The 115343-nt window shown below is 60.9% G+C and carries 94 protein-coding genes and 3 pseudogenes (1 of these 97 only partly in view); 52 read left to right on the top strand and 45 right to left on the bottom strand.

Features of this window, described 5'->3' with window-relative positions:
• The first annotated feature begins 1049 nt into the window (after positions 1-1049).
• A complete protein-coding gene (locus BLV92_RS19785; protein WP_090548039.1) occupies positions 1050-1706 on the top strand; it encodes a hypothetical protein in 657 nt (218 codons plus the stop codon).
• 290 nt (positions 1707-1996) lie between these two features.
• Here BLV92_RS19785 and BLV92_RS19780 read toward each other — a convergent pair whose 3' ends face one another.
• From BLV92_RS19780 to BLV92_RS19750, 7 genes are all read right to left on the bottom strand, one after another.
• On the bottom strand, positions 1997-2251 hold the full coding sequence (locus tag BLV92_RS19780) for a transposase (RefSeq protein ID WP_090548038.1): 255 nt from the start codon (positions 2249-2251) through the stop codon (positions 1997-1999).
• A 269-nt stretch (positions 2252-2520) separates the two neighbouring features.
• Positions 2521-4155 (bottom strand): cation acetate symporter, encoded by a 1635-nt coding sequence (locus tag BLV92_RS19775; protein ID WP_090548036.1) that lies wholly within the window; start codon positions 4153-4155, stop codon positions 2521-2523.
• Positions 4152-4514, bottom strand: coding sequence for a DUF485 domain-containing protein (locus BLV92_RS19770; protein ID WP_090548035.1), 363 nt, complete (start codon positions 4512-4514; stop codon positions 4152-4154). The genes BLV92_RS19775 and BLV92_RS19770 overlap by 4 nt, the downstream gene beginning before the upstream one ends.
• 77 nt (positions 4515-4591) lie before the next feature.
• Positions 4592-5815 (bottom strand): FAD binding domain-containing protein, encoded by a 1224-nt coding sequence (locus BLV92_RS19765; protein ID WP_090548033.1) that lies wholly within the window; start codon positions 5813-5815, stop codon positions 4592-4594.
• A 1-nt stretch (position 5816) separates the two neighbouring features.
• Positions 5817-6302, bottom strand: coding sequence for a VOC family protein (locus BLV92_RS19760; RefSeq protein ID WP_090548032.1), 486 nt, complete (start codon positions 6300-6302; stop codon positions 5817-5819).
• Between the two features lie 159 nt (positions 6303-6461).
• Positions 6462-7184 (bottom strand): TetR/AcrR family transcriptional regulator, encoded by a 723-nt coding sequence (locus BLV92_RS19755; protein ID WP_090548030.1) that lies wholly within the window; start codon positions 7182-7184, stop codon positions 6462-6464.
• A gap of 112 nt (positions 7185-7296) precedes the next feature.
• The gene (locus BLV92_RS19750) at positions 7297-8202 is read right to left on the bottom strand and encodes a LysR family transcriptional regulator (RefSeq protein WP_090548029.1); all 906 of its coding nucleotides are present in this window, start codon (positions 8200-8202) and stop codon (positions 7297-7299) included.
• A 165-nt stretch (positions 8203-8367) separates the two neighbouring features.
• Here BLV92_RS19750 and BLV92_RS19745 point away from each other — a divergent pair, with 165 nt between their 5' ends.
• Together BLV92_RS19745 and BLV92_RS19740 are read left to right on the top strand one after the other, a co-directional pair.
• On the top strand, positions 8368-9306 hold the full coding sequence (locus BLV92_RS19745; RefSeq protein ID WP_090548027.1) for a LysR family transcriptional regulator: 939 nt from the start codon (positions 8368-8370) through the stop codon (positions 9304-9306).
• Between the two features lie 180 nt (positions 9307-9486).
• The gene (locus BLV92_RS19740; RefSeq protein ID WP_090548025.1) at positions 9487-10419 is read left to right on the top strand and encodes a LysR family transcriptional regulator; all 933 of its coding nucleotides are present in this window, start codon (positions 9487-9489) and stop codon (positions 10417-10419) included.
• A 118-nt stretch (positions 10420-10537) separates the two neighbouring features.
• Here the strand turns inward: BLV92_RS19740 and BLV92_RS19735 are convergent, their stop codons facing one another.
• Positions 10538-11989: a catalase gene (locus BLV92_RS19735; RefSeq protein ID WP_090548024.1), complete on the bottom strand. Its 1452-nt coding sequence runs from the start codon at positions 11987-11989 to the stop codon at positions 10538-10540.
• A gap of 434 nt (positions 11990-12423) precedes the next feature.
• On the opposite strand from BLV92_RS19735, the gene BLV92_RS19730 reads away from it, so the two are divergent.
• The 9 genes from BLV92_RS19730 (at position 12424) to BLV92_RS19690 (ending at position 21026) form a co-directional block, all read left to right on the top strand.
• A complete protein-coding gene (locus BLV92_RS19730) occupies positions 12424-13062 on the top strand; it encodes a hydrolase (RefSeq protein WP_090548022.1) in 639 nt (212 codons plus the stop codon).
• A gap of 59 nt (positions 13063-13121) precedes the next feature.
• Positions 13122-14999: an amidohydrolase gene (locus BLV92_RS19725; RefSeq protein ID WP_090548021.1), complete on the top strand. Its 1878-nt coding sequence runs from the start codon at positions 13122-13124 to the stop codon at positions 14997-14999.
• A 54-nt stretch (positions 15000-15053) separates the two neighbouring features.
• Positions 15054-15479: a DoxX family protein gene (locus BLV92_RS19720; RefSeq protein ID WP_090551232.1), complete on the top strand. Its 426-nt coding sequence runs from the start codon at positions 15054-15056 to the stop codon at positions 15477-15479.
• Positions 15480-15498: 19 nt separating this feature from the next.
• Positions 15499-15741 (top strand): DUF1427 family protein, encoded by a 243-nt coding sequence (locus tag BLV92_RS19715; protein ID WP_090548019.1) that lies wholly within the window; start codon positions 15499-15501, stop codon positions 15739-15741.
• Positions 15738-16436: a YoaK family protein gene (locus tag BLV92_RS19710; RefSeq protein WP_090548017.1), complete on the top strand. Its 699-nt coding sequence runs from the start codon at positions 15738-15740 to the stop codon at positions 16434-16436. The genes BLV92_RS19715 and BLV92_RS19710 overlap by 4 nt, the downstream gene beginning before the upstream one ends.
• Positions 16437-16539: 103 nt before the next feature.
• Entirely contained in the window at positions 16540-17451 is a 912-nt protein-coding gene (locus BLV92_RS19705) for a glyoxalase (protein ID WP_244283860.1), read from the top strand.
• Positions 17448-18956, top strand: coding sequence for an alginate export family protein (locus BLV92_RS19700; protein ID WP_244283859.1), 1509 nt, complete (start codon positions 17448-17450; stop codon positions 18954-18956). Before BLV92_RS19705 ends, BLV92_RS19700 begins: the two co-directional genes overlap by 4 nt.
• Before the next feature lie 216 nt (positions 18957-19172).
• On the top strand, positions 19173-19991 hold the full coding sequence (locus tag BLV92_RS19695; protein WP_090548014.1) for an alpha/beta fold hydrolase: 819 nt from the start codon (positions 19173-19175) through the stop codon (positions 19989-19991).
• Between the two features lie 198 nt (positions 19992-20189).
• On the top strand, positions 20190-21026 hold the full coding sequence (locus tag BLV92_RS19690) for an alpha/beta fold hydrolase (protein ID WP_090548012.1): 837 nt from the start codon (positions 20190-20192) through the stop codon (positions 21024-21026).
• Between the two features lie 149 nt (positions 21027-21175).
• Here BLV92_RS19690 and BLV92_RS19685 read toward each other — a convergent pair whose 3' ends face one another.
• A complete protein-coding gene (locus tag BLV92_RS19685; protein WP_090548011.1) occupies positions 21176-22096 on the bottom strand; it encodes a LysR substrate-binding domain-containing protein in 921 nt (306 codons plus the stop codon).
• Positions 22097-22487: 391 nt separating this feature from the next.
• On the opposite strand from BLV92_RS19685, the gene BLV92_RS19680 reads away from it, so the two are divergent.
• The 5 genes and pseudogenes from BLV92_RS19680 to BLV92_RS33110 all read left to right on the top strand — a co-directional run.
• The gene (locus BLV92_RS19680) at positions 22488-22937 is read left to right on the top strand and encodes a hypothetical protein (protein WP_090548009.1); all 450 of its coding nucleotides are present in this window, start codon (positions 22488-22490) and stop codon (positions 22935-22937) included.
• Positions 22934-23461 (top strand): DUF3331 domain-containing protein, encoded by a 528-nt coding sequence (locus BLV92_RS19675; protein ID WP_090548007.1) that lies wholly within the window; start codon positions 22934-22936, stop codon positions 23459-23461. Before BLV92_RS19680 ends, BLV92_RS19675 begins: the two co-directional genes overlap by 4 nt.
• Positions 23462-23573: 112 nt before the next feature.
• A pseudogene (locus BLV92_RS19670) lies at positions 23574-24129 on the top strand (YncE family protein); the annotation flags it as partial.
• A gap of 76 nt (positions 24130-24205) precedes the next feature.
• Complete coding sequence (locus BLV92_RS19665; RefSeq protein ID WP_090551228.1) at positions 24206-25288, top strand: IS630 family transposase; 1083 nt, start codon at positions 24206-24208, stop codon at positions 25286-25288.
• 12 nt (positions 25289-25300) lie between these two features.
• Positions 25301-25585, top strand: a pseudogene (locus tag BLV92_RS33110) (YncE family protein); the annotation flags it as partial.
• Here the strand turns inward: BLV92_RS33110 and BLV92_RS33035 are convergent.
• The 7 genes from BLV92_RS33035 to BLV92_RS19630 form a co-directional block, all read right to left on the bottom strand.
• Positions 25493-26002: a hypothetical protein gene (locus tag BLV92_RS33035; RefSeq protein WP_342029116.1), complete on the bottom strand. Its 510-nt coding sequence runs from the start codon at positions 26000-26002 to the stop codon at positions 25493-25495. The pseudogene BLV92_RS33110 and the gene BLV92_RS33035 overlap by 93 nt on opposite strands.
• Before the next feature lie 192 nt (positions 26003-26194).
• Positions 26195-27775, bottom strand: coding sequence for an aldehyde dehydrogenase (NADP(+)) (locus BLV92_RS19655; RefSeq protein WP_090548006.1), 1581 nt, complete (start codon positions 27773-27775; stop codon positions 26195-26197).
• Positions 27772-28764 (bottom strand): LysR family transcriptional regulator, encoded by a 993-nt coding sequence (locus tag BLV92_RS19650; RefSeq protein ID WP_090548004.1) that lies wholly within the window; start codon positions 28762-28764, stop codon positions 27772-27774. The genes BLV92_RS19655 and BLV92_RS19650 overlap by 4 nt, the downstream gene beginning before the upstream one ends.
• A gap of 13 nt (positions 28765-28777) precedes the next feature.
• Complete coding sequence (locus tag BLV92_RS19645; protein WP_090548002.1) at positions 28778-31042, bottom strand: xanthine dehydrogenase family protein molybdopterin-binding subunit; 2265 nt, start codon at positions 31040-31042, stop codon at positions 28778-28780.
• An 11-nt stretch (positions 31043-31053) separates the two neighbouring features.
• Positions 31054-31551: a (2Fe-2S)-binding protein gene (locus tag BLV92_RS19640; protein ID WP_090548000.1), complete on the bottom strand. Its 498-nt coding sequence runs from the start codon at positions 31549-31551 to the stop codon at positions 31054-31056.
• A complete protein-coding gene (locus BLV92_RS19635) occupies positions 31548-32837 on the bottom strand; it encodes a c-type cytochrome (RefSeq protein WP_090547999.1) in 1290 nt (429 codons plus the stop codon). Before BLV92_RS19635 ends, BLV92_RS19640 begins: the two co-directional genes overlap by 4 nt.
• A 331-nt stretch (positions 32838-33168) precedes the next feature.
• Positions 33169-34062 (bottom strand): alpha/beta fold hydrolase, encoded by an 894-nt coding sequence (locus tag BLV92_RS19630; RefSeq protein WP_090547997.1) that lies wholly within the window; start codon positions 34060-34062, stop codon positions 33169-33171.
• A 706-nt stretch (positions 34063-34768) separates the two neighbouring features.
• On the opposite strand from BLV92_RS19630, the gene BLV92_RS19625 reads away from it, so the two are divergent.
• The 5 genes from BLV92_RS19625 to BLV92_RS19605 all read left to right on the top strand — a co-directional run bounded on the left by BLV92_RS19625 (position 34769) and on the right by BLV92_RS19605 (position 43128).
• The gene (locus tag BLV92_RS19625; protein ID WP_090547995.1) at positions 34769-35155 is read left to right on the top strand and encodes a response regulator transcription factor; all 387 of its coding nucleotides are present in this window, start codon (positions 34769-34771) and stop codon (positions 35153-35155) included.
• Positions 35156-35620: 465 nt separating this feature from the next.
• Positions 35621-38821, top strand: coding sequence for an efflux RND transporter permease subunit (locus BLV92_RS19620; RefSeq protein WP_090547994.1), 3201 nt, complete (start codon positions 35621-35623; stop codon positions 38819-38821).
• Positions 38811-40001, top strand: coding sequence for an efflux RND transporter periplasmic adaptor subunit (locus tag BLV92_RS19615; RefSeq protein ID WP_090547992.1), 1191 nt, complete (start codon positions 38811-38813; stop codon positions 39999-40001). Before BLV92_RS19620 ends, BLV92_RS19615 begins: the two co-directional genes overlap by 11 nt.
• Complete coding sequence (locus BLV92_RS19610; protein WP_090547991.1) at positions 39994-41439, top strand: efflux transporter outer membrane subunit; 1446 nt, start codon at positions 39994-39996, stop codon at positions 41437-41439. Before BLV92_RS19615 ends, BLV92_RS19610 begins: the two co-directional genes overlap by 8 nt.
• Positions 41440-41679: 240 nt before the next feature.
• Positions 41680-43128: an ATP-binding protein gene (locus tag BLV92_RS19605; protein WP_167627123.1), complete on the top strand. Its 1449-nt coding sequence runs from the start codon at positions 41680-41682 to the stop codon at positions 43126-43128.
• A gap of 91 nt (positions 43129-43219) precedes the next feature.
• Here BLV92_RS19605 and BLV92_RS19600 read toward each other — a convergent pair whose 3' ends face one another.
• From BLV92_RS19600 to BLV92_RS19590, 3 genes are all read right to left on the bottom strand, one after another.
• On the bottom strand, positions 43220-44344 hold the full coding sequence (locus tag BLV92_RS19600) for an alkene reductase (protein ID WP_090547988.1): 1125 nt from the start codon (positions 44342-44344) through the stop codon (positions 43220-43222).
• Between the two features lie 300 nt (positions 44345-44644).
• Complete coding sequence (locus BLV92_RS19595) at positions 44645-44992, bottom strand: BON domain-containing protein (RefSeq protein WP_090547987.1); 348 nt, start codon at positions 44990-44992, stop codon at positions 44645-44647.
• Between the two features lie 371 nt (positions 44993-45363).
• Positions 45364-46578, bottom strand: a complete 1215-nt coding sequence (locus BLV92_RS19590; protein ID WP_090547985.1) for an MFS transporter — start codon at positions 46576-46578, stop codon at positions 45364-45366.
• Positions 46579-47141: 563 nt separating this feature from the next.
• Here BLV92_RS19590 and BLV92_RS19585 point away from each other — a divergent pair.
• The 3 genes from BLV92_RS19585 to BLV92_RS19575 all read left to right on the top strand — a co-directional run bounded on the left by BLV92_RS19585 (position 47142) and on the right by BLV92_RS19575 (position 55740).
• A complete protein-coding gene (locus BLV92_RS19585; RefSeq protein ID WP_167627122.1) occupies positions 47142-49193 on the top strand; it encodes an ATP-binding protein in 2052 nt (683 codons plus the stop codon).
• A 124-nt stretch (positions 49194-49317) separates the two neighbouring features.
• Positions 49318-49992 (top strand): response regulator transcription factor, encoded by a 675-nt coding sequence (locus BLV92_RS19580; protein ID WP_244283936.1) that lies wholly within the window; start codon positions 49318-49320, stop codon positions 49990-49992.
• 228 nt (positions 49993-50220) lie between these two features.
• Complete coding sequence (locus BLV92_RS19575; protein ID WP_090547980.1) at positions 50221-55740, top strand: trifunctional serine/threonine-protein kinase/ATP-binding protein/sensor histidine kinase; 5520 nt, start codon at positions 50221-50223, stop codon at positions 55738-55740.
• A 28-nt stretch (positions 55741-55768) separates the two neighbouring features.
• Here BLV92_RS19575 and BLV92_RS19570 read toward each other — a convergent pair whose 3' ends face one another.
• Positions 55769-56659 (bottom strand): LysR family transcriptional regulator, encoded by an 891-nt coding sequence (locus BLV92_RS19570; RefSeq protein ID WP_090547979.1) that lies wholly within the window; start codon positions 56657-56659, stop codon positions 55769-55771.
• A 152-nt stretch (positions 56660-56811) separates the two neighbouring features.
• Between BLV92_RS19570 and gloB the strand changes: the two genes are divergently transcribed.
• The 3 genes from gloB (at position 56812) to BLV92_RS19555 (ending at position 58879) form a co-directional block, all read left to right on the top strand.
• Positions 56812-57549 (top strand): hydroxyacylglutathione hydrolase, encoded by a 738-nt coding sequence (gene gloB, locus BLV92_RS19565; RefSeq protein WP_090547977.1) that lies wholly within the window; start codon positions 56812-56814, stop codon positions 57547-57549.
• 58 nt (positions 57550-57607) lie between these two features.
• Complete coding sequence (gene gloA / locus BLV92_RS19560) at positions 57608-58138, top strand: lactoylglutathione lyase (protein ID WP_244283858.1); 531 nt, start codon at positions 57608-57610, stop codon at positions 58136-58138.
• Between the two features lie 72 nt (positions 58139-58210).
• Positions 58211-58879, top strand: a complete 669-nt coding sequence (locus BLV92_RS19555; RefSeq protein ID WP_090547974.1) for a response regulator transcription factor — start codon at positions 58211-58213, stop codon at positions 58877-58879.
• A 25-nt stretch (positions 58880-58904) separates the two neighbouring features.
• Here the strand turns inward: BLV92_RS19555 and BLV92_RS19550 are convergent, their stop codons facing one another.
• A complete protein-coding gene (locus tag BLV92_RS19550; RefSeq protein ID WP_090547972.1) occupies positions 58905-59462 on the bottom strand; it encodes a DJ-1/PfpI/YhbO family deglycase/protease in 558 nt (185 codons plus the stop codon).
• A 389-nt stretch (positions 59463-59851) separates the two neighbouring features.
• On the opposite strand from BLV92_RS19550, the gene BLV92_RS19545 reads away from it, so the two are divergent.
• The gene (locus BLV92_RS19545) at positions 59852-60169 is read left to right on the top strand and encodes a hypothetical protein (protein ID WP_090729952.1); all 318 of its coding nucleotides are present in this window, start codon (positions 59852-59854) and stop codon (positions 60167-60169) included.
• Positions 60170-60987: 818 nt separating this feature from the next.
• On the opposite strand, the gene BLV92_RS32635 is transcribed toward BLV92_RS19545, so the two are convergent.
• Positions 60988-61563 (bottom strand): hypothetical protein, encoded by a 576-nt coding sequence (locus tag BLV92_RS32635; RefSeq protein ID WP_244283857.1) that lies wholly within the window; start codon positions 61561-61563, stop codon positions 60988-60990.
• A gap of 491 nt (positions 61564-62054) precedes the next feature.
• Entirely contained in the window at positions 62055-62705 is a 651-nt protein-coding gene (locus tag BLV92_RS19535; RefSeq protein WP_090547968.1) for a hypothetical protein, read from the bottom strand.
• A gap of 96 nt (positions 62706-62801) precedes the next feature.
• Between BLV92_RS19535 and BLV92_RS19530 the strand changes: the two genes are divergently transcribed.
• Positions 62802-63607 (top strand): IS5 family transposase gene (locus BLV92_RS19530; protein ID WP_090547967.1). Its coding sequence is split into 2 segments (ribosomal slippage): positions 62802-63132 and positions 63132-63607, totalling 807 coding nucleotides; the frame shifts between segments, so codons are not numbered across the junction.
• Between the two features lie 198 nt (positions 63608-63805).
• Here BLV92_RS19530 and BLV92_RS19525 read toward each other — a convergent pair.
• The 3 genes from BLV92_RS19525 to BLV92_RS19515 form a co-directional block, all read right to left on the bottom strand.
• Positions 63806-65113 (bottom strand): TniQ family protein, encoded by a 1308-nt coding sequence (locus BLV92_RS19525; protein WP_090547966.1) that lies wholly within the window; start codon positions 65111-65113, stop codon positions 63806-63808.
• A complete protein-coding gene (locus tag BLV92_RS19520) occupies positions 65110-66144 on the bottom strand; it encodes an AAA family ATPase (protein WP_090547965.1) in 1035 nt (344 codons plus the stop codon). Before BLV92_RS19520 ends, BLV92_RS19525 begins: the two co-directional genes overlap by 4 nt.
• 1053 nt (positions 66145-67197) lie before the next feature.
• Entirely contained in the window at positions 67198-67815 is a 618-nt protein-coding gene (locus BLV92_RS19515) for a hypothetical protein (RefSeq protein ID WP_244283856.1), read from the bottom strand.
• Positions 67816-69190: 1375 nt separating this feature from the next.
• Here BLV92_RS19515 and BLV92_RS19510 point away from each other — a divergent pair.
• Entirely contained in the window at positions 69191-69910 is a 720-nt protein-coding gene (locus tag BLV92_RS19510) for a hypothetical protein (RefSeq protein ID WP_143040704.1), read from the top strand.
• Positions 69911-70155: 245 nt separating this feature from the next.
• Here the strand turns inward: BLV92_RS19510 and BLV92_RS19505 are convergent, their stop codons facing one another.
• Positions 70156-70374, bottom strand: coding sequence for an excisionase family DNA-binding protein (locus tag BLV92_RS19505; RefSeq protein WP_090547962.1), 219 nt, complete (start codon positions 70372-70374; stop codon positions 70156-70158).
• Between the two features lie 231 nt (positions 70375-70605).
• Complete coding sequence (locus BLV92_RS19500) at positions 70606-71436, bottom strand: HAD domain-containing protein (RefSeq protein WP_244283855.1); 831 nt, start codon at positions 71434-71436, stop codon at positions 70606-70608.
• A gap of 955 nt (positions 71437-72391) precedes the next feature.
• Here BLV92_RS19500 and BLV92_RS19495 point away from each other — a divergent pair.
• Genes BLV92_RS19495 through BLV92_RS31670 form a run of 5 tightly spaced genes read left to right on the top strand, consistent with a single transcriptional unit; the run spans position 72392 to position 79496 of the window.
• On the top strand, positions 72392-73771 hold the full coding sequence (locus BLV92_RS19495; protein ID WP_167627121.1) for a metallophosphoesterase: 1380 nt from the start codon (positions 72392-72394) through the stop codon (positions 73769-73771).
• Between the two features lie 5 nt (positions 73772-73776).
• On the top strand, positions 73777-74796 hold the full coding sequence (locus BLV92_RS19490) for a GTPase-associated system all-helical protein GASH (RefSeq protein WP_143040703.1): 1020 nt from the start codon (positions 73777-73779) through the stop codon (positions 74794-74796).
• Positions 74793-75848 (top strand): TRAFAC clade GTPase domain-containing protein, encoded by a 1056-nt coding sequence (locus tag BLV92_RS19485; protein ID WP_090547956.1) that lies wholly within the window; start codon positions 74793-74795, stop codon positions 75846-75848. Before BLV92_RS19490 ends, BLV92_RS19485 begins: the two co-directional genes overlap by 4 nt.
• Positions 75845-76861 carry a TRAFAC clade GTPase domain-containing protein gene (locus tag BLV92_RS19480; protein WP_090729956.1) on the top strand — a complete coding sequence of 339 codons (1017 nt, stop codon included), beginning with the start codon at positions 75845-75847 and terminating at the stop codon, positions 76859-76861. Before BLV92_RS19485 ends, BLV92_RS19480 begins: the two co-directional genes overlap by 4 nt.
• A 10-nt stretch (positions 76862-76871) precedes the next feature.
• Positions 76872-79496 carry a GAP1-N1 domain-containing protein gene (locus BLV92_RS31670; RefSeq protein ID WP_143040702.1) on the top strand — a complete coding sequence of 875 codons (2625 nt, stop codon included), beginning with the start codon at positions 76872-76874 and terminating at the stop codon, positions 79494-79496.
• A gap of 17 nt (positions 79497-79513) precedes the next feature.
• On the opposite strand, the gene BLV92_RS19470 is transcribed toward BLV92_RS31670, so the two are convergent.
• The 3 genes from BLV92_RS19470 to BLV92_RS19460 all read right to left on the bottom strand — a co-directional run bounded on the left by BLV92_RS19470 (position 79514) and on the right by BLV92_RS19460 (position 82463).
• Entirely contained in the window at positions 79514-80680 is a 1167-nt protein-coding gene (locus tag BLV92_RS19470) for an AlbA family DNA-binding domain-containing protein (RefSeq protein WP_090547950.1), read from the bottom strand.
• A 57-nt stretch (positions 80681-80737) separates the two neighbouring features.
• Positions 80738-82120, bottom strand: coding sequence for an AAA family ATPase (locus tag BLV92_RS19465; protein WP_090547948.1), 1383 nt, complete (start codon positions 82118-82120; stop codon positions 80738-80740).
• Positions 82121-82244: 124 nt separating this feature from the next.
• Positions 82245-82463: a DUF2188 domain-containing protein gene (locus tag BLV92_RS19460; protein ID WP_090547946.1), complete on the bottom strand. Its 219-nt coding sequence runs from the start codon at positions 82461-82463 to the stop codon at positions 82245-82247.
• A 265-nt stretch (positions 82464-82728) separates the two neighbouring features.
• Here BLV92_RS19460 and BLV92_RS19455 point away from each other — a divergent pair, with 265 nt between their 5' ends.
• Positions 82729-86388 carry a DEAD/DEAH box helicase gene (locus tag BLV92_RS19455; protein WP_090547944.1) on the top strand — a complete coding sequence of 1220 codons (3660 nt, stop codon included), beginning with the start codon at positions 82729-82731 and terminating at the stop codon, positions 86386-86388.
• 323 nt (positions 86389-86711) lie between these two features.
• On the opposite strand, the gene BLV92_RS19450 is transcribed toward BLV92_RS19455, so the two are convergent.
• Positions 86712-87647, bottom strand: coding sequence for a hypothetical protein (locus BLV92_RS19450; protein ID WP_244283854.1), 936 nt, complete (start codon positions 87645-87647; stop codon positions 86712-86714).
• Positions 87626-88534: a hypothetical protein gene (locus BLV92_RS32630; RefSeq protein ID WP_244283853.1), complete on the bottom strand. Its 909-nt coding sequence runs from the start codon at positions 88532-88534 to the stop codon at positions 87626-87628. Before BLV92_RS32630 ends, BLV92_RS19450 begins: the two co-directional genes overlap by 22 nt.
• Before the next feature lie 63 nt (positions 88535-88597).
• Here BLV92_RS32630 and BLV92_RS19440 point away from each other — a divergent pair.
• The 4 genes and pseudogenes from BLV92_RS19440 to mdtD all read left to right on the top strand — a co-directional run.
• Positions 88598-88902: pseudogene (locus BLV92_RS19440) on the top strand (isocitrate lyase); the annotation flags it as partial.
• Between the two features lie 449 nt (positions 88903-89351).
• The gene (locus BLV92_RS19430) at positions 89352-90008 is read left to right on the top strand and encodes a hypothetical protein (protein ID WP_090547943.1); all 657 of its coding nucleotides are present in this window, start codon (positions 89352-89354) and stop codon (positions 90006-90008) included.
• Positions 90009-90259: 251 nt separating this feature from the next.
• Positions 90260-93274, top strand: coding sequence for a DEAD/DEAH box helicase (locus BLV92_RS19425; RefSeq protein WP_090547941.1), 3015 nt, complete (start codon positions 90260-90262; stop codon positions 93272-93274).
• A gap of 419 nt (positions 93275-93693) precedes the next feature.
• Complete coding sequence (gene mdtD, locus BLV92_RS19420) at positions 93694-95082, top strand: multidrug transporter subunit MdtD (protein WP_090547940.1); 1389 nt, start codon at positions 93694-93696, stop codon at positions 95080-95082.
• A 29-nt stretch (positions 95083-95111) separates the two neighbouring features.
• Here mdtD and BLV92_RS19415 read toward each other — a convergent pair whose 3' ends face one another.
• From BLV92_RS19415 to BLV92_RS19405, 4 genes are all read right to left on the bottom strand, one after another.
• Positions 95112-96116 carry a D-cysteine desulfhydrase family protein gene (locus BLV92_RS19415; RefSeq protein WP_090547938.1) on the bottom strand — a complete coding sequence of 335 codons (1005 nt, stop codon included), beginning with the start codon at positions 96114-96116 and terminating at the stop codon, positions 95112-95114.
• 56 nt (positions 96117-96172) lie between these two features.
• Entirely contained in the window at positions 96173-96895 is a 723-nt protein-coding gene (locus BLV92_RS19410; RefSeq protein WP_090547937.1) for a haloacid dehalogenase type II, read from the bottom strand.
• The gene (locus BLV92_RS31665; protein WP_143040701.1) at positions 96837-97274 is read right to left on the bottom strand and encodes a hypothetical protein; all 438 of its coding nucleotides are present in this window, start codon (positions 97272-97274) and stop codon (positions 96837-96839) included. Before BLV92_RS31665 ends, BLV92_RS19410 begins: the two co-directional genes overlap by 59 nt.
• Before the next feature lie 301 nt (positions 97275-97575).
• Positions 97576-99186: a B12-binding domain-containing radical SAM protein gene (locus tag BLV92_RS19405; RefSeq protein WP_090547935.1), complete on the bottom strand. Its 1611-nt coding sequence runs from the start codon at positions 99184-99186 to the stop codon at positions 97576-97578.
• Between the two features lie 336 nt (positions 99187-99522).
• Here BLV92_RS19405 and BLV92_RS19400 point away from each other — a divergent pair, with 336 nt between their 5' ends.
• The 3 genes from BLV92_RS19400 to BLV92_RS19390 all read left to right on the top strand — a co-directional run bounded on the left by BLV92_RS19400 (position 99523) and on the right by BLV92_RS19390 (position 101745).
• The gene (locus BLV92_RS19400; protein WP_090547934.1) at positions 99523-100050 is read left to right on the top strand and encodes a hypothetical protein; all 528 of its coding nucleotides are present in this window, start codon (positions 99523-99525) and stop codon (positions 100048-100050) included.
• A gap of 79 nt (positions 100051-100129) precedes the next feature.
• Positions 100130-100966, top strand: a complete 837-nt coding sequence (locus BLV92_RS19395; RefSeq protein ID WP_143040700.1) for a COG1470 family protein — start codon at positions 100130-100132, stop codon at positions 100964-100966.
• A complete protein-coding gene (locus BLV92_RS19390; protein WP_090547931.1) occupies positions 100963-101745 on the top strand; it encodes a hypothetical protein in 783 nt (260 codons plus the stop codon). Before BLV92_RS19395 ends, BLV92_RS19390 begins: the two co-directional genes overlap by 4 nt.
• A gap of 18 nt (positions 101746-101763) precedes the next feature.
• Here BLV92_RS19390 and BLV92_RS19385 read toward each other — a convergent pair whose 3' ends face one another.
• Positions 101764-102033, bottom strand: a complete 270-nt coding sequence (locus tag BLV92_RS19385) for an acyl carrier protein (RefSeq protein ID WP_090729961.1) — start codon at positions 102031-102033, stop codon at positions 101764-101766.
• Positions 102034-102118: 85 nt separating this feature from the next.
• On the opposite strand from BLV92_RS19385, the gene ispH reads away from it, so the two are divergent.
• The 6 genes from ispH to BLV92_RS19355 all read left to right on the top strand — a co-directional run bounded on the left by ispH (position 102119) and on the right by BLV92_RS19355 (position 106294).
• Positions 102119-103090: a 4-hydroxy-3-methylbut-2-enyl diphosphate reductase gene (ispH, locus tag BLV92_RS19380; protein ID WP_090547928.1), complete on the top strand. Its 972-nt coding sequence runs from the start codon at positions 102119-102121 to the stop codon at positions 103088-103090.
• A gap of 64 nt (positions 103091-103154) precedes the next feature.
• The gene (locus BLV92_RS19375; RefSeq protein WP_090547927.1) at positions 103155-104129 is read left to right on the top strand and encodes a hypothetical protein; all 975 of its coding nucleotides are present in this window, start codon (positions 103155-103157) and stop codon (positions 104127-104129) included.
• Positions 104126-104578 carry an HMG-box domain-containing protein gene (locus BLV92_RS19370; protein WP_090547925.1) on the top strand — a complete coding sequence of 151 codons (453 nt, stop codon included), beginning with the start codon at positions 104126-104128 and terminating at the stop codon, positions 104576-104578. Before BLV92_RS19375 ends, BLV92_RS19370 begins: the two co-directional genes overlap by 4 nt.
• A complete protein-coding gene (locus BLV92_RS19365; RefSeq protein ID WP_090547924.1) occupies positions 104575-104811 on the top strand; it encodes a hypothetical protein in 237 nt (78 codons plus the stop codon). Before BLV92_RS19370 ends, BLV92_RS19365 begins: the two co-directional genes overlap by 4 nt.
• A gap of 18 nt (positions 104812-104829) precedes the next feature.
• Positions 104830-105870 carry a hypothetical protein gene (locus tag BLV92_RS19360; RefSeq protein WP_090547922.1) on the top strand — a complete coding sequence of 347 codons (1041 nt, stop codon included), beginning with the start codon at positions 104830-104832 and terminating at the stop codon, positions 105868-105870.
• Between the two features lie 13 nt (positions 105871-105883).
• Positions 105884-106294, top strand: coding sequence for an SCP2 sterol-binding domain-containing protein (locus BLV92_RS19355; protein ID WP_090547920.1), 411 nt, complete (start codon positions 105884-105886; stop codon positions 106292-106294).
• Positions 106295-106315: 21 nt separating this feature from the next.
• On the opposite strand, the gene BLV92_RS19350 is transcribed toward BLV92_RS19355, so the two are convergent.
• Both BLV92_RS19350 and BLV92_RS19345 read right to left on the bottom strand, forming a co-directional pair.
• A complete protein-coding gene (locus tag BLV92_RS19350; RefSeq protein WP_090547918.1) occupies positions 106316-107386 on the bottom strand; it encodes a polyprenyl synthetase family protein in 1071 nt (356 codons plus the stop codon).
• A gap of 8 nt (positions 107387-107394) precedes the next feature.
• Positions 107395-108258 (bottom strand): 1-acyl-sn-glycerol-3-phosphate acyltransferase, encoded by an 864-nt coding sequence (locus tag BLV92_RS19345; protein ID WP_090547917.1) that lies wholly within the window; start codon positions 108256-108258, stop codon positions 107395-107397.
• A 238-nt stretch (positions 108259-108496) separates the two neighbouring features.
• Here BLV92_RS19345 and BLV92_RS19335 point away from each other — a divergent pair, with 238 nt between their 5' ends.
• On the top strand, positions 108497-109012 hold the full coding sequence (locus tag BLV92_RS19335) for a hypothetical protein (RefSeq protein ID WP_090547914.1): 516 nt from the start codon (positions 108497-108499) through the stop codon (positions 109010-109012).
• Positions 109013-109025: 13 nt separating this feature from the next.
• Here BLV92_RS19335 and BLV92_RS19330 read toward each other — a convergent pair whose 3' ends face one another.
• The 5 genes from BLV92_RS19330 to BLV92_RS19310 form a co-directional block, all read right to left on the bottom strand.
• A complete protein-coding gene (locus BLV92_RS19330; protein WP_090547912.1) occupies positions 109026-109757 on the bottom strand; it encodes a TetR/AcrR family transcriptional regulator in 732 nt (243 codons plus the stop codon).
• A 101-nt stretch (positions 109758-109858) separates the two neighbouring features.
• Positions 109859-110761 carry an ABC transporter permease gene (locus BLV92_RS19325; protein ID WP_090547911.1) on the bottom strand — a complete coding sequence of 301 codons (903 nt, stop codon included), beginning with the start codon at positions 110759-110761 and terminating at the stop codon, positions 109859-109861.
• Positions 110758-111876, bottom strand: coding sequence for an ABC transporter permease (locus tag BLV92_RS19320; protein WP_090547909.1), 1119 nt, complete (start codon positions 111874-111876; stop codon positions 110758-110760). The genes BLV92_RS19325 and BLV92_RS19320 overlap by 4 nt, the downstream gene beginning before the upstream one ends.
• Complete coding sequence (locus tag BLV92_RS19315) at positions 111873-113465, bottom strand: ABC transporter ATP-binding protein (protein ID WP_090547908.1); 1593 nt, start codon at positions 113463-113465, stop codon at positions 111873-111875. Before BLV92_RS19315 ends, BLV92_RS19320 begins: the two co-directional genes overlap by 4 nt.
• A complete protein-coding gene (locus BLV92_RS19310; protein ID WP_090547907.1) occupies positions 113462-114499 on the bottom strand; it encodes a BMP family protein in 1038 nt (345 codons plus the stop codon). The genes BLV92_RS19315 and BLV92_RS19310 overlap by 4 nt, the downstream gene beginning before the upstream one ends.
• Before the next feature lie 209 nt (positions 114500-114708).
• Between BLV92_RS19310 and BLV92_RS19305 the strand changes: the two genes are divergently transcribed.
• On the top strand, positions 114709-115343 hold the 5' portion of the coding sequence (locus BLV92_RS19305) for a cysteine hydrolase family protein (protein WP_244283852.1). It continues 178 nt past the right edge of the window; the window shows 635 of its 813 coding nt (coding positions 1-635); the start codon lies at positions 114709-114711; its stop codon lies beyond the right edge, outside the window.

Raw genomic sequence — 115343 nt, 5'->3', positions numbered from 1 at the left:
TAAAAACATATTCTTGTTTAAGAATATGTTTTGTCCTCTTTGCGCACATTTCAATTTGATGGCCGCTGCGCGGCTGGCAGCCAGGAAGGAGTTGCTGGGCGTGACAACATTGTCGTCCGTCATCACGGTGCGCGGCTATCTCCAGGAACCGGGTTGTGTTTCGTCTTGTCTTGTGGCGTTTCTCCGTGATCTTCCGCGAGGGCCTGCGTTTCCTTTGGGCTGCGTGCCTCGGTGGTCGCTGCGCGGCCGGCGGACGGGAGGGTGATTGCGTGACGGCAGCCGTGTAGGATTCATCGTTGGTGGGCTGTCTGCATGACGGGGCTGATTTGCGTTGTTGCCAGCTGATCGGCGGTCGTACGATGAGTCTCGAGAGCGAACGGCTGTTCTGCCGGTGTCTCAGGGCGTGAAGGGCATCTACATCTGCCGGCAGGGGGATGTCGATGCTCGTGATCCCTGGCTGCCCGTTCGGTGTCTGACGGCATAGATCTGTGCGCGCATCCTGTGTTCGATGCCTGCGCCACTATGATTTGTTTTTGCGACTTGAATCGCTGCTGGCCGACCTGGTTGCGCTGGCGGCACGCATCAACATATCGTCGATCATGGTGGCTGGGGTGTACGTCGTCGCCTGATTCAGGAATGGCGCCTGCAAAAAAAAGTATAGAGGGAGAAATATCGTTCGCCCGGTTTTATTCAAAGGAATTTCCCCTCGGCGTGCCGTTGAATTGCGACGAATGCCAGGTGTCTGTTGAGAGTAAGACCGATTTGCGTTATAATGCACGAATAGTTTTCCACCTTCTGCATCTGCTCATCGACAAACGGATGGGTGCAGAGATTCCGGGGACAAGCGTCTCCTGGTGCTGAAGCAGCGATCGCAATGATGCTGTTTCCTTTTGATCTTCGTGCCGGTGTGGCTCGGTTAGTCACATCAGTACGAGTCTGAAGCAATCTGGCTTCAGGAGGTCCTCTGTCCTGGTGGCAGAGAAGCACTAGGCCTACGGCATCCACGCCGTGGTCAGGCTCTCAATCGGAATCAGAAGGAAATAGTAGTCATGGAAGCTTTCATTCCTCTCAATATTGACCCGTTCATTGCGGTCGGTCATCTCACTAGGCTCGGTCAATTCCAGACGTCGAAACAGGCAAAAGGTCTGTCCGTGGATTTCCCCATGCTGAGCTGCCCAATCGCGGCGGAGGATACACATTTCGTTCCGTCTGTCGGCGGCGTCAGTTACGGCATGGGTTTCGGGAACGTCTCCGCATTCGGTTCGCCGCTGATGACCATGCGGCTGCAACTCAACGGCACGCAGATCTACTGGCTCGCCGACCTGACGGACCCAGAAGTCTGGGCAGCGTACGACAGGTGGAAGCGTGCCGGACGAGTGCCAATTTCACTCAATTTCGACGCCAGCAACAAGCGGGAGCGCGTATTCTGCGTGCCGGAAGTATCGAGGAAGCCGTCGAGTCTGGAAGAACTGCGGGTTTATGCTGGAAAGCCGCTGACTGATTACGTCTGGGAAACCATGATGACGCTGTCTACCAGTGGACTGCTGCAACGCCAGGCGACAACTGACTTGCCAGACGTACGGCTGGAGTGCGTGCTCGTCAACCTTCTGGTGACGAAGCGACTGGAGCCGTTTGTGAAAGGGAGGTTGCATGACAGAAAACCGAAAGTTGCGATGCCGTCGTCCAGACTGCGGGATGCCATCTGAGATGGAGGCTGCGTGAGATGACGATGCGCGGCTAGAGATTGCCGCGCGTCAGTCTCCTTGCCTGTCAGACTGTTGCGCTGGTCTTCTGCGGTGTGCCTAGATGTTTCGAAGATTCCCGGAACGGGGCGGCATCGGCTCTCGTATCCGGGTACGCGTCGTTGCATATACTCCGCGTGTTAGATCGCGTCGTTGCGCACGACACCTTTGTCGCGGATTTTCACATGCAGCGTCGATCACCGCGCTGACGAAGTTTGGCGAAACCCGATGGAATACCTGTCCAACAGGGAGTCCTAAGTCTCGCGCATGTTCATGCCACGCGCGTACATCGCGATGATCCGGTCGTCGAAGCCCGTAAAATGCTGCTCACTTTTGGCAATGAGCACCGGAGCGAAGATGCCCTCGTGGTCGCGCGGAATCGCCAGATCGAGCGGGTCGTCGTCGGTGGTGAACCCGCTTGCGGCTGATACCGCTGCGGTGGTTGGTGCTCCCTGCGGGCTTCGCCTTGCCCTTGCTGTGCTCAGATGATGAGTCAGTTCACCGCCCAACGCGCTCGAAAGTCGCCTTCTGTGGGAGCGAGTTGCTCGTTAATGGTCGCACGGTCCAGCGTGCCAGGCCCCGCTGTTTGATCCGTTCGGAGCCTATGACAGATCCTTGCCCTGTTCCACCGTTACCTCTTCCTCACGTTTACGTGGCATAGAAGCGACTCCTTGGCCGATAGTTTATGCTTCGCACACAGAAAATCGGATAGGCTCGATGCGTGCCAACTAATGCCGCTTTTATTACTTTTTCGCTTGTTCTAGCTGCTGTCCCAAACTCAACTACGGTTTGCCATGCCCATCTCGCAGTCGAGGAGTTGTGAATCGAACATTGCTCGTTCTCGGCTTGATCGGTCCGAATTGTCGAGCAAGGAAACAACGAAGATTCCCACGAAGGCGACGATCATGGAAAACAGCGCCGGATATTCGTAGGGATAGAGCGCGTGTGGGTGACCCAGCACTTGTACCCAGACTGTTGGACTAAGCACCGTCAATGTAACGGCCGAAATCAGGCCGAGCATGCCGCCAACTACGGCGCCACGTGTCGTTAAGCCACGCCAATAGATCGAAAGTAGCAGAACCGGAAAGTTCGAGCTTGCGGCAATGGAGAAGGTGAGACTGACGATGAACGCAATGTTCTGCTTTTCGAACGCAATTCCGAGCAGGATGGCCATAACGCCCAATACCAATGCCGTCAATCGGGACACGCGCATTTCATCACGATCCGATGCTTTGCCGCGGCAGACGTAGTTCGCATACAAGTCGTGCGAAACCGCAGAGGAACCGGCCAGCGTAAGCCCCGCCACGACAGCGAGGATCGTAGAGAATGCAACGGCGCAAATGAAGCCTATGAATACGTTACCGCCTACGGCGTGCGCGAGATGAATCGCCACCATGTTAGGACCGCCGATTACGGCGCCAGAAGCGGTGTGATATTGCGGATCAGGTCCGACCAAGGCTATAGTGCCGAACCCAATCACGATGATCAACGCATAGCCGATAGCAACAATACCGGTTGCGTACAGAATGCTCTTGCGCGCTGCCTTTACGTCTGCCACAGTAAAGAACCGTATCAGAATGTGCGGCAGCCCAGCCGTGCCAAAAATAAGCGCGAGGCCGAGCGAAATTGCCGAGACAGGGTCCGAAACGAGAACGCCTGGGCTCATGATGGCGACGTGCTTCGGGTGTGAAAATATCGCCTTTGTAAACAGGGCGTTAAGGCTGAAGCCGAATCGGCTCAGGACCATCAGTGTCATGAAGGCGGTGCCAGCCAGCAGGAATACAGCCTTGATGATTTGAATCCACGTCGTCGCCAGCATGCCGCCAAAGAACACGTAAATTACCATTAGCACACCGACGATAAAGACGGCAAACGTGTAGTTCAGGCCGAACAGAAGTTCGACCAGTTTGCCAGCGCCCACCATCTGCGAGACTAGGTAGAGCAGCACGATGACGACGGAGCTGGAGGCGGAAAACGCGCGAATCGGCCGCTGCTGCAGGCGGTACGACACCACGTCTGCAAGAGTGTATTTGCCAAGATTGCGCAGGGGCTCGGCGATCAGAAAAAGAATTATCGGCCAGCTTGCCAGGAAGCCCACCGAGTAGATCAGGCCATCGTAACCGCTCGTGAAGACGAGAGCGGAAATGCCGAGCAGCGACGCAGCCGACATATAGTCCCCCGAGATCGCCCAGCCATTTTGAAACGCCGTAATCTTTCCACCAGCCGCATAGTGATCCGAAACGCTATGATTCTTGCGAGCGGCCCAACGGGTGATGAAGAGCGTCGAGGCGACGAAGACGAGAAACATGCCAATGGCAATGGGATTGTGTATGTGTGCAGCTGGGGCGGAACCCTGCGCCAGTACGGGCGTCGAGGTGCTCAGGCAAGTTAGCGCGGGGAAAAAGCATTTCATTTTCTGTCTCCGCGCCGAATGTCTGCAACCAGCGAATCATGAACTGAATTGGCCACATAAACGTAAATGGCGACCAATGCGAAGGTGACCACGAACATGCCGAAGCCTATGGGAATACCCCAAGTGACTGGCTGGCCTTCCACGATCGGTTTTCCCAGCAAGTTTGGGGAAAAGGCAAGCATGAGAACGAACCCGAAGTAAGTGACGAGCATGAGGACCGTGAGTGTCCATGCGAACGTTCGGCGTTTGTGCACCAGTTCGCGGAAAAGCGCTTCGTTAATCGGCGTGCGCATTGTTCCGGGCGCCACTGCCTTGGCGGCGATGGCAGGGGCGGCGGCTGTGGCAAGGGGTTGCTCCATGACGTCTCCTTTGTTCTACGTCCCGTCTATGGGGTTTGGAAAGGCTGGCGCCTTGACCAGCGCTCTCTTTTACACGGTCAGAATTGTGCGGGAACGGCGGTTTCTCGCATGACGGCTTCCGGTGTGCGGTAACGTTCTGCCATCTCCCGTTCTGTTTTGTTTTTGAACTGCGCCTGCATATAAGCACCAAGATGACGAGCGTGCTGGACAATGGCGACGCCGAACTGCGTTCGTGACTCGCTGTACCTCGATAGGGCCGCGATAGTGTCGGCTTGATTGCTGAGCTCGGTCACGAGGGACATTGCATCGCCGGCAGCCTTCGTCACTCCCATCCCGGAGTGCGGACGTGCCACGAATGCGGCGTCGCCGAGCAGCGCTATCCGGCCGAATGCCATCTTCGGCACTTCGAGGTCGAAGATCGGCTGAAAGAGCGGCTGGCTTGCGTGTGTAACGACCTCAGCGAACTGCGGTGCGAGCAACGCGTGCGCGGCGACCTCCATTGCATCCAGGACCTCGCGGCGAATAAGGGTCGGCGGGATTCCGCTGACCCAGTGTTTACCCGTGGCGTCCGTGAGCAATTTGGGCAGGTCAAGGTCTTCGCTGGTCGCGCGATACCAGACAAAGTTATAGCGGCGTTCGCCAGCTTTGGTGCTGTTTCCCAACCCTGCGACGGGATAGCCGATGATCTGTTCAGTAGGCGGTAGGCAGAAGGCGAATTTTTCGAACAGGGCTTCTCGGGTTTTGGCAGAGAGCCTCATTTCGTCGACGAGGCCGCGCCACGCAACGTAGCCCGCATACTGAAGTTGGACCTCGGGTAGAATTTTCTTCCGGATCGACGACCGAAAGCCATCCGCTGCGACGACCATGTCGAACTTTTGCGTCGAGCCGTCGGGCATCGTCACGATGGCAAAGTCGGGTCCGTCGATGACATCGGTGACCGCTGTTCCCGAATGATAGTTCTGCGTGGGTAAGGCGGAGCGAAGGACGTGATACATCTTGCTCCACGCCGTCAGGATCTGCGGGAGAGGGCGCTCGGAAACAACTGACCCGTCCTGTGCGAGAGTGATGCGCGATTCGACCTTCACTCCTATCGTTTTGTCGACGCGAACGCCAGCCTCCTGCAGAACGTAAAAAAGCTCGGGATGGGTGACAATGCCGGCGCCGCGCCCCGCCAATTCTTCGGGCACTCGCTCGAAAATATCGACCTCCCAGCCATTGCGCAGCAAGAGGTTTGCCGCGAAGAGGCCGCCTAGCGAGCCACCAATGATGGCGGCTTTTCGTTTTGTCGGAATGCGCCGCATATCAATCTCCATTCACGGCGGCGTTTTGGGCTTCGGCCGTGCTTGCCGCGTTCAGATGCGTTACCTCGCCGGCCGGAAAATTCAGCTCGATCGTCACGCCTGATGGATCTTCGACAAATACCTGATGTAAGCCGAGGCTTGGGACAGTCCGGTCCCGCCATGTCAGGCCTTCTGCGCGCAGCGTCTGCCACATCGCTGCTACACCCGTGGCGAGAAAGGCAATGTGGTCGACGGTACCGCTGCCGCTCGCGGGCAGTTCCTTGTCACCGAGATAGGCGGCGAGCCCTGCTGGGTCTTCGGGATCGATGCCGATGATATGCACTGTGCCGTAGTCAGCCTCATCGTCACCCTTGTAGAGCCAGGCGCCGGAAAAGTCGAAAGGCGGCCGATAGCCTCGCTTGAAACCGAGTACCCGCTCATAGAAGTTGCACGACTTCTCCAGATCGAACGTGCGGATCGAGTAGTGTGCCAGTTTGAAAACAGGCATAAAATTCTCCCTTTAATTTATCGTTCGATCAATGATCGTTCGATAAATTGTAGTAGATGTTTGATGGAGAGCAAGGGTGGGAATCGCCGGTATAAACCCTGGGAGTCGCCCTGAAGATGTGTCGGCGATGGCAATGGCGACGACAGCTGGAGTGGTTGATTACGCGGTTTGCTTTTTGCCGAATCGTGGCGTGCGCGACGCAGTCTTCTTCATCGCTTTCGGGACGCCATTAAGGAACGCGTCGATCTGGCACGAAATATTGGCATGGAGATCGTCGGTCACGGGCAGCCCGTAGATCCACTTGCGCACGCCGAGGTAGAAAATGCTCGCGTGCAGGCTCCAGATCAGTTCCTGATCAGTTTCGCGCTCCTTCGCATTGGCCGGCGGCGGCAAATCGTAGGCATGGCGCACTTCGCCCATGACCGGAATGAATATCTGTTCGCGAAGGCGCGCGAGATATCTCGTGTTGATGCCTTCACGCGTCAGCCCGGCAAAAATGAATATTCGGATCCATTCACGGCGGAGAATAACGTCGGCATAAGCGGTGTAAAAGTTGACCATGCGTTCCTGGATCGGGATCGAGCGATCCTTTATCTGCCTGATCCAGTTCGGGTCCCATTTGAAGACCTCGTCGTAGACGCGGTCAATCAGCACTTCCTTGCTGGGAAAGTAGCGGTAGAGGAGGGGTTGGGTCACGCCGATCTGCCGTGCCAGTTCGCGCGTGCTACCTGAGAATCCGTGAGTCGCAAAGTGCTCGACGGCTTTCAGGAGGATCTGTTTTTCACGGATTTCAGGAGCCAGACGGCGGGACGTTCCGCTAGGACCGGACGCCTCGCTGTCGCTCCGTGCTGGAAGCGTCTTTCGCTGTTTTGTGGCAACCATATCGGATGCGTCGCAATGTGAGTCGACGCATCATACAAAGTTTGTGCAGCGCTGGCTACGGCCATTGCTGTCCCGATTTATTGTCTAGCGGGTGAAAGCCGGTGCAGTGAGATCATCTCGAGGTGCCGATGAGCGATGTAATGAACTCGATGAACGCTCCGATGCGAGTTGAGCCTCGCTGGTTCGGAAGATAAAGTGCGCTGATTACCGAGAGGGCATCGTCGGGATGTACGTCGTAGTCGTCAAACAGCTTGTGCAATCTGCCATGCTCGATATCCTTGTCGACCAGCCAGTCGGGCAGCAGTGCGATGCCGCTGCCATCGAGCGCGACCTCGCGCAGCACCTCGGTATTGTTGGATTTTATGCGTCCTGAGACGGCCACCTTCGTTATGTCCTCATTGCCGGAGAACGTCCAGACTTGCTGGTCACTTCGAAAGGAAAAGCACAAGCAGTGGTGGTTCATGAGATCGTGCGGTGTGGCTGGTGCTCCATGGATGGACAGATAGGCGTTGCTTGCAACGACATGCCGGCGGAAACTGCCCAGTTTTCTTGCGACGACATCAGCTGTGGGCGCCGCTTCACCGAGGCGGATAGCAACGTCGATGCGCTCGGTGACAAGATCGACCATGTCGTCGCTTAGTCTCATGTCGAGGTTCAGCCGCGGGTACCGGGCGAGGAAAGTCGAAACGCGCGGCGCGATCCGGTGCGCGCCATAAGCCACTGGCACCGATACCCGTAGCGGTCCGGACGGTTCTTCACCCCGGTCGGCTACCAACGAGTCGGCGTCTGCTAGATCTTCGAGAATTTTTTTTGCCCGGCCATAATAGGCCGCGCCCGCGTCGGACAGCGTTACGCGTCGGGTGGTTCGGTTTAGCAGAACGGTGCCCAGCGACTGTTCGAGTGCGTCCACCGAGCGAACCACCGACGACGTTGCGAGGGAAAGACGGCGTGCTGCGCTCGAAAAGCCGCCGGCCTCGGCTACTTCCACGAATGCGCGAAGCGCAGAGAATTTATCCATAGCGTTGCCCTGGTCGCCCTATAGCATACTTTTCGCCTACATTCTACAGAGAGTGGACGATCTATCGACGCGAGTGGAGGCCCTCTCCCGCAACCCTGGACAAGCGCGCGATCGTTAAATATCGTCTGATTATTTAAATTACCGACACCGGGAAGTGGAGTGCCGATGGACCTGTTCGTTTCGATGGAGGCCTTTGTCCGCGCGGCTGAAGCGCAAAGTTTTGCCAGCGCCGCGCGCCAGCTCGGCGTTGCCAAATCGGTCATCACTGTTCGAGTAAAGCAGTTGGAAGAGCGTTTTGGCGTGTCGCTCTTTCATAGGTCTACAAGAGCCGTCCGCCTGTCTGAAGCTGGCGAGAGCTACTATCGCGAATGTGTGGAAATCGTGAACCGAATTCGCGATCTGGCTCAGCGCCCAGGCCTTGCGGACGCATCGCCCAGCGGTATGCTGAACGTTCACGTGCTGCCGGGATTCGCGCTCGGACATTTTTCCGATGCCGTGATCCGGTTTCGCGAACGATACCCGCGCGTCGAATTCACCGTGGTCGTCAACGACCGGGTAATCGATCCCGTGCAGGAAGGATTCGACCTTGCACTGCAGATTTTTCCTCCGGCGTCAGACGCCCTGATCGAGCGTCGACTGTTCCCCGTTCGCGGAATGCTGTGCGCATCGCCCGATTACGTCGAATGCGAACCGCCGCTCCATACTCCGTCCGACTTGCTCAACCACGATTTCGCACGTTACTCCTATTACCCATGGGGAGACAAATGGCCGTTCATGAAGCGGGACGAGTGTTTCGAGGTCACGCTCAATCCGGTCCTGAAGACGAATAGCGTGCATATGCTGCTAGAGTTTGCCCGCGCGGGGGCCGGTGTCGTATATCTGCCGACGATGGTTGCGGCGCCCGATCTTCTGGAGCGCAGGCTGCTGCGCGTGCTTCCCGATTATGCAGCGCCGCCGCTGTGGCTCTCCGCCGTATATCCGTCAACGCATCGATTGACGACGAAGGTGAAGCTGTTCGTCGAGTTTATCGTTGAACGATACCCGCGCGAGCCGCACTGGGATGAGGCCCTTCTTGCGGCCGTCGCTGGCGACGAACAGACATGAATGACTGCGCGTGCTTCGACAGCGTCCCCCGAAGACGCGGCATCCGGCAAAACGGACCGGCACACGATATTTGCATTACATGAACGCATGGTTTGCGACAGGCGAACCCCGGAGCGTTGTTCACGAAGCCGGGACCGGTTAACCTTCGTGCAACATTTCGAGTCCGACGGGCGTCTTCCAATGAAACTCTCTTTTGATGCGCTGGAGATACTCGATGCAATCGACCGAAAGGGAAGCTTTGCTGCGGCTGCAGGTGTGCTCAACCGGGTGCCATCCGCGCTGAGTTACCAGATACAGAAGCTCGAAAGCGATCTCGGCGTGGTCCTATTCGATCGTACTGGCCGCCATGCGAAGTTGACGTTGGCTGGCCGAACGGTGGTGGACGAAGGTCGTCGTCTGCTGGGTGCGGCGCGCGACTTGCAGCTCAGAGCCCAGCGGATCGAGTGTGGGTGGCCGGCTCACGCGAGGTTGTATATCGACGAACTCTTGCCGCTCGACGCGATGTGGCCACATGTCGACGCGTTTTGTTCTTATGCCGTGCATACGCACCTGAGCCTTTATCGTGGATGGCGGGGCGAAACGTGGCAAGCCCTGAGATCAGGGGATGCGGATCTTGTGGTCGGCGCTGCTGGCGAACCTCCGGAACCGGAAGGTCTTGTGACGCATTCGATCGGTTGCGTGCGCTATGTGTTTGCCGTCTCCCGTTGCCACCCACTCGCGCGGGCACCCGAACCGCTTTCGGCAGACGTGATCCGGCGGTATCGCGGCATCGACACTGAAGACAGTCTGCCCGACATAGGGGAGTACGGCGATGCAGGCGCATGGCAGTCGATTGGCGTGCCGACGCTGGTGGCGAAGCTGGAGGCCATGTGCGCCGGAATTGTGATGGGTGTATTGCCCGAGCATGTTGCGAGGGAAGCGGTGTCGGGCGGTCGCCTGGTTGTGAAGCAGGTGGACGGCATGCGCGACGTCGCCCGGATTTATCTGGCATGGCGGAAAGGTGAAAAAGAAAATCGCGCATTGAAATGGTGGATCGAGCGCCTGCGCAACCAGGATATCTCCGGTTGGCTCGCGCGAGACCTGCAGGCGCGCCGGCCATCAAAGACCGCATAGTTGCCTTTACGTTCGGTACTGTTGGCGCCGTCCTTTGCCGCACGCTGAGCTTCGTGCGGTGTATTGCCGAAGCCGCGGCGCCACCGTGCGCGAGCGCGCACGCGGTCGAGCGTATCCGCTATTTTTGCGGCGGAATCCCGCGGGCAAGAGCGCTTCGTACGCCGTTACCGTAGTCGGGATGGACCTCGTCGAACAACGCCAACTGACGGTTTACCACGTCCTCCGGTACTCCGACCATGGCTTCGGCGACGTTTCGGTAGAGCCGCTCGCGCTGCCCGGCGTCGAAGAGGGCATATAGCGCGCGCGGATGGCTGAAGTAGTCTGCATCGATACGGTGGTCGTAGCGGGCCACGTCGCCGTCGATGTGGAGAGATGGCTCACTTGTCGAAGAATCTTGCGCAAATAGTCCTTCACGGTTGGGCTCATAGTTCAACGTTCTGCCGAGATTGCCGTCGACACGCATGGCACCATCGCGATGAAAGCTGTTAGCACCGGACACTTGCGGTGCGTTGACCGGAATCTGATGATGGTTGATGCCAAGCCGGTAGCGCTGCGCATCGGTGTAAGCGAAGATGCGCGCCTGCAGCATCCTGTCGGGAGAAAACCCGACTCCCGGCACGATGTTGGCTGGCGAGAACGCGGCCTGTTCGACGTCGGCGAAGTAGTTCTCGGGGTTGCGGTTGAGCTCCAATACGCCTACGTCGATCAACGGATACGTCTTCTGAGACCATGTTTTGGTGACGTCGAACGGGTTGGCGCTGGATTCGCGGGCCTGCGCTTCGGTTATTACCTGAATGCAGAAGCGCCAACGCGGAAAATTGCCGTTTTCAATCTGTTCATACAGGTCGCGCTGTGCACTCTCGCGGTCGTTTCCGACCAACTCGTTGGCCTCCGCATTCGTGTAATTTTCGATGCCCTGTTTCGAGCGAAAATGAAATTTCACATAGAAGCGCTCGTTTTTCTCGTTTATCAGTGAATATGTGTGGGAGCCGAAGCCGTGCATCTGCCGATAGTTTTTCGGAATACCGCGGTCGCTCATCAGGATCGTCACTTGATGCAGCGATTCGGGCGTGCGTGACCAGAAATCCCACATTGCTGTGGCATCTCGGAGATTGGTCTGTGGATGGCGTTTCTGAGTACGGATGAAGTCAGGGAACTTCAGCGGATCACGAACGAAGAATACCGGTGTGTTATTGCCCACGATGTCCCAGTTTCCGTCTTCGGTATAGAACTTGACTGAGAAACCTCTCAGGTCTCGTTCGGCGTCGGCGGCTCCGCGCTCTCCGGCCACGGTCGAAAAACGAGCGAAGGCAGTGGTCACCTTGCCGGGGGCAAGGGCTTTGGCACGAGTGAAGCGGGTGATGTCGTGAGTCACCGTCAACGTACCGAATGCTCCTGAACCTTTTGCATGAACCCGGCGCTCCGGAATCACTTCACGGTTGAAGTGCGCGAGCTTTTCCGTCAACCAGAAGTCCTGCAGCGTCACCGGTCCTCGGGGGCCGGCCGTCTGCGAATTCTGGTTGTCGCCGACCGGCGCGCCGGATGCCGTCGTCAGGGTTCGTTTGATCATGTCCTTGCCTTTCTGAAGGGGGAGACGGCATCGTCTGCTGTCGCTGTCGCGCACTAACAGCGAGGCCGTTGGAGGGTGTCGCTTGAAGGCTAGACCGCTAGCGACTGAATGTCCTTGCCCATTTATTAAAACTTCTTAACCGGTATCGGAGCGTGGTGCCGATGCAGCGCATCGTGTGTGCCGCGCGCACGCTGCTGGTCGAGCACAGATGGGCTTTGGCCACATTCATAGCGAGCGGTCGACGCACATGACGATGACCCGTTCATAAGGCTTCATACAGAAAAAGGACTTTTCGGAGCGGCGATTTATATGATGCACCTGACGTTGAGATTGCTGTCCCGCTCCATGGGGCGGTGCTTGCAGAGCCGAACGTCGCGTTGCCCATCGTCGCTTCGGATGACGACGATCCTTTCACTGGAACTCAGGAGCCCCTCATGGCACACGAACTACTTACTCCCGATACCTGCGCGCTGGCGCTGGTCGATCATCAGCCGCAAATGTTCTTCGGCGTGAATTCGCACGAACGCACCGTCGTTCTGCACAACGCGCAGATTCTCGCGAAAGCCGCGAAGCTCTTCAACGTACCGACGATTCTCTCGACCATCGCGGCCGACTCGTTCAGCGGCCATCTTCTGCCCGAGATCCAGTCGATCCTGCCGCACGTCGAGCCGATCGACCGCACCTCGATGAACGCCTGGGAAGATACGGCGTTTCGCAAGGCAGTCGAAGCGACGGGCCGCAAGAAGATCGTGCTGGCCGGGCTGTGGACCGAAGTCTGTGTCGCGTTCCCGACCGTGCAGATGATCGCCGCCGGCTATGAGATCTATGTCGCGACCGATGCCTGCGGCGACATCACGCCCGAAGCTCACGAACGCGCCGTGCAGCGCGTCGTGCAACTGGGCGCGGTGCCGATCAATTCGCTGCAATTCATGATGGAACTGCAACGCGACTGGGCGCGCAGCGAGACCTACGACGGCTGCATGGAGATCTTCAAGGCGCACAGCGCCTACGGCATCGGCGTGCGCTACGCGAAGCAGATTCTCGGCGAACACGCCAGCGAAGCCGGCCGCTGAGCGGCCCCGTGCAACCCGTCCGGCGCACGCGGCGCCGGACATCGACGCGTGAGGTTTCCATGACGGCAGATAGCGCGACCGACGTTCTCGCGGACTCGGTCTTTTTCAACGGCAAGGTGGCGACGCAGGACGAGCGACGTTCGTTCGCGACGGCGCTCGCGGTGAAGGACGGACGTATCCTCGCGGCGGGCAACGACGAGACGGTGATGCGGCGCGCCGGCGGGCAGACCCTGAAGATCGACCTCAAGGGCCGCACGGTCATCCCCGGTCTAAACGACTCGCATCTTCACGTGATTCGGGGCGGACTGAACTTCAACCTCGAACTGCGATGGGACGGCGTGCCGTCGCTGTCGGATGCGTTGTCGATGCTGCGCCGTCAGGTGGCGCGCACGCCCGCGCCGCAGTGGGTGCGGGTGGTCGGCGGGTGGAACGAATTCCAGTTCGCCGAGCGGCGCGGCCCCACGCTCGACGAGATCAACGCGATCGCGCCCGACACGCCGGTCTTCATCCTGCATCTGTACGACCGCGCGTTGCTGAACGCGGCCGCGCTGCGCGCCGTCGGCTATACGAAGGACACGGCCGATCCGCCCGGCGGCGAGATTCAGCGCGATCGCCACGGCGAGCCGACCGGCATGCTGATTGCCCGCCCCAACGCGGGGATTCTCTACGCGACGCTCGCCAAGGGACCGAAGCTGCCGCTGCAGGACCAGGCGAATTCGACCCGCCAGTTCATGCGCGAGTTGAACCGGCTCGGCGTGACGAGCGCGATCGACGCCGGGGGCGGCTACCAGTCCTATCCGGACGATTACGCGGTCATCATGGATCTTGCGAAACGCGGCGAGCTAACGGTACGCATCGCCTACAACCTGTTCACGCAGAACGCGAAGCGCGAGATCGAGGACTTCGCGAAGTGGGTCAAGGCGACACGGCCCGGCGAGGGCGACGACTTCCTGCGGATGAATGGCGCGGGCGAGATGCTGGTGTTTTCCGCGGCCGACTTCGAGGACTTTCTGGAGCCGCGCCCGGACTTGCCGGCGTCGATGGAAAGCGAACTCGAAGCCGTCGTGAAGCTGCTCGTCGAAAACCGCTGGCCGTTCCGGCTGCATGCGACCTACGATGAATCGATCAGCCGCTTTCTCGACGTGTTCGAGCGAGTCGATCGCCAGGTGCCGTTCGCCGGCCTGCGATGGTTCTTCGACCATTGCGAAACGATCTCGACGCGCAACATCGAGCGCATCGCGGCGCTCGGCGGCGGCATCGCCGTGCAGCATCGCATGGCGTTCCAGGGCGAGTACTTCATCGAGCGCTACGGCAGCGACGCCGTCAGGCAGACGCCGCCGATCCGGCAGATGCTCGACGCCGGACTGCCGGTCGGTGCGGGCACCGACGCGACGCGCGTCGCCAGCTTCAATCCGTTCGTTTCGTTGTATTGGCTGGTGTCGGGGCGCACCGTCGGCGGGACAGCGCTGTACGGCGCCGAGAACCGGCTCGACAGGATGGAGGCGTTGCGGCGCTACACCGTCGGCAGCGCCTGGTTCTCCGGCGAGGAGGACCGCAAAGGGCAACTGGTGGCGGGGCAGTTCGCCGATTTCGCGGTACTGACCGACGACTATTTCACCTGTGACGAGGCCGCGATCAAGCATCTGTCGTCGGTGCTGACGGTGGTCGGCGGCAAGATCGTGCATGCCGACGAAGAGTTCGGCGCGCATGCGCCGCCGGCCTTGCCGGTCAGTCCTTCATGGTCGCCGGTCGGCGAGTTCGGCGGCTACAGCCGCTATCGGCCGGCCGCGGCGAGCGAGCGCGCGTGCGTCGACGGCTGCGCGAATCTGTGCGGCGTTCACCAGCATCGCCACATGTGGGCATGGACGAGCCGCGTTCCCGCCGGCGACGGCAATGCCTTCTGGGGCGCGCTCGGCTGCAGCTGCTTCGCCTTCTGAACCGACAGGAACCGCACCGCTATGGCGCAACGCACCGAGCAATACCCGAGCGGAATGACGGCGGCGCGCGCAGCGGCCCGCCCCGACTATCGCGCGGCGGACTTCGGCCTGCTATGGCTCAGGGTCGCCGCGAGCCTGCTGATACTCGCCGTGCATGGCGTGCCGAAGGTCCTGCATTTTCACGCCCAGCTGGCGGTCATCGAGGATCCGTTCCATCTCGGCCGTTGGAGCTCTCTGCTGTTCGCGATCTTCGCCGAAGCGCTGTGTCCGTGGTTCGTCATTGCGGGCGTGGCGGCGCGCGCGGCGGCGGTGCCGCTGCTCGTGGTGACGCTGATCGCGCTCGCGATGGTACATCGGGCATGGTCGCTCGAAGAGGGGCAGTTCGCGTGGATGCTGCTGATCCTGTATGGGACCGTCGTCATCGCCGGTCCGGGGCAGATCCGGCTACGCGGCGCGCGAGCGCGCCGATCGCAACCCTGACCGTTTCTGGAGAGCAAAGATGTCTTATCTGATTTCGCTGGGCGTGGGCTTCGGGATCGGCTTGATCTATTGGCTCGTGCGCGTGCAGTCGCCCGCGCCGCCGCTGATCGCGCTTGCCGGGCTGCTCGGCATCGTGCTTGGCGAACATGCGATTCCCGTCGCGCGCGACTACCTGCATCCAGCGCAAAACGTGGCCGGGCGCGCAGCGTCGGACGCCGAGGCGGCAGCCCCCGCGAGCGACGCGCACGGGAGCAGCAAATGAAGCTCGAAGGCGGCGTGCTCGCGATGATCGCCGGCTATGTCGATGCGCTCGGCTTCATCGCGTTGTCGGGCGTGTTCACCGCGCACGTGACTGGCAACTTCATCCTGATCGGCGCGGCGCTCGGCGGCGCGGGCAACGGCATCCTGCTGAAGCTCTCGACGCTGCCCGCGTTCGTCGCCGGCGTGCTGCTCGCCGCCGCGCTCGCGCACCTCACGCGTGCGGGCGGGACGGCGCGAACCTCGTCGATGCTCTATCTCGTCCAAGCCTTGGGGCTCGTCGCGTTCGCGGCGGCGGGCATCGCGGCGACGCCGCTCGCGGAGCTGTCCTCGCTGTCGGCGCTGTTGTGCGCGATGCTCGGCGCGCTCGCGATGGGCATGCAGAACGCCCACGATCGCGTCGTCGGTCGGCGCGGCGTCCCGAACACGGTCATGACCGGCAACGTCACCCAGGCGGTTCTCGATCTCGCGAGCATCGTGCGCGGCGGCGCGGCGCCGCGCGAGCGGATGCGGGCGCGCCAGCGGCTCGCCGAGACCGTGCTCGCCCTGCTGTGCTTTGCGCTCGGCGCGGTGGCCGGTGCGCTGCTGTTCGGCTGGGCGTCGTTCTGGGCGCTCGCGCTGCCGGGCGCGGCGCTCGCCGTGCTGGCGGGGCTCGCGCGCGGCGAGGGCGCGCGCAGTGCGGGCGGAGCGGGCGGGTAGGCAGGCCCGCGAGTTTCCGCACGCGCCGGCCGCGCGGTACGGATCACAGTTCTCAATCAACAACACGGAGTCTTCCATGTCACGCAATCTGTCACGCTCGTCGATGGCCGTCGCGCTGTTCTGCGCGCTCACGTTCGCCGGTGCGTCGGCCCCGCTGCCGGCCTTCGCCACCGCGCAGTCGGCGGCGCCCTCGTCGGCCTCTTCGTCGGTAGCCGTCGGTCCGCAATACGACACGACGCACGTCTACGTCCCGGAGCAGGACCTCGACGCGTTCGTCAAAAGCTTTCTCGCGACCTTCGGCGGCCATGCCTCCCCGCCGGTCGAGCTGACGGTGACGCCGACGCCGAGCAGGACGCTCTCGCAATACGTGCAGACGCCGGTCGGCATGTTGTCCGTGTTCGCGTTCCAGACGCCGATTCCGTACCCGTTCGGCGACGAGCGCACGGGCTATCTCGTCACGGACATGGGGCGCGCCGTGCACGCGGCGCGCGTGGCGGGCGCCGACGTGGTGGTCGAATCGTTCGACGATCCGATTGGCAAGGACGCGGTGATTCGCTGGCCCGGCGGCGTCGACATGCAGCTGTATTGGCACACGAAGACCCCGTCCTACGCGCCGCTCGCGACGGTGCCCGACAACCGCGTCTACGTCTCGCAAGGCGCGGCCAACGAATTCGTGCGGCGCTTTCTGCGCTTTGCGGGCGGCAAGGTCGTGAGCGACGCGCGCCACGCCGACGCGGCCGAGATTGGCCGGCCGGGTGAAACCATGCGACGCATCCGTATCACGTCGCCGTTCGGCGCGATGCTGGTGTTCGCAACGGATGGCAAGCTGCCTTGGCCGTTCGGTCGCGAAACCACTGGCTATGCGGTGCAGGATCTGGCCGCGACGCTCGCGAAGGCGCAGGCGGCCGGCGCGACGGTGCTGGTCGGCTCGCACGCCACGCCGGAAGGCGACACGGCCGTCGTGCAGTTTCCGGGCGGCTATATCGCGGAGATCCACGAGACGGCGTCGCGATGAAACGGCTGCCGCGCTACCGGACGTTGACGGCAAGCTCGCTCGTCGGCGTGTCGATGCTCGCGGCCGCCGGCCTCGCGCGGGCCGACGCGGGGCCGGGCGAGGCCGCGCCCAGCGCCGCCGCAGCTGAGGCGGCTGTCGATGCGCCAGTCGCCCCACCTGCCACCCCTCGCGCCGCCGATCCCGAAGCCGCCTGCCCGGCGACGCGTCCCACCGTGATGCTGAATCGCTGGCAAGAGGACTGGTCGGTGCTGCGCCTGCCGTGCGTGCCGCGTGCCCCACTCGACGCGCTCAAATACGTGCCGCTCGGCGACACCGGTTCCTACCTGTCGCTCGGCGCGAATCTGCGCGAGCGCTTCGTCGTCAACGACGCGCCGCTATTCGGCATCGGAAGCGGGCATGCTGACAGCTATCTGCTGCAGCGCGCCGAGGTACATGCGGACGCGCGCATCGGCCCGTATCTGCAGTTCTTCGTCCAGCTCGACGACGCGCGGCCGTTCGGCAAGGACGACGTGACGCCCGTCGACAAGAACCCGCTCGATCTCGAACAGGCGTTCATGGCCATCGTCGTGCCGGTGGCTGGCGACCTCGTGAAATTCCGCATCGGCCGGCAGCAGATGGCGTTCGACCTGCAGCGCTTCGTCTCGGTGCGCGACGGGCCGAACGTGCGCCAGACCTACGACGGCATCTGGGCCGACTACGAAACGCATCAATGGCGCTTCATCGGCTACGCGACGCAGCCCGTGCAGAACCGCGACGTCTCCGCCTTCGACGACGTCTCGAACCGCGATCTGACCTTCAGCGGTGTGCGCTTCGAGCGCCAGGGCGCGGGTCCCGGCGACCTGTCGGGCTACTACTCGCGCTACAACCGGCGCGACGCGCGCTTTCTCGATGCGGCCGGCGACGAGCATCGCGACGTGTTCGACCTGCGCTACTCGGGCAAATCTCAGCACCTCGATTGGGACATCGAGACGATGCTGCAGACCGGCCATGTCGGCGACAAGACGATCGGCGCATGGGCAATCGGTTCGCTCAACGGCTATACGTTCGAGCTGCCGTGGTCGCCCCGAATCGGCCTGCAGGTAGACGCGGCGTCCGGCGATCGCCACCCGGGCGACGGACGCCTGGGAACGTTCAATCCGCTGTTCCCGAACGGCTACTACTTCACGATGGGTGACTACACCGGCTACGCAAACCTGGTCCACCTCAAGCCCTCGCTCACGCTCAAGCCGTCGAGCCGGCTGTCATTGATGGCAGCACTGGGCTTTCAATGGCGCGCGACGACGGCAGACGCGGTGTACGCGCAGGGCAGCGCGGTGGTGCCGGGCACTGCGGGACGCGGAACGCGCTGGACCGGAATGTACGCGCAGTTGCGCGGAGAGTGGGCCGTCGCAGCCAATCTTGTCGCTTCGGTCGAGGCTGTGCACTTTCAGGTTGGACGAACGATACGCGAGACTGGCGGGAAAAACGCGGACTATTTCGGCGTCGAACTGAAGTACGGCTGGTAGCGCGATTCGCATGAGTCGCCGGCAACAATTCATGTTCGCTCAGGACTTTTCATCCTCCCCAGTCGTACGCTTATCCGGGCTCGACTATGCGGGCGATTTCGCGGGGTGATGCAACGCTTTCCAACGCGCCCGCCGGGCCGCGTTGAAGTTAGGATTTTCTGCGACGTCTCATCTGTTTCGTCGTATTCCGAAGCATTCCCGATACAGGAGAAGCAAATGGCTACATTCACCACTCCCGATGGCGTGGAGCTGTATTACAAGGACTGGGGAACCGGCCGGCCAGTTGTATTTAGTCATGGCTGGCCGCTGAACGCCGACATGTGGGAATACCAGATGAACTTTCTGGCAGAACGTGGATTCCGTTGCATCGCGCACGACAGGCGTGGCTTCGGCCGCTCCAGCCAGCCGTGGAACGGTTACGACTACGACACGTTCGCGGCGGACCTGCACGGTCTGATCGAGTCGCTCGACCTGAAGGACGCGATTCTCGTCGGCTTTTCGATGGGGGGCGGCGAAGTCGCGCGTTACCTCGGACGTTATGGCTCAGCGCGCATCGCCAAGGTGGCGTTGGTCGGCGCGGTCACTCCATTGATGATCCGCCGGCCGGATCATCCGGATGGCGTTGATCCGGCGGTTTTCGACGGTATTCGCGCGGGAATACTTGACGACCGGCCCGCATTCTTCGACGGCTTCGGTCCTGTATTCGCGGGCGCGAACCGGCCCGGCGCCACCGTGTCGCGGGCGATCCTCAACTGGACCCAAATGCTGGCGCTTCAGGCCGGCCTCAAGGGTACGCTCGACTGCGTTGCAGCGTTCTCCGAAACGGATTTCCGCACCGACCTAACGAAGTTCGACGTGCCAACGCTTGTGGTCCACGGCGACGACGATCAGGTTGTGCCGCTCGACGTCACCGGTCGCGCAGCGGCCGCCGCGATCAAGGGCGCACAGTTCAAGGTCTACAAGGGAGCGCCCCACGCGCTGTACGTTACGCACGCCGATCAGTTGAACCAAGATCTGCTTGCATTCGGGATTTAACGATCAGGACTTCTTTCCAGGGGAAAACAAATGAACTCTCAAGAAAACGAACGCAATCCTTCAGCATCGCGGCGAAATATTCTGATGGCGAGTGCGGGCGCTGTTGCCGCTGCGACGGTTTCCAGTTTCGCTCATGCCGCTGATACCTCGCCGGGCAAAACGGCATCCACTCACTCTGCACATGCAGAAGAGCAATCCATGAACTATGTCACAACCAAAGACGGCGTCCATATTTTTTACAAAGACTGGGGGCCGAAGGACGCGCAGCCGATCTTCTTTCATCATGGTTGGCCGCTGAGCGCCGATGACTGGGACGCGCAGATGCTCTACTTCCTCGACAAAGGCTTCCGCGTCATTGCCAGTGACCGTCGCGGCCACGGTCGCTCAAGCCAGGTGAGCGATGGCCATGACATGGACCATTACGCCGCCGATGTCGCCGCTGTGGTCGAGCACCTCGATCTGAAGAACGTGGTTCATATCGGCCATTCCACGGGCGGTGGTCAGGTAGCGCGCTACGTCGCAAAATACGGCCAGCCGCAGGGGCGTGTCGCCAAAGCCGTGCTCGTCAGCGCTGTGCCCCCGCTGATGCTAAAGACCGGGACGAATCCCGGCGGCACACCGATCGAGGTGTTCGACAATTTCCGCAGCGCGCTCGCCGCCAACCGGGCGCAGTTCTACATCGACGTCGCCAGTGGTCCTTTCTATGGCTTTAACCGCCCCGGCGCGAAGATTTCGCAAGGCGTGATCGACAATTGGTGGCGCCAGGGCATGATGGGCAGCGCGAAGGCACATTACGACGGCATCAAGGCATTTTCCGAGACCGACCAGACCGACGATCTGAAAGCAATAACCGTACCTACCTTTGTCATTCAGGGAGACGACGATCAGGTGGTCCCTTACACTGACGCCAGTCTGCTTCAGGCGAAGCTGCTGAAGAACGGCACACTTAAAATCTATAAGGGCTACCCGCATGGCATGCTCACTACTCATGCCGATGTGATCAATCCGGACCTGCTCGCTTTCATCCGGGGCTAACGAGTACGGCGCGCGACGTCGCGCGCGAATGTCATCGTCTCCGAAAGATGCAGTACGTCCACATCGGTGTCACGTAAAACGGCGACAGTCAACCGGGCGCAGACAGGGTTCCGTTACATCAAAACGTATCCCTCTCGTGCCCTGCTTCCTTATGCCAGGACTTGATCCCGGGCGATCAGGTGCGACATGAGATCGGGGCGGTCCAGCCGTTCGATCCACCAGCGCATTGCGGGACCTCCTTCATCCTCTCTCCATGCGAGATAGTAATGCGTGGCAGGCGGCAGACCTGACACGGTCTTTTCGATCAATCGACCCTGTTCGATCGGGGCGGCCGCGACGCATTCGGGCAGCACACCGACGGCCAGTCCTTCGATCTGGGCGGATAGTTGGCTGTCGAGGGTCGGCAACGTTATCGAGTGGCGGGCGATTGCATTTGCGCCGGAGCGCGAATCCGGCTCTTTCGACGTGTCGCCGACGATTGCGCATCGGTAGCGCGATATCGTTTCGAGCGTCAGCGGTTCCTGATGTTGCGCGAGTGGATGCCCGGGCGACACCGCGAACACGTGTTTCATCGAGCCGATTGGCCGCGCGACGAGATTGTGCATCGGAGGCAGGTCGCCGGCCGCGCCGACGACGATATCCGCGCGTCGGTTGACCAGTGCGTCCCAGGTGCCGGCCAGCGCTTCGCGGGACAGATGCAACCGCGTGTCCATGTTCATTTCGTAGAACTCCCGTATGAACGCCCACATCGCGTCGAGCGGCAGTATCTCGTCAATGCAGATACGCAGTTCCGGCTCCCATCCGCGATGAACGCGCTTCGCTTTGCGCTCCAGTTCCTCCGCGCGCTGCAACAGCCGCCGACCCTCTTCGACCAGCACGCGCCCCGCGTGGGTAAAGCGGGCGCGTCGACCGCTGCGATCGAAAAGCGCCACGCCAAGATCCGTTTCGAGCTTCTGCACCTGATAGCTTAGTGCGGAAGGCACGCGATGTAACCACTCCGCGGCGCCCGCGAACGTGCCGGCGCGATCGATGGCATCTAGCGTTTCCAGTACCTCGAAGGACAGTTTCATTCGATTATTGGTATGTACGAGTTCTCGACTCATGCAGTCGGATCGAACCGGATGGCTGCAACCGGCGCCCGCGCACGCCGGAGGAGCCCATGAACGCCGCATTCCGTGCATGCTTGGACGATGCAGGAGTAGCGTACCCGCCGCTGTCCGGCGGCTCGCCTTAAGTGTGTTGAATCGTTGTGAATGTGACATGCAGCCTTGGTCATGGCGGGGGAAGCGCGAAAAGCAGGCGCGCTGTAATGAGTTCCAGGAGCAACGGGCTTATCGGTATTTACCGCGGTTCATGCTGCTTTGGGATGTTTCATGTTCATTTGCTTGATTGGGCGATCTGAAGCGTTCAGATTGATGGCCATGGGGTAGCGGCGATTGCCCGAAAGGCGAAGGAGGTGAGATGGAACAGCGGGATGAACGAGGGGTCATGTTTGGATTCGACGCGGACACTGATTCGACAGATCCCACCGGCTCCCACGGAGCCGGGACCGCGGGGTGTAGCGCATTGGTGTGCGCCCTCGTGATCGCGCTGTGCCTATGGTGTTTCGCCGCGCTTCCTTTCGAGATCGACGGAATGGCCCCGACAATGCGTCTGTTCGCGTTGCTGTTGTCGAAGTGCCTGTGGATCACTGCCGGCATCGGAGCACTCGTCCGCGTGCGCGGGGCAGTCCAGATCCTGCGGGCGATGTGCATGCTTGACGTCGCGGCCGTGGCCCCGGCGTTCGCATTCGAGTACCGGACGTCGTTCGTGCTGTTCGGACTGTCATTGTTCGACTGCGTGTTGAAAGCGTCGCTGTTCGTGTCGTTGATAGTGAGGCGTGAGCGCACAGAGACGGAGCCACGGCAATGAACCCGGGGACGAAACGGGCAATGTGCACGGCGGACGCGTTAGTCGTGCGCTGCGGCGACGAATGCTTTGAGCTGGGGCATTCGATGGGCGACGCAGGAGGGCAGGCTATGGAGCGAATCGACGTTTCCGCGGCGCGGCTACCCGCCGGCGATGTATGGCGGCACGTCACGCGCGCGCTGCGCGAGTGTAGCGATGCGACGGCTCAACAGTATTTCGTCGAGCATCTCCGACGCCAGCCGGACGATTCAAGTGCGAACTTCGTCATGCGGGTGCTTGAGCGCAAAACGGATACATCGGTGCTGGTGACGTGGCGCGACGCCACACGATGCCGCTACGACGACCAGGTGTGGCAGCGTGTGATATCGCGGCGGTCAGGCGTATGTGTGCTGAGCGGACAGGCGATCACGCGCGGGGACGCCATTTATCGGCCGAAAAAGGGTCGCCATTGGCCATCCAACGCGCACTGCATGATCCTCGCTGTGGTTCTGGATGCAGCCGATGGCTTATCGCCGGCGAAGCGATGAAGGGATTGTGGGACCAAACGGCCCGACAGTGTCCATTTCTCCACGGTCTTTTCAAGGAGGGTGCGTTCCATGAAATCAGTCAATGTTCATATTGCCGGCGGCGCGGCGGCGACAGTTCTCCAATACAGTGTCCGTCACCGATCCGGCGGATAACCATTTGCTCGGCGTGATTCGCCTCGGCGATCCTTCGCCCGGCAATTTCAGTCCTCTTTATCACGATCAAGTACTGGTTCTCGGCATGGGCTTTTCTCCTGACCGTCGGACGCTCGCAGCGGTTTCCATCGGCTCGAATTCTGTGTTGTTCATCGATACGCAAACGAATAGGGTCGAGCACGTGACCTACGTCGGCCGTGCGCCGCACGAGGCGTTCTTCACTCCGGATGGGTGAGGAAGTCCAGGTGACGGTTCGGGGCGAGAACTATGTGTCGGTACTGAACGCGCGCACATGGCAGGGAAGACCCTTATCGTGGTGCCGGCTGGGCCTGGCATGCAAATCTTTTCTTCATACGGCAAGTATGGCTACGTCTGTTCGTCGTTCAATCCGGAAACCGAGGTCATTTGTCATTTCGGTCGCGACTCGCCAGATCGTCGGGAAGGTGAAGCGGAAGAGCCCGTTCTGCGCGAACATCGCTGCCACGCCGGACGGCGAGCAGGTCTGGTTCACGCTCTAGTATCCTGTCCCATAAATAACTTTACATTGAATTGTGCCGTTCTATGATCAAGTCATGATGAGTGGAGGCGATCATGGGGCGCAAGGGAATCGAGGTTGTCGTGTCTGAGCTGGAGCGGGAGCAACTGCTGTCAATGAGCCGTTCGCGTTCGCTGCCTCATTCGCTGGTGCGCCGGGCAAAGATTGTCCTGATGGCAGCAGACGGCCATACGAATCACGAAATCGCGGCGCAATGTGAAGTCACATCCCCTGCGATCACGCATTGGAAAAAGCGCTTTGTCGCGCAGGGGCTTGCCGGTCTGCATGACGAAGCGCGCCCGGGCCGACCGCGCGCGCATGACGATGAAACGGTAGCCGAATTGCTGGCGAAGGTGCTGCATGAGAAGCCGGACGGGGCAACGCACTGGAGCGTGCGTTCTGCTGCTGCGCAAACGGGTATTTCGAAGAGTTCGGTGGCGCGGTATCTGTCGCTGTTCGGCGTGCAGCCTCATCGATCGAAGAGTTTCAAGCTGTCTACTGATCCATACTTCGTCGAGAAGGTACGCGATATTGTTGGGCTGTATCTGAGCTCATCGACCAAGGCGCTGGTGCTGTGCGTTGACGAGAAGAGCCAGTGTCAGGCACTCGAACGAACGCAGCCGGTGCTGCCGATGGGTCTGGGCTACCTTGAGGGAGTGACGCACGACTATATTCGGCACGGCACGACAACCTTGTTTGCTGCGCTCAATGCTGCGACGGGCGAGGTCATCACGCAATGCGGGTCGCGTCACCGCCATCAGGAGTTTCTGGCTTTTCTAAAACACGTTGATCAGGCGGTTCCGCAGGGGCTCGACGTGCATCTCGTTGTCGATAACTACGCGACGCACAAGCACCCGAAGGTCAAGGCATGGCTGGCGAAGCACACGCGTTATCACATGCACTTCACGCCGACATATTCGAGCTGGCTCAGGCAGATGGAGCGCTGGTTTGGCCTGATCACGCAGCAGGCTATCCGGCGCGGCTCCTTCAGAAATGTGCGACAGCTGATTGCCAACATCGAGTGCTATGTTGCGCAGTACAACCAGCACAACCGGCCGTTCGTCTGGACGGCAACCGCCGACGCCATTCTTCAGAAAGTGGCCCGGCTATGTAAAGTTACTTCTGGGACGAAACACTAGGACACCGGTGAAGTGCGGGTTTTCGACGGGCGTCCACCTTTTGCACTGTTGAAGACTATCGATACCGGGCTGATTACGCATCACGTCAACATCGTGCGCAACGCAACCGGCCAGTTCGCGTATGTGACAATTGGCGGACTCAATGAGGTCAAGGTGTTCCGTACCACGGACTTCTCGCAGGTCGCGACGATTCCCGTCGGCGATCTACTTCACGGTATCTGGCTGTCCGGCGAGGGTAGCCGCGTATATGTCGGTCTGGAAAACGCGGACCGGCTGGCGGCGATCGATACTGCGACTAATCGCGTGATCGCGCATGCGCCAATAGGGCAGGCGCCGCAGGCCGTTGCTTATGTGCCGGATGCGGTACACGAAGGCGATGGATTGGCTAACCTCGAGCCGCCCGGTGTTGCCGGACACGCGGCACAGGTGGCATTGCGTCCAGCCGGCGCAGTTCGGGATGCGCTTGGCGCGGCGGCGCCGAGCGTGGCGTTGTTCGATCAGGGATTGCTGGAGGTACTGCAGGCCTCCGTCACCGGACTGCAGGCGGGACAGACCTACGTCCTGGACCTCGCGGAGCGCGCGGACGGCGGCGGCGGGGTGGAACCGCTTGCGACGTCCAAGGCCAATCCGGCCCGCTCTGCCATCGTCAATGCAATCGGCCAGATCCGGCGCGTGGTGGCCGTTGACAGCGCGTCGTCGGCCGAAGTGCGGCAATACCTCGTTATCGTACCGAAGATCGACGGGAAGCTGGGTCCGCCGGTTCAGTTTCAGACATCCCGAACAAACGGCGACCGCCGTACGAGGCAGTCGAAGTCGTTCGTGCGGCGGTATGGCAATAAAGCAAAAGGCCCGGCACGCGTTCGCATGCCGGGCCGCCCATTTTTCGTACGGGAAATGCGGATCTCGCTAGCGTTGCTCGAGCTCGCCGTCCCTCACCCGCCACAACGACAGCGGGTTATCGTCCCGCAACGCGGGCGGGAGCAGTTCAGCGGGCAGATTTTCATAGCAAACCGGCCGCAGGAAGCGTTCGATCGCCGTTGCGCCGACCGACGTGAAGCGGCTGTCCGATGTGGCCGGGAACGGGCCGCCATGCACCGTCGCATAGCCGATTTCGACCATGTTGGAGAACTTGTTCGCAAGGATGCGGTTGGTCTTGCGCTCGACCACGGGCAGCAGCAGTCGGGCCAGTTCGATGTCGCCGGAATCGATGTGCAGCGCGACGGTGAGTTGACCTTGCAAGCCTGCTGCGACGGCAAGCATCTGTTGCGTGTCGCGACAGCGGACCAGTACCGCAGCGGGCCCGAACATCTCACCGGCGAGGGCCGGCTCAGCGAGCAGTTCCGTCGCGTCCATCTCGAAGATTTCGGATTGGCCGTCAAAACGCGCCTCGGGCGCTTGCCCTTGTGCGATCGACACGCTCGACTGCCCGTGGCGGCTGCGTTCGGTTTCACGCCGGAAATTCTCGTAGATTCCCGGGCTCAACATCGTTTGCGCAGGCACGCCGCGCAGCGCGTGGGCTAGCGCATCGCGTAGCGCACCGAACCCGGGGCCTTCGATGGCGACGATCATGCCCGGCTTCAGGCACATCTGCCCTGCACCGGCGGTCATGCGTTCGACGAAGCGCGACGCGAATTCGGGCGCACGGACTTCCAGCGCGTGAGGGAGGACGAAGTTCGGGTTCACGCTCGTCATTTCCGCAAACACGGGAATCGGCACCGGGCGGGCGGCGCCGCGGCGCACGAGCGCCATGCCGCCGGCTTCTGACCCGGTGAAGCCCACTGCGTGGATCGCCGGATGATCGACCAGAGCTTCGCCGACGGCGTTGCCGGCGCCGATCAGCAGTGAAAAGACACCTTCATGAAGACCGCTTTGCGCCACCGCTGCCTGGATCGCCTTGCCGACGAGTTCCGACGTTCCCGGATGCGATCCGTGCGCCTTTACCACGACGGGGCAGCCGGCGGCCAGCGCCGAGGCCGTGTCGCCGCCAGCCACCGAATAGAGAATTGGGAAATTGCTCGCGCCGAAGACGGCCACGGGGCCGACGGGGACCTTTTGCATGCGCAGTTCGGCCTTCGGCAGCGGCTCGCGCGTCGGGTCACCGGAGTCGATCGTTGCGTTGCGCCAGCGTCCGTGGCGCACGACGTCGGCGAACAGCTTCAATTGCGCGGCGGTGCGCGCCGTCTCTCCCTTGATTCGCTCGACTGTCAGTCCCGTTTCGCTGGCGGCGCGCTCGTACAACACGTCGCCGAGCGCGAGGAGGTTGTCGGCCGCACGCACGAGAAACGCGCCGCGCTCGGCCGGCGAAGTTTCGCGATAAGACTCGAACGCGCGCAGCGCTAGCTGACAGGCATCGTCGACGTCATCGGCCGTCGCCACTCCGAACGGCGGCTCGATCTCGACGCCGCGACGAGGGTCGAATGCCTTGACAGTGCCGGCGGCACCGAAGCGGGTAGCTTTCCCAATGGGCATCTCGCCAGTGACTTTCATGAAAATTCTCCTGATAGAACGGCCAATTCCGGATAGTCCGGTCCGGTAGGTTGAGGTGCCGGCTGCAGACCGTCCGGCCGGCGGCCCTGTAAGACTGGGTTTCGCGCAAAAAGCGATGTGACCCAGTCGATGAACAGCCGCAACTTGTGCGGGAGTTGACGATTGGGCGCATAGAGCACCGAGACCGGGCGCGGAGGCGAGTTGTACTCGTGCAGGACTTCGCGCAACTGCTGTGAGCGCAAGTGCGGTTCGAGCAGATACATCGAGGTCTGTACGAGACCGAGGCCGGCAAGAGCGCATGCAACGTAGGCATCGGCGTCGTTCACTGCAACGGGGCCGCGCATTGGCATCGTCCGCAGATTGCCGCCAACGACGTAGTTCCAGCTTCGCGGGCGGCCCGTGTCGCTGGACAGGTAGTTCACCACCTGGTGGGCGGTGAGGTCGTCCACGCACTCTGGCGTTCCGTGCCGCGCGAGATAGGACGGCGCGGCACAGGTGCAGGTCGTCACGCTGCCGATTCTCGTCGCAATCAATCCCGAGTCGTCCAGCGTGCCGACGCGCACGACGCAATCGACGCCTTCGCCGATGACGTCGATCTGGCTATCGGTTACGCTCAGTTCGAATAATATTTCCGGATATGCGTCGACGAAGCTGGGCAATGCGGGAATCACGATATGCTTTGCCATCGCGGACGGCATGTTGACCCTGAGACGGCCTTTCGCCGTCTTTCGCGCGCGCGACAGCGACGCTTCCATATCGTCGATTTCACCGAGCACAGTGACGCAGTGCTGGTAGTACGTGTTGCCGTCTTCAGTGAGTGAAAGGCGGCGTGTGGTGCGGTTTAGTAGCTTGCAGCCGAGATGCTGCTCGAGCGCTCGTAGCAGCGTGGAGACTCTCGGCGTCGTCAAGCCGGTCGAATCGGACGCGCGAGTGAGGCTACCCGTCTCCACGATACGCACAAAGATCCTCATCGACAAAAGCGTGTCCATAGTGTTTTTTCCCTCATACGTCGATAAGGCGACGCAGTGCGTCACCGGCCAGCGGCATTTCGCGCACACGCACGCTGGTTGCGTCGAAGAGCGCGTTCGCGAGCGCACCGGCGGTCGGGCCCATCGATGCTTCCGCGGCGCCGAGGAAAGGGGCGCCTGGTCGGTCAATCAGATGTACGTCGACAGAGTCCGGCACCGACTGGAAACGCATGATCGGGTAGCTGCTCCAGTCGAAACTGCGGATTCGCTGCGTGTCATACTGAAGCGATTCATAGAGCGTCCAGCTCGTGGACTGGACGACGCCGCCTTGGATCTGATTGCGTATGCCGTCCGGACTGACTATCTGACCGGCGTCCACAGCGACGTGTGCATTTTCGAGCCGGACGTGGCCCGTTTCCCGCACAACCGAAATTTCGACGGCGATCGCGACATAAGCCATCAGGTTCTTGTACTTGCCAAAGGCAAAGCCGACGCCGCGACCAGGCGTGCGGTCGCGGCGCGGCCAGCCGAACTGCTTTGCGGCCAGTTCGATCACGTCGCGCGCGCGGGGATCCTGCATGTGCATGAGACGAAATTGCACCGGGTCGATCCCGGCGGCATGGGCGAGCTCATCGACAAAGCTTTCTATCGAAAAGATATTCGTGTGCGCGCCGAGCGAGCGCATGGCCGACGTCGGAAGCGGCATCGTCGGAGAAAAATAGTTCGTCACGCGCATGTTCGGCAGCGTATAGAGCGGAATGGCATTTCGGTCGCCGCCACCTTCAGGCTGCAGCATCGGTACCGACGGCGCTGGCGCGAATGGCTTTTCTAGCATCGTCGCCGGGGTGAGCCTGCCCGCGTTGACGATACGCTCGTTGTGCGAGCTGCTCCACAGCGCGTATTCCCAGTCGACAATGTGCCCGGTTGCGTCGAGCGATGCATGAACCTCGGTCACCATGGCCGGCGTAAAGTGATCCCACGTATGCTCCTGCTCGCGCATCCACTGAACTCGGACAGGATGGCCGGGCATCGCGCAGGCAATCAGCGCGGCGTGCGCGGCTACGTCGTCTGCGCCATTGTGGCCATAGCAACCCGATCCCTCGGTGTGAATGCACCGCACCTTGTTTTTCGGCATCGACAGCATTTCAGCGAGCGCGTCGCGCAGCGGATAGACGCCCTGAGAATGCGTCCACACCGTCAGAGTCCCGTCGTCGAAGCGGGCGACCGAACACGACGGGCCGATCGAACCGTGAAGCAGATAACGCTTGATGTACGTGGCGCTCAGCGTTCTCGTCGCAGGCGCGACTGCGTCGTGCTGTGCCGCGATTTCGATACGTTGCGTGGCCAGTGTTTTCAGCTCTCGATGCACGGTAGCGGGGTCTGGCAACGCCCGGCCCGCGCGCCAGCGGCTATGGTTGGACAGCGCGCGCTGTGCGACGACCGCCTGCCATTCGCCGGTCGCCACCACTGCGAGCAGGCTACCGTTGCGTACGATCCGTACGACGCCGGGTAGCTTTGTAACGGCGGCTTCGTCCACTTCGACAAGCGTCGCGCCGTACGACGGAGGCATCACGATCCGGGCGTGCAGCATGCCGGGCAACTGCATGTCCTGGACGTAGCTGATGCCGCCCGTTACCTTCGAAGGGATGTCGACGCGAGGCAGCGACGTGCCGATCACCTGAAACGTCGCGGGGTCCTTCAGTGGTGACGTGGCGCTTGCGTTGCGATGCAGGTCGACGAGGCCAACTGCGTCGCCGTAGCTTATCGAGCGGCCGTCGGGGGCGAGGATCAACGCGTCGCTTGCGACTAGCGACTTGGCCGGCACGCCGAAGCGTCCCGCGGCGGCGCTCACCAGCAGTCCCCGCACCTGCGCGGCGGCGTTCAACAGTGCCGTGCCGCTGTCGGCAATCGTGTGGCTGCCAGCAGTGAGCCCCTCGTCGGGGGACGCGCCGGTGTCAGCGGTCAAAAACGTGATCAGGGAGGGGGCCATATTCAGCTCTTCCGCGGCGACCTGAAGCAGCGCCGTGCGGACGCCGGTGCCGAGTTCCACCTTGCCGGTGAACACCGTCACTTTGCCGTCCGGACTGATCCTGATCCACGCGTCGAGGAGGGGATTGGTCTTCAGGCTGCCGGCGAGCGCCTCGGTTGCTTGCGATACGTGGATGGCCGCGCCTTCGTCGGCAATCACCTCGTCGGCGCGCGCGTGGCGTGGTGCGGCGAGGGTGAACCCGACAAAGAGCGCGCCCGATACGATGAAGTGGCGGCGGCTTTCGTCAATGATTTCATCCGGGCGTTTCATCACACGTCCTTTTATTGCGCTGACGAAGGAATGGCGGCCGAGCCCGTGCTCGGCGCCGGCAATCCGGCAACTTCGCGGATCGCCGCGAGGATGCGCAGGTGCGTGCCGCAACGGCAGAGGTTCGGTTGCATGTGTTCACGCAGTTCGCGCTCAGTGGGGTGCGGATTGCGATCCAGCAGGGCCTGTGCGCGCATGATCATGCCCGCGATGCAGTAGCCGCACTGTGCGGCCTGATGCCTGATGAACGCGCTTTGCAGCCGGCCGGGGTGAGCCGCGCTACCGAGGCCTTCGATGGTTTGCACATGTCTTGTCCCGACTGTGCTGACCGGCATGACGCACGAGAACGCGGGTTGACCGTCGAGGACTACCGTGCAGGCCCCGCATTGTCCCAGGCCGCAGCCGAACTTAGCGCCGTGCAGATGGAGGTCGTTGCGCAGTACATAAAGGAGCGGTGTCGACGGATCGACGTCAAGCGCATGCTGCACGCCGTTTACGAGAAGGGAAATCATCGGGCGTTGTTCTCCTGTCTGATCTTCGCGACGGATGCTTCGACGTCGGTCCATGCTGGACGCGTGGACCAATTGCCGCGCAGGAACATCACAAGATCGGCGATCTGCCGGTCGTTGTAGAGACCACCGAATGCCGGCATGTAGGTCGTCGTGTCTTCGCCATGCCATTCGATGCCGCCGAGAATCGTTTGAATCGCGTCGCGCGGCGTGGCTGCGTTGACGGCCGTGCTAAATCCAAGGTCCGGCCTTTCACCGATGATGAGCATCGGCGAGCCGGTGCCATGACATTGCGCGCAGGACGCGGCGAAGATCGCCGCACCGCGCTGAGCGGCGGCGTTCGGCGAGGTTGCGGCGACCGCGGATACGGAAGGTCGCGCGACGTTGCCTTCCACTGGTTTCTGAATCGATATCAGGTAAGCCGCCATCGCCTCGGCGTCGTCCTCAGGCACCGTTGCGAGTTCGCGGGTGACTGGTAGCATCGGGCCGGCGGCCGCGCCGTGCTCGCTCGCGCGGCCGGTGCGCAGGTAAGCGACCAACTGCGCTTTGGTCCAGGGACGAACCGCGCGGTTGAGCGCGTTCAGCGGAGGCGCCTCCCAGCCGTCCACGACGCCGCCGTCGAATGCGTGGCCCGACTTTTCCCCGCCGATTGCGTTGAGCGGCGAATGACAGGCTGCGCAGTGGCCCAGTCCGCTGACGAGTAGCTTGCCGCGGTTCCATTGCGCGTCCTTGCCGGGAATCTCGTCGCGCGGACCCGGTCGCAGGAACAGCAGGTTCCAGAATGCAACCAGCGGCCGGTAGTTGAGCGGGAACACCAGCCGGTTCGCCGGCGTCTGCGCGCGAACGGGATCGCGGCTCATCAGATACGCGTACGCCGCCGCGATCTCGCGATCAGACATCTGAGTGAAGTGGACGTACGGGAACGCTGGATACAGGTGGTCGCCGTCGCGGGCGATGCCGTACCGTAGCGCGCGGGCGAATGCCTGTTCTGACCAGTTGCCGATTCCGGTCTGTGCATCTGGTGTGATGTTGGTGGCGTAGATCGTGCCGAATGGCGTCGCGAGCGGCAGGCCGCCCGCGAACGGCTTGCCGTTTTTCGACGTATGACACACGGCGCAGTCGCCGAGCGCGACGACATGCGCACCCTCCAGCTTCAGTTGCCGGTCAAAGGCCGCCGGCGACGGTGGGGCCACTGGCGCGATTGTAGGTTGCCATATCACGCCGACCGAAACGGCGACGCCTACTATCGCCGCGCCGGCCACATTGAACCATAGCCGCTTGCGGTTCATGGACGCTCCGGGCAGTAGCCTGTCGCGATGCGGTTTGGTACCGTGAGACGGCATAGGTAGTGGGTGTCGAGCAAGCTTGGCATGTCGTTTGTCCTGTGGAGCAATGACGGGACGCGCGGGCGCGGCTGGTGGCGGTTGACTTTTTCCGTCGAGCACCGTGCTCCGCAATCTAGGACGCGTGCCATTCAGAAGTCCTGAAGTCCTGTTGAAACGTCCTGAATGTAAGACACGTGCGCGCGAGGACGATGCTGCCGCAGTGCGCCAAGTACACGGTTACGGATTGATGCGTATAGGCGATCCATGACAGGGCGGTTCTGATACGGCCACGTTTTCATTCCTTCCAGGGCGACAGGAAATCCAGCAGCAGTTCGTTGACCCGATCCGGTTGTTCCTCATGCGGGAGGTGCCCACATCGGGAAATCGGTTCAGCCCTGAGGTTCATTGCCATCTCGTCCCATACAGCCTTCATGTCGAACATCTGGCCTACGGCGTGGAATTCCTCGCCCCAGATGGCCATCGTTGGACATGAGATCTTTACGTCCGCGTCGATCAGGTCCTGCGCGACGTCCGCTGCGTTGGCCCGGTAGTCAGACATCGCGCCGCGCAGAGCCCCGGGGCTCTGATAAGCTTCGACATACTGAGCGAACGTCTCGCAGTCGATTGCGTGGGGGTTATAGCACCAGTCCGAGAAGAAGTAGCGGAGCCACTGGGGCACTTTGCCCTCGATCAGCGCTTCGGGAAGATCCGGAACTAGATGAAACAGAAAGAACCAGTACGCACGCGCCGTATCGGCATTCATCCGCCGGGCTATCATGCGGGTCGGCACGTTGTCGAGCACCGCCAGCCGGACGAGACGCCGCGAATGATCCTTGGCAAAGCGCGTGGCGACCCGTGCGCCGCGGTCGTGGCCGACGAGGGCGATCCGATCTATACGGAGCTCGTCCAGCAGGCACGCTATATCGAGCGCCATATTGCGCTTGTCATAGCCGCTCGCCGGCTTTTCCGTCGCCCCGTAGCCGCGCAGATCCGGTGCGATCACGCGGTATTGCTGAGCGAGCACGCCAATCTGATGGCGCCACGCTATGCTGGTTTCTGGAAAGCCATGCAGAAGAACGACGGCGGGGCCAGTTCCCGCGTCGAGATAGTGCTGGCGTATGCCATTGGCGGTGACCGTGTGATGGACGACTGGAGCGGTGTCGGTGTCGGTGGCGGTATGGTTTGTCATGGCGTTTGCTGCGGAAAGCAAGCGGTTGCGGTTGTCGGACGAGGCGCGACTGCACGTCACATGTTGGGGTAGCCCGACGGATGGAGGTAGCGTGCCGCGTCAAGCCTGAAAAGTCTTGAAGCACCATGAAAATTCACTCATCCCGCGATACCCCAATCGAGACGGCGGCCGGGTTGGTTGGGTAACCGTGCGGTTCGCTGCGCGCGGCGGCTGATTTACGCGTCCCGATATTTGTCGGACGATCTGCTCGCATTGGCGGCTCGCAACTGGTACCCATTGCCTGTGTCTGCGCGCGTAGCGGCAGAGCGGACGCAGAAGTGTTGGGTATCGAAAAATTCAGTCCCCAAGCCGACAACGTAGTATCGATGACACGCTGCGCATGAGCGATGCAGGTTGTTGGGTCCATTACCATTTTCGTATTCGCGGTGAGATATCTGTTTTCACCCGACGACGAACGACGGGTGAGCCGATGGTATGTAATCGGTCAGGTTGACGGATTTTATTGTGTGGCAGTCTGAAAGAGATTTTTGTTTTCTGAATTATCGAGGGTGATCGTGCTGGCGAATTTACGAAACGGCGGGCGGCTGTCGGTGACGGCACCGTGCGGCCACTATACATTGGTGTCATATCCAGTAGCCGGTCGACCGGTTATGCTCGAAGCCAGTTAGGGAAAATTCCACCTGGCACTTCGAAATCCGAGGTCACCTTGCCTATCCAGCCCGTCGTTTCGATTGTCGATGACGATGTAAATTTCTGCATCGCAACGGCCGGTTTCGTCCGATCGTTCGGCTGCGACGTCCGCACTTTCGACTCGGCGAGCAGTTTCCTTCGGTCAGGACTTGCTGCCCGCCCGGCCTGCCTGATTTCCGACATTCGGATGCCGAAGATGTCGGGCATAGAACTGCACGAACGGCTGCTGAGCCTTGGCTATGCGATTCCCGTGATTTTGGTCACCGCTGCGGAAACCCCGGACACGCTGGCGCGTGCCCGGCGCAATGGCGTGCTCGCCATCTTTCCGAAGCCTTTCGATCCCACCGAAATGCAATATTGGCTGAGCCGGGCGTTAGCGGGCGATCCTGGATTTTCGTCCTAAAACGAAAATATCTGATTTCGGCTTCGCAGAATGCCAGGGTTAATGTAGTGAATTATGCTGAAAAATATGAATAAATTAATAAGAATTCAGCATGGAAAAATGAAATTTTCGCTATTGATCGCTACGGTTTATTTCGTTGGTGCGTGATTTTCGTTATTTCTCGTTGGCGGAGCGCTAATGCCGGAAGTGCGGACCAAATTGACCGGCTATTCATTTCTGTGAAAGCGCGCAGGACGTGACACGGCGCGGTGATAGTTGATAGCCGCGGCACCATATCGAGTGTTGCATTGCGCGACGCGCAACGCTATGTGGCGCGTGGTTCGTATTCCGCGCAATTGCACTTACGTTTACCGTGCGAACTCCGGAACAGATGCCGCAACGAGTCAGTTTTCGTCGACTGGCAGACACGACTACGGTCGTGCTGTAACGCGTTCCATCCATTGCCTGCAGAGAAGGAATATCGGCATGATTCGCCTCGTACACATTGCGCTGCGACGTCCTTATACATTCGTTGTACTTGCAATTGCTATTTGCTTCGTCGGGCCGCTCAGTGCGGTAAGAATGCCGACAGACATTTTTCCCGACATACGCATCCCCGTCATCAGCGTGGTGTGGCAGTACACCGGATTGCCGCCCGACCAGATGGCCGGACGCATCACGTCGCAGTTCGAGCGTTCGGTCACCACGACAGTGAACGACGTCCAGCACATCGAAGCGCAGTCTCTTGTGGGCTACGGCATCGTTAAGATCTTCTTCCAGCCGGGTGTCAACATCAGCGCAGCAAACGCGCAGGTCACGGCCATCGCGCAGACCCAATTGCGGCAACTGCCGCCCGGAACCACGCCGCCGTTGATCTTGAATTACAACGCATCGACCGTGCCAATCATCCAGCTCGCCATGTCCGGAAAGGGACTATCCGAGCAGAATCTCGGCGATATCGGCTTGAACCAGCTTCGTCCGGCGCTTACCACCGTCGAAGGCGCGGCTGTGCCTTATCCTTTTGGCGGTAAGACGCGTCAGGTGCAAATCGATGTCGATCCGGCAGCGCTGCACGCATATGGACTTTCTGCGCAGGACGTTGCGAACGCACTCGCGGCGCAAAATCTGATCACGCCGGTTGGCACCGCGAAATTCGGTCAACACGAGTACACGATCCAGTTAAACGACGCTGTAGCGGCCATCGAGGCTCTTGGCGATCTCCCGATCAAGGCTGTCAACGGGGCGACCGTGTATATCCGCGATGTCGCGAACGTGCGCGACGGCAGCCCACCTCAAAGCAACATCGTGCATGTGAACGGCCACCGCTCGGTGCTTCTTTCGGTACTGAAGAACGGCTCAGCATCCACGCTCGGCATCATTTCCGGAATCAAGCGGCGTGTCGAGGAGTCGCGCGCGGCACTGCCCGACAACCTTCGGATCGATCCGATTGGCGACCAGTCGCTGTTCGTGCGGGCCGCCATCACCGGTGTTGCGCGCGAAGCGGTAATCGCCGCGGCGCTGACGAGCCTGATGATCCTACTGTTTCTCGGCAGTTGGCGGTCCACCGTGATCATCGCGACTTCCATTCCACTCGCCATTCTCGGGTCCATCACTGCGCTCTCTGTGCTCGGAGAGACGATGAACATCATGACGCTCGGCGGGCTTGCGCTTGCCGTGGGCATACTCGTCGACGACGCAACGGTGACGATCGAGAACATTAACTGGCATCTCGAACAGGGCAAGCCGGTCGAGCAGTCGATTCTTGACGGCGCCGCGCAGATCGTGACGCCCGCGTTCGTGTCGCTGCTATGCATCTGCATCGTCTTCGTGCCGATGTTCTTTCTCGACGGCGTTGCGCGCTTCCTGTTCGTGCCGATGGCGGAGGCCGTGATCTTCGCCATGGTGTCGTCATTCATCCTGTCCCGCACGCTAGTTCCGACGATGGCGAACTATCTGCTGAAGCCGCATAGCACCGATGAAGCGGGCACGAGCCACCCGAGCCACCGTCATTCGAACGAGCTTGTTCGTTTTCAGAAGCGATTCGAGGCGAGTTTCGAGCGTTTGCGCGCCGGCTACCATGGCGTATTGGAGCAGACGCTCGCTAACCGACGGGCCTTTCTGCTGACCTTTGTGGGGTTCGTGGCACTGTCGTTTTGCTTCGTGCCGTTTCTCGGACGCACCTTCTTTCCCACTGTCGATTCGGGGCAGATTCTCATGCATGTACGCGCTCCCGTTGGCGAGCGGGTGGAGCGGACCGCTAGTCTTTTCGCCGGTGTGGAGGCCTCGATTCGCCGAACCATTCCACCTCGAGACCTCGGTACCATAGTGGACAACATCGGCCTGCCCGTCAGCGGCATCAATACGGCGTACAACAACACCGGCACAGTTGGTTCACAGGACGGCGACATTCAGGTTGAGTTGAAGGAGGGGCATGATCCGACTGCAGATTATGTTCATAAGCTGAGAGAGCGGTTGCCTCGCGAGTATCCCGGCATGGTGTTTTCGTTTCCGCCAGCTGACATCATCAGTCAGATCCTGAATTTCGGTTCGCCTGCACCGATCGATCTGCAGGTTCGAGGAAACGACCTGGCCGGCAACTTCCGCTATATCGACCGTGTGTTGCGCGACATCCGGCGCGTACCCGGGGTGGTGGACGCCCATATCCAGCAATCGCAGGCAAATCCGACGTTCAACGTCGATGTGGACCGCACCCGCGCACAGCTTGTCGGCGTCACCGAGCGGGACGTGACCAACAGCATGGTGGTGAATCTCGCGGGCTCGAGCCAAGTGGCGCCGACCTTCTGGCTGAACAACTCGAATGGCGTGTCCTATCCGATCGTGTTGCAAACGCCTCAGTACAGCGTGGATTCGCTAGCGGCGCTGGAGAACCTGCCGGTCACTGCGTCCCAGGCACAGAGCGAACAGGTGCTGGGCGGCCTTGCCACGTTCGGGCGTAGCCACGGAAACCTGGTATTCAGTCAGTACAACATACAGCCCGTGGTGGAGATATTCGCGTCGACGCAGGATCGTGACCTCGGCGCAGTGACGAAGGACATCGAACGCGTCATCGCGCGCTACTCGACGTCGGTGCCGAAAGGATCAACGGTGTTGTTGCTCGGTCAGGTGAAAACGATGAACAGCGCGTTCGCAGGCCTGCTGTTTGGTCTGGTCGGCGCGATCGTGTTGATCTATCTGCTGACCGTCGTGAACTTCCAGTCTTGGGCGGATCCGTTCGTGATCGTGTCGGCGCTGCCAGCGGCGCTTGCCGGCATCGTCTGGATGCTGTTCGTGACACATACCACGCTGTCGGTTCCCGCGCTGACCGGGGCGATCATGTGCATGGGAGTAGCGACGGCGAACTCCATTCTCATCGTCAGTTTTTGCCGAGAACGCCTCGCCGCGCACGGCGACGCAGTGCGCGCCGCGCTGGAGGCTGGAATGGCACGGTTCAGGCCGGTACTGATGACCGCACTGTCGATGATCATCGGCATGGCGCCGATGGCACTGGCGCTCGGCGAAGGCGGCGAGCAGAACGCGCCGCTCGGCCGCGCCGTTATCGGCGGCCTTATGTTCGCGACCACGGCATCGCTTCTTTTCGTGCCAGTGTTTTTCAGCATTGTTCATTCACGCCCGCCGCGTGCCGTTACGCAGGCAACCGTATCTGGAGGTACCGCTCATGTCGTCTGAACCAGTTCAAACGTATTACGTGCGCAGGCCGGCTCGTAGCCGCACGCTGCTCGCGCTGATAGTGGGCTTCATGGGAATCGCTATCGTGGTCATATCGTGCTTTCTCGTGCGCGCCAGTGAGTCACGAAAACTGAACGAGTGGACCGATAAGCAGGCGATTCCTACCGTGACGGAAATTGCTCCGGCGCGGGCGTCCGGCGGCCCGATTCTTACGCTGCCGTCGCGGCTGGAGGCTTATTCGCGTGCGCCGATCTTCGCACGAGTGCCCGGCTACCTGAAATCGTGGAACGTAGACATCGGCGCGACCGTCAAAGCGGGACAGTTGATGGGCATGATCGAAACGCCGGAACTGGACCAGCAACTCATGCAGGCGAGAGCTGATCTTGCGAGCGCGCGAGCTTCAGAGAGACTGGCGGCGCTCACGGCGAATCGCTGGCAGGCCATGGCGGGCACGGATGCCGTCGCGCAGCAGGACGTCGACGAGCGCACCAGTGACTGGACAGCCAAAAAAGCGGTGGTCGCGGCGGCCGCGGCGAACGTCGACCGGCTCGTGGCTCTCAAAGGCTTTGCAAGAATCGTCGCGCCGTTCGATGGGGTCGTCACCGCGCGTATGACGGACATCGGTGCCTTGATCAATGCGGGCAACGGTGGGGCCGGCAGTGAGCTTTTTGAGGTGTCCGACGTGCGGCAACTGCGTGTCTATGCGAGGGTTCCGCAGAACTACGCGCGTCAGATTTCGGACGGCACAACCGCGACGCTGACGGTGCCCGAATATGCAGGCAAAACGTTTAGCGCGCGCGTGGTTGCACAGGCAGGTGCGGTCGATTCCGGTTCGGGCACGACGCTTGTTCAGCTGTTCGTTGATAATCGCGACGAAAAGCTGATGCCGGGCGGCTACGCGAGCTTGCAATTTGGTTTGCCGCAATCGGCCACAGGCGTTCGCATTCCGGCGAGTGCGCTGGTGTTCGATGAGCGCGGCTTGCAGGTTGCCGTCATTGGGCGCGACGACAAGGTGTTTTTTCGCCGGGTGAGCATTGCGCGCGATTTCGGCGACTCGGTAGAAATCGCGTCGGGCCTGAGAACGTCGGACCGTGTTATCGATACGCCGCCCGACGGCCTCGCGCAAGGGGACGCGGTCCATATCGCGAAGGCTATTGCGCGTGAGGGATCTCATGAATAGGCTGTCCTGTGCTGCGCGCCTTCGCCTTTTGGTAGGTTTCAGTGTGAACGTGTGGTTGGCTGCGTGCTCGCTCGCTCCCGATTACGAGGTATCGGCCGTGCCAATAGCGGAGCAGTATCGCGCGACCAGCCCGTGGATCGCGGCCGTGCCCGCGGACCGCATCAGCCGCGACGATTGGTGGACGATGTACGACGACCCGCAACTCGACGAACTGGAAGTGCGCCTGCTGCGCAACAACGCCGACCTTCAGGCTGCGTTCGCACATTACGACGCCGCGCGGGCTTATGTCGGCGAGGCGACGGCGGGACTCTATCCGCAGGTGACAGCCGTCGTCGCGCCACAGCGCAATAGGCAATCGGATACGCGCCCGCTGCGCGCGGGCGGTCCCGACGACTACACATCGGTCACGATTGGAGCGCAAATCAATTACGACGTCGACCTGTGGAACCGCGTCCGCGACTCGGTGACGGCCAGCAAGGCCGACGCGCAAAGTGCACAGGCCGACTTCGCGTCGGTACAACTGAGCTTGCAGGCGCAATTGGCGGAGGACTATGTCCGGCTGAGGGGCTTCGATCAGCAAACGGCGTTGTTGGAACAAACTGTCGATGCGTACGCGAAGGCCGTGCGGTTGACCGAGACGTTGCATAGCGGTGGCATTGTGACCGGGCTGGACGTTTCGCGGGCACAGACGCAGCTTGCGTCTGCGAAATCGCAGCTTGAGCAGAACGTCGCGCAACGCACGTCGATGGAACATGCGATCGCAGTTCTCGTCGGAGCATCGGCATCGCAATTCACCTTGCCTCGAAAGACATCATCGATCGGAATTCCGGTCGTGCCGGTGGGCGTTCCCTCCGAACTACTGCAGCGCCGGCCGGACATCGCGGCCGCGGAGCGACGGGTCGCGGCCGCTAATGCGAGGATAGGGGTTGCACGCGCCGCCTTTTTTCCCGCGCTTACCCTGAGTGCGCAGGGCGGCGTGCAGAGCAGCGCCTATTCGGCGGTAATGTCTGCGCCCAGTCTGTTTTGGACTGTCGGACCCCAGCTCGCCCAGTATATTTTTGACGGCGGTCTGCGCCGTGCTCAACTGGATGAAGCGAAGGCTGCCGAAAATGAAGCTGCCGCCCGCTATCGAGGCGTCGTCCTTTCCGCCTTCCAGCAGGTGGAGGACGGCCTGTCACAAATATCGGATCTTGGGACTGCGTTGGCCGACCAGCATGCGGCCGCCGCCGCGGCGCAACGTTCGCTCGATCTAGCGCTGTCGCAATACGGCCACGGAGCGGTGGGTTACCTCGACGTGGTGCAGGCCCAAACGGCAGCGTTGGAATCCCGGCGCAGCGAGTTCGACCTCCAGACTCGGCAACTGGACGCGAACGTACAGCTTGTTCGGGCTCTTGGAGGCGGCTGGTTGGCGACCTCGCCAACCAGCCGGACGATGTAGCGAACCGGGCTATGCAAGCGCAGTAACTGGGTCGACGTCAACGCGCGAACTGTGCTGGACGGCCGCCTTATACCTGTGTATAGGGTGTAAAGACACAAAGCCGATACCCATCGGCCACCGCGGCATTCATCATTAATGTACGGAGTTCGCCGCGGCCCTTCGCTGCATCGGAAAGTTTCTTGTAACCACAATCGGTGTCGAGGCGAGCATGTCCGACCCATCAAGGGAGGTCAGCGAGCCATGTTCATTATCGGAAGACTTCAGATCATCGAGGAGCGCCGGGAAATCCTGCGCGATGGAATGCCAGTCAAGGTCGGAAGTCGTGCGTTCGATCTGCTTTGGCTGCTGATTCAGGAACGGGGACGCGTTGTCAGCCAGAAGGAAATCCTTGAGCGTGTATGGCCCGGCGTCGTGGTGGAAGAAAACAACATCCAAGTACAGATCGCCTTCCTGCGAAAGCTGTTGGGTCCCGACAGGTCCGCAATCCGGACCGTTCCCGGCCGAGGTTACCTGCTGGTAGGTGCAAACGGTGAAGAAACCCAAGCACTTTCACATTCGTATCGCATTCCGGACAATGGCGCCGCGTCAGCCGGCACATCGGCAACGCTGTTCGGCCACGGCGCCGATTCCGCCATCATAGAGATGCTCCGCGTCTCGCCGATCGTGACATTAGTTGGCCCTCCGGGGGCCGGCAAGTCGTGCATCGCCCGGAGGGTTTTTCAACACGTCCGCTCGAAGTTCGCCGACGGGGCCGTCGCCATTACGCTGTCGACTGCAACGGCCGGCTCGGTCATCCCCGCGCTGGTAGCCGACACCCTTGGGCTCGCAAGGGAATTCACGCAAGCGCTGATGGTCGACGATGTCGTAGCGTCACTCGCGGGCCGGCAGGTGCTTCTGTTCCTTGACGACTGCGAGCACGTCGTCGATGCGGCAGCGGAATTTGCGGAACTGCTCGTCGAAAGCAACACGTCGATCCGGATACTTTGCACGAGTCGAGAAGGCTTGCGAGCGAAGAGCGAGGCGATATTCAAGGTGTCCGGGTTGGAACTGCCAGATGAGACGGCGCTTGGCGAATCTCTCGCCAACGCGGAGGCCGTTAGACTTTTCATCGCGCGGGCGCGAACCGTCGATCCGATGTTTCCAGACGACGCGGCTTCGCTCCCGCGTATCGCTACGATTTGCCGCCGGCTCGATGGAAACCCGCTCGCCATCGAACTAGCAGCATCGCGTGCTGCCACGCTGGGTATGCAGGTAGTCGAGGACCAGATGCACGACCGCTTCGCGGTGCTGACCGGCGGTAGCAGGAATGCGCCGGAGCGCCACCGGTCGTTAAAGGGTGCGTACGACTGGAGTTATCGCCTGCTGAACGAGCACGAACAGGTGTTGTTTCGCAATACGAGCACCTTGGACGCCCCGTTTAGTTTCGATGATATTCTGCGGTTGGGAGCAGCATTGCGACTGAGCGAGACCGCAACGATCGAGTCGTTGTGCGGCCTGATTGCGAAATCTCTCGTTACCCGGCAGGCAGACGGCGAGCATTTCGGCATGCTGGAATCGGCCCGCGCCTATGCGTTGTACCAGCACACCGCCAACGAGGAAGCATCGGCTGCACAGTCGCTCATGGTGGCGTTGGCCCCGCCGGTGTCGTTGTCGACTCAGGAAGAGACATCACCTTTGCTGGCCGATTGAGCTGGATTGGCACCCGTCGCACTATGGGCATCGACGGCGGGCAACGAATTCCGGTTCGGCGCCGCCATCGGGATTCGTTGGGGTACGCCTGTCAGTTCGTCGAAGAGGCGAAAGCGCGGTAGTCGGTATAACCCTTCTCACCGCCACCAAAAAAAGTGCTAGGATCAGCTTCTGTGAGCGGCAGATGCCGGCGCAGCCTGCCTGGCAAGTCGGGGTTCGCGATGAACGGGCGGCCGAATGCGATCAGGTCTGCGCGTCCGCTCTCTATCGCCAGCCTCGCCGAGTCCGGTGTATATCCGCCGGCAAGCATCAGTACACCGTTGAACGTGTCGCGCAGCTGCTTGATGATGCCGTCCCACCGCGGGTCGTACTGTTCGTCTCGGACCGTGCCGACGATCGCAGGCTCCACGAGATGCAGATACGCTAGGCCCCAGTCGTTCAGACGGCGCGCAATATAACCGAACGTTGCTTCGGGGCTTTCGTCCCCCATGCCGAGGAACCGACCCATCGGCGTTAGACGCACGCCTACGTTGACCGCACCGACTTGTTCGGCGACTGCGTCTACGACTTCAAGGAGCAGTCTCGTTCGGTTTTCGATGCTGCCGCCGTATGCATCGGTGCGTCGATTGCTGTTGCTGTTGATGAACTGGTCCAGCAGATAGCCGTTGCCAGCGTGAATTTCCACTCCGTCCATTCCGGCGGCCATCGCGTTACGTGCGGCGCCACGGTAGTCCTTCACGATTGCCGTGACCTCTGCCGTCGTGAGTTCCCGCGGCACTGGAATGGGAGCCCACAGGCCATTACCCTCTTTATCGACGATGAACGTCTGGCCGGGCACTTCCATTGCAGTCGGCGCGACCGGAAGGCGTTGACCCGGCTGGAAGACCGGATGCGACACTCGGCCAACATGCCAGAGTTGCAGATAAATCTTGCCGGCTTCCGCGTGGACTGCATCGCTCACGGCGCGCCATCCTTCGATCTGGCCGGGGCTATGAATGCCCGGTGTCCAGGCATAGCCTTGGCCCTGTTGTGATATCTGCGTAGCCTCCGCAACGATCAATGCGGCGCTGGCGCGCTGCCGGTAGTACTCCACATTCATCAGGGTCGGGATATTGCCTGGTTGACCTGCGCGCGAGCGTGTGAGTGGTGCCATGACCACGCGATGCGGAAGATGCAGGCGGCCGAGTTGAAGGGGCTTGAAAAGAACGTCGGACATTGATATCTCCATGCGGGAATGGGGGTGTCGTCGCGTCTGTCAAGTTAGCTTTTGTTGTCGCAAACCGGAATCAGGCGGATGCGCGAAGGGGCTTTGCGCCGGATGCAAAGCGAGCTGGAGCCCCACAGTCGATGTCGGCTAGCGAGCTCGACGCCGATGTTCGCTGATGGTCGGATGAAACGCGTGTTTCGCTAATGCGTCGTTCGAGAATCGAACAACATCATGGGTCTCGCAGCGTCGATCGTGTTGCCTGTTGCTCGCCCGGCGCGCGAGAGATCCCGTTGTGCGAAAGCAGGACGATTAGTTACCCGGCTCTTTCACCGTCAGTCGATTCGTGACGGACTTTGCCTGCGCGACGCCCTGTGCCGCATTCTGGGCAAGGGCAATCTGCGATTCTTCCGGAACACTGCCTTCGAGCGTGACGGCGCCGTTCTTCGCAAGGACGACGACACCTGACGAATTTAGTCCCTTCGTCGCGGTCAGCGCCTTGCGAACGGCGTGCTCGGTCTGCCGGTTCTGCGCTCGCAGAACCTTCTTCTGCAGTGGCGGGGGCGACTGGGTCGCGTCGCTGCTTTCTTGCGCATACGCAGAAGCGGCGGCGAGCAGGGCGGCCGCAAGAACCGCAGTAATGAGTTTCGAGTTTTGCATGATTCCCTCCGGTAAATGATGTTGTCGAAAACGACGGGCGGTCTAAGGCAATCGACCGTACTCCGAATCTTCTCTTTCGCGAGCGACCAGCAACGTGTAGCCGAACGTGAGCGAGGGTGGGAGGCGCGGCTCGATTGCGATGTGCTTTATGTTACGAACTGTGGCGGGCGCTGGACAACTGAATAGATATGAAGTGTTCTGGTCGGGCCGCGTTTGCGAAGCTGTATGTTCGTAGGGAGCTCGATACGGTATATGCCGGCTATGGAGCCGAGGCTTGCGGCGACGAAAATTGTGAGGCCATGAAGCGGGGAAAATGGAAGAGCGTAGGCGGTGCCGAAGGACCCAGCAGCAGCGTGCGTTGAACGCGTGGATTATCGTCGGCTCAGCCCGTGGGGACGACCCACGCGCAGAAAGTGAATGTACGCGGCGAGCGGAAACGCCGCCGCAACGCTCGCAACGAGCGTCCAGCCGCCACGTTCGAAAAGCATGCTGGCTACTGCAGAGCCGATAGCGCCGCCAACGAAGATACTCGTCATGTAAAGCGCATTGAGACGGTTGCGGCTTGCAGCGTGGAGAGCATAGATCTCGCGTTGGCCAAGCACCATGTTCATCTGAACCGCGAAGTCGAGGACAATGCCTGTGATGACCAATCCGTATACGCCGGAAGCCGGATGAACGAGGGCTGGTGCATAGGCGAGCGCTCCGGCTGCGAGCGCGATGAACGTCGCCCGTACGGAGTAGCCGGCATCGGCGAGGCGGCCAGCTACCGGCGCGGAGGTCGCACCGATCGCGCCGACGAGCGCGAACAGTGCGATAGCCGATTGAGAAAGACCATAATGGCGAGTCAGTTCTATGGGTACGGCGGTCCAGAATAGGCTGAACGACGCGAACATCAATCCCTGGTAGAGCGCTCGATGGCGCAGCACCGGCGTCGTGCGCAGAAGATGGAACAGCGAGCCGATCAGTCCGAAATATGACGCATGATGCTCCGGCGTGCGACGGGGAATCGTCAGGGCCAGCACGGCGGTAACGAGCGTCATCAGCGCGGCGGCCGCGGAAAACACGAAGCGCCAGCCGAAATGATCCGCTGCAAGGCTGGACAGCGGGCGCGACAGCAGGATGCCGAGCAGCAGGCCGGCCATGATCGTGCCCACCACGCGTCCTCGCGTCCGGTCGGGCGCGAGGTGTGCGGCGAGAGGAATCAGGATTTGTACGGCAACCGAGCTGAACCCGATTGAGAACGACATGACGAGAAACCAACCCGGCGAATGCATCAGCGACGCGGCTGCGAGGCTCAGGATCGATATCAGCGCGGTAGCGATCATGAGCCTGCGGTTCTCCACCAGGTCGCCAAGCGGCACGATAAAAAACAATCCGAGTGCGTAGCCGATCTGGGTGAGTGAGACGATGAAACTGGTGGCGCCGGCCGACATGTGAAGTGACGGACCAATCAATTCAGTGATCGGCTGCGCATAGTACAGGTTCGCGACAATCGCGCCACAACTGAACGCGAATAGCGCAATGAGTCCCGGGGTGAGTTTGACGGCCTGATGTTCGCCGTTCGGCGTGCGCGAGGGTGCGGACATAGTGGCTCCTTGGGCGATGACGTTGTATGGGGCGCGACGTCGACTGGCGAAGCGTAGCTGTGACGCTTCGTTTCCGGAATGCAGTATTGGCGCAAACGTCCATTGCGTCGCGCGCAACAAGATTTTTGTAGCACGACACGCCTGAATTGTCCTGAATCTGGCGCTTAAATTGCCGCCACTGCTACGGGGCGCTGGTCGATCGGGCACGCGAGTGTCCGGATTGGAGTCATTTATTTATCGAACGATCAATGCTATATTGAATTCGAAGATGGAAAATTGGCCCAACCGTCGAGCGGTCTGTTGTGCAAAGTGGCGTGCGCGACTGTTCAACGAATTTGATCGGACAGTTCGAAAGTTTGCGTCAGCGAGCGTATTGATTTGCCGTACCATCCGAAGACCAAAAAGGGATGGCCGTTGGTCCGTATCCCTGAGTTGGCTAGGCGATTGGTGTCGCCTGGCCGGAGCGGTCGCCATGCCTTGTTTTCGGCGCGGAAGTCCGCCTTAGCTTATGTGAGTTCACGATGTTACGAGTAGGAAGACTAAGCATTAGTCAGAAGGATCGCATGGTCTGCGTCGAAGGGGTTCCTGTCCGGATGGGAAGCCGGGCATTTGACGTTCTCGAACTACTGGCCGAGGCTAACGGCGCGCTGGTGACAAAGGACGACATCATGCAACGCGTCTGGCCAGACACCGTGGTCGAGGAAAACAATCTCCAGGTGCATGTCGCGGCGATTCGCAAAGTGCTCGGTAAAGACAGAGGTTTGTTGCTAACGGTTCCGGGACGAGGCTACCGGCTGGATGGCGTGAAGCCCGGCCGTGCGGCCAACGACGGTGAGTGCGAATCCCATCCGCATCCGGTAAATGCGCTTCGCCCTCTTCAAAACCTGCCGCTCGCACTATCGCCTATCGAGGGCAGGGAGGGCGCCATCGCTGACGTTTTCGAGGCATTGCGCGACTCGTCGATTGTTACCCTGATCGGTGCGGGCGGCATAGGGAAAACGCGCCTCGCCATTGAGGTGGCCCGTCGGTTGCAGCCGCATTTTCCAGACGGCCTTTGCTTCGTTTCGCTGGCGTCGGTTTCCGAGCCGCAGCAGGTGCTCGGCGCAATGGCCGAGGCGCTCGGAGCAGGTAGCGCGTCCGACATACCGGTGCTCGACGATGTCGTTCGTGACACGGCTGGCAGGCGCATTCTCGTCATCGTGGACAGCTGCGAGCACGTCGTCGAGGAGGCCGCATCTATCGTCGAGCGCTTATGCAGCGCTGTGGGGCTCACGAGATTCCTCGTGACTGGTCGGGAAGCGCTCGGACTGTCCGGGGAAAGGCTGTATCGCGTGCCGCCACTCGACGTTCCACCCCCGGATGCCGGCGGCGCCGAAATCCTGCGCCACAGCTCGGTGAAACTGTTCCTGTCGCGAGCCCGCGCAGTCGACCCGTCGTTTTCGCAGGACGAGCGCAGCGTGCTCCTGACCGGCGAGGTATGCCGCCAGCTCGACGGTATTCCGCTCGCCATCGAACTGGCTGCGGCCCGTGGCGCGCTGCTGGGCGTCGAAGTGCTGGCCACGCGCCTTGATGATCAACTGGACGTGCTTTCGGGAGGATATCGGACGGCGCTCCCTCGGCATCAGACGCTGAAAGCGACTTTCGACTGGAGTTATCGCCTTCTCACCCGAGAGGAGAGCGTGCTTTTGCGCTGGCTTGGTGTCTTTGTTGACGTGTTCACGTTCGATGCTGTTTGCCAGGTCGCGGCGCGTATCGGCGCGACTGAGCCGAAGGCCATGGAAGCGTTGAGCGGGCTTGTTTCCAAGTCGTTGGTGGTTCGCGCCGATGGCGGTCTTTCCTCCCGCTATCGCCTCCTATCGACAACGCGTAGCTATGCAAGGCAATTGCTGGAGGAGTGTGGGGAGCGGGAATTGGCCGAACACGCCCGTGCGGCATGGTTATGCGGCCGATTTGCGCGCACGGGCAATGGAACGTCATACCAGTCAGCCGACGATGCGCTCGCGGATTTCAGGAACGAATTGGGTGACGTGCGCGCAGCGCTTGGCTGGGCCTTTTCCGATCCGAAATATGCATGTATCGGGTTTAGGCTTGCCGGCACAGCGGTGCCGCTCATGCTCCGGCTTTCCCTTGTCGGGGAGAGCACGCGCTGGGGTGATGCCGCGTGGGGGCTCGTCCGCGCGTGGATGCCGGACTGCGGGGCGGCCGGGCAGCCGCCGTCCGTCGCGGCGCGAGCGCCGTCACGGCGATTGATGGACGATGTACAGAAGGTGTCGCCGATCGTATCCGCGACGCGTCTGCACGCCGGTGAAGACGGATGCGATTTTAGCGACGCGTCGAGCGCACTTCAGGGTCTCTCGCAGGCGTATCGCCTGATGGCAAACCCCCAGCGCGCACGGGCCGCCGAGCGATGGCTTCATGCGATGACGCGAGAATATGGGCAGCAGATCGGTCGGCAGGCTTCAAAGCGGATCCCGGGCGCCGGTGTGCAAGTGATGGGTGGCGAAAAACTGGCTGAATGCATGCTCGTCCGCGTGGCAGCTGAGGAGGCATACGATGCGACCGCGGGTCAGGGCGAGCCTGACGGAGTCGTGGCTGGCGTAGGGCGGATCGCATGAAGCGCTGTGGTTGCTGGTCGCGTGTCCATCCCCGATGCATACGGCGGTTGCATTTCGTTTCCGCCGAATAATGTGCGTGCGGAACGTGGATAGCCCTTGTCATGTTAACGAGGAAGGCTTGATTTTGGACTCATATTCAAACGCAGGCCCGGATGGGCGGTCCGATGGAAGCACCGCTTCCGTCGTCTATGTCATCGACGACGACGAGTCGATCAGAACGGGGCTAAGCGCTCTTTTCCGGTCGAGCGGGCTCCACGTCGAAACGTTCGGTTCGCCGAGGGAGTTTCTTGCATTTGACCGGCCGAGTGTGCCCGGCTGCGTCATTCTCGATATCCGGTTGCGTGGAGAGAACGGTCTCGTTTTTCAGCAGGAAATGGTGAAGACGGGCGTGCGTGTGCCGATCCTCTTTATCACGGGGCACGGTGACGTCGAGATGTCGGTGAAGGCCATGAAGGCGGGCGCGATCGACTTCTTCCAGAAGCCATTTCGCGATCAAGACCTTCTCGACGCGGTTTCCCAGGCGCTCAATCGCGATGCGGAGCGGCTGGCTGTGGAAAGTGCCCTTGCAGACCTGCACGCGTCGTACGAGTCGTTGACGGCGCGCGAGCGCGAGGTAATGGCGTTCGTGGTGGCGGGTTTGCTCAACAAGCAAATAGCGGCAGCTATGCGGCTCAGCGAAATAACGGTCAAGACCCATCGCGGACAGGTGATGCGAAAACTGGGTTGTCGCAGCGTTGCCGATCTGGTCAGGAAGGCGGAAGCACTAGGTGTCGGCGACGAATCCGCGTACAAACGTTGAAGTCACCAATGATCGCGAAACCAGGGTTATCGATGGATCAATGGACGGCACTGCCTCGACCCTTAAGCATTGTGAATTTCGCGGATATTTCCACATACGTTAGCGGGGAGACGTAGTGCGGCGTCTGGATTCCGCTGGTAGCATGCCAAGGTGCAGCGGTGGACATACAGTTGAACGGCGTGGGCAGCATGCCAGAACGCGACTGAATATCGACAGGGAGCAGCACGGATGAACGTGCGCAAGCAGACTACAGCCGGTGCAGGTGGCTTCGAGGTGACGTGGCAAGACGGGGCGTGTATTTTCTGCCGCGGATGGTCGGAAGACACTCGGGACATGTTGGGGCAAATTGCACTGCCGGATGACGCTGCGTCGTCGAATGTCGGTCCGCTCGCGCACGAATTCGGTTTGAGGGCGCGCCTCGATAGCACATGGGCAGTCGAACCATTGGCGCTGGCGCGGCTGAACAGCGGCCAGACCGTCCTCATACTTCACGATCCGGGTGGCGAGCCATTGGGGCGGGTTGCTGGCGCCGCAATGTCCATCGAGTCATTTCTCACGCTTGCCGCTGGCCTTGCCGCTGCGCTTCGGGAGGTGCATCAAGCCGGTCTCATTCACCAGGATGTCAGGCCGGCCAACGTCTTCTGGAACGAGAAATCCGGTCAGGCGTGGCTGACCGGCTTCGGACACGCTTCGTCGTGGCGGGTCGGCGAGGACTGGGAGTCGGCGAACCTCGACGTGACGCCGGACGCGCTGCCCTACATGGCGCCCGAGAAGACCGGCCGGCTGAATCGTCCGGTCGACGCGCGTAGCGACCTATATTCGTTCGGCGTGACGCTCTATCGACTGGCCTGTGGGCGCCTGCCTCTTGTGGCTGCGGATATTCCCGGCTGGGTTTACGCGCATATTGTGCGTGTTCCGGCTGAGCTGGCCGGGTTCGCAGGCGACGGTGTACCGATTCCAGCCGCCATCTCCGCGATCGTGATGAAGTTACTGGCCAAGGCTCCCGAAGATCGATATCAGACTGCCGCCAGCGTCGAATCGGACCTTCGAGAGTGTCTCGCGCAATGGAAACGGCATGGTCGGATCGAACCGTTCGCACTTGACGCCCGAGATAGCAGGCGGCCGTTGGGGGGAGCGCAGCGACTCTATGGACGAGAACGAGAAAAGCTTTCTTTGTTGCGGGCATTCGACGACGTCGTCGAGCGTCGCAATCCTGTGCTTGCGGTGGTTTCCGGACATTCCGGCGTCGGCAAGTCGTCGCTCGTCGACGAATTTCGCAACGCGGTCATGTCCAGGGACATTATCTTTGTCTCCGGAAAATTCGACCAGCACAAACGCGGCGTTCCCTATGCGACGTCCGCGCAGGCCTTCCAGACGCTGATCCGCCATATCCTGACGCTCGACGATACCGAGGTGGACCAATGGCGCGCCACACTCCAGGCAGCGTTAGGCGAGAATGGACGTTTGATTCTGGATCTGATTCCGGAACTGGAGTTCATCGTCGGCGAGCAGCCGGAAGTCCCCGACCTTCCGCCGCTCGAAGCGCAGAACCGGTTTCATCTGACCTTTCGGTCCTTCCTCGGAGCCTTCGCGCGAAGAGAACATCCGCTTGTATTCTTCTTCGATGATCTTCAATGGTCGGATGCGGCGACGTTACGGTTAATCGAAGACCTTTGCAGGCATTCCGATTCGAAAGATCTGCTTTTGATCGGTGCGTTCCGGCAAAACGAGGTCGACGCATCGCACCCGCTTTATGCCACGCTGCAGTCGATCGAAAAGCAGGGGCTCGACCTGCGCAGCATCGTACTCGAACCGCTTTCGTCCGACGCGATGCTCGATTTGGTCTCCGACGCCGTGCATTGCAGTCGTGAGGAGGTCGAATCGCTGGCGGGTCTCGTGCACGACAGGACGGCCGGCAATCCGTTCTTCGCGGTCCGGCTGTTGAATGCGCTGTGCGACGAAGGCCTGTTGGCCTATGACGCCGCCAGGACGAGATGGACATGGGATCTAGTCAGCATCGAAGCGCGGCAGTTCGGTGAAAACATGGGCAACCTTATTGCCGGCAAGCTCCGTTGCGCGGAACCGGACGCGCGGGCGCTGCTGAAAGTGCTGGCCTGTATCGGGCTGTCGGCCGACGATGAACTTCTGTTGATCGCATCGGGGATGCGCGCAGATACAATCGAGAGGACCCTGCGGGGCCTCCTGCAGTCCGGACTGATCGAGAGGTGGGAGGGTGCGTTCCGGTTTGCGCATGACCACGTCCTAGAATCTGCCTATTCGTTGATATCGGCGGAAGAACGGCCGCGTCTCCATCTTCAGATCGGTCGTGCGCTACTCGAAGGGTTGACGCCCGCAGCGCTGAACGAGCGCATATTCGACGTAGTGACTCAATTGAACCGCGGCGTCTCTTTCGTGACCGACTGGGACGAACGGCTCGCGATTGCACGGCTCAACCTGGATGCCGCCAGAAAGGCGAAGGCTGCGGTCGCGTATGCCTCCGCATGCCACTACCTGTCCCAGGCGATCGCAACGGTTGGTGACGACGCCTGGTCACGATCCCGTCCGCTGGCAAGACAACTCTGGCTGGAACTGGCCGAATGCGAATTTCTCAGCGGGAACTTTCCGGCCGCCGGAGCGCGCGTTGATTTGCTGCTGTCCCGCAGCGAGACCGCGCTTGAAAAGGTGGACGCTTACCGGATAAAGGTCGACCTCCACGTCGTGAAATCGGAATACAGTCTGGCCATAGAGAGCGCGCTGGAGTGTCTCCGCCTTCTTGGCATCGACATGCCAGCCTATCCTGCCCGGAGCGACGTGGTCGCAGAATACGACCGGATACTGAAAGCCCTGGAAGGACGATCCGTGCGAGACCTCGCTGATCTTCCGCTCAATGTCGACCCGCAGGTCGAGGCGATGACGCGGATGCTCTCGGCGTTGTTCGCCCCGGCGGTATTCGCGAGCATTCATCTGGCGAGCCTCGTACTTTGCAGGATCGTCGAACTCAGCGTGCAACGCGGCAATACGGAAGCGGCCGCGGTCGGTTACGGCTGGTTCGGCGTTTTCCTCGGCACGATGTTCCGTCGATACGGGGAGGGCTACCAGTTTGCCGAACTGGCAGGTACTCTGGTGGAGAAACATGGTTTCGTTTCATCGCGTGCGCGAACCTTTCTCGTCATGGAGATCGCCGCGTTATGGACGAAGCCGATCGAAACCGGTATGCAACATCTCGCATCGACATTTCGCAGCGGCATCGAATCTGGAGATCTGACGTACGCCTGCTATAGCCGTAATCATCTGATAACCAACCGGCTATTGCGCGGCGATCCGCTCGACGAGGTGTGGAAGGAGTCGCTGTCCGCGCTGGCGTTCGTGCGCGCGGCTAATTTTCGCGACGTCGTAGACATTATCGTATCCCAGCAAAGATTCATTCTGAGCATGACCGGGGGAACGAATGCGCCGGGACATTTCGGCGGTGAAGACTTCGACGAATCTGGATTCGAGGAGCGGCTCGGATCGGTCAGCATGGACACGCTCGTTTGCTGGTACTGGATTCTGAAGCTCGAGGCACGGTTCATTGTCGGGGACTTTCGGGCTGCATTCGACGCGCGGCAGAACGCGCGGCGACTGATCGAAAGCACGGCAGGGCACGTCCAGCTCCTGAACTACCATTACTATGGCGCGCTGGTCATTGCGGCCATGTGGACAGAAGAGGCTGACTTGCGAGACGAGGACAGCTGGGGCGAGCAGATGAACGAGCACGTCGAGCAACTCGAGGGGTGGGCGAAGAACGGTTCATCGACTTTCGCGGACAAGTACGAGCTTGCCGCCGCGGAGCTAGCACGGCTTAGCGGAGACCACTTCGAGGCCATGCGGCGCTATGAACGGGCCGTCCAGACTGCGCGCAACAATGGCTTTGTACACTACGAAGCGGTTGCCAGCGAGACCGCCGCGCGTTTCTATCAGAGTTGTGGCCTCGACACCAACGCAAGCGCATATCTTCGCAATGCTCGCGCGTGTTTCGCCATCTGGGGGGCCGGCGCAAAGGTTCGGCAGTTAGATCTGAGCGACGGGACGCTCGTCGTACAGCGCGATGGATCTGCGGTATCCACCGACGGCACACCCCTTCAGTTGCTCGACGTGGCAATGGTCGTCGACGCCTCTCTGGCCCTTTCGGGAGAGATCGAGCAGCCACGGCTTATTGACCGATTAATGACCATTGCGTTGCGCTCTGCCGGCGCCGATCGCGGCTTGCTGGTCCTGTCGCGGCCGGATGGATTGCATGTTGCGGCCGCTGCTCTGGCGACGGGCGACGAAATCGTCGTGGAGCGCGGGGCGGTAGCGAAGCATGTGATGCCAGAAACGCTGTTGCGGTACGCGGCGCGTACCCGAACGAAGGTGATTATCGACGATGCAGCGAGTCCGCACGGTTTTTCCGAGGACGACTATCTGGCGAACACGGCGGCGCGGTCCATTCTGTGCCTGCCATTCGTTCGACAAGGCGTGGCAGGCGCCATTCTGTACCTTGAAAATAGCGTCACGCCGAGGGTGTTCACGGCCGAGAGAACCGCATTGCTCGAGGTCCTGGCGTCACAGGCGGCCATTTCGCTGGAGAACGCGCGCCTGTACAGCGATTTGCGGGAACGCGAATCGAGGGTTCGACGCTTGGTCGATTCGAACATCATTGGCATATTCATCTGGGATGACGATGACCGGATAATCGATGCGAACGAAGCCTTTATGCGGATCATCGGGTATGAACGCAGCCAGTTCATCGCTGGCGCGATACGGTGGACCGCACTGACACCCGACCTCTGGTGTGACCGCGACGAGGCGGCACTGCGCGATCTGGCGGTCACTGGATCGGTGCAGCCTTACGAGAAAGAATATCTTCACAAGGACGGAAGCCGGGTGCCAGTATTGGTGGGCAAGGCCGCGTTTGGAACGGGCCGCGCGCACGGCGTCGCCTTCGTCCTTGATTTGACCGAACTGAAGCGCGCGCAGCAGGAGATCCAAGCGAGTGAGCAGCGGCTTCGCGCCGCTCAGTTGGAGCTCTCGCATGCGAACCGCGTGGCCACCATGGGCCAGCTATCGGGTTCGATCTCGCATGAGGTCAGGCAACCGATTGCGGCGGCAGTGGTTAACGCAGACGCGGCGCTACGCTGGTTGAGCACGGATCCGCCCAATTTGCTTGAGGTCCGCGCGGCGCTGTTGCGAGCTAGCGCGCAGGGAACGCGGGCGGCAGAGGTCATGGAACGGATTCACGCTTTCTTCAAGAAGGCGCCACAGCGCTACGACAGGCTCAATCTGAACGACATCATCGGAGAGGTCGTCGCCTTGAGCCAGGGAGAAGCGGAAAAGCACAACGTTGCAGTGTTGCTCGAATTGACAGAGGAATTGCCAGAGGTAAGTGGCGACCGGGTCCAGTTGCAGCAGGTCATCCTCAATCTTTTCGTCAATGCTGTCGACGCGTTAAGCGGCGCAGATGAATGGGACCGGCAGATCGTTATCCGGTCTCGCGTGGGGGACGCCGGCAGCGCAATTGTGACGGTGGAAGACTCTGGGTGCGGACTCGATCCGACCAAGCTCGAAAGCGTATTTGAGGCGTTTCATACAACCAAGCCGGACGGCCTCGGTATGGGGCTTTCAATTTCCCGTGGGATCATCGAGACTCATGGGGGAAGGATATGGGCGACGGCGAATGTGCCGCGCGGAGCGATTTTCCATTTTTGCCTGCCTGCTCGCCAGCCGTGATTAACAACGATCAGTCGTTTGCGGGAGGCTAGATAGTGCCGGGACGAAGGACCTCCTTCGCCAGATTTGCCCATGCCTGCGCCGCCGTCGACAAGAAACCGATTCGCCGCCATGCGATGGCCATGCGCCATTGCAGGGTAGGATGGTCAAGCGGCACGATCACTATTTCTGGCCGCATGCGCGCGACCGCCACGCTTCGAGGCATGAACGTGGCGCCAAGACCCGCTGCGGCCAAGGCGATCATGAAACTGATCTGGCTGGATTGCGTGATGACCTTGGGAGCCAGATCCCGCTCCTTGAAACCCGTGACAAGCATGGTATGGAGCGCGAATCCCGAATCAAAGAGAATAACCGGCAGGTGCCGGAAGTCTTCCAGGCCGAGCTGTTCAGCGCGGGCTAGCGGATGTTCCCGCGGCAAGATCGCGACGACGGGTTCGCAGCTCATTTCCACGTATTCGAGTTCGTCGGGGACCGGTAAAAGCAGTCCGGCCAGATCGAGTTCGCCCGCCTGGAGTGCCTCGCGAAGCCGCACGCTGCCGTCTTCTGTGATCTTTACGTCGATGCCCGGATATTGGCTGCGAAACCGCGCGCAAATCGGCGCGAAAAGAAGATCGCTGCCAACTCTCGGGACGCCGAGCCGAACAATGCCGCGCTTCACCCCATGCAATTCGTCGAGCGCGCCGGTGAGCGCTTCACGAATCCGTAGCACCTCCAGCGCGTGTTCGTGGACGAGACGCCCCGCTGGCGTCGGCACGATGTGTTTGCCTGAGCGGTCCAGTAGCTGACAGCCGAGTTCTTCTTCGAGCTGCTTCACGACCTTGCTGACGGTCGACTGCGTGGAAAAGACCACCTTTGCCGCGTCGGTGAAGCCGCCTTGCCGGACTACCTCGACGAATATGCGCAAGCTGCGAAGATCCATTTCAATTCCATTTTAGACTTATTGCGATTCTGAAAATTCGTTTTGAGAATTATAGGACACTGCCTATACTTTGCCGCAAGTAGCGACCGTGTCGGCCGCCGAGGTAACCGAATTTCTGAGGGCATTGCCGTTTTCACGGCTATGCGGCATTGATGACACAGCTTTCCCTTGAAGTCGTAGCCGTGCCGGTATTGGACGATAACTACGTCTGGATGATGCATGACCGCTACAGCAACACGACAGTGGTTATTGATCCCGGCGTTGCAGAGCCCGTAATGGAGGCAGCGGATTCACTCGGCTGGTCGATCGACCAGATCTGGATCACACACTGGCACGACGACCATGTTGGAGGAAACGCTGTGATCAAGGCTGCTACCGACGCCCTGCTCATTGTTCCATCCGTGGAGGCTCACCGAATCACGCTCGGTGACCAACTGGTTTACGAAGGGTCAAGCGTCGCCATCGGACGCTACGAAGCGCAAGTCCTGAATGTGCCCGGACACACGAGTGGGCACATCGCCTATTTTCTACCGGAGGCGGATATGGTGTTCGTGGGCGACACACTTTTCCCGATGGGTTGCGGCCGCTTGTTCGAAGGATCGGCATCCCACATGTGGAATTCCCTCCGCAAGTTAGCCTCATTGCCCCCTTGCACGCTGGTGTATAGCGCCCATGAATACGCACAAACGAACTTGCGGTTTGCGCTTTCTGTAGACCCTGACAATCGTGCCTTACAGCGGCGCTCGACGTGGGTGGCTGATCGCCGAAATTCAGGCAGGCCCACGCTGCCGACGACGATTGGAGCTGAACTCGCAACGAATCCGTTCATGCGGGCACGGTCGCCAGAAGAATTCGGCAGCCTTCGCCGCTTAAAGGACGCGTTCAGGTGAAGGGGTGTCGCTGGAAAGGAACCTGTTTGAATGCAATTTACGCATGATGGAGATGTTTATGATCCAATCGCCCGAAACCCGAGGCTTTGTATTGAACCAGACGATGTTGAGGGTACGCGACCCCCAGGCGTCCATTCGCTTTTACCGGGATGTGCTCGGTATGACCCTGCTGCATCGGATCGATTTCGAGGAGATGCGATTTTCGTTATATTTTCTCGCCTACCTTAAGGAAGGTGAGACGATCCCCGAAAAACCGGCCGAGAAGGCGCGCTTCGTGTTCGACCGTGAAACAACCCTCGAGTTGACGCACAACTGGGGAACGGAAGTCGACGCGACGTTTGCCGGCTACCACAGCGGAAATGACGAGCCACGCGGATTCGGTCATCTCGGGATCAGCGTGCCCGATGTCGAAGAGGCATGTGCCCGCTTCGAGCGGCTTGGCATTCCGTTCAGGAAGCGACCGGGCGAGGGCAAGATGAAGGGCCTTGCTTTCATTCTCGACCCGGATGGTTACTGGATCGAAATCCTGTCATCGGAAGGGATGGCCGCGTTCGTTTCCCCTTCGGCTCCCCCAGCAGGTGTTCGGTGATGACTGCGGTGTGGCCGGCCCGCTACCTTCCTCAACGAGGGGCGGCGGCCGGAAACCGGTAATGGGGAAGACATGAAGACTAACCACGAGCCGCTTTCGATCGCTTACGTTGTCGACGACGACGAGCCGATGCGAACGGCACTTCATTCGCTGTTGTGCTCGATTGGTCTGCGTGTTCGGACATTTTCCGCGCCGGCCGACTTTCTATCATGCGATAAACCGAGCGCGCCGAGCTGTCTGATTCTCGACGTGAGATTGCGGGGAGAAAATGGACTTCGAGTTCAGGAGGAAATGGCGGGCGCGGGAGTGCATTTGCCTATCGTCTTCATCACGGGCTACGGCGACGTCGAAATGTCTGTGAAGGCGATGAAGGCCGGCGCGGTGGATTTTTTGCGAAAGCCGTTTCGCGACCAGGACATCCTCGATGCCGTTTCCGATGCATTGAGACGCGACGAAGCGCGTTTGGCCTCGGACGAGGCTATGTTTGCTCTTCGCACCTCTTACGGAACGCTAACATCGCGGGAGCGCGAGGTAATGAGCTACGTCGTGGACGGGATGCTCAATAAACAGGTTGCCGCCATATTGAAGTTGAGCGAAATAACGGTGAAAACCCATCGTGCGCAGGTTATGAGGAAGCTGGCGTGCCGGTCGCTTGCGGATCTCGTTCGGAAGGCTGAAACGCTCGGTATCGGCTCGCATTCCTGCATTCCGAGCTTGAGACAGACGGCGACCCCGAGTTAACCGGGTCGCCATCCTCCGCCAGCGATCAGCCGACCAGTTCATCTGTAATCGTTCGTGAAAAGACTGGCAGGTCGTCAGGGTCCCTCGAAGTGATGAGTGTCCAGCTTCCAGTGCTCGATTTGACGACGGCTTCGTTCACCCACACGCCGCCAGCGTTCTGAAGATCGGCGCGAAGCGTATGGTAGGACGTTAGTCTTTTGCCCGGTACGAGACCGGCATCAACGAGCAGCCATGGGGCGTGGCAAACAGCGGCAATCGGTTTCCCACTTTGTGCGAACGCTCGGGCGAGCGCGATTGCGTTTGCGTCGACGCGAAGGTTGTCGGCGTTAATTGTGCCGCCGGGTATGACCAGCGCATCGAAGTCGTCGGCCGAAACAGAAGAGAGGTCGGTATCGGGCGACAATACGATGTCTGTAGCGGTATCTCGCAGTAGCGTTTGCACCGGCTGATTGTGGGCCGCCGCGTGCACTACGGTCGCTGCTTGCGCGCGCAGCGCTTCGAGAGGCTCAAGAATTTCGTCGCGTTCGACCCCATAGTTCGTGCTGATGATAAGAATACGCTTTCCATTCAGTTTGCCGTTCATGACCAGCCCTCAGTTGAAATGTTAAAAAGACGACTGACGCCGAGATGTTTGCGCCGATCGGTGAACCAATTCCAAGTTTTCGTGATTACGACATCGTCAAGTTCATGACTGTCGACGGGAAGCGTCGTACGGGGGCAGGCGCAACTGTTGTATGCCGACGTGAGCCTGGTTTCTACATAGTAGATATGTGTCATCGATGCAGATGAAAGTTCATTGAGCGAATTTCTCGGCGATTCCATTTGGAATCTGAGGAACGATCCATTGAAACTTAGCGATCTTCGCCGTCCGAACTTCGTGGGTACAGATCGACGCTTTTGTAGAGCAGTTATATTGTAGGGATGGAGATGATAAAAAAATATTAAATATCACTAAATATTATTGTTGAATCGATGCTGTTTAAAAATTCAACGGTGATTGTCGCAGCGGCTACGTCTGCCGCGCGCGGCGGCGAGAAGTTATCCGAAATCGAGGTGTTCGCAGTCCACGCGTTGGAGATGGATGCCAGCAAAGGAGTCAGAATGCTCGAATGGCTGCTGGTAAGTTCGGTGACCACGCCAGCCCACGCTGAGGCCATTGAACGCATCGGAGGTTACGTTCGCTGCGGGACCATCGGATCGCGGTATCGCATGCTCATGAACGGATGCTGTTTCGAGGCGTGGAAATTCGACAAACTAGATTTGTGCGGACCACTGCTGTATTTGCGGTGATCATTTTGCGGATTGTGCATGGAAAGCCATTAGCCTGGTGGTCGGGCGTGCCGTGTGAAGTGTTGCTGCTGCCGATCGAAAGGTGTGCGTTGTATTGCCACGTGCATCGTACGGTCTAACCACCGGGCGAACCTCCATCACTGGATGGCGGCTTGATGTGGCTCGCCGAGCTCGACGGCTATCTGAATCATGGGCATGATGCTCCACACAGAGCCGCCATCATGTGGCGTGGCTTTCTGACTCTGCACGGGATCATCGAGGTATACCGAATCTTTCGGCAAAGCGAGTGCTTCCATTTTATGGGTAAAGGCCCGCTTCTATAGGGAGCCTTCAGGCCGAAATCGCCGTATCGTATTGATGCACTTCGCAGCCAAAGTTTCCCCTCAGCCACTCGTTTCAATATACTAACTTCCCTTCCACGCGGCAACTGCAAGTTAACAAGTTGCGTCGAGCATAGGTCGGCTAGCCGAGGATGATGTGTCAGAATTCGTTGGTAAGCATCGAAGGGATACACAGCATCGATGTATAGGCATGCATCGGCGACCGTTTTTGCATCGGTATCATCCGGTATCTCCGTGCATGCAACTTCTCATTCTCTGTGAAACCTCATGAAACTCTCAGATCGAAGTGGATCCGAGGTCTGTGGCTACGCCTCCGGTACGCGGACAATATGAAGCAGACGTCCCCGGGACGGGATAGGCGAAAAGGCACCGCGCTTATCAGTGATTTAGGGCAGATTGCTCATTGCGCCTCGGGGCGCCCGGAGTACAGAAGTCCGTCGCACATGAGCACTTGAGGGGTTATGCAGACTGGTACTCTCAACCGTTCATGGCGGCATGCCGATAATAGAGAGCAACGAACCGGCCAATTCTGTCAACGACGATTCCCCGTTGCGCATGTTCAAGACGATGCAGAACGAGAAGTGCGTCAGTTCCACAGTCGTAGCCGTTTCTCTCGGCGTACTCAAGTTCGGCCGTTAGTCCTTTTTCGGCCAGTGCAGCCACAATCCAGTCGAATGCGGTATGACTGGTCGTCGGGCGTTCGGAGATGGGCAGAGCCATGAGCATTTCAGCGTTGGCTTCGTCGAATGCGTTGCGTCGCACGGCTTCCTCGAACTCCCGCAGAAGAGCGTCGGCAGATCTTCCGGCTTTTCCGAGCATTGCGCGCCAATTGGGAAAGCGACGTGACACAGCGTCAAAGATAGTCGTGGTGTCGAAGTCACGCCAGAACCTCGAGTGCGGGTGGTATGCGTATTCGAGGGCCAACCAGATGAGAGTGCCAGTCAGATGCGTTTCGTCGAAGTTGCAGTCGTCCATGTAAGCGTACATGGCGTCTGCTGTCTGGGCGTAAAGTTCCGCAGGGGCTTCCTGGTTGCTGATATTGGAATCGGTCATGTTCGGGGTTCGATACTCAAAGGTTACGCTGGCTCCCTGATTCAAAGGGGCAAAGAGTATAGGTGCGTCGAGTGGGTACGAAATCACTGTTACTCGCAGTGGCGGGGCACAGGTCCCAGAACTCGCCAACTTTGGCCTGAGAGGTCCGGGAAGATTTCCCCGATTAGCCTCAACTCTTCGGATCTAACCGTCCTCGGTGCTTGAGGGAAAACGGCTGCGCTGTAATATGGCGCTCCGGTTTCTTCACGCTGCACATCATGTGCAGATCCATCACTCGCCGAGTGTCGGTCCGCGGCAGAGGAATCTTTACGCTTGTTCCTCTCTGCGTAGGCGAGCGCATGGCCGAATACAGGGGAACCGTGAAATCGTGGTGTGCCGCTAACCGCCACCGGTCGTTGGAGACTTATTGGGTGAGCGATGGCTTCGGGCAGGTCTCCGCAGCGGGTGAGTCTGGACTCTCAGCGAGTGCTGACTGACCGGGACGCCTTTTATCACTCTGCAAATGCCTTCGCAGCCCGTTCGACGAGAGCTAGCTTGCCACGCGACAAAGCTTGCAGGGGAGTGAGCTTACCCAGCGATGCCTTTGGTGTTGTGAAAAACTGCCACTTGCTCCAGCCCGGCAAGCTGCCAAGAAGCTGGGTGACCCTTTCGAGCGCTGTGCGGTCAAAATCGCCATGCACGTAAAAGGCCGGATAGTACCGGCGCGCTCCGACGTCAACGGTGAATATACGTCCCGCCGCGAGGGCCTTGCCCAGCACTTGTCGGGTGATACCTAAACCGCGGCAGACCTCGGTGGCGAGTAGTAGCTTGCGTTCTGAAACCAGGGCTTGTCGTCCATCAGAGGGAGAAGCGAATTCGAAAGCGCCTTCGTCTGCCCGCCTATCTTTCCTGGTGCGCGTGGCTTCCTTCGTCTGCCGGGAGAGCTCGTAGCCTTCGAAGGTCACCGATGTGAAGAGATTCGCGAGCTGCATTATGCCGTACTTAAACAGGTGTCCCAGTTCTGCATCAGGCAGTTCGAGGAGCGCTTGAACTTTTTCGCGTCCGAGCATGGCAGCAGCGCCTACGGCAACGCGGAGCGCTTCCTCAGCTTCCGGATCGAGCGCGGCCGGAGCGGCCTTCGGGGTAGGGGTGCGCTGAGTCATCGTCGGGCCTCCGGTGTTCCAGAATAAATCGAGGTTGCGACTAAGAGTCGCTAACACAACCTGGACGTCAGGCCGAGAAAGCCATATCCTGGCGGCATGGCCAGACGAAAAATCAGTAACGAGTTATGGGCGGCTCTGGAGCCGCTGATTCCGGTATTCACGCCGTCACCGAAAGGTGGTCGGCGCCGAACAGTGGATGACCGTGCAGCCTTGGACGGCATCCTGTATGTGCTGCAAACGGGCATTCCATGGGAAGACCTGCCGCAGGAACTACGCTTCGGTAGCGGCATGACATGCTGGCGACGGCTACGGGACTGGCAGGCCGCAGGTGTATGGGAGCAACTGCATCTGGCGCTGCTTCGCCGGTTGCGTGAACATGACCAGATTGATTGGGAACGGGCGAGTCTTGATGCTGCCAGTGTTGCCAGCCCCCGGGGGGCCAGGAAACCGGCCCCAACCCGACGGACCGGGGAAAGCTCGGGTCGAAACGGCACATCGTCGTAGACGCACGAGGCATTCCTCTGGCTATCACGGTCACCGGCGCCAACCGGCACGACTCGATGGCGTTCGAGTCCACAGTCAATGCGATTCCAGCAGTGTCGGGCCTGGATGGCCAGCCCCGTAAGCGCCCGCGCAAACTGCATGCGGACAAGGGTTATGACTTTGCTCGCTGTCGGTGTTACCTGAGACAGCGTGGCATCACGGCCCGTATCGCGCGTCGCGGTGTAGAAAGCAAGGAGAAGCTCGGGCGACATCGCTGGGTGGTCGAGCGCACCCACGCCTGGTTTGCCGGTTTCGGCAAACTGCGCATTCGTTTCGAGCGTCGTCTCGACATTCATGTTGCGTTGCTTTCCCTGGCTGCCGCCGTTATCTGTTCACGATTCGTGGATGACTTGTGTTAGCGACTCTAAGTCGGCCAGGTATAAATTGTCTAGCAATCGGGAGTGGGTTCGCTCGTCAGCGAACGGTGTTGCCATTCGCATGGTCGCGAAAGGGGCCAGGCGTAGGCGTCATCTGAACACTATGGATGCTTTTGACGTGGCTGGTGGCAGCGCAAGCAGATGAGGAGGAAGCGTTTCCCGCAGGATCCAGGAAGAAACTCATATTCGTGGTTGGACCACCCCAACTTTCTCCTTGACCTCCTCGATAAGAGCGAAGATGTCGCGAACGCTGCCCAGGATGGCTTTGGGAACGTGATTTCTGAGCTCCCTGAGATTGACACATTTGCCTTCAGCCAGGATTTTAAAATAGGCAGTTTCGATTGCTTCGCGTGCAATTTCGCGACTCTGTTCGGCGCGATAGCGCTGGATGTTCCTCCACCGCTCCCCGATGGCGCGTGCTTCGTCGTTCGCGCTTTGATACAGCTGGCGGGGATGAACGTCAAGCTGCCTGGCGGCCTCTCGAACGCTGACGGGTTCTTTCGATTCATTCAATGCAACCAGACGTGCCCGAAGCAGTTCGCTTCTGTTGATTACAGGTGATTTGCGCCTCTTGCGTTCTGGGAGAGAAAGATCGCACGGGCGAGTTTCAATGCACGACACTGACCAACCCGTGAGATCGCCGGTAAGTAGCTTCGGGAGGTCTATTCCCGTGTGCAATGCGATGCGCAAGAGCGCCGAAAGCGTTGGCGTACCCCCGTTCTTCAACCAGTAATGCGCCGTGGACTTATTGACTCCAATGCGTCGGGCGAATACCGCATTTCTGCCACCATCCAGGTGCATGACCAAGGTCTGAATGCAGTTGCGCAGGGTTTCCAGCGACGGGGTCGTCTCCAGCGTTGCTTGACGCGCCACCGTGCCGCCGACTTGATTGGCTATCCACGTTTCCTCTGGCGCAGCGTCGCTATATGCGTTGCTTCCGAGGAATGCTCCACATTTAGTGCACCAGCCAGGAACGATGTACGCGGATCGATGCTCCGTTTCCCTGCGACCACAAGCCGGACAGACATGGATCAGCTTCGTTTCATGCCGGGCACACGTCGTTACCATGCCGATGTCCCAGGCCAATCTGGCATAGGGTGCTCTGCCCGTCGCCCGGTCCGCGGCAAAACATACTGGGCACCATCGCGCGCCTGTCGAAATCAGGCCCATCTCCGCTATGACCTCGCGCCAAGGCAGCAGAGTCAGGCTTGTGCGGCACTCGATGGTCGTCAGTTCGGTGAGCGCTTGCGACCACTTCTCAGCTGTGTCAGAAATGCCGCTCGGACTGACGGATTTCCAGTTCCATTTGGGGTTGAATTGGCCGCCAGTGGCATTGGTAATCCTGCGTGCGAGGTCAGACGTTGTGACGCAATGAGATAGCGCCAGCCTGCAAAAGTAGCTCATCAGGCTTTCTGTATCGGGCGTTCCAACGCCGAATGGGGCGACAGGGTTCAGTATCGAGCGCGCGGCTATCGGAATTTCGCTCATTCGCTTCCGCCGACTGGTGAAGGTGCGACACGCCGTACGGCCGGGAGAATACGGGTGAAACTGGGTCCGATTTCGGACTCGCCATCCAGGATCTCTTCGAGGATTCGCTTGCGCTGTGCTTCGGTGAGCAACGCTCGCTTCAGTGCATCTACTGACCACGTGCCTCCCGACAGTTTGGCGGAGCGGGTTAGCACGCGGCTGAGTGTGCCGACGCATCCAAGTGTATTAGCGAGAAGTGCAGAAGAATACCTGGAGAGTTTGCCTCCCCACAACGCCGGCAGCGCCTTCTCGTAGGAGCTGACGCAACTGTTGAATGCACGGACGTCTTCGGGATAGTCGTCATGGTAGCGTTCAAAATGAAGCACGTGAGTGCGCCGGGCGATCTGCCCGGACAAGGAGACGAGCTGGTACAGATCGTAGGAGCCGATGAGAACGATCTGTGTTCCGCACAGGTTGGCGAGTGATTTCAGTGTATCCAGCTGGATCTCGAGTCTTCGACTCCCGGACGTCTGACGGATGATATGTGCGGCCTCGTCGATAACGAGAAACTGAACCTGTCGCTCACGCAATCCGCGCTCGACCGCGGTACGCAGGGCGGCCAGTGTGTTTCTGCTTGTCCCCCGAGGGCGGACCAGAAGTCCCGTGTCAGGATTGACTCCGTACGCAACTTTCGGGAGCTCACGATCGTCCCCGAGCTGCGCAAGAATCTTTTCATAGCAGAGGCGCCAGGAGAAGATGCTTTCACCGTTCGAGGGCGCCTCAATGTAAATTGCCGGAATCACCCCTCGATTTGATTCCATGTGGGGGCGAGCTCGCTTGAGCGCCGTGTTAACCATGTACTTCGCCAGCGTTGTTTTGCCAGCCCCCGATGGTCCGCATACGAGCAGGATGCTGTCCTGGCTTTCGGGGTAGATCAGGGTGTCCAGCTCGGACATTATGTCGATGACGCGGGTATGCCTTATCCGCTTTCCCGAAATCTCACTGACGGTACCGTTTGCGCACAAAATCCTGCTGTCGTTTCGCGTTTGCATGATGTCTCCTGTCGGCTGATAGAACCAGTTGACTACCTTCACGTCGCGCAGACGATGAAGCTAACGGATACTGGAGAAGCTGCCAGTGGACAGGCTTTGGCCAGATAATTGAAATTGGAACGACATGATGCTTGCGGCCGTCGCGGTTGTCGTTTCCACTGCACAAGTTGATGCTAGCCACAAATTCGTCGCCCTGCGCAGTAAAAAACGGGGATGTTGTGCGAAGCGAATTTATTTTGGATAACTTATTCTTTAACATGGCTTCGATCGGACAGCTTATGCTTTACCGAGTCGGGGTACACGAAGGAAATGCCCAGTATTTCTGGCCACTCTGACCTAGGAACTGGTGGGTAGTTTGCGTTTTGACGTCCGATGGGCCAAGTTATGATTTATGGATTGTCTGTGGTAGGCGCGTCGAGGCTGGACAGACCTAAGCCATCGTCACACGTCTACTGTTTCTTGACGTTGGGCCGCCGGACCGTATGTGGAACGGTGCCCAATTTGGCGTGGTTTTTGGGGGCCGATATGGAAAATGTCCGCGGCTTGTTGACGGTCAGCCCGCGTTCTACGCGGTCTCGCCGGAACTGATGGTTCAGATGACCGAGCTATACGACGAGCGCCGGTTAGCAACTTTGGTGGTGTCTCGCCTGAAGTCGGTGGACCGGGCTGTCAAGGTCAACCTTGACGATCTGTGATGAGACACAACCTAGGTTAAGCGACGGGCTTTCTTAATGGCGGGGCGCGTCAGCAGCACCCGCAAAGTCGGGCATCGTCTCGATGCAGTCGTATGTCTGTTGCAGCAGGTTGTTGCCGGCAGGTCGTATGCGAAACCGTGCTCCTGAAGGCCGAGAAGGGTGGCGCTTCGATGGCTGGGTCGCGGGCGTCGCTGACTCCTGGTCGGCAGACGTGCCAACCGTCAACACCCCGCTGTCCTTTGTGACTGAAACGCTGGTCAGCTGACGGTTGCAATTTCGACCTGATAAGGCAGATTCAGGATCGTGACTAACGATTGGCGGCTGGTAAAGCGAAATAGTAGAACTGGATCCTTCAATTTCAGGTGCGGCCCGTTGTCATCATACGGTCCCGAACCATACGAGCTGTCCGAGTGCCGAGTCGTTCGCACTGAATCCCCTTGGCAACCGGTTCAAGGCTACGAACTACCTCAAGCGCACGTTCACCGCAGCGCCAGCCATCCCGCTCGGCCAATTGCCGTTCTGATTCAAGTCCCCTCTTTTCGAGTTCGGCAACAATCCAGTCAGCGGCCGCTTGGGCTTCGGTCGGTCGAACCCGCAACGGCAGCGCCATCAGCATTTCCGCGTTGGCCTCATCGGCCGCGTTCATATACAAAATTCCTTCGACTTCGCGCAGCACCTCTGCTGGAGCCTGGGTCCGAGCTTGGGCGGCCGAGCGCCAATCAGGGAAGCGCGCCGAAATTGCGTCCATCACAGTTGCGAGGTCGAAGTCGCGCCAGAATCGGGGCAGCGGCTCATAGGCATACTCGAACGCAAGGGAGAGGTGGCTCGGATTGACGTCGGCGTCCTTCATCCCGCAGTCGATCAGAAAGGAGACGACGGTCCCGGCGATTTCCGCGTACGTGTTCGTTGTGTCTTGATGATTGACGGTATCCGCGATCGAATATCCGTCGATGGTGATAGTTGAACTGGAGGTCATGCGCGTCTCTGAATGAAGGATGCGACGAGGGAACCGACGTGATGGTCCCGTCGGGAGCATCACACTGCACGTACGTTTTCGCGTTTCGACGGTTGTGTCAAAGCTGTGAGCAAACGTGGCGTGTTCAAGGACGCGAACAGTGCGAAATCGGCGAATGAGTGCAGGGCCGATTTCGCGGTCCGCTTTCTTCAAGCGGGGAATGCAAAACTTCTTCCGCCACCGAAATGACGTGGAGGTCACGCGCACGGCGAGCCCTCATTCCGGGAGGTTGTCGAGCCACGAATTGATTCCGGCGTCCTCCCGCGGAGATTCACGGCGATCGATGAGAGAATCATAACATAAAATTCTTGAAAATGATGGAAATTGTGTAATTTTATCCGGAGAAGGCGGATTTTATGGAAAATCTCACTGAGAATAGACGGTGTTTTTGGAACGCAGGACATTGCCGCTGCTCACCTGCATCGCCATGCAAACGTCAGGTTAGTGATGGATTGTGCGAGTTGCCTTAGACCCGAAGCTGACCGTGTACTGTCCGAGGCAGCCAGCGTGACACCCGCGCGTACCAATGCGCCTGCGTCTGATCGCGACGCGTCTGGTCAAAGCTGATGGCGAGTCAGGTGGAAGGATGCATTGCCCGCCGGATTGGCCTTTCGAGGTGGAACGTCTGGCTACAGAGATACCGTTGCCGCGAACAATGCGGTTGTCCACGGGCGGGTGGCCAGCCAGACGATGGCGTAGGCGCGGCAGTCATGCTCTTCGGCACCTCGTACGAGCCTCTCTGTGCCCACACGGCAAATCCACCATTTAGAGTATTCACTCTAATTCAAAAAACTCGTACTAGTCTGAATCTGATTTTCAGATCTCACACTAATAGCGGCTCCCAAACACTTTCTGCTCGCTTTTCAAACTGGATTCTCCAGTTCTACAATGCCAACCATTCCTGATCCACGGGGATCGAGAGAGAAACGAATTTCACTGTTTTCGATAAAAAAACGCGAAGATGAAAATTTTTCATTCAATACATGATTGCGTTGATAAGGCTACTGAGAGGTATTGTGCCAGGCTCACGGATTTATCCAGGGGCGCCGGTTTCGATTTTCCCCTGGTCTCTCCGCGTCGACTAACTGGCTCGTGAAATCGTTCGGCGTTCCCTGCAGATCATGCCGAATTTTTTCCTATACACCAGTGCTTGCGTGTTTATCGTGACCTGCAAGCGGAAGCAGTGACTCGCCGTCTGGTTGCGAGACGGCCAAGGAAAAATCTTCTCTGGACAACGTCTCGTCGATCCACATCGAGTCGGCAACTACCTTCCGCAGCTATCTGCGCCTGGCGCGCTGGTTACTGCGATCCCCAGTAAAATAATTGGAGTAATTTAATGTCAACCCGTGAATATCTGAATGCCCACTCGGACTTGAAAAAATGGAATAAGCCCCGCCATCCCAAGGATTTTAACCGATGTCTTGAAACGGGAAAGTATCTGGATAATCTGGTCCTGGTGGTGGCTCCTCCTGACTATCCTCAACTGGCCGAAGGTCTGGAAATTGGTTCCGTTTACGAATTTGATTATGAAAAAACGATGTGGTTCCGTATCGCGGAACGCTCGTCAGACGGTTACTTCTTCGAATGGTGTGAGAAGCTGGTTAGCCTGGTGACGAATGGAAAAAAGCTTGAAGGAGGGCCATACAAGATGGTGGATTGGTGCACCAGGCTTTCTGAATCAGTGGAGGATAGGGAGAGGGATCCCGAAACTGAAGGGCATGGTCCGTTCTGGGAACTGCTTCGCTATATGCTTCGGGGCATGACATTCGGTCCGGTAGTTTGCAAAAAGCTGGTTGCCGACTTCGAGAAGTGGGACTCGTACGCGTGGTCGCCGGGAGATTACCGGTTTTACGAGGAATATCTGTTCTTCCGCAAATGCTTTGAGTTTCCCGGAGAACAGGGATTGGTCTTTTATCCATCGGGCTGGTACGAGGGAGACGGAACGCGGTTCAGGGAGCCCAAGCTTGGCGCTGACCCTGCTGACACTGCCGCCGTGGTCGATTCGCCGGATATCGTCGACGGGATGAAAACCGCCCACGAGTACGACGATATTTAATCAGCCGGATTTGCCGGATGACTCGAGCGAGCGCAGCACATGCTGCGCTCGTTTTTGTCGGGCCGAACGCTAGCGAATTATCCCTCGTGCTAATCGCCGACACGATCGCTGTGGACCTGGTTGCCAGCTCCCACTGGTGACGAGAGGATGAGACGAGACACGGGGTTGCCTCCCCGATTCCAGAATCAACCGTGCGTTGTATGCGGGCATCGCATTCAGAAAATTGCACCGGCGTGGATCTGACCTTAAAGTCCTGGTGGGTTGTCGTCCTCGCTCTGTGAATCCAGGTAGGCACGCTGTGCGTATTCCGTCGTATTGCGATACGCTTCCACGGAAAAGAAGTCGATATTGAGTTCCCCGTCGGGCTCTCCCGGCAAAACCTCGCTGAGTTTCCCTGCCGCGAGAAGCTTAAGAACGTGCGTACGGCTGACAAAGAGGTATCTTGCTGCTTCTGCAACAGTCATTGCGGACCTTCCTTTGTAATGCGCGGGTGCTGATCCCGAACTCGCAGTACGGGCCTACAGCAAGCATGCGTTTTCGTGGATACCTGCCGCTTCCTGTGCCACTTGTTGCTGCCGACAGCAATTCGTGCGTGTGTCGGGTCATCCAGACTATTCTTGGGGGAGAAGGCGTATTGGCCGGTGCCCACTTTCGCCCTCAGATCTTTCTCGATCTGCCCCAATTCCAACCATCGTTTACTGGCCTGCACCGGTTCGCCGATCATCAATGCCCGTCAGCCATCGTCGAAGTCGCTCCAGCGCTTTTTCATCGCTGATGCCTAGCGCAGAGTCGAGCAGCACGAAATTGCTGATCAGTTCGCGACCGAAGATATGAGCGTCGAAAACTGAATCGTCCAACGCCATCCAGTTTCGTAGGCCTTTCCCCTGCGCATACGACGCGATTACATCCGTTCTGCCGGAACCGCTTTGCAGATAACTGAAGCGTGGCTTCATGTCCCGAGTCGTGTCAACGACTCGTCGCGCGAGGTCGGGCGGAAGATATGCGATGACACGCTCGGTTGGCAGCCTCTGCAACCAGGATGTCGTGAGGACGATCTCCACTGTCGGATAGGGCTGGAGAATCTCAGTCAGAATCGGAGCGAATTCAAAAAGCGGCCTGCCGGAGTCTAGGGTGAGCTGGGCTTCGTCATCTATATAGGCATGGCCAGCATGCAGGGTACCGTCGTAATCGACGAAGAGCGTCGGTGTGGTTCGCTCGGGAATGGGAACAGGCTTCGTGCCGGTCGTCCTGGTAGCCGATTGCTTCGCTGTGATTTCAAGCCAGTTCACCGTATGGCCAATCGCTTGCAAGGCATCTTCGGCGTCCGTTTTCGACATGATGAGCATTGCAAGCCCGAACTCCTTCAGCACCTTGAACAGGTGCACGGTACCGACAGATCGTCCGGCTTCAATGCGAGCAAGAGCTCTTTGGGATATGCCGATGCAGTCGGCGGCATCGAGGAGCGTCAATTCACTCGCCAGCCGGATACGTTGCACCGCTTGTCCTAGCGTTTTGAGATCTGTCACGAGCGGACATGGTCTGGAGCCGGTGTCGTCGGGGGAGGGCGGCATGCTGGTCATAATGACGAGGAAGACCCGTTGGGGGGCGGCGAGCCTAAGCGCGAATCACGTGGGCTGTTGAACGGCGTCTGGAGTAGGCGCGCCTGCGAGCGCGTATTTGTGTGCGTCGCAGCACGGCTTTCATGACGCGTCCGAGTCGTCGTGGCGGTAGTTTGAGCAGATTGTCTGCAGCCTCCGGCGCGAGCGTACAGATCGCGTATGCCAACTGAACTGCCCCAGCTCGCGCCGCGGCGTTGAATTTCCGCGCAGGTTGCCCGAGACCAGCGCGACGAAAGCAGATGCGGGTACTGTCGCGTCGCCGGGCGCGAAAATATATGGCATCCATGGTCGTAATTGCTCACAAACGTTGACACAAATTCTCGATCGGTATTGACCTGCCAGAAGTACGCCCAATCGACCGGGCCGAGTTTGTTTGGCAACGCGAGCGGACGCCGGACAGCTGCGGTTCGCGGTGGCAGGCAGTGCGAGCTGACCGGGCGCGGGGAGTCGTGCGGTGTATCCGTCCCGGAGGGTGCATTCGTGTGCTTACGTGCGGTCGTCATCGGCTGCTCCTCATAGAGGGTTCCTCTCTTCCTCCTGCTGCGAGACGATCCTAGAGCAATGGCGGCATGCTGGCCATGCCGACGTGGACGATCCGTTGCGAGTAGGCCAAATGCACGATTTCGCGCTATATCAACCCACGGGGACGCGCCTTGTGGTCGAATGCGGCAACAACCAATGGTCCGTGGTAGTCCATATCCCGCCGGGGCACCGCTCTCGCTGGGCACTAGCCGTAAGGGAACGGTGCTCCCGGATGGCATCCCTGGCTGCCGCAGTTCAGGGCCAGTTGTGTATTTCGTCGGCCAATTCCGCCGTTCGTTTTTGATATGATTTATCGGGCAACGAGGCGATCGGGGGCAGTTTGAAAGCGATTTTTGTTCACCTTTCTGATATCCACTTCGGTCAGGAGAAGAACGGCGGCGACGTGGTTGTAAACGAGGACGCAAAACAGCGGTTGATCGAGGACGCGCGCGAGGAAGTCGCGAAGCTCGGTGGCAAGGCTTCGGGCGTGATTGTGACCGGCGACATCGCGTATTCCGGAAAAGAACACGAATACCGAAACGCTGGAGCGTGGCTCGGCGAACTGGCCGACGCAATTGGCTGTGAGCGGGTCAAGGTACAGATGGTGCCGGGGAATCACGACATGGACAGGGACAAGATTTCAGTCCCGATTGAATGCGTCCTCGCGCAGGTCCGAGAGAAGGGGGATGCAATCCTCGACCCCCTTCTGGACAGCGATGAGGGTTGCGATTTCCTGTACGGCAGGTTCGAGGCGTACCGCGACTTCGCGTTGGACTACGAGTGCGAGCTTGATCTCAACGGGCAGATGTCCAGTGGGGGGCGCCTTGAGCTCGCGGAGGGCCGAAGCATCAAATTTGTGCGCCTGAACTCGGCTCTGATTTGTTCGCGCAACGATGCTGAAGGAACGTTGATCCTCGGCAAGCGGCAACGAGTCCTGCCGCAGGAGGACGGGGTGGAGATTATCGTTCTCGTTCACCACCCCCTGAACTGGTTTCAGGATTCCGCCACGGCTCGCAACTATCTTCGCAATCGGGCGCGCGTCCTGATATCCGGGCATGAGCACTTTCCGAAGCTGCAGGTCGATTCAGTGGAAGCTGGGCGCGATTTGCTGCTTCTGGCTGCTGGCGCGACGAATCCGGATTATCTTGCCGAGGGCTACACGTACAAGTACAACATTCTCGTTTTCGAATGGGATGAGGACGCCGACGCCCTCGCGGTGACGATCAATCCGCGTACGTGGGATGACGGGCTGACCCGGTTCAGGCGCGACGATGTCTTCCTTGACGGAAGGGCCGAGCGGCAGGTGCTTGGTTCGCCGAACTTCCACCGTGCTCCGCTGCCAGCCGTCGCACCGCCCGTGGATCGGGCAGTTTCTCACGAGGCACCAGAGGTCAAACCTGTCGATATTGCGCCTGCGGCTGCGTCGCAGACTGACTCGACGTTCGCTGCGTCCGACTCAGCGGCACAAGCGCCTGCAATCGAGCAGTCCGCTACGCTTGACCAGCGCCTGCTCCAGCTCCGGTTCTTCCAGGAGCTGCCGGAAGGCGAGAGGTTGAAGGCGCTCGTAAACCTCGGGGCTATTCCGGGCGACCTCAAAGGGCGACTCGACCATTCGATGGAACGTCGGTTGTTCAGGATGTTAATCAAGCAAGGGAAAGCTCGGGCAATTGAGGCGCTACTCGATTTAGCCGAGGCAAAAAAGCGTGGAGACACACAGTGAGCATAATGGCGAAATATGCCCGGATTTTCTGGGCGGAACCGACTGATGGGGACGTCGCGGCACGTAACAAGTCCGTCGAGAATTTGCGCGCGCAATTTGGCGCACTCGACTCGCGCAAGGCGATAGAGGTGGCCGCTGCGCTGGTCGATGCACTGGCTGGGGGCAAGATTCCGCCGGATTTGTCGAAGACCATCGAGAAGGCAATCAGCGATGAAAGTCCGGCGTTCCAGATGTCCGGACACGAACAGCAAGGCATCGTTTGCGCCGCCGTCGCCGCCCTCGATCTGGCGCGCAATGCCGCCGTCAATGGCAATGGCTGGGCAGCTCCCGACGCAATGGCGGCGGCATTGTGGTCAGGTCTCGCACTGCAAAATCCGATAGATCGCGCGCCCGTTGAAGTCTTGCGCACCGATCTTCTGGATGCCTGCCGTCACCGCGTAAGCGCGGTCTCGAGGCAGGCAAGGGCACGGCATGACGTGCCCGACGTTGGCAAGCTAACGATTCCTGAAGCAGAGCCGGCCGGCCCAAGAGCGCAAACCGCGTACAAGCGAGCGACGGAACCCGTCATCAAGGCGCTCAAGGACAATGCCGAGCTCGACCGCGAAGAAATCGACTTTCTATGGTGGGCACTCGGCGACCATAGTGAGCTATTCGATTGCCCGCTCGGTAAGAAAGCGGTGTTCAGCCGGGCGATCGCGGTCGGTATGGAGGGGGCATCGAAGCTTCGCCGATTGCCGAGTGATGGGCATCGCCATGTTGTCCTTCGGCAGATCGGCGAGTCTGAATTGCTCGCCCTCGCGGGACTCGTCGAGAAGCTCGGTGAAGATAAGGCGCAACTTGCACAAGGCTTTGCCGGCACGTGGGCGACAGCGTATCCATCCGTCTTTCCGCTGATCAGCGCGTTGCCCGCCGACGCGAAGCTGCGTGAGTCCGCGGTGTCACTTGATGCCCGGGACTGGGGTGCCCGTGCTTTGCTGGAGGGAGCCATCGTCCGCCTCGAAGATAAACTGGGCGGAACGACATGACGCGAGGGTCCTGCAACGACGCGAACTGCACCTACAACCTGACAAAGCAGTGTGTCCGAGGCAATCCGCCCGACGAGTGCGAGTACCGCCCGTTATTGATGGAAGGAGCGCTCGCGGACGGCGAAGATGGGCGCGAGCAGTCGGGCCTGGATGTCGACAAACCGTCGACGGACGTTACTCGGCTTCTCGACGTAGGCGGTGCAGTTCTCGATGCACCGACAGAACTCCCGACGCTACCGCCCAGTAGAACGCTGGACCTCGACGAAGCGAACGCCATGATGGAGGCACGGCAGACGTGCATGATCGGTATCGTCGGTTTGCCCGGAGCGGGCAAGACGGCGTGTCTTGTCAGCGCTTACCTGTTGCTGGCAAAAGGCGAATTCGATGGATTCAGCTTTGCGGATAGCGTGACGCTAAGAGCGTTCGAAGAGATCGCGCGCGGAAGCCGGACGTGGGTCAAGGGCAACCCGCCGGAGCAGATTACCGCGCATACGACGCTCTCAGACGATCGGCAAGCGGGTTTTTTGCACCTGCGCTTGAGGCGCAACCGCGATGGAAGGCTTTTCGACCTTCTTTTGCCTGATCTGCCTGGCGAGTGGTCGAAAGAACTCATCGATCTCAACAACGTCGCTCGTCTGGAGTTTTTGAAGTCAGCAAGCGCGATCTGGTTCATGGTCGACGGCCGGCAGTTCGCACACGGCGAGACCGTCGCCTATGCGCGATACAGGGCTAGCCTTCTCATTGAGCGGCTGGCGGACCTTCTCGGAGAGCAGAGACCGCGCATACTGCTCGTGCCGACATGGCAAGATGCAGGCGTTTTCCCCGCGACGGAAATCGCACGACTCTCTGAAATTGCGGCTGGCCTTGGTTTCGAAATCGAGGTTGCGCCGATCGCATCCTTCTCCTGGAACGACACTGTGCCTCCGGGCGATGGTGTCGCGAAGCTGGTCGAACGGTCCATCTGCCCGCCCACACGGGCTCAGGCGTTCTGGCCGGTGACTGAAGCTGGCCAGTACGATCGTGCGTTGGTGGCATACAGGGGGCGGAAATGAATTCTGGTTCGGTGATGTTGGTCGGTGGACCGGGTTCTGGCAAGACCAACTATATCGCCAGACTCTGGCTTGCCTTCCAGGCAAGGAAGGGAGCACTGCGTGCTGACCGTCTGCCCACGAACATCCACTACGTCAACGATGCGGTCCGTCATTTAATGGCGCTCAAGTTCGCGCCTAGGTCCGAGCGAAACATGGAAGATGGGCGTCACGACTTCGAGGTCGAGGTTCGCGGACACGGCGGAGCCGGCGCACCTAGGAAGATCTCCGTGCCAGATATCACGGGCGAGCTGTGGAGGCGGGCGGTGGAAACCTACGAACTGCCCCAGGAATGGATCGATGAGTTCAAAGGCTCGTCTTCAGCGATTCTTTTTCTTCGAGCCCACACCAGGCTGAACGCGCAGCCGATGGACTGGGTGACTGCGCGCGACATTTTGCAGATGCACGCAGGAGCGATGGACGATGAGCTTGACGATGACTATGAAGACGAGGACGAGGAAAACATTGCCCCGGGGGCGATAGCCGTCGCACAGCCGTTGGTTGCAACTGCAGGGCAAGTCGTTGGCGTAGCAGAGGCCGGGCAGGATCAGTCTGCAGCTCACACTCATGCACAGCCAAAAACGCCGACGTTGCCAGCGCAGGTCGGCTTCTGCGAGCTGCTACGGTACTTGGAATTGTTGCTGTCCGATCGGCCTGACGGCTCCAGGCCGAGAGTGGCGGTAGTGGTGACAGCGTGGGATATGCTCGATGACGACGCGAAGAAGGCTGGACCGATGCAATATCTCGGGAAAGAATTCCCTCTTTTCGCGGGCCGACTTCAAACGCCCGGCCGTCTGGACATTGAGCTGTTCGGGATGTCGATTGTCGGCGGAGACCTGAGAGGGAAGCTGGAATTTCGGGAATCACTGAAGGGGCGCGACCTGTCCGAAGTGGGTTATACCGCTGTCATGAGAGATGGTGCAATGATCGAGGACCCTGACGTGACGCTTCCCATCGCCTGGGCTCTCGGGGATTGAGGTACTGTTCGTGACCGCCATCGAGCAGCAACTACACGGGTACCGGCACGGGCATGAGCTCCTGTCCACGTCTGTGCGCCTGCCTGCGCACGATCAGGACCTGCTGGACAGACTATCCGACGTGGCAGGTCCCTTGGGGCCTGGCGAGCGCTTTTTCCCTTACCTCACCTGCTATCCGTTACCGAGCGGTTCTCATTACGTGGTTGCCCGGACGTGGCAGGATCTCAATGCGCCACGCGCCGGTTGTGTGCGAACGAGATCCCTGCTGATTCCGATGCAGGACTGGATGACCTTGGATGAGCCTGCGGCACTTGCTGAAGCGGCTTCCGCAGGCGGGCCAGGGGGAGCAACTGAAACAATCTCCGTTCTTCAGCCGTTGGTCAAGCGACTCTCGCCTGTCGAAGGGGTGGGCACTGAACTTCTGGAGGCACTGTTCCTGGAAGAGCGGATGCCCGTTGCGGTCTTCGGAGCGGAGATGCCTGAGATCATTGCTCTCCGATTGCTCACTGCTATCTGGCCGTCGTATCGTCGCAATTTCACCTTGTCAACTTTCTGCAATTCGCCTCGAACCATAGCAAGGAAGAGTTTCGATCTTGTATTTGCCCCTGTCGAAGCGAGGTCGCGGTTCTCTGGCTGGAACGGGCGTCGCATCGACGGGCGCCGAACATCTGCAGCTCGTCATCGCTGGTCGACGCCTATCGTCGAGCGAGTTTTCCGCATGCAAAATCCGTCACTTCGCGGACTCGATGTCTTGGGGGAGATGGCTGGAGATGAGCGGGGGAGTGAGGATGCGCTGCGTGTTTCTCTCCTTTGGGACGAGTTGCATACGAAAGTGACTGCTGAGCCACTCGCCGCGCTGGGGTTGCTTGACATTGCCAATACAAGAGCCGCCAAAAATGCCTATCTTGTGAGCAGCTTGGGGCCGGCTCTTTCTTCGGCAGCTGCGACAGCGGTATCCACGATGCTTCCAAGAGATGCATGGGGTTTTCTGCAAACTCTGGCCGGTAAGGTTGGAGATTCCAAGCTTCGCTTGTCCGTTGCCAAATCGATAAGGTCATCGGCGATATCTCTTGCTCGCCGGCAGCCTAAAGACGCCATCAGCGTTGTTCCGACGATGCTTGCCAAAAGCGGTCAGGAGCTGCTTGTGGGGGCTCTTGGGGATGGGTTGGCAGGAGCCGAAACGGACGACATTGTTCAGATGCTTGCCGAGCTTGAGCCGACTGATCTGATAAGGCTCATGATCGCCAGTCCGCCTCTCGCGGAAGAAATTTTCCGCGAGGGCGTCGGCCTTGATGCACGGATAATGGCGGGTCTTGAGGAAGGGGGGGCGGACATAGTGGCAAGTGCGCAGCGACGTTTTCTGCGGCATATCATTAGCGAACGGCACGTTAGCGTGTTCCGAATTCTCGTATCCGGCATGAGTGAAGCGGAGCTTATCGCTCAGGTCGAGCGGCTGGATGATGCCATTGGCTTGCGATCAGAGGGCCTTAATGATGTCCTCGTGGAGGAAGCTCGGCGTACTGATTCCGTGCCTTTCGTGCGAGACTACGTTGCTTCGCTGAAACCGTCCCCGGCGAGTGACGCAATGCTGGAAAGTCTCATCGAGCCGACCGCGGAAGATGTTCGGTGGCTGGTCTCGCAGCCTGTCATCAGCAACGAGCGTCGCCGTTGGCTCCTGTTGAAGCTAATCGACAACGCGCCCACTCACGCCCTGATCCGCCTGTTTTCGGATTCTGGGCTGCTGTCACAAGCTCGATCTGCAATCGGCGATATTGACGACGCTGCCGTGGGATCTTTGGCAAGGATCGCCGAAAACGTACCGTTGGTGACGGAAGAGGGCGTGACCTTTTTGCTGCAAATTCTTCCGCACTTGAAGCGTCAGCTCGCAAGTGAAATTGCAGCTCGCAGCCTATATGCATTCCTTGATCACGGGATTGGGGCCTCGCGGGAGGCCGCTGTGCGATTTTTTCTCGATACAGCGGGCAATAGTCTGGATGGGGTAAGGGCCATCCGGACCGGTCTATCTTCTAAAGTACCGCCCGGTATCGCCAGCCGGAACCTTATTCTCTTTGAGGGGGCTTCGCCTACCGCGAGGGCTAACTTCGTCAAGGTTCCGGAAGCAATCGCTGAAGGTATCATCGGAAGGAATGTCTTCGACCTAACCTACGAGGGAGCGAGTGCTGCTGGACGTTTGCTATGGGATGCAGGTGAACGAAATGCTCTCGGCTTTGCTCAGACGGCCGCTACGCTCTTGCCGTTCGCCATGCGCGAGCGCCGCCAGCCGGCATCGGCACTGATCGCCGTTGCTTTTCCCGTGGTGTATAGGGGGCTGCAGCAAGAGCATATTCCTGACTTCCTTTCACTGATGTTCCCTTTCCTGGACTGGGACCGATGCAGGATTGCTCGTCGGGAACTAGCAAGCAGCTTTTCCAGTTCAGAATGGCTTCCGACGGATATCGCCTTGGCTGCCGCGCGGGCCGGTGATGCCACCCGCATCCTCAGAGTCATCGCTCGATCTCCGAACGGACGCTCGGCCATTGCAGCGATTGAGAGTGGTATAGAAACAATTCAACGACCGTGGCGCCAAATCGTGCAGGCCGCCCTTGCTGATATCCGCAAGGGTGCAGGTGAGTAAGGGGGCAATTGTGGTTGTTAGCGGCGACGCGGTGCCCAGATTCCATCAGGTGTGTAATTGAATGACCGGGCAAGCCCGGCAGATTGCCAAACGAGATCGAAAGCGGGTTTCAAAGCTTGCTCGGGTAACTGCTCTGCTGGTAGGAGAATGTCAGGGAGCACAAGAGTCCGTCGGTCGAAGAAGCCCTGATGATCGTCAAGGTTGAAGTCAAAACGATTGATGCCGAGTTCGACATGATCCGCATTGAGTATTGAGACCATGCAGGTCATTTCGAGGCCCACTCCCAGATATTGGTACTCGGCACGCAAACGAGTGAGCAGCGCAATGAACTCTTCTTCATAGGCTAGGCTGCCCAGTTGCGCGCGTGCGTTCTCGGCATACTCGAGCACTTTTACGGTCTCAAAGAAACCATTCCGGAAGAGCAGTGAATAGCCGTAAGTGCCAGCCGGTTGGGGATTGCGCACCACGAGCGCTCCATCAGCATTCACCCTCGCATTCGGAATCGTGCGGCTCAAGATGGGGAGCGCCCGATCCTCCATATACTGGATCGGATCAACGTTTACTGTGCCGAGTGCTGATTGCGTTGGAATGAAATGGCCGACAAGTCGTGCTCCAGGTACGAGGCGATGCGGCCCATCGCCCGCGAGAATCGCTCCCAATCGCTCAGTGCGGAAGTCACGTATCTGTTGAGCTTGCCGATCCGACCGAAGAAAAAGTCCACGAATTTCAGGAACGTCTAGCTGTCGCTTACGACCGTTTTCCCGGATAAAAAAATGCTGATTGGTACTTACGCGATGAGGGCCCGCCCAGCTCTGGGGCACGCGAACTATCGCGACGAAGCCTCCGGCCACTGGCACTGTCTGGATCTGTGCTCCGGGGATTCGTGGCTGCACACCGTTTAACAGCATGTCCTGCAAGCGCCTAGCCTCTTCGTCTGCGTTGCCGATGACTGGTCGGATCGCTTGCGCTCGACCTTCGCCGTCCTCTTCTATCCCGTAGACAAGATCACCACCCGACGCGTTGGCGAAGGCAGACACGTCGGCGACAAACTCGTGTCTTGCCTCGTTATTGCGACCCGGAATGTCACGTTTGAAATCGAGATTTGTTCCTTCGACGGCCTGACCCTCGATTAGCGACTCGATGTCACGCTCAACCGTCGATGTAAGGTCACGCGGAAGCGCCATGAACGCTGCTCCAGGCAAAAATTATCACGGACATTCTGCCACGGCTCCTTTGTGCGCTTAGGTGTCTTCCTGGTCGTTTCCGTTGCGACGCTCTCTTTCCCAGTGGATACCGGGCGGTGGCTTCGACGTATAGTACCCGCGGCTGGCGCTTGACGGTACGCGCATTGTTTGTCTTACGGTTTGGTCGATTTTCTCGCCGGCCAGTTCGATCCCGTGGGCTTCCGCCTGCATGCGGACATAGCCCCGTAACATCTTCTCGCGGTACGCATAGAGGCCAGGGTTCGAGGGGTCGTTGATCAGAATGGCGCCGTAACTCGTGTCGCGAAGCTTCCGTATTCGCGCACAGAATTTGTCGTAATTCAGTGTCAGGCTACTGCGTCGCTGTTTCATGATGTACTCATACGAACTGTACATCTGCTTCATGAAGCGTTCCAGATATTCCGAATCAGCCGTCGCCCACAGTACTTCCTCGTATTCACCGCTGCGCTTGTTGACCGCTTCCTGATAGGGGCGCTTCAGTTCGGCACTGATACTCTCGATGGCATCCCGGAGCCCTGTATGGTAATGCTCCCATTTGATTTCCGAGACAAGGTCAGAATCATCGAATGCGCTCCAAAGCATCTTCTCGGTGATGAAGTGAGCATAATAGGGATATCCATCGCAAACTGCCGCGATACGGATATAGATCTCCTTGTCGACGCTGATGCCGAAGGCGCCGGCGGCCGCCAGGACGATGTCCCAACGCGCGTCCCAACTGAGCTTGGGAAGTTCTATACCCTCCAGCTGGCGTATCGCAGACTGATGGGCGCCCAACAGTTCGTCCAAAGACTTTCCCACGCCCGTGAAAATTAGCTTCAGGGGCACCTTCTTGTCGCCCATCTGCTTGATGAGATCAGCGAAGGCTGCACGTTCGTTGACGTCGGAAATGCGGTCAAACTCATCCAGTACGGCAATAGGGCGTTCCGAGTGCAGGCTCGCAGCCTCCCTCAGCACATCGACTGCATCCGCGAGCGAGACGATCTCCTCGTGGAGATTTGCCTGAGTTGTTTCGCTTACGACGGCTGCCTTTAGAAAGCGCAACTCAATACCCATGGAAGCGTTGTGCTTCGTTTTTCGGAGACGACTGGCGTGGATGGCGCGATAGGCGATATTTGCGACAATGCTCTTCAGGGTAGCGTCGGGGCTGCATCCTATGTCGATGTACTCGGAGTCGGCGCTCTGATACTGGTTCGCAGCGGTCGCAGCCAAGGACGATTTGCCAACACCACGGTCCCCATAAATAAAAATGTGTCGCCCGGAGGCGAAGAGCGCCTTCTCTATCCGATCGAGTTCCTGCTGACGACCAAATAGATGCTCAACACTTTGTATGGGCTGGGAGGCGAAAAGAACCTCGTTCAGGCGCGTCCCGAACTGGTGTTTGTCAAATCCGGCGATTGCCATATTTTGGATTATCTGTCGGCTGCTGCAGGCTTTGAAGCAGGAAAGCCCCGTCCCCTTTGATGACTGCCTGCCAACATTAGCGTGGTGCCGCGGTGGCGGGGGAGTTTGCTTGCGCAGTTGTGAGTTATCCCTTTCGCCACTTGTCCGGGTGGCCGCCGTTTGTATTCCGAACCCGTTCGATATGGATTGCGGCATCTGGGTTCAATTGCTTCGCACGATCAATTGCCTGCCCTTGGGTCGGTGCGACAGCGCTAGCTCTGTCGGAGTCCGGCTTCCGGACGGCGTAGTCTCCCTGAGGACGACGTTCGACGTACAGGTTGTTGCTATCTTTCTTGGTGCTCATAACCAGAACTCGTAAAAAGATTTGCAAAGGGAGGTTTCGTAAACCTTCCTTAAAACTACTACATATAGAAGTAAATCGCAACGGTGACGCCATATATAGTTGTATCGCATAAATTGGGGTTCAATCAATGATTGCCATCGATTGTGCGGGAAGCCATACATTTAGTAGCTATCCCTCGCGTTTCACAGTATTACTGCCGGCCTCCCCTCGCAATTCCATCACGGTGTTGTAACCTTCTGGTTCAGCCCTATTTTTGGTGAACCTCATGATCGACGTGCTTCGTTTCTGGCGGGATGTGGAGATCTTCAACATTCCGGACGCCCCGAAAAACAAGGGCGTCGACGATACTTCGCCCAGCGACGACGATGTGGACGAGGATACCGATGATGCAAAACCGGCCTTCGACCCGGTCGAGCATCCAGATGAGTCCGTCATACAGCGCTTTCCCACTTCGGCCAACCATGCAACGCGGCATGGCAGGCAATATCCTTCGCCTCTTCCATGGGAGCAGGATCGCTTTCGAGTGCCGCCCCCGCCTGAAGGTCAGAAGCCGGAACAAGGGCGGCTGATGACCTATGCTCATGCGGTTTATCTCGGAGTCGGGGAGAAGCACCGGTTCGTGGAATCCATCCTCTCGATCCTCAAGCTGGAGTTCGAGGAGCACGAACTGGTTCAGCCCATCTCCGGCAACGGGTGGATGGCAGCGTTCATCGTTGGCGGTTCCGGTGCGCCGTTGTCTAAAACGTACACTGCGGCCAGTTTCACCGTCGGCGTGGAACTGCTACGGACAGCGCGCTCACTGGACGAAACCTCCGACGAACTGGCGAGTCGTTCCGTACGGTTTGACCAGCGCATGGAGGAGCGCGAAACGAAAACGGCACTCGCATGGGACGATCTGCTGGACGAATGGACGCACGTCCATGAACTGTTCGCCGGAAAACCTCTGTCAACGGATAGCATGGAAGGGCCTGGAGCCCTGATTGTGATCGAGAGCATCCCAATCTTTCAGCGCAAAGACGGGACTCTCTACCCGTCTCCCGAGCAAGCCGCGACCTTTCTGAATTCTTTCTACCTGGACGATCTGACAACGCTGACCCATGGCGACCCTTCGACGTTCAGCCCGCCTCTTGCGCAATACCTCGGACCCGAAACCTTAACCGAAGAGCGAACCGATCTGCTTGCCGATCCGGGGGCACTAGCCCGATGTGTGAGTCCAGACCTCTTGCCTGCCGGCCGATGGCCTGCTCCTCCCCACGAACACCTGGCCCTTGCGCAGCAAGCTGCTGTCTACCAGATCCGGCACTGCATAGGCCAGGAAGCAGGTGACCGCTCCTACGGCCTCATGGCCGTGAACGGCCCCCCCGGAACGGGCAAGACCACGCTCCTGAAGGACGTGATTGCCGATGTGATCGTTGAAAGAGCCAAGCGGTTAAGTTCACTCAAAGACCCGGAGGATCTGTTTGGAGCGAGAACGCTCCAGGTCAGCAGTAGAGACAAAACATACGATTTACCGGCCATCAACGACAAAATTGTTGCCGGCACCGAGATCGTCGTGGCCAGTAGCAACAATGCAGCCGTCCAGAACATCAGTTTCGAGTTGCCGTTCTCGTGCGATTACTCCACCTTCTCGGACGCGGCGTATCTGCCGGCTGTTGCCGCCAACGTTGCCAAAGCCTTCGAATTGGACGGTACCCCTTGGGGGCTGCTCTCTGGTGCAATGGGATCGAAGTCCAACCGCGAGAAACTCCTGAATGCAGTATTCGGCTACGAGCCAGCGTACAAACTCGACGATCCCAAAACACATCCGGATCCGGATGAACCGACTTCGTTGAAGCCTTGGCTGGATCTCGCGAAGAGTAACCGTGCTGCAGCCTCGGCCGGTTGGGCCGGCTCGTCGGCTGGTCTCAGCAAGGCTTCCGAGTCTGGATCTCCAACTGCCCGGTCAGTTTCCTGGCGTGATCGATGGAACGAGTCCAAACGAATATTCGATCAGCGCCTCGCTGCCGTCGAAGTCATGAAAAATGACCTTCTTGCCATTCGCGAAGCACTGGACGAACTGCCAGCACTTCCGGCCAAGCGGCGGTTGCTGCAGGATCAACTGGCCAGTCAGCAGCGCGAACACATCGCGTTACAGGGTGCTGAATCTGCTCGTCTTGCCACGAGAGCCTTCGATGATGCGGCGGACCAAGCGGAGCTACAAGCTATGGCGGTCCGACATAGTGAGCACGTCTCCCGGTGTGAGCGCTTGCGCGAAAAGCTCCACGATGTGCGAACAGATGAAGATCCCGGTTGGATGGCCCGCATGCTTAACAAAATGCTGGGCGTGAAAACGAAGGGGTATGCAGACTGGCAAACCTTGGTGCGTGATGCACGGAATTCGCTCGACGCTGCCCAGCAGGATCTGCAGACTATCGAAAACGAACGGCATGGGATTCAGCAACGACTAGCCCAACGTGCGATGGCTTCCGATGCCGCGAAAAAGGAATACGGCACGCACATGGCTGATAAGAGTCAACGCATTCAGGCGTTGACTCGCAACTTGGAGAGCCTGGATGCCCGGGAAGCTATGTTGCGGGATCGATTGCATGTCCTGCACAGCGGAGATCACTCGACGCGTTCAACCTCATCAGTTCCCCATAAGCGTGAACCGCTATTGCCGGATCCGGATTTTCTTGCTCAGCCAGTGTCTGTGCAGCACATCAGCAGCCTGTGGGTCTCCCGTGAATTAGATCATGCGCGTTCGGAACTATTCCTTGCAGCGCTGCATCTGCATGAAGCAGCGCTGATGGTCAACGCTGCCACGTGGTTCAGGACCTTTCTTTCTGTTCGGGGTGTACTGACCGGGCAATCGAGCGTCCGAACGCAAGAGGATCTTTTGACCATCTGGCGATCACTTTTTTTTGTCGTCCCAGTAATCTCAACCACTCTTGCCTCTTTCGGCAGGCTCTTCCGGGGCTTGGAAGCGGGCAGCCTTGGATGGCTGCTGATAGACGAGGCGGGACAAGCGACGCCTGCGTCCGTAGCTGGTGCCCTGTGGAGGACACGCCGTGCGGTAGTGGTGGGGGACCCGCTGCAGATCGAGCCGGTCATGACTGTGCCCAAGGCTCTTGTGGAGCGGCTTGGTCGCAGCAATCAACTGGACGATGCCACCGTTGACCACTGGTCCCCGTCTCTACATTCGGTGCAAACGCTGTCCGACCGGACGATGCGGCTCGGCGCGAAGGTCGGCGACACCTGGACTGGAATGCCGCTTCGTACGCATCGACGATGCATGAGTCCGATGTTTGACATCGCGAACCTGATCGCCTACGACAACCAGATGGTCCAGGCTACGGGGAGTAAAGGGATTGACCCAGACCTCTTCGAGAGCTGCTGGATCGACGTTCAGGGGCCAGCGAATGACAAGGTGGTGGCGGAGGAGATGAAAGCACTGGAAAAAATCCTGGTCCACTTCCTGAGCAAATGGCCTCAGGTCATTAGCAAGAGCGGCGACAGTCAGGCAGCATCCGTTTACATTATTTCTCCATTTCGCAGCGTTGCCAAAGCAAGCAAAAAGCTCATTTCCAGTGGCAACCTGGAATCCCGGTTGAAGAAATTGAAAGTGAAAATTGACGCCGGCACCGTGCATACGTTTCAGGGCAAGGAGGCCTCCATTGTGTTCTTCGTGCTAGGCTCATCGCCAGGCGAAGCCGGTAATGGCAGCCGGCGCTGGGCCGCGAGTAAGCCAAATCTGCTCAACGTAGCGGCCACGCGCGCGCAACAACGGTTCTATGTGATCGGGAACTACATGGACTGGTCGTCGTTACCTAATTTCGACGCGATGCACGAGTCGCAAAAGCGTATGAAGCGAACACGACTGATTTCCGACCAGGCAGGGCAAACCCGTTTGGAGCCTATGTCCGAAGAAACGACACTTGCGAAGTGAGGTACCCTGGCGAGCAGTGGCGCAATCGCTCGCCTTGACTGACGGAGAGCGGGCTGCAATTTATTGGAAGTCGTCCAGAATGTTCGTGTTACTACTATCGATGGATGCCTATGAAAGATGAATTCACAGGCAATCATCCAACGAAGTATCAAAGTGCAATTAAAAAGATTCAGTCAATCGACCAGAGGTTGCACAACAAACCGACATAGTGCCTCGTCAGTTGGACCGTGCGAAAATCGCGAGGTAGATTCGATGTTCATCCACACGGTTTTTCTCGGGGCGTCTTAAGACGTTGTCCGTAAGGGAGGGAATGACGTCAAACGTCAGCTTCCCACTGCCATGCGAGGAAACCTTCCAGTCGACGACGTTGGCCGGAAATCCAGTTCCTCCAGTATGCGAGCGGCATCGGCGGGGCTCGTTGCCTCAATGATTGACATTTCCTTTTGTTCGCTCATGAATCGAAGTCGGTCAAGCAATGATCGGGCGACGACTTCGGCATCGTCCGTGACAGACTCGGATAGAGCTGCTGTGTTGACAAGCAACGCCGGGTAAGTCACGGCGGCATCTCGACGCATCAATGTCGTTGCGACATCCAGTTCGAACATCTTGCTTTCCGCCTCCTTCTGCAACGTGATGAGATGCGGAACGGACTGAGGCAGGCTAGTTACCTGCACCATGTACTTGTTGTGAGCGTAGTCGATTGTGATTTCAGGGGCCCCTGGCCATTGAATTCGACGGTTGAATCGGGCACGCAAGTCCTTCTCATCCCCAGCAAAAGTCGTGCGGAGAGTTCGTAGGAACTGGCTCGTTGGCACGGAGTTGCGTTGAACGCCTTCCTGTTCATCTACATATGTGTCTCGTGTGCCGAATGCAGATAGTGTCCGGATGGCTGTATCCACTACTTGGTTTTCCGAGTATCCCCGAGCGCGAACGGGCCTTCCAGTCGTGAACCCTTCAAACGGCGCTGACAGTTCTGGGAGTGGAACAGCAGCAACAAGTTGTTGAAATATAAACCTCGATACGTGTTCAAGAATTCCATATGCAGAGGAGGCCCTCCTGTGTCCTATCATCGCGCGTAGTTGCTGATGACGGAACACGATATGGCTTGAGGGTGGCGTGCCAGCTGGCGTTTCGTAACGTATAGCCACGACGGCAACAAATCTCTCGCCCGTTGCATGATTTGGCTCCCATGTAACGGGGACCACATGGGCCGCGTAAGGCGGGGTATCCCAGACACTCAAATCGTTGAACCGTTCCATAGTGCCTCCGCGTCTGGTTTCTTGAGTCTAGCGGCGAGGTACATCGACAGCGGCTCCAGTCGTAGTGCGATCAGATTCACAATCAGACTTGCGGCGCGTACGATGTCTGTCAGCTTGCCAGGCGGGAGTACCCATCTATCCATTTCGATTGCCAGCATTTTAAGTCTTTGCGAGTTTCGGGCGAGCTTTTGGGCTTCCTGCTCAATCCCGTGATCATGAGGACGCCTTCTGACGAGTTGGTCGAGCAGTTGATTAACCTTGGCCGTGTGTGCAACGAGTTGTGCCTGCGACTCACTATCTGATATCGCCTTGTATAGCCGCGAGACCGGTTGCAGCGCTAGGTTGTGGTCGAACAGCCACCACTTGAGTCCGTCGAATATCAAGTTTTGTGCGTGTCGATCCGGATTCGCAACGAGTTCATCCCACGCGGAGCCGGACGAGCTGGCTTTGTCGTTACAGACATGGCTCCATATGTGTTCCGCGCCGAGTTCTCCCTGACCGGCATACCGAGCCATGAATGGGTCTGGCGTCTGGAAGACGCTGCCGAACAGTATCACCGGCCCATCCTTTAGCGATGCCGGATGCGACGGTAGGTCGTCAAGTTCGGCGATGACCAGCGCCGGGCGAGGGACCGGGAGACCTAATACCTGCGAAGCCAGTCCGCAGGCGAGTTCGATGTCAATCTGTGCGGTATTCGGTAGGTGCTTAACTACCGCCGGAAGTGCCGGCTCATTCGCGCCAGGGACGCCGACCAACCCTTTCCAGACATGATTGAGGTGCTTCCCGTGCACCTTGTCCGCGACGCCCAATAGCCGGTACAGAGGCGGCCGAGCTGTCAACTCCTGTAAGTCGGCGGGTAGGTTCCTCTTAGACGTGTTGGCCGCCATCGCGTTTTCCTGTCCTCTGGGTCGTTTCTCCGGCAGGCTAGCATGCTGTTGCTACGTCGTGTTGCAGACACGGGCGAAGCGCGTTGCGTGTTCGATTGCGTCACCGCGCTGCAAAACGACGCTGACCTGCTGCGGATCGAAACTGGAAAACCGCATATCGCGCAGATTGGCGGCATGGTCAGCAAGATTCGCAAGGTCATCCCGAACGCGAAGCTGGTGTACAACAACAGCCCGTCGTTCAACCGGACGCGAACTTCCGCCAGCAGGTGTGTGACGCGATGAAGGCCGAGGGGCAAGGACGTATCGGCCAACGAACGCGGCCAACTGATGACCTTGGATACGAACAGACCGCACTGTCAAAGCTCGCCACTCTATTTCGCGGCTCGTGACAGAGTTTACTGGCTTGAAAGTGCTTTCGTGACTGCTCCGCTGGAAAACTGACGAGCGCGTGCATGTTTGCTGCGGGAAAACTCGCAGCACCTTGGATGTTGCGCGCGGCGAGTGCTACTATATCTTGTGCTTGCGAGTATTTTTATCACAAAGTATTGTGGAAAATTTGAGTGATGTCTGTTTGTATACGGTATCTAGGCGGATTTTGACGGCCGGTGTTATGCAGGGCAGGCGCCGGCCATTTCTAGGGGGGCAGACGAAAATGAAACGACCAACGGTTGTATTGCCCGTGGGCACGGGGCGGACTCTTCAGGCTCCAACCAGGACCATCCATGGCGGGGTGACGGGGCAGAAGATGCAGCCGGTCACGCGAGGGGCCGGAAAGCCGAATGACGGCAAGTCTGGCAACGGGAACTCGAAGTAGCGTATGTGTGAGGACGGTAGCGAGTCCGCGGAGCGGCAACGCCTCTACGAGCGCCATCGCGACGACCTTTCGAAGCGCCAGATTTCCAATGCGGAGAACCTTGACAAATCGATATTGACGTATTCAGGCGCCGGGCTCGCTCTCTCGCTTGGTTTCCTGAAAGATTTCATACCGATCCGTCAGGCTGAGTTTGCTTGGGCTTTATATGGCTCGTGGATTTTCTTTACGCTCGCGATGGTGCTTGTGGTCGTGTCGTATGTACTCAGTCTGAGAGTTGTGAACTTGCAGCTTGACAGGGCTGAGAGGTACTACCTGAAGTCCGAAGAAAAAGCGCTTGGCGAACAGTTGTGGTGGGATTTCTGCGCGAATCACGTGAACCATTGGATGTCCGCCGCTGCCTTTGCCATTGCGCTAATTTTCACGACTTTTTTCGTATCTGTAAATCTTGGAGGGGCAAACGTGGCTGGCAAAAACACCGTTACTACTTCGCCGACCTATGACGGCATAACTGGCATGGCGATGCAAAAAGTGCAAGATCCGGCAGGAACTGTTCAACGTGGTTTGACCGGATTGCCCATGCAGTCGGTCAAACCAGCCGTACCGAGCAATCCGGCGCCGGCCGCGCCGTCGACTGGCAATACAGGCAAGAGCGGAAGCTAACCAACCATTCAGCGATGTGCTGTTTGACTGATGGCGTGCGGTAGATGGCATTATTTCAAATCGTAGGCTGAGATGTCGGCACGCTGACGGCTCGCCCGATAGGGCCCTTGTGGACGAGGGCGATACTCGCGACATCGGGTTTTGAAAGCGGAGGAATGGCGTCTTCTTTCGCTTCTACGGATTTGCCTGTGCATTAAATCTGTGCGGGGAATGGTTGTAAGTGATGTGCAAAGGGCGAGAGGGAAGCCGTCATGACCTTGAAGGGAATATTCGTCGGCGTTAACAGGCAGCTCGATCCCAACATCGATGAGCTCACGGGAGCGGTCCGTGACGCGACTGCTCTTAATGCGCTGTTTCTCGATTCGATTCCGGGCTTTAGCGCCAAACTACTCGTAGACGAGAACGCGACAAGGGATAATGTCTCAGAGGCGATCTTTGGCACACTGGCAAATGCTGCTGACGATGATGTCATTGTCATCAGTTTCGCCGGCCACGGTTCACCGGATGGAGGCATCGCTGTCTACGACACCCTTTGCACGGACTTGGCCGGGACCACCTTGTCCATGGCATCGATCGGTGACGCGTTCAAGGCAACCCGAGCCCGCGCCGTCCTATGCATTCTGGACTGCTGCTTTAGCGGGCATGCTCCGGCTCGTGTACTGGAAGTCCCCGCGCAGCCAAGAAGCGTCTTCGCACTAGAAGGTGTCGCCGGCGAAGGGCGAATCCTGCTGACGGCGTGTACCGCACGGCAGGTAGCGTGGGAACAACCCGGTACCGGGCACGGCCTTCTCACGTACGCGGTCATTCAGGCAATGACAGCGACTACGGTGGAACGCATCAGTTTTCCAGGCGTGGGAGATGAAATCGTTCAGATCGCTCGCGTCGAAGCGGAGCGCATAGGCGCAACACAAACGCCTGTATTCTTGGGAAATGTGCAAGGAGGGCTTGTTTTTCCGCGGCTCGTGCCCGGCGCTAACTACCACGCCGCCTTCCCGTCAACCACGGTCGAGCAGATGGCCGGGCCGTTCGAGCAGTTGCTAGACAATGGGTTCCCACAATCAATCGTCGATCAATGGAGCGCGCGCTTTCCGGATGGTCTCAACGCCTTGCAACTGCGCGCCGTCAACGAGTACGGCGTGCTTGCGGGTCGTTCACTCATGACGGTCGCGCCAACCAGCTCGGGCAAGACGATGATCGGAGAGCTTTCTGCTATCCAGTCGGTCATCGCAGGAAAGAAGGCGGTCTTCCTGCTACCGTACCGCGCAATCGTCAGCGAAAAATTCGAAGAGTTTTCGGAGCGATATGGTCCGTCGGGGCTGCGCATCGTTCGCTGCATGGGCGATGCCACAGATACCATCGGGGAGGTGCTTGCTGGCCGCTATGATCTCGGGTTTTTCACTTATGAGATGTTTCTCAACCTCGCGCTTGGTGCACCACACATCCTCAACCGGATCGGCCTTGTCACAGTTGATGAAGCGCAATTCATTACCGATCCGCGCAGAGGTATTACCGTCGAGCTGATTCTTGCGTTACTGCTTCGGGCTCGAACTCGAGGTGTCCATCCACAACTGATTGTGCTATCCGCTGTTATTGGTCGCTTGAACGGGTTTGATCAATGGCTCGACATTCCAGTCCTCCTCTCGCGCGACCGTCCGGTCCCACTGGTTGAAGGGGTGCTCGACCGGAACGGCGTTTTCCAATACCGCGATGTTGACGGTATGACCAAGACAGATGCGCTATTGCCACCGCACAGTATTCGTGTGCGAAAGGCTAAACCTAGTTCGCAGGATGTCATTGTTCCCCTGGCACAGAAGCTCGTCGGCGCTGGCGAGAAACTGATTGTTTTCCGCAACCAGCGTGGCAAAGCCCAAGGATGCGCTCGCTATCTCTCCGGCGAGCTCGGTAAGGGGGCGGCGACCGCAACGCTCGATGCCCTCCCTTCGCAGGATCTGACCTCTGCCTCACATGATTTGCATGAATGTCTGCGCGGTGGTACTGCGTTCCACAGCACTAACTTGCTGCGAGCCGAGCGTGAAGCGATTGAGCGCGGTTTTCGGGACACAAAAGGCGGTATCTGGGTTCTTGGATCAACGACGACGCTGGCGGCCGGGATTAACACGCCAGCTTCTACCGTAATTCTTGCCGAGCAGGAATTCCGTGGCGAAGACGGACGTCCCTTCTCGATTGCGGAGTACAAGAACATGGCCGGTCGGGCCGGTCGTCTGGGTTTCAACGAAATCGGGAAGGCCATCATACTCGCGGAAACCCCTGTGGAAAGGGCCAGGCTGTTCCAGCGATACGTCGAAGGAACGCCCGAAGACGTCGTTTCTTCGTTTGCCGAATCGGCAATGCCGACCTGGGTACTTCGTCTTCTGAGCCAAGTTCATGGCGTCAAACTGGTCGAGATACCGGGTCTGCTTGTGAACACCTTTGGCGGTTACGCTGCCGCTCGTGCTAACCCTAACTGGGTAGCTGTGGTTCAGCCGCGCGTAGCCGCCTTTGTGGATCGTCTGCTGCAGGCGGGACTCGCCGAAAAAGAGGGTGACGATATCGTCCACCTGACCATGCTCGGGCAGGCAGTGGGCAGTTCGTCTCTTTCTTTTGAGTCTGGACTGCGTTTGGTGGAGCTGTTGTGTAGCGTCGACATTGCAACAACGCCTCCGCTCCATATCTTGGCGCACGTGCAGGTTTTGCAGGAGATGTCCGACGTTTATACGCCGCTGATGACGCGTGGTAGGGCCGAATCGGCTCGCATCAATGATGTTATCGTTCGCTTCGGTCCAGCAATGTCCAGGCTGCTCCAGCGTTACGGTGCCGACGAACACACCTTCTGGCGCCGCTGCAAGCGTGCTGCAATTCTCTTCGATTGGGTCGAAGGCGTTCCCGTCGACAGTTTGGAGCGGTCCTACACTGCAAACCCCTTCACGGCGATCCGCTACGGCGACATTGTCAGCATCGCCGATGCCACGCGGTTTCACTTGCGGTCTGCTCAGCGCATACTCTCGGCATTGTTTCCTGAGCATCAGCAATTTCTCGATGCAGTCGACGTATTGCTCACGCGGCTGGAATTCGGAGTCCCGGAGCGCGCCTTGCCTTTGCGCAAGCTGTGCGCTCCATTGAACCGCGGACAGTGTCTTGCGCTGCTGCAGGAAGGGGGGCAAACGCCGGAGGCCGTATCGGCTATGAACGATGCGCAACTTCTTGCCTGCGTTGGTCAATCTACGTTCCAGCGCCTGCGTCCACAGTCTGAGGTCGTGGACGCCTGAGACCAGATACGAAACGGTATAACCAATTCGTGCAAGAAGGTCGATCAGCGCGTTGAGATTGCGTCTCAGATCGGTGAGTCGGCTATCTTTGCAGCAGTGACCAATGCTAGCGCGGTTTCGCTAGTTACGGCACAAGAAAAACAACTTGTCGAATAGGCATATTTTCGCTTGGACAACTTATGCCTTAATCTCGGTCGGTGGGCCAATTTATGCTTTTCGGCAAGACCTCAGGGGGCGTCGCGCGCCCATTGAACGGACAGCTTATACTTTAATCTGCGGCCGCCTTTCTCCTAACGGCACACATTCGAACACATCGCTGCTGCTTCGAATCGCACCTTCCCACTCGCCACCGTTTGCCTCGCATCCTCGCCGGACATCCCATCCGGCAGCCGTCGGCATGTGGCTCCATGGACACGCGAATGACCCGTGATTCCGCGCACAAGGCCCTGCTCTGGATAGTGGCCACCGCCTTCTTCATGCAGTCGCTCGACACGACGATCGTCAACACGGCGCTTCCGTCGATCGCGCAAAGCCTCCACGAATCCGCGCTCGCGATGCAGCCGGTCATCGTCGGCTACACGCTGACGATGGCGATCCTGACGCCCGCGTCCGGTTGGCTCGCCGACCGTTTCGGCACCCGTCGCGTGTACTTCGTCGCAATCCTGATCTTCGTGATCGGCTCGGTCTGCTGCGCCGGCGCGCATACGCTCGGCCAGTTGATCGTCGCGCGCGTGCTGCAAGGCGTCGGCGGCTCGATGCTGTTGCCGATCGGCCGTCTCGCGGTGCTGCGCAGCGTATCCGCCGAGCAATACGTGTCCGCGCTGGCGTTCGTGTCGATCGCCGGGCAGGTCGGGCCGCTGCTCGGGCCGACGCTCGGCGGCTGGCTCACGCAGACGATCTCGTGGCACTGGATCTTCCTGATCAACGTGCCGATCGGTCTCGCCGGCCTTGCCGCGACGCAATTCTTCCTGCCGCACGATCACGCGGTGAGCGCGCCGCCGTTCGACCTCGCCGGCTGCGCGCTGCTGTCGCTCGGCATGAGCGCGTTTTCGCTCGGCGTCGACGTGCCGGCGAGCACGAACCGGGCCGCATGGGCGACCGTCTGCTTCGCGTTGAGCGTCGCCAGTTTTCTCGCGTATGTCGTGCACGCGAAGTATCGGACCCATCCGCTGTTCAGGCTCGGACTGTTTCGTGAGCCGAACTTCAGCGTCGGGCTGGTCGGCAACCTGCTGTGCCGCATCGGCGCGAACGCGGTGCCGTTCATGGTGCCGCTGATGCTGCAAGTGCAACTCGGCTATTCGCCGCTGCGCTCGGGCCTGACGATGCTGCCCGCCGCGCTCGCCGGCACGATGACGAAGCGCTGGGTCGCGCCGCTGATCCGCCGCTTCGGCTACGGGACGTTCCTGCTCGTGAACACGGCCATCGTCGGCCTGTCGATCGCCGCGTTCTCGCTCGTGTCCAAAGACTCGCCCGCGCTGATCGCGCTCGTCGTGCTCGCGGTGTTCGGCGCGGCGACGTCGATGCAGTTCGCCGCGATGAACAGCGTCACGCTGAAGGGGCTGTCGCACGCGGATGCGGGCAGCGGCAACAGCCTGTTCTCGATGGCGCAGATGCTGGCGATGGGACTCGGCGTGTCGATCGGCGGCGGCGTCGTGCGGCTGTTCGCGAGCGAATGGGGCTCGACGCAGGCTGGCTTTCGCGTGAGCTTTATCTGCATGGGCGTCATCACGCTGCTTTCCGCGGTGGTGTTCCGTTGGCTCGACGCGGTGAAGCAACCGGCTTCCACCGGACTGAAACAGGCGCAGTAACCGTTACGCGCAACGCCGCATGGCCGCTCTCAAAACGCGCTGCGGTACGCGAAGAGGCCCGGCAGGCCGCCGGTCATCACGAACAGCACGTTCTGCCCGCGCGCGTAACGGCCGGTCTCGACGTCGTGCAGCAGGCCCGCAAACGCCTTGCCGCCATACACCGGGTCGATGAACAGGCCTTCGGCCGCTGCGAGCGTTTTCACGGCCGCGCGCATCGCGTCGGTCGGGATGCCGTAACCGTCGCCGAGTTGCTGGTCGGACAGGTTCAGGTCGTCCGCGGACAACGACAGCGACGATTGCAGCAACGGCAGCGTCCGGTTGATCTTGTCGAGCGTCACCTCGCGCGAGCGTTCCGCGTTGCTGTACACCGCATGGGCGCGGATCAGCGCGGGCTTTGCACCGAGCGACGCAAAACCGGCGACCAGCCCCGCATGCGTGCCGCCGCTGCCGTTCGGCACGACGATCTCGTCGAATCGCACGTTCGCAGCGTGTTCCTGCTGGCGGATTTCGATTGCGCATTTCGCATAACCGATACAGCCGGTCGGGCTGGAGCCGCCGAGCGGGCAGACGTACACGTTGCGGCCTTCGTCGCGCAGTTGCTGCGCGCGCGCCTCGGCGAATTCGAGCGCGTTGGCGGTGCCGGGCAGGTCGTGCACGACCGCGCCGAGCAGTTCGTTGAGCAGCGTGTTGCCGTTGTCGAGGTACGCGTCGTCGGTCCTCGGCACCGCGCGCGTCAACACCAGTTCGCAGCGCAGGCCCGCTTTCGCGGCGGCCGCCGCGGTCAGGCGTGCGTGATTCGACTGGCGCGCGCCGACGGTGACGATCGTATCGGCGCGTTGAGCGATCGCGTCGCCGACCAGGAATTCGAGCTTGCGCAGCTTGTTGCCGCCCATTCCGAGCCCGATCAGATCGTCCCGCTTCACGAACAGATTGATGCCGAGCCGGTCGCTCAGGCGGTCGAGGCGCTGGATCGGCGTCGGGCCTTCAAGCAGGCTGTAGACAGGGAAGCGGGCGAAGTCGGGGCGGGTCGTCATGGGCATGGAGTTGGGAAGCGAGAGCGGAGTCGCGTCGGCGGCGATAGCGCGGTGTCTCAAACCGCGCAGCCGAGACGCGTCGCGAGTTCGTTGAAGTCGTCGGCGATGAAGTCCCACTGCTGCGCGGCGCTCAGGTCGGTGGTCTGTGCGGGACCGTGCTCGTTCGGGCGTTTGACGAACGCGGTCTTCAGGCCGCAGCCGCGCGCGGCCGCGAGGTCGCCGTTGTGCGCGGCGACCATGCACACCTGGTCCGGCGGCAGTCCGAGGATCTCCGCCGTTTCGGTGTAGACGCGCGGCGACGGCTTGTACGCGCGAACGACTTCGGCGCCGAGGATCGCGTCCCACGGCAGCGCCGCGCGTTTCGCCATGTCGATCATCAACCGGATGTTGCCGTTCGACAGCGGCGCGATGATGAAGCGGCGCTTCAGCCGAAGCAGGCCTTCGATCGCATCGGGCCACGGGTCGAGCCAATGCCAGGCCAGATTGAGTTCGTCGAGTTCGTCAGCGGAGACGCCGTCGATTCCGTGATGCGCGAGCGCCTTGACGAGATTCTCCCGATGCAGCACGTCGAGCCGTACATACGGGCGGCGTCCGCTGCGAATCTCCTCCATCGACGGCGAATACTCGCGCCGCCATGCATCCGCGAATTCGTGCGCGTCGAGTTGCGGCGCATGATGCTGCAAGAAAGGTTCGACTGCGCGTGCGACGCCGCTACGCCAGTCAACCACCGTTCCGAATACGTCGAATACTAGCGCCTTGATGCCAGCGTGACCGGTCATGGTTTTCGCCTTCGTCGATACGATGGGCGACCAGTCTAGCCGATTGCCGGGAGCCGTGCTTTTGCGGATCGCGTCGCATGCTTTTGCGCCCGGCGATGAAGCCGATCAGCGCCGCCATGGCGATTGCGCCCGGCACGGCGAGCGCATGCAGCGGAAGGTTCGTCAGGGCCGCCTGCCACGAACCGTATTGTCCGAGCAGCGTCATGGCAGTGCCGATGGCCGCCGCCAGAAGCGCGGCCAACAGGGCGACGAAGATATGGCGCGCGATGAACCGGCACGCGAATACGCACGATTCGAATGCGACGATCAGCGCCAGCGCGAGATGCGTGCAAACGACGACCGCGATGAATATTCCCGCTGCTTTTATGGTTTGCTTCAAGCTCGTAATCCCCGTTTTTATATTGGCAGTTCAACTGCTGCATTTATTTTTCACTGGGATATTACTTGCGTTTTGCAAAAGCGTCTTTAAGGCTGCGCATATCTGCGGCATTTCCGCGACATGGCTGCTTTTGCGAGCATCGGGCGTCGGGCTGCGGACGCGGTGCGCGACGACGTGCCTCGCACCGTGCTGCAGGTGTTCGAGTTGGCGCTGCCGTTGAAACTGCGCGCGTTTCCCGATTTCGCGATGCCGGGCTTGCGGGAGCGGGTGGAGCAGACCGGCGGATCGCGAGTGATCCGATTCAACGCCTCATCACGTGCGGGACCGGGGATCGGGCGATCATCTCAGACCTCGGCATCACCGCCGCCTCTTCTGCCGGTCCCGCCTCCATTACCGCCCGCGGTTCCCAATAATTCCCGGCATCGTACATATGCCTGACCTGCGCATACCGCAACAGCGCGGTCATCGCCGCGCGCCCGGTATGCGGCCGCCTCGCCATCGCACGCAGCACCGCCTTCACCATCTGGGCTTCATCGTCGCCGAGCTTCGCGAGCCGCTTCACGACGACCATCGCGTCGGTATCGACCGCGCGCGGCACATGTTGCGCGTGAATCGCCGCATGCAGTGGATGAGGCGCGAGTCGCGCGATCATCGTCAGCACGCGTTCGCCGAATTCGGCCGGCCGATAGAGGCCGTTGCAGAGCAGCCGCAGTCCGTCGAGCAGTTCGCTGCGGGTCATCCGCATCGGCACGATGTTCGTATCCCATGGCGCGCCGGCGATCTCGGCCGGCCCTTCGATCAATCGTCCCGCGTCGCGCAAGCGGCGATGCAGCCCTGTGGCCATTGGCGCAACGAGCGAGCCGAGCGAAAACACCGGTATCGGCGACGCCATCGCGAACGCATACTGTCGCGCGAAGATATCCGGCCCGTCGTGATCGAAGCCGACGATCATCCCGCCCGACACCGCGATCCCATGCGCGAGCAGCACGTCCACCTGCGCGAGCAGATCGACGCCGACGTTCTGTGCCTTGTGACACTCCTTCAGGCTCGCCTCGTTCGGCGTTTCCAGTCCGACGAACACCCATTCGATGCCCGCGTCCGCGCACAGCGCGACCAGCTCCGGGTCGCGCGCGACGTCGATCGACACCTGCGTGCCGAACACGAGCGGTCCGCGGGCCTGCCTTCGATTCCAGTCGCGCAGCGCGATCAGCAGTTCGCGCGCGCGGCGGCGATACACGGTGAAGTTGTCGTCCGCAAGAAACACGCTGCGATAACCGAGCGCATACAGCGCATCGAGTTCCGCGAGCACGTGTTCGATCGGCTTGTGTCGCTGATGCCGCCCGAGGTAGGCGATCACGTCGCAGAACTCGCATTCGAACGGACAGCCGCGCGACGTCTGCACGCAGCCGATCAGCGCGCGATCGTTCGGATACAGATCCCAGCGGGGCTGCGGCGAATCTGCGAGGTCGGGTTTCGCCGCGTGATATTCGGCTTGCCACGTGCCGCGTTCGAGATCGGCGAACAGCGTCGCAGCAAGCGCTTCCAGTTCGCCGCAGACGAGAATGTCCGCATGGTCCCGCAGCATCTGCGGCGCGAGCGACGCGTATGGGCCGCCGACGATCACCGTCTTGCCGCGCCGCCTGAACTCGGCGGCGATCGCGATCAGACGCGGCGCCTGCGTGACCTTGCCGGTGATGCCGACGAAGTCCGTGTCGCATTCGAAATCGACCGGTTCGAGATGTTCGTCGCAGATCGTCACGGCCCAGTCATCCGGCGCGAGTGCGGCGACGGTCGCGGTCGCGAGGTCCGCGATGCCGACGGCGGGCGCGAAGCCCCATGCGTCGAATACTTCGGTTCCGAAATAACCGGGCAGCACCGAGCGCGGATTGATCAGGTACAGGCGTTTGCTCATCGCACGATCCTCCGCCGGACTACGGTACGTGTCGCTGCGAGTTGCGAGGACGGCGACCGCCGCATTCAGGTGGATGCGCGTTGCCGGATTCTTTTGAGCGGGTGCTACAAAGAGACGTGAATCGATTGCGATCGTATCGTGCGACGGTGCGGCGTCGCACCTGTGCATGCGACGAACGTTGCACGCTCATCGTGAATCGCGAGGATCGGCTTGCATGCCATGAGAGGCGCGCTGCGTGCGGCCTTGCGAACCGCGAAGCGAGCCGTGTTCCGCCTTGACTTGCCTGTTTAGCTCTGCTTTATTGTAGCAAGGTCGAACGCGTTCAGTGAGGACGTCATGGGCGGCGGCGGAAAGGGGGGCAAGGGCGGCGGCGGAAGCGGTTCGATCGATGTCACGAGCACGTCGAACAGCATCGTCGACGCGAACACCAACGCAACGATCAACTCGACGTCTGATAACGACATCACGTCGAATTCCACCAACACGATCGATTCGAAAGCCACCGCGCAACTTCAGGTGCTCGGCCTCGACGACATCAAGCTGAAAACCGATACGCGCTCGGATGCGCGCACGCAACTGGAGATGGACCTGAAGCCGTTGCAGGTCGATCTGTGTCTGAAGCTCGGGCTGGAGCGTTTCCCTTCCACCAAAATCTGCAAGCCGCAGCAACAGCATTTCGCGCTCACGCTGTTCGGCGTCGAAGTGGTGGGCTTCAACTATTCATCTGAACAAAAGACGTTGATCGAGGATATGGGCCGGCGGCCGTTCGTCGTCGGCGGCGACCACGCGTGCGGACCGGCGCAGCACGCGCACGTCGACAGCGATCTCGACGGCGACGGCGTGCGCATCCATCTGTCGGATTAGCGTCGATGCGGGGCGCGCGGTCGATGCTGACGCGGCGCATCCACGAGCGGCGGTCACCGGGTCGCGCAAGGAGGGGGTCGTGCGGGTGTTGCCCGAATACTCAGTGGTCGATCATCACGACGACGCGCCGATCGTGCTCGCCGGCGGTCCGCGCAGGCTGAAAGGCACGGTGCGCCTGCACAATCCCGGCGAAGCGCGCGTCGTGGTTCGCGACGCGCGGTTATGCGGGCTGCCCGCCGCGCGCACACGCAGCGCCGCAACCGGCGACAAGGAAACCGATGCCCCGTCCATCGCGCCCGATCTTGCCGTCTCGATTCCCGCGATCCTCGCGCCGGGCCAGCATTCGTTCGTGCCGGTGCGCGCGTCGATCGATCCGCACACGCCGCCGGGCAGCTATCGCGCGTCGTTGCAGGTCGGCGCGCATCGGTATCCGGTCGAGCTGCACGTGACCGAGCATGTGCAGCTCGACGTGCAGCCGGCCGAAATCGTGGTCGAGAACCAGCCGGGCAAACGCGTGACGAAGACGGCCGTGTTCACGAACGCGGGCAACGTGCCGCTCGTCATCGGCAACCTCGGCCCGATCGCGCTCGACGACGAACTGATCGTGTGCCGCACGTTGCGCGGCACGCTGCGCGACGCCGACGAAACGGTGACGTTGCCGCAGCAGTGGTTCAACGCGTGGCTGCGGCAAGGCAAGAAGCACTTCGAGGAAATGGGCCTGTTGTGGGTCGACGTCGAAGGCGCGCCGATCGAACTGGCGAGCGGACACAGCATCGCCGTCGAATTGAGAGTGCGCGTGCCCGACACGCTGGACCCGCGCACGCGTTATTCGGCGGTGGGATTCCTCTATGACGAGAGCATCCGTTTCCTGATCGCGCCGACCGGCCTCGAAAAGGCCACGAGGAGAGGGAAGTGAACTATTTTCAGTCGTACGCCGGCCAGCCGTCGGCGTTCAGCATGCCGACCGTCGCGGCCGGCGCGGGCGGCGCGTTCTCGACCGGCTCGGCCGGCGCGTCGTCCGCGAACCTGTCGGGCGGCGTATCCGACCTGCTGCGTCTCATCAACGAAGGCGTTGCCGCGCCGATCCTCGACGGCTTGCGCCAGGCCGCGACGAATCTCACCGATTCGTTCGGCGGCGCGTCGTTCGGCGGCGCGACGATGCGCAGCGCGCCGCAACGCGCGCGCGGCGGCTGGCGCCAGGGCGATCCGGCTACGCAGCGCCACGCATCGTACCAGGACTGCGGTTGTGATTGCGATTGCGACTGCGGGCGCGACACCTGTCATTGCCAGTGCTGCATCGTCGACGCGGACCTGATCGTCTATGCGCGGGTCGGCGAACGCCGGATCGTGCCGCTGTCGATCGACAACCCGCGACGGCGCGAACGCAAGGTCGAACTGAAGCTCGGCGAATGGAGTTCGCGCGGCGGCTCGCCCGCGCCGACGGTGCAGGCCGAACTGCTGCCGAAGGAAGGCGCGATCGAGTTGCCGCCGTGCGGCTCGAAGCAGGCGCTGCTGATCGTGTCGTCGTCGCTGGCCGCCAACCAGCGCGAGCCGGTGGACGTGGACGACTGCCGAGTGTTCTACGCGGACCTGACGGTGCTGGGCTGCGAGATCCGGCCGATCCGCATCGCGCTCGCGCTGTTGCCGCTCGACTGCGGCCCGTTCCAGATTCATTGCGGTTGCTGCTGTTGCTGACGCGCGCATCGGCGGCGCTCACTGCGCCGGCTGCGCGCGCATCCGCGTGACGAGCGCGACGACGTCGGCGAGCGTCTGCATTTTTTTTGCGTCGTCGGTGCCGATCTCGATCGCGAATGCGTCTTCGAGTTCGATCAGGATTTCGAGCGCGTTCAGCGAATCGACGTGCAGGTCGTTGAACAGATGGGTCGTCGACGACAGCGACGCGGCATCGCAGCGCAGCACCATCGCGACGATGTCGAACACGGTTTGCGGTAGCGGCGGGGCCGGCTGGGATTGCGCGTCCATGCGGCGCAGTGTGCCACGGCGGCCGGTCGCGAACAACCGCGGCGTCGCGGCGTTGGTTGTCCGAAGTGCGAGCAGGGAGCGGCAGATGAAGATCGTGCTGGCCAATCCGCGCGGTTTCTGCGCGGGCGTCGAGCGTGCGATCAAGGTGGTCGAGATGGCGCTCGAACTGTTCGGCGCGCCGGTCTATGTTCGCCACGAGATCGTGCATAACCGCTACGTGGTCGAGCGCCTGCGCGCGCGCGGCGCGGTGTTCGTCGATACGCTCGATGAAGTGCCGGACGGCGCGCACGTGATCTTCAGCGCGCACGGCGTCGCGCGCGAGGTGTACGACGACGCCGAACGGCGCGGTCTCGATGCGCTCGACGCGACCTGTCCGCTCGTCACGAAGGTGCATCTCGAAGTCGAGCAGCACGGGCTGGCGGGGCGCGCGGTGTTCGTGATCGGCCATCTCGGTCATCCGGAAGTGGTCGGCACGCTAGGCCACTATCCGCGCGGCGCGCGCGAGCGGATCGCGGTCGTCGAGAACGAGGCGCAGGCGGCGGCCATGCCGATCGACGCGGCGCGCGGCGTCGCATACGTCACGCAGACCACGCTCGCGCACGCCGACACCGAGCGCGTGATCAACGTGCTGCGCGGCCGCTTCGCCGATCTGCGCGGCCCGCATGGCGACGACATCTGTTATGCGACGCAGAACCGGCAACTCGCGGTGCAACGGCTCGCGCAGTTGTGCGACACCGTGATCGTGCTCGGCGCGCGCAACAGTTCGAATTCGCTGCGGCTGTGCGAGGTCGCGAGCGCGGGCGGCGTCGCCGCGCATCTGGTCGACGACGACGCGGGCGTCGAGGGGCGATGGTTCGACGGCGTGAACACGGTCGGCGTGACCGCGGGCGCGTCGGTGCCGGAGGTGCTGGTGCAGCGGCTGCTCGCGCGCTTTCGCCAGTGGTGGCCGGGGCTCGTCGAAGAGGAACTGGGCGAAGCGGAGAATCAGTATTTCCGGCCGCCGCGCGCGCTGGCGGACGCGCTCGACGCGCGCCGGGCCGCGATGCAGAAGACCTGAAGCGCGGCGCGTTGCGCGGTCGTCGACAGTCGCGGGATAAGCCGGAACACAACAGGACAAACGCGTGCTCAATCTGAACGTACTTCGGCAACTGCTCGCCGATCCCGCGTTGCGAGGCCAGATTTCGCGGCTCATTTCGAACAAGGTGCGCGCGGATGCGAAGAGCCTCGAAGCGAATGCGCTGCTGTCGCGGCAACTGATCGAACTGGCCGGCCGTGCGCGCCAGGGCGAGAGCAGCGACAGCGACGGCGTGCTGCGGCAACTCGTGAAGGAACACCTCGACTACTACGAAACGCTGGTCAACCTGACGCTCGCGTTCAACCAGCGTCTCGCGGACCAGTTGAACGGCGTCGCGCAGCAGACCCCGACGGACAGCGCCGCGACGGTGACGACGATGCGTCTTGCGGTGCCGCTCGGCACGACCGTGCGCGCGCCGTTCAGGCTGGAGAACAACCGTGCCACGCCGATCGCGGTCGGCTTCGAGATGACGCCGTTCGTCAGCGAGAGCGGCAGCGAGTTCGTGTCCGCGGAGGTCGCGTTCGATCCGCCGTTGCTGCGGCTCGAACCGGGGCAGGAGGGGCGCGTCGAACTGATCGTCGTCGTCGCGCCGGGATTCACGGTCGGCAGCACGTATCTCGCGACGATCACGCTGACCGGGCTCGACGCGACGCAACTGCTCGTGCGGCTGGTGGTGGAAGCGCCGCGCGAAACGGCGCAGCCGGCGGCGGGCGCGTCCGCCGTCAGCGAAACCGTCGACCTGATCGGCGAAGCACCCGAACCGGAAGACGCCGCGACGCCAGCGAACGTCAGCCTCCCGCCGACCAGACCGAAGCGGCCGGCAACCCGCAGCAAGGCCGTGGCGCATGCGGATGCATCCCGGCGCGGCACGTCGGCGGCGAAACCGGCCACGCCAACGCGCGCGGCAAAACAAGCGAAGGCCCCGACGACCGCGAAAAAAACGCCGGGAAAAACGAAGGCTGCATCCGCGTCGTCAACGGGCACGACGCCTCCGCGTAAAAAGACCGGCACGCGGAAATGACCGACCTCACCGTCCCGCTGATCGTCGTCGAGGAGCCGTTGCCGGCGAGCGCCGACTACTTCGCGCGCGCGGTTGCCGGGCTGGACGGCATCGGCGTGTGGCTGGGCCTGATCGCGGAGCATGGCGAATCGACGCGCACGACGCTGCGTTCGCTGGCGCGCTCGCTGGTCGACGAAGGTCGCCGTTATGCGGCGACCCCCGACGGCGCGCGCTGGGCCGCGCTGCTCGCCGGATCGCCGGCGGTCGAGCGCGGCTGGCTGCTGTGGAATCACGCGAACGCGGACTTCTATCTGCGCAACGCGGAGCCGCTGCCCGATTCGCCGGGCGCGCTGTTCGGCGCGGTGCTGCGCGAACTGGCGGACACCGACCTCGCGACGCTGCTCGGCGAACTGAGCCGCATCGGCGCGGAGTGGGAGATGATGAGCGAGAACGACAAGGAGCACCGATGAAGCAACCGCCGCACACGATCGACGCGGGACCCGACGGGCTGCGCGAGGACTTCTACGTGAGCCGCAACAACTTCCTGTATCTGCTGCTCGGCCTGATCTCGACGGCCGAGGACGTGCTCGGCGTGATGCCGGAGATCGCGTCGTCCGCCGTGCCGCCGGAGTTTGCGCGGCGCGCGCGAACCCCGGCCGGCGCGCAGTCCGACGACGGCCGCGGGTCGTCGCTGTTCCGCTGACACGGCGGCGAGCCGCCAATGAGCGATCTGCGCGCGGCGCTCGGCGTGATCGACCGGCCGCATCCGCCGCGGCGCGGCGAGTCGGACATCGCGAGCTACAAGGAGTGGTATCACTTCAACGTGCTCGACACGGTAAGCGGCACCGATCTGATCGTGAACCTGAGCGTCGCCGGCGACGTGACGCGCGCGGGCGGCGGCGACGCGGACCTGATCGTGCTGTGTCATCGGCGCGGCGAAGGCTGGCATGGCGGCATCGATCGGTTCGATGCGGCGGCGGTCGGGTTCGATGCGCGCTCGCTGCGCTTCGAGTCGGGACCGGCGCGGATCGCGTTCGAGAACGGCGAATACCGGCTGCAAGTCGAGCGGACCGATACGCCGGCGCACATCGATCTGCGCTTTGCGCCGCGCACCGATCCGCTGCTGCTGTGGAACGACACGCCGCTCGGCGGCGGCAGGCTGAACTGGCTGATCGTCCCGCATCTGGACGCGAGCGGCGCCATCGACATCGGCCGCGAGCGCATCGTGCTCGACGACGCGTGCGCGTATCACGATCACAACTGGGGCCACTGGCGCTGGGGCGACGACTTCGGCTGGGAATGGGGCTTCTGCGCGGACGAGCGGCACGCGGCGGCCAGCACGCGCACGACGCTCGTGTTCGATCGCACGAGCGACCGCCAGGGCGACGTGAGCCTCGAACACACGCTCGCCGTGTGGCGCGGCGCGACGCTCGCGAAGGTGTTCACGCGCCATGCGTTGCGTTGCCGTCGCGAGGGCCGCTTCGAAGGCGACGTGCGGCGCGAGCCCGGCGCCACGTGCCTCGTTGCGCCGGGCGCGGTCGTCACGGTGCCGCGCGGCTTCGCCGTGTCGTCGCGCGACGGCGCGGACTGGCTCGATCTGGATTACCGGATCGACGCGGCGTTGCAGGTGAGCGTGCCGCGCGAATACGGGTTCGGCCTCGTCGGGTTGAACGAGACGTTCGGCGAGATCGTCGTGCGCGGCGAGGTGGGCGGCGAGCGGATCGCGTTCGCCGCGCGCGCGTGTTTCGAGTTCCTGGGTTAGCGCGAGGCGAACGATGCACAACGACGCGATGCAGACCCTCGAAGACGCGCTCGACGTGCTGCGCGCCGACGCGGCCGCTTCGTATCATCGCGTGCTGCTGGAACTGGAGGGGCTTGCGCTCGACGTGCAGGTCGGCGACGAACGGTTCGACTGCCGTTGCATGGACGCGCGGCTCCGGTTCGACGCGGTGCGCCGCGACATGCGCAAACCGCAGCCGGACATCACGGTCCGCACGGACCGGCACACGATCCTCGCGCTGATCGACGGCCGCCTGACCATGATGAACGCGGTGCTCGCGCGGCAGCTCGCGGTGCAGGGCGATGCGTTGACGCTCGCGCGGCTGTCGCGCGCGGTCGTCGCGTTCAGCGAGGGCGCGTTGCGCTCGCGCGGGATGCGGGCGCTGCTGCAACGCTATCGCGCATAGCGTGGCAATGACGGTCCGCGCTCAAAGCTGCCGCTCGATCATGTAGTCGATCATCTCTTCGAGAAAGCGCCGGTAAGGCGACGGCGGCAGCCACGCGAAACGCTGCGCGAACGTGCGCGCGGCCGAATCGGTGAGCCGCCGCGCGAGATCCGACGCAAAGCGGATCGATCCGTAACGGCGCATGCACGCGAGCACGAACGCGACGTCGTCGGCGCTCTTGTCGGTGCGCCGCCGTCCGTAGATGTCGAGGATGCGCCGCCGGTCGGCAGGCTTCGCATGCGCGATCAGATGCACGACGATCACCGTGCGCTTGCCTTCTGCGATGTCGCCGCCGATCTCCTTGCCGTACAGCGCCATCTCGGCGGTCAGGTTCAGCACGTCGTCCTGGATCTGGAACGCCGCGCCGGTCTTGAAGCCGAACGCGTTGATCGCCGCGAGTTCGGCGGGCCGCACGTTCGCGATCAGCGCGCCGGTGCGCAGCGGCGCGATGCACGTGTACCAGCAGGTTTTCTTGCAGCTCATCCGCAGATACTCGCGCACCGTGACGCCCGCGCGGTTGAAGCGCACCCAGTCCAGCTCGATCGACTGGCCCTCGGTCGATTCGCGCGCCATCCGCTCGATCTCGAAGATCAGCATCAGCGCGCGTTCGAGTCCGAGCGTGCGCGTGTTGCCGAGCAGCGTGCGCATCGCGAGCATGTTCAGCCCGTCGCCGACGTTCGTCGCGATCGCGATGCCGTACTGATGATGCAGCGTCGGAAAACCGCGCCGGCTTTCGCTCTCGTCCTCGATGTCGTCGTGGATCAGGAACGCGTTATGGAACATCTCGATCGCGGCGGCGGTGTCGAGCGCCTCCTCCATGCGGCCGCCGCAGGCCTGGCACATCGCGAGGCACAGCGCGGGGCGAAAGCCCTTGCCCTCGCGCATCGGGTATTCGAGCATCGGCCCGTACAGCGTGCGCTGATAGCGGTTGCGCGGCACCAGTTCGCAGATGCGCGCGAGCACGAGTTCGCGATAGTGGCGCAGCATGTCGAAGAAGTGCTGCGTCGAGCGGGCGGGGCGGCTCTGTTCCTCCTTCAGCGTGACGCTGTCCATCGCGGGCCTCACGCCGTCGCGGCCGGATGGCGCTTCGCGGCGCGCTCGGCCACCATGCGGTCCATCATCGCCTGCATCACGTGGACCACCGCGTCGTAGCCGCGCTTCACCTTCGCCGGATCGTTCGCGGCCTTCGGGCCGGCGCCGGCGAAGCGGATCGGCGGCCCCATCCGCATGTCGATCTGCACCGGGAACGGTACGTTGAACGGCGTGCCGAGCGCGAGCCCGTACGGAAACGAGAACGTCAGCGGCAGGCGTTCGACGCCTTGCTGGTCGAGGCCGAGTTCGCGTGCGCGTTCACGGCCGTCGTCGAACACGATCAGCGTTTCGTGCGCGCCGACCGTGACGACTGGCAGGATCGGAATGTCGAGCCGCAGCGCGAGCCGCACGAACGCGTCGCGGCCGAAGAACAGGATGCGGTGGCGGTCGCGGAACGGCTTGTATGCGTCGTCGCCCGCGCCCGGATAGAGCATCAGCGGCGCGCCGCTTTCGAGCACGCGCAGCGCAGTGCGCGCGCTCGCCGCGAGGCCGCCGAGTTTCATCGCGTGCACGTTCAGGTACGGCACCGTGAAGATCCCCGGCTGCATCAGCGCATACATCGGCGCGTCGGGGCCATGCTGCCTGCACCAGCCGTGCAGCGTCATCGCCGCGTCCGGCGTGTTGATGCCGCCGTTGTGATTGCCGACCACGAGGAACGGTTCGCCGGCCGGCGCGTGCTCGAAGCCGCGCGCGGACACGCGGAAGTAGTAACGCCACATCAGTTCGAGCAGCGGCAGGAATTCGCGGATGTAGTCGGGATCGCGGCGGTCGGTCGCGGTGCCGTCGAACTGCTTCGGGTCTTCCCGATACGCGCGCTGCAGGATCAGGGACATGGGCGTCTCGCATGCGCCGCCGGATGCGGCGGCCGACCGACTTTTATATGTTTTAGCCGCAACGATCCGCGACGACAAGCCGGAGTTTCGCGCAGGGGCGCATGGCATGCGGAAGTCGTTCGGGTTCCGGATCTTTTCTAACGTTGCGGGCCGTGCCGGGCAATGTTCGCCGCAGTACAGACCGCCGATGGCGGACTGCTACGCTGAAGCCTTCCCGTAAGTCACGCAGGGCGCGACCATGAACGACGACCGGAAGATCGACGACCAGACGCTGGAGATCCTGCTGGAACGGCTGCGTCGCGCGGCGACCGCGGTCGAATACGAATACGCGGAGAACGACCGGCGGCTGACGTGGTTCCTGGTGTTCCAGGCGTTTCTGTTTCAGGCGTATGCGACCGCGTTGCAGACGCTGGGTTCGGCGGCCGATAGCGCGAGCCCCACGCTGAAAGCCCTTTTTTCGCACACCCATTATTTCGTCTGGGTGATCTGCATGGTCGGCATCGTGACGGCCGGCGTGACGGTCGTGGGTACGTTCGCCGGCATGCACGCGGCCGCCGAACTGAAAAGGACGCGCGAACAACAGATCGAAGCCGAAGCGAGCCAGTTCGGCATCGAGAAGATGGGCTTCGGCGTCGATACGTGCCGGCATTGGCTGGGGCTGCTGCCGACGCTCGTGTTCCCGTCGCTGCTGCTGATCTGCTGGCTCGGGCTGCTGGTTCGCGCGCTGGCGAGCAAGGTGGCGGACAGTGCGTAACGAAAGCGCGGCGTTAACGCCCCCGCACCGCCCGCACCGGCACGACCTCCGCCATCTCGCCGCTCTGCAAAAACGCTCGCACGAGTTCATGCGCCTGCGCCTTGTGCGCGGCCTGCCATGCGGGCGCGAGCATTTCCGTATCGAACATCCGCGAGATCGTGTGCGCGTTCGACTTGTGGAAATAAGCGAGGCTCACGAGCGTTACGTACAGATGCAGCGGATCGATGCCGCGCCGCAGCGTGCCGCCCGTTTCGCCGCGTCGTATCAGCGTGTGCAGCTTGTCGAGCACCGGCGACGACATCGCCGGAATCCGCTTCGACGTCTTCAGGTAACGCGCGCGATGCAGGTTCTCCCACGACAGCAGCGACAGCAGTTCCGGATGCGTGGAGAAGTGCTCCTCGGTGAAGTCGTAAAGCTGCTGGATGCCGGCGACGGGATCGACCGCGTGTTCGTCGAGCGACACCGCAAGCTCCGCCTCGCGCAGTTTCGCGAGCACGTGCTCCAGCACTTCGACGTACAGTTTTTCCTTGCCGCCGAAGTAGTGATAGATCATCCGGATGTTCAGCTTCGAGCGCCGCGCGATCGTTTCGACGCGCGCGCCGCTGAAGCCCTTTTCGGCGAACTCGCGGATCGCGATCTTCAGCATCCGCTCGCGCGTTTTCGCGGCCAGTTGCTGGCGGCGCGTCGGGGCGGCGGCGGATGCGTCGGCGTCGGCCTTCGCGGTGGACTGCGTGGTGCGTACCATGGAGAGCTTCGGTTGATGAGCGGAATCGGCGCGTGCCTGCGATGGTACTCCGTTCGCCGCGCGCGGCTTGCGCGCCGCCGGTTGTCTGGTCGTCATCGCATCTACCGCCGGAACGGCTGCGCGAGCGCCGGCGGCGCGGTCTGCCGGCCGATCAGCCCGGCCACCGCGACGAGCGCGAGCAGGTAGGGCAGCATCACGAGCAGCGCGGTCGGCACGTGCAGGCCGAACATCGGCAACTGGAACTGCATCGCGGTCGCCGCGCCGAACAGCAGGCATGCCAGCGCGGTGCGCCCGGTTTTCCAGTTGCCGAAGATGATCGCGGCGATCGCGAGGTAGCCGGTGCCGTTCGTCATGCCTTCGGTGAACGTGTGAATGTCGCCGATCGAGATGAAGCAGCCGGCCGTCGCGGACATCACGCCCGAGAACACCACCGCGCCGTAGCGCAGCCGCGCGACCGACAACCCCGACTGATCGACCGCGCGCGGCGCGACGCCGGCAGCGTGCAGCGCGATGCCGAGCGACGTGCGGCGCATCACGACGGACGTCGCAATCAGCATCGCGACACCCGCATACAGCAGCCACACCTGGTCGAACACCGCGCTCAGCACGCCCGGCACCGGCGATACGTGCGCGAGCCCCGGAATCGCGGCGCTCGACCGTTCGCCGAACACTTCGCGATACGCGAGCGTCGTGCCGCCGAGCGCGAGAATGTTGATGCCGATGCCGGTCACGATCTGGTTCGCGCGCAGCGTCACGCTGAGAAACGCCTGGAGCAGCGCGAGCGGAATCACGCCGGCGATCGCGCACAGCAGCCCGACGAGCGGATTTCCGGTCAGCCACGAGAACGTCGCGCCGATGAACGCGCCGGTCAGCATCATCCCTTCGACGCTCATGTTCAGCACGCCGGCGCGCTCGCTGACGAGTTCGCCGGTCGAAGCGAGCATCATCGGCGCGGCGAGCCGGATCGACGCGCCCGCGAACACCGCAAGCAGTTCGACGTTCATCGGCTTCCTCCTTTGCGGTCGAGCCACATCGCGCCGGCCGCGAGCGCGACCGTCACGATGCCCTGCACGATCAGCACGAGCGCCGACGGCACCTGCGCGACCATCTCCATGTTGATGCCGCCCGAGCGCAGGAAGCCGAACAGCAGCGCGGCCGCGAACACGCCGGTGATCGAGTCGCGCGCGAGCAGGCCGACCACTAGCCCGTCGAAGCCGTAGCCGGACGAGAAACCCGCCTTCAGCGAATACTGGTCGCCTTGCAGCATCAACGCGCCGGCGAGGCCGCCGAACGCGCCCGCGATCGCGAGTCCGCCGATCAGCGACGACGTGATCGGCAGCCCCGCGCGCCGCGCGGCGACCGGGTTGAGGCCCGCCGCGCGCAGGCAGAAGCCGAAGCGCGTGCGCTTCAGCATCACCGCCGAGATGACGGCGAGCGCGAGCGTCACCGGCAGGCCGATGTTGAGGTTCATGCCGCTCGCCGCGAGCACGGCGGGCAGCTTCGTCGCGTCGGGAATTTCGAGCGATTCGGGCAGCGTCGATGCGTTCGTCATCGGCTGGCGCAGCAGCGCCTCGCTCTGCACGCACCAGTACAGCAGCCAGACCGCGATGAACGACAACAGCAGCGTGCTGATGACTTCGTTGGTGCCGGCCTTCACCTTCAGCACGCCGGGCAGGCCGCCCCACAGCGCGCCGGCCAGCGCCGCGCCGAGCATCGGCACGACGAACGACAGCGGCGCGGGCAGATGCGCGCAGCCGCCGTACAGGCTCAACGCGGTCGCCGCGATGCCGCCGATCGCGATCTGGCCTTCGCCGCCGACGTTTGTCAGGCGCGCGCGGTTCGCGATCACGAAGCCGGTGCCGACCAGCGCGAACGCGAGGCTGCGATTGACCGACGCGCCGATCGCATAGGGCGAGCCCCATGCGCCGTCCGCGAACGCGGCGAGCGCGTCGCCGACCGGCACGCCGACCAGTGCGATCAGCGCGAGCGCGGCCAGTATCGCGAGCGCGATCGACGCGGCGATCACCAGCGCGACGCGCAGATGCGGCGAGCGTTCGCCGCTCGCGCCGATCCCGTGCAGCCACGCGCGCGGGCCGTGCAGTTTGACGTCGAGGTTCATGCGGGGTCTCCCGAGCCGGCCATCCACGCGCCGATGCGTCCGCGATTCGCCGCGTCGGGCGCGCAACTGCCCATGATGCGGCCGCGATACAGCACGACGATGCGGTCGGCGACGCTCATCAGTTCATCCAGTTCCGACGAGATCAGCAGCACGCCGGCGCCGCGATCGCGCGCGGCGCGGATCTGCGAATAGACGGCGGCGACCGCGCCGACGTCGAGGCCGCGCGTCGGCTGCGCGGCGAGCAGGAACACGAGCGGGTCGAGCGTCAGTTCGCGCGCGAGCACCGCCTTCTGCTGATTGCCGCCGGACAGGCCGCCGAACAACGCATCCGGGCCGCTCGCGCGCACGTCGAAACGCGCCATCAGGTCGAGCGCGTCGGCGCGCATCGCGCGGCGGTTCAGAAAGCCGCCGCGCGTGTAGCGGTCCAGCTGGTTCAGCAGCAGGTTCTCCGCGACCGTCATGCCGGTCACGCAGCCGACCGCGTGCCGGTCTTCCGGCACGATGCCGACGCCCGCGCGCGTCAGGTCGCGCGGCGTGGCGTGCGTCATCTCGCGGCCCGCGACGAAGAAACGCCCGGCCGCCGCCGGCAGCATGCCCGCGAGCACCGCGCCGAGTTCGGTCTGCCCGTTGCCCTCGACGCCCGCGATGCCGACAATCTCGCCGCGGTTCACGACCAGCGTGCAGTGTTCGAGACGCGTGACGCCGTCCGCGTCGCGTGCGCCGAGGCCGTCGATCTGCAGCACTTCGTCCGCGAGCGGCCGCGAGTTCGGCGACGGCCGTTCTGTTTCGACGAGCGACAGGCGGCTCGCGGTGCCGCCTGCGTCGCCGCCGCTGTCGTCGTCGGCCGTCGCGCGATGGATCATCGCGTGCACGAGCCGGTCGATTTCGGCGGAAGGCGACGCGGAGCGCGCGACCACGCGGCCCGATTGCAGCACCGTCGCCTGGCTCGCGATCCGCGCGATCTCCTTCAGCTTGTGCGTGACGAGCACGACCGCGCAGTCGCGCGCCGCGACGCGCGCGCAGGTGTCGAGCAGCGCGTCGATCTCGGCGGGCAGCAGCACCGCGGTCGGCTCGTCGAGCAGCAGCAGCCGCGGCTCGCGCATCAGGCACTTCACGATCTCGACGCGCTGCCGCTCGCCGACCGACAGGTCCGCGACCCGCGCATCGAGCGCGAGTTCGAGCCCGACGCGCTCCAGCACCGTGCGCACGCGCCGCGCGTGCGCGGCGCGATCCAGCCAGCCGCGCGCCTGGCCGAGCAGCAGGTTGTCGAGCACGGTCGCGTCGTCCACGAGGCTGAAGTGCTGGTGCACCATCGCGATTCCGTGGTCGAGCGCGTCGCGCGGATTGCGCGGACGGTACGGCGCGCCGTCCACCTGCATCGCGCCGGCATCGGGCTGATGCACGCCGAAGATCACGTTGCACAGCGTCGACTTGCCCGCGCCGTTCTCGCCGAGCAGGCAGTGCACGTCGCCGGGCAGCAGATCGAGCGACACGCCGTCCAGCGCGACGAACGAGCCGAACCGCTTGCCGATGCCGGCGAGCGACAGGATCGGCGCCGCGCGCGGCGCGGCGGCAGCGGGCGCGTTCATCCTTCCGAGACCTTGATCTTGCCGCTCAGGATGTCCTGCTCGATCTGCTTGAGCTTCGCGTCGATCGCGGGCGTCGAATGGCAGACCGCCATTCCCGACGCCTGCGGCCCCATCGCGAGACCGAACGCCTTGTAACCCGGCTGCCACGTGCCTTTTTCAAGCTGCTCGATCGCGTACTGCGCCTGAAAGCCGACGCCGGTGATGCTATACGCGATGTACAGCGGGTCGCTGCCGCAGCGGTCCGTGTAGCTGCCGATGATGTGCGTGTTCTTCTCTTTCGCCGCCTGCTCGATGCCGCGCAGCCCGAGGTTCAGGATGTGATAGTGGATGTCCGCGCCCTGCGCGATCGCGGCGGTCGTCGCCTCGCGCGCCTTCGCGACGTCGTCGAAGTCGCCGGTGTAGCTCTCGAAGTATTTGATCTTCGGGTTGATGTAGTGCGCGCCGTTGCCGAACTCCTTGCCCGCGTTCACGATCGACGGAATTTCCATCCCGCCGACATAGCTGACCGCGTTCGTCTTCGTCAGCATCGCGGCGGCCGCGCCGGCGACGAACGCGATCTCCGCCTGCTTCACGTCGTAGCCGGCGACGTTCGGCGGCATCGCATCGCCCTTGCTGCCGCCGACGATCGAGAACTTCACGTTCGGAAAACGCTTCGCGACCTTCAGCACCGCGGCCTGGGTTTGCCCGCCGACGCCGATTACCAACTGGTTCTTCGACGCGAGGTTGGTCAGCGCCTGCTCCATGTCCGCGTAGTTGATGTTCTCGATGATCTGCGTCTTCAGCTTCGGCCCGAACTCCTTCTGCGCGGCGGCCACGCCGTCGTAGCCCGATTCCATCCAGCCCTTGTCGGTCTTCGAGCCGGGGATCAGCACGCCGACCCGCATCGCGTCGTCGGCCGCGTGCGCGGGCGGCGCGACGAGGAACGCGGGCGCGCTGCACGCGGCCAGCACGGCGACGGTGAGCGCGCGCGACACCACGCGGCGAACTGGAACGAACGCGCGACGCGGCGCGGAAGACTTCGGCTTTCTGAGCATCACTGGCACTCCTTTTGCGTTGTGGTTTCGGTAAGTAGGTTATTCATGAACGAAACCGGCAACGCAACTTTGATGCCATCCGCCGGACCGGACGCGCGAAACGGCATTCGACACGCGCAACCGGAACGGTTCGCGCGATGCCCGACGGGCATCGCGCGCGGCATCCTGTGCGCGAACTTCTTCGACTGACAGACGACCTGGAGGACCCCTTGGAAAACGCCGCCAATCCCGCCACGACAACGGTTCCGGGCGCGCTCGGCCAGTGCGCGCAGACGCGCTGGACCGCGACCCCGGCGCTGGTGGACATGACCCCGCCGACCCCCACGCCGCGCATCGCGACGCTCGATTCGCAGCCGCAGCAGGTGCGTTTCGACATCGGCCGCTCGGCGCTCGTCGTGATCGACATGCAGAACGACTTCTGCACCAAAGGAGGCTGGGTCGCCCATCTAGGGGGCAACTACGACGCGGACCGCGCGCCGATTGCACCACTGCAGCGCCTGCTGCCTCTCGCGCGCCGGCATGGCGTGCCGGTGATCTGGGTGAACTGGGGCAACCGGCCGGACCTCGCCAACATGCCGCCGAACCAGCTGCATCTATACAAGCCGACCGGCTCCGGCATCGGCCTCGGCGAGCCGCTGCCGGAGCACGGCGCGCACGTGCTCGAAAAGGATTCGTGGGCGGCGGCGGTCGTCGACGAACTCGCGCCGCTGCCGGGCGATATCCGTGTCGACAAATACCGGATCAGCGGCTTCTGGGACACGCCGCTCGACAGCATCCTGCGCAACCTCGGCACGCGGACGATCTTCTTCGCGGGCGTGAACACCGATCAGTGCGTGCTGCACAC

Origin of the sequence: Paraburkholderia caballeronis (genome assembly GCF_900104845.1) — a bacterium.
In the GTDB taxonomy this organism is placed as follows: Bacteria; Pseudomonadota; Gammaproteobacteria; order Burkholderiales; family Burkholderiaceae; genus Paraburkholderia; species Paraburkholderia caballeronis.
Note: the sequence above shows the minus strand (reverse complement) of the source record. Positions and strands in the feature narration are given on the sequence as shown.

What these genes read in the sequence shown, in the direction of transcription:
- BLV92_RS19360 (WP_090547922.1), top strand. Translation starts at nt 104,830, where the DNA reads ATGAGCGATCTGCGCGCGGCGCTCGGCGTGATCGACCGGCCGCATCCG.
- BLV92_RS19570 (WP_090547979.1), bottom strand. Translation starts at nt 56,659, where the DNA reads ATGGATCTTCGCAGCTTGCGCATATTCGTCGAGGTAGTCCGGCAAGGC.
- BLV92_RS19775 (WP_090548036.1), bottom strand. Translation starts at nt 4,155, where the DNA reads ATGAAATGCTTTTTCCCCGCGCTAACTTGCCTGAGCACCTCGACGCCC.
- BLV92_RS19705 (WP_244283860.1), top strand. Translation starts at nt 16,540, where the DNA reads ATGGCCGTCGCGCTGTTCTGCGCGCTCACGTTCGCCGGTGCGTCGGCC.
- BLV92_RS19725 (WP_090548021.1), top strand. Translation starts at nt 13,122, where the DNA reads ATGACGGCAGATAGCGCGACCGACGTTCTCGCGGACTCGGTCTTTTTC.
- BLV92_RS19610 (WP_090547991.1), top strand. Translation starts at nt 39,994, where the DNA reads ATGAATAGGCTGTCCTGTGCTGCGCGCCTTCGCCTTTTGGTAGGTTTC.
- BLV92_RS19515 (WP_244283856.1), bottom strand. Translation starts at nt 67,815, where the DNA reads ATGACCTCCAGTTCAACTATCACCATCGACGGATATTCGATCGCGGAT.
- BLV92_RS19650 (WP_090548004.1), bottom strand. Translation starts at nt 28,764, where the DNA reads ATGGACACGCTTTTGTCGATGAGGATCTTTGTGCGTATCGTGGAGACG.
- BLV92_RS32630 (WP_244283853.1), bottom strand. Translation starts at nt 88,534, where the DNA reads ATGGCGGCCAACACGTCTAAGAGGAACCTACCCGCCGACTTACAGGAG.
- BLV92_RS19325 (WP_090547911.1), bottom strand. Translation starts at nt 110,761, where the DNA reads ATGAACGTCGAACTGCTTGCGGTGTTCGCGGGCGCGTCGATCCGGCTC.
- BLV92_RS19460 (WP_090547946.1), bottom strand. Translation starts at nt 82,463, where the DNA reads ATGAGCACCAAGAAAGATAGCAACAACCTGTACGTCGAACGTCGTCCT.
- BLV92_RS19620 (WP_090547994.1), top strand. Translation starts at nt 35,621, where the DNA reads ATGATTCGCCTCGTACACATTGCGCTGCGACGTCCTTATACATTCGTT.
- BLV92_RS19320 (WP_090547909.1), bottom strand. Translation starts at nt 111,876, where the DNA reads ATGAACCTCGACGTCAAACTGCACGGCCCGCGCGCGTGGCTGCACGGG.
- BLV92_RS19785 (WP_090548039.1), top strand. Translation starts at nt 1,050, where the DNA reads ATGGAAGCTTTCATTCCTCTCAATATTGACCCGTTCATTGCGGTCGGT.
- BLV92_RS19430 (WP_090547943.1), top strand. Translation starts at nt 89,352, where the DNA reads ATGTGTGAGGACGGTAGCGAGTCCGCGGAGCGGCAACGCCTCTACGAG.
- BLV92_RS19455 (WP_090547944.1), top strand. Translation starts at nt 82,729, where the DNA reads ATGATCGACGTGCTTCGTTTCTGGCGGGATGTGGAGATCTTCAACATT.
- BLV92_RS19335 (WP_090547914.1), top strand. Translation starts at nt 108,497, where the DNA reads ATGAACGACGACCGGAAGATCGACGACCAGACGCTGGAGATCCTGCTG.
- BLV92_RS19640 (WP_090548000.1), bottom strand. Translation starts at nt 31,551, where the DNA reads ATGATTTCCCTTCTCGTAAACGGCGTGCAGCATGCGCTTGACGTCGAT.
- BLV92_RS19655 (WP_090548006.1), bottom strand. Translation starts at nt 27,775, where the DNA reads ATGAAAGTCACTGGCGAGATGCCCATTGGGAAAGCTACCCGCTTCGGT.
- BLV92_RS19685 (WP_090548011.1), bottom strand. Translation starts at nt 22,096, where the DNA reads ATGAAACTGTCCTTCGAGGTACTGGAAACGCTAGATGCCATCGATCGC.
- BLV92_RS19315 (WP_090547908.1), bottom strand. Translation starts at nt 113,465, where the DNA reads ATGAACGCGCCCGCTGCCGCCGCGCCGCGCGCGGCGCCGATCCTGTCG.
- BLV92_RS19310 (WP_090547907.1), bottom strand. Translation starts at nt 114,499, where the DNA reads ATGCTCAGAAAGCCGAAGTCTTCCGCGCCGCGTCGCGCGTTCGTTCCA.
- BLV92_RS19355 (WP_090547920.1), top strand. Translation starts at nt 105,884, where the DNA reads ATGCACAACGACGCGATGCAGACCCTCGAAGACGCGCTCGACGTGCTG.
- BLV92_RS19690 (WP_090548012.1), top strand. Translation starts at nt 20,190, where the DNA reads ATGAACTATGTCACAACCAAAGACGGCGTCCATATTTTTTACAAAGAC.
- BLV92_RS19605 (WP_167627123.1), top strand. Translation starts at nt 41,680, where the DNA reads ATGTTCATTATCGGAAGACTTCAGATCATCGAGGAGCGCCGGGAAATC.
- BLV92_RS19405 (WP_090547935.1), bottom strand. Translation starts at nt 99,186, where the DNA reads ATGAGCAAACGCCTGTACCTGATCAATCCGCGCTCGGTGCTGCCCGGT.
- BLV92_RS19715 (WP_090548019.1), top strand. Translation starts at nt 15,499, where the DNA reads ATGTCTTATCTGATTTCGCTGGGCGTGGGCTTCGGGATCGGCTTGATC.
- BLV92_RS19600 (WP_090547988.1), bottom strand. Translation starts at nt 44,344, where the DNA reads ATGTCCGACGTTCTTTTCAAGCCCCTTCAACTCGGCCGCCTGCATCTT.
- BLV92_RS19750 (WP_090548029.1), bottom strand. Translation starts at nt 8,202, where the DNA reads ATGGATAAATTCTCTGCGCTTCGCGCATTCGTGGAAGTAGCCGAGGCC.
- BLV92_RS19410 (WP_090547937.1), bottom strand. Translation starts at nt 96,895, where the DNA reads ATGACCGGTCACGCTGGCATCAAGGCGCTAGTATTCGACGTATTCGGA.
- BLV92_RS19365 (WP_090547924.1), top strand. Translation starts at nt 104,575, where the DNA reads ATGAAGCAACCGCCGCACACGATCGACGCGGGACCCGACGGGCTGCGC.
- BLV92_RS19525 (WP_090547966.1), bottom strand. Translation starts at nt 65,113, where the DNA reads ATGAGCGAAATTCCGATAGCCGCGCGCTCGATACTGAACCCTGTCGCC.
- BLV92_RS19735 (WP_090548024.1), bottom strand. Translation starts at nt 11,989, where the DNA reads ATGATCAAACGAACCCTGACGACGGCATCCGGCGCGCCGGTCGGCGAC.
- BLV92_RS19630 (WP_090547997.1), bottom strand. Translation starts at nt 34,062, where the DNA reads ATGACAAACCATACCGCCACCGACACCGACACCGCTCCAGTCGTCCAT.
- BLV92_RS19575 (WP_090547980.1), top strand. Translation starts at nt 50,221, where the DNA reads ATGAACGTGCGCAAGCAGACTACAGCCGGTGCAGGTGGCTTCGAGGTG.
- BLV92_RS19465 (WP_090547948.1), bottom strand. Translation starts at nt 82,120, where the DNA reads ATGGCAATCGCCGGATTTGACAAACACCAGTTCGGGACGCGCCTGAAC.
- BLV92_RS19695 (WP_090548014.1), top strand. Translation starts at nt 19,173, where the DNA reads ATGGCTACATTCACCACTCCCGATGGCGTGGAGCTGTATTACAAGGAC.
- BLV92_RS19510 (WP_143040704.1), top strand. Translation starts at nt 69,191, where the DNA reads ATGTCAACCCGTGAATATCTGAATGCCCACTCGGACTTGAAAAAATGG.
- BLV92_RS19665 (WP_090551228.1), top strand. Translation starts at nt 24,206, where the DNA reads ATGGGGCGCAAGGGAATCGAGGTTGTCGTGTCTGAGCTGGAGCGGGAG.
- BLV92_RS19590 (WP_090547985.1), bottom strand. Translation starts at nt 46,578, where the DNA reads ATGTCCGCACCCTCGCGCACGCCGAACGGCGAACATCAGGCCGTCAAA.
- BLV92_RS19385 (WP_090729961.1), bottom strand. Translation starts at nt 102,033, where the DNA reads ATGGACGCGCAATCCCAGCCGGCCCCGCCGCTACCGCAAACCGTGTTC.
- BLV92_RS19675 (WP_090548007.1), top strand. Translation starts at nt 22,934, where the DNA reads ATGAACCCGGGGACGAAACGGGCAATGTGCACGGCGGACGCGTTAGTC.
- BLV92_RS19700 (WP_244283859.1), top strand. Translation starts at nt 17,448, where the DNA reads ATGAAACGGCTGCCGCGCTACCGGACGTTGACGGCAAGCTCGCTCGTC.
- BLV92_RS32635 (WP_244283857.1), bottom strand. Translation starts at nt 61,563, where the DNA reads ATGACCGATTCCAATATCAGCAACCAGGAAGCCCCTGCGGAACTTTAC.
- BLV92_RS19615 (WP_090547992.1), top strand. Translation starts at nt 38,811, where the DNA reads ATGTCGTCTGAACCAGTTCAAACGTATTACGTGCGCAGGCCGGCTCGT.
- BLV92_RS19350 (WP_090547918.1), bottom strand. Translation starts at nt 107,386, where the DNA reads ATGGACAGCGTCACGCTGAAGGAGGAACAGAGCCGCCCCGCCCGCTCG.
- BLV92_RS19760 (WP_090548032.1), bottom strand. Translation starts at nt 6,302, where the DNA reads ATGCCTGTTTTCAAACTGGCACACTACTCGATCCGCACGTTCGATCTG.
- BLV92_RS19330 (WP_090547912.1), bottom strand. Translation starts at nt 109,757, where the DNA reads ATGGTACGCACCACGCAGTCCACCGCGAAGGCCGACGCCGACGCATCC.
- BLV92_RS19765 (WP_090548033.1), bottom strand. Translation starts at nt 5,815, where the DNA reads ATGCGGCGCATTCCGACAAAACGAAAAGCCGCCATCATTGGTGGCTCG.
- BLV92_RS19745 (WP_090548027.1), top strand. Translation starts at nt 8,368, where the DNA reads ATGGACCTGTTCGTTTCGATGGAGGCCTTTGTCCGCGCGGCTGAAGCG.
- BLV92_RS19480 (WP_090729956.1), top strand. Translation starts at nt 75,845, where the DNA reads ATGAATTCTGGTTCGGTGATGTTGGTCGGTGGACCGGGTTCTGGCAAG.
- BLV92_RS19595 (WP_090547987.1), bottom strand. Translation starts at nt 44,992, where the DNA reads ATGCAAAACTCGAAACTCATTACTGCGGTTCTTGCGGCCGCCCTGCTC.
- BLV92_RS19710 (WP_090548017.1), top strand. Translation starts at nt 15,738, where the DNA reads ATGAAGCTCGAAGGCGGCGTGCTCGCGATGATCGCCGGCTATGTCGAT.
- mdtD (WP_090547940.1), top strand. Translation starts at nt 93,694, where the DNA reads ATGACCCGTGATTCCGCGCACAAGGCCCTGCTCTGGATAGTGGCCACC.
- BLV92_RS19550 (WP_090547972.1), bottom strand. Translation starts at nt 59,462, where the DNA reads ATGAACGGCAAACTGAATGGAAAGCGTATTCTTATCATCAGCACGAAC.
- BLV92_RS19415 (WP_090547938.1), bottom strand. Translation starts at nt 96,116, where the DNA reads ATGACGACCCGCCCCGACTTCGCCCGCTTCCCTGTCTACAGCCTGCTT.
- BLV92_RS19555 (WP_090547974.1), top strand. Translation starts at nt 58,211, where the DNA reads ATGAAGACTAACCACGAGCCGCTTTCGATCGCTTACGTTGTCGACGAC.
- BLV92_RS19400 (WP_090547934.1), top strand. Translation starts at nt 99,523, where the DNA reads ATGGGCGGCGGCGGAAAGGGGGGCAAGGGCGGCGGCGGAAGCGGTTCG.
- BLV92_RS19740 (WP_090548025.1), top strand. Translation starts at nt 9,487, where the DNA reads ATGAAACTCTCTTTTGATGCGCTGGAGATACTCGATGCAATCGACCGA.
- BLV92_RS19720 (WP_090551232.1), top strand. Translation starts at nt 15,054, where the DNA reads ATGACGGCGGCGCGCGCAGCGGCCCGCCCCGACTATCGCGCGGCGGAC.
- BLV92_RS19770 (WP_090548035.1), bottom strand. Translation starts at nt 4,514, where the DNA reads ATGGAGCAACCCCTTGCCACAGCCGCCGCCCCTGCCATCGCCGCCAAG.
- BLV92_RS19755 (WP_090548030.1), bottom strand. Translation starts at nt 7,184, where the DNA reads ATGGTTGCCACAAAACAGCGAAAGACGCTTCCAGCACGGAGCGACAGC.
- gloB (WP_090547977.1), top strand. Translation starts at nt 56,812, where the DNA reads ATGACACAGCTTTCCCTTGAAGTCGTAGCCGTGCCGGTATTGGACGAT.
- BLV92_RS19680 (WP_090548009.1), top strand. Translation starts at nt 22,488, where the DNA reads ATGGAACAGCGGGATGAACGAGGGGTCATGTTTGGATTCGACGCGGAC.
- BLV92_RS19535 (WP_090547968.1), bottom strand. Translation starts at nt 62,705, where the DNA reads ATGACTCAGCGCACCCCTACCCCGAAGGCCGCTCCGGCCGCGCTCGAT.
- BLV92_RS19470 (WP_090547950.1), bottom strand. Translation starts at nt 80,680, where the DNA reads ATGGCGCTTCCGCGTGACCTTACATCGACGGTTGAGCGTGACATCGAG.
- gloA (WP_244283858.1), top strand. Translation starts at nt 57,608, where the DNA reads ATGATCCAATCGCCCGAAACCCGAGGCTTTGTATTGAACCAGACGATG.
- BLV92_RS19730 (WP_090548022.1), top strand. Translation starts at nt 12,424, where the DNA reads ATGGCACACGAACTACTTACTCCCGATACCTGCGCGCTGGCGCTGGTC.
- ispH (WP_090547928.1), top strand. Translation starts at nt 102,119, where the DNA reads ATGAAGATCGTGCTGGCCAATCCGCGCGGTTTCTGCGCGGGCGTCGAG.
- BLV92_RS19545 (WP_090729952.1), top strand. Translation starts at nt 59,852, where the DNA reads ATGCTGTTTAAAAATTCAACGGTGATTGTCGCAGCGGCTACGTCTGCC.
- BLV92_RS19485 (WP_090547956.1), top strand. Translation starts at nt 74,793, where the DNA reads ATGACGCGAGGGTCCTGCAACGACGCGAACTGCACCTACAACCTGACA.
- BLV92_RS19635 (WP_090547999.1), bottom strand. Translation starts at nt 32,837, where the DNA reads ATGAACCGCAAGCGGCTATGGTTCAATGTGGCCGGCGCGGCGATAGTA.
- BLV92_RS19370 (WP_090547925.1), top strand. Translation starts at nt 104,126, where the DNA reads ATGACCGACCTCACCGTCCCGCTGATCGTCGTCGAGGAGCCGTTGCCG.
- BLV92_RS19520 (WP_090547965.1), bottom strand. Translation starts at nt 66,144, where the DNA reads ATGCAAACGCGAAACGACAGCAGGATTTTGTGCGCAAACGGTACCGTC.
- BLV92_RS19585 (WP_167627122.1), top strand. Translation starts at nt 47,142, where the DNA reads ATGGTCTGCGTCGAAGGGGTTCCTGTCCGGATGGGAAGCCGGGCATTT.
- BLV92_RS19345 (WP_090547917.1), bottom strand. Translation starts at nt 108,258, where the DNA reads ATGTCCCTGATCCTGCAGCGCGCGTATCGGGAAGACCCGAAGCAGTTC.
- BLV92_RS19425 (WP_090547941.1), top strand. Translation starts at nt 90,260, where the DNA reads ATGACCTTGAAGGGAATATTCGTCGGCGTTAACAGGCAGCTCGATCCC.
- BLV92_RS19505 (WP_090547962.1), bottom strand. Translation starts at nt 70,374, where the DNA reads ATGACTGTTGCAGAAGCAGCAAGATACCTCTTTGTCAGCCGTACGCAC.
- BLV92_RS19490 (WP_143040703.1), top strand. Translation starts at nt 73,777, where the DNA reads ATGGCGAAATATGCCCGGATTTTCTGGGCGGAACCGACTGATGGGGAC.
- BLV92_RS19450 (WP_244283854.1), bottom strand. Translation starts at nt 87,647, where the DNA reads ATGGAACGGTTCAACGATTTGAGTGTCTGGGATACCCCGCCTTACGCG.
- BLV92_RS19645 (WP_090548002.1), bottom strand. Translation starts at nt 31,042, where the DNA reads ATGAAACGCCCGGATGAAATCATTGACGAAAGCCGCCGCCACTTCATC.